Here is a 103342-nt window from a genome sequence, read left to right as displayed (position 1 = left end):
GCTCACCCCGAATCAACAGGTAAACCATCTCAGAAAAAGAAACACCACCAATCAAATCCTCCTGAGAATAACCCCTGGTAACAATCCGATTAGGCTCCACCCTAGTAATGGAAGTCCTCCACTTCGGGGAACCCATCCTGAATACTTTTTCAAGCGAATCCTTTCCTATAGCCATTCATTCACCTCAGAGATCTACAGTTTTATGGTTGCCCTTCTCGGCTCCACACAGCAGGCCAGCCTCATTGATACTATTCTGACGCCGCTAGCCCTCTGAGGCCCCACATTCACCAGGGAACCAAGGGCTGTTGTGGATCCCCCAAGACCCAGGGGCCCTATTCCGGTACTGTTAAGGGATTCTGTAATGTAATCCTCAATTTCAGACTGCTCATCAAGGCTTCCGGTGGCCATTGCCCTGAGCATAAGGCTCGTGGCCTCAAAATGAGTTCTCCCAATACCTATAACCGGTATGCACGGGGTGCATCCAAGTAAAGGGACCTCTGTTTTCATCCATGTCAGAACTTCCTCAAATACTTTTCTATAGCTGTGTCTGTGAAAAACCCTTCTGGTCCTTGCCCTTATCTCGGGGCCGCCCCCAAGGAGGAGAACATGGATTCTGACCTCGTCTCCCGGGACTGAGTCAACAAGGAATGGTGCTGGGGGAAGTTTTGACGGGTCACTGTAGAGGCCCTGGCTCTGCTCTATCCTCTCAATCTCATCGCCCCGCACGGCCATGGGTCTTCCTGGAAGTTTAAGGAGGCCCTCAGCAATCCCCCTCCTTATGAGGTTGAAGAAGCCACCCGGCAGGAAGGCATCTTCACCCACCTCAACGATGACGTGGGGTATTCCCGTGTCGTCACAGAGGGGTCTGCCGCTTTCTTCGGCTATCCTGGCATTTTTAATGAGAAGTTCAAGGATCCATGCGGCCTTTTCATCCTCTTCCCTTTCAAGTGCCCGCTTATATGCCCGCATAACATCTGGGGGTGTGGTTGTGCCTGCCCTTATAAGGGCGTCCCTCACCCGTGCCGCTATATCCAATCTACCTTCCCCCCACAGGTACCGCAAGGTCCTTCCCAGATGATAACACAGCTTCAGGGTAGTAACGCTCTATCATGTCCCTCACAAGCACAACCTGCCTTATCCTCTCACGTGCCTGTGTCTCTGTGGTGTCCCATCCATGGTGTCCTGCCACAGATCCGCCTGTTTTGAGGTAAACCGGGGATGCGTACCTTATGATATCAGGAACCTCGTAGTGCCTTATGAATCCACCGGATGACTTGGGGTTCTCTGTGTGGACATCGATTGAAATGTCAATGGCCTCCCTTATTGCTGCGAGCATGGGTATCTGGAGGTCTCTCACAGGGTTGAGGGAATCGGCACCTATATCCTGAAGTAGCCGTGCTGATGCAGGGTTACCGTGCCCGCAGTGGGCTGAGACCTTGAAGTGGAGGTCCGCTGGCAGTTCACCGTCGCCTCGCATCCTCCCGAGAACCCAGAGGAGTCCCTCGTCGTAGACCACTATGCCCCTCACACCGAGTTCAGCCGCCCTCCGAACATCCTCAACCGCATACACCAGGTTGTCATATCCCCTGAGCCTGTAACCTATCCTTGAACCCTCAGGTGTCCTTGCAGATGCACTTGTATCATACGTTGCCCGGGGACCCACACTCAGGAAGAGTTCGATGCCGGCTTCACGGGCCAGTTCAGCCATCTCCTCAATTTCACCGTCGGTGAGGAGCATTATCCCCTTTGTCTGGGTTACCCTGTGGACCCTGACATCATATTCTTCCATGGCATCCAGGAGGGCCCTCATGGCCCCAGGCCTCTGTATCCCAGGGACCTCAAAGCGGTACTGTCCACCATCACTGAATCTCTTCTCTGATTCACCTTCGGGGACTCCTATTCCAATTCTATCAAGGTATATGCGGGTTTTTTCCAAATTTTTCACCTCCAGTTAATTAATACCCTTAATAAGTAGCCCAGAGGACTTTTCTGAGCATTTGTCAATCAGTGAGCTAATATCGAGCTCCATATAATGCATCAATCAAGGACCTCAGAGATTACCTCTGAGATATTCTCTGACCATGCTTCACTAAGGATCCCCAGTTTATCTGTCCCGTAACTAGGGTTCAGGAGGGCGAACTTCTCAATGATGTCCTTCCACGTGTAGGGGTTCTCTGGTTCCCCTGCTGGAAGCTCTCTGAAAGCCGTGTGAACACTGCCATCACTGAGTCTCACTGTTACACGTGCAGGCCTCCTGTTCTTCATACCCTGCATCTCTGAATCCGCTATTATTTTAATCTTTGATACCATCTCCCTGATACTGGAGGATATTTTAAGGTCCTCAACCCTGAGATCCCCTTTCTCAAAGAGTATGGCCAGTGAAACAGGTAAACTCTGCCTTATTGCCTCAACAGTTTTTGGGGAATAGTTGTCGTGTTCTGCTGCAACATCATAGGTCTCCACAAGGACCTCATCTATTTCTGATGCAGAGAACTTGGTCATTGCAAGTATTTCAAGGGCACAGTCAAGGGCAGAGTGCAGGTGCCTGCAGACAGGGTACCTCTTGAGGTAAACGTCTCCTATATGGAAGACACCAGTTTCAGGTAACTCTGATGGGGGCTGGCACATTGCATTGAGGAATCCCTCCTTTCCCTCAATTATGGACTCTGCCCCCGTGAAACCCTCCAGAGCAAGCTTTGCAGATATGAGTCCTGACTGGGCCGCCCTCCCGGCGTGCAAGTGCTTGCCCATTGACCCGGCATGGTCTGATTCAAGGAGTCCTGCTGCTTGGGTTCCTGCAAGTCCCAGTGCATTGACTGTCTCCTCACAGTCAAGGCCCATTACGCTGGCTGCGGCTGCGGCGGCCCCGAATGTTCCACAGGTGCCTGTGGTGTGGAAGCCCCTAGCCCTATGGCCGGGATTTGCGAGGAGGCCCATGAAGATGGCCACCTCATACCCTGCCACAACCCCTGCTATGAACTCCCTGAACTCCACATCAAGGACCTCCGCAGCTGCAAGGGCCGCGGGAATCACGCATGCGCCTGGATGCATCTGGGCCCCCCTGTGACCGTCATCAAGGTCCAGATTATGGGCGAATATGCCATTGAGGAGGGCAGCTCTTTCATCAGAGCCTTTGCCATGACCTATAACCGTCGAATTTCCCTCGCCGGTACCCAGTGCCCTGAGTGCCGTAAGGCCGCTCCTTTCCCCTGAACCCCTGAGTGAAACCCCCAGAAAGTCCAGAAGGCATATTTCTGCCTTTTCAATGATCTCAGGAGGGATGTCCCTGTATGAAAGTGATGATACAAATTCTGCAAGCTTTCCTGTAATCATTGATGCTACTATGTTGCCTTTAAATATAACAGTGATTGTTATAAAGGTTTCCATTTTTATTAATTCAGAGGGATAACAGCCGCCAGAAATTCTCATCCTCCACCTAACCCAGCCAGACGGCTAAAGACCTTATCAATCCCCACTTTCTACCTGACTCAGGCAGATGGGTAAGGGCCGCTAGATATTCCCATCCTCACAAGCTGCTTTGAGAGGTGTCTTCTGGCACAGGTGGGGACCTCATAGTAGCCCTCCTTCAGGGGCCTCTCAAGTACCCTCTTAACCTTTCTGGAATTTCTTACCCTCCGCCCGCATGCGGGACACTTAAACCCCTTATTTCTGCCTGCGGATTTCATGCGCCTGCCACAGGTACACAGGGGGTTTTCCTCTATGTAGAGCTCAGCGGCCCTCTCAAGGTGTATCTTTTCAATGTTCAGTGTCCCCTGGGCCCCGATACCCCCATAAACGGTGACCCTGTCCCCTGGTATGAGTTCAAGTATGACCTTCCTGAAGTCCTTTGTGGGCTCATAGGCACCGCATTCGATTTTCCCAGAGTCGTCACCAAGGGTGAAAAATACGTGACCCCCCTCAATCACCCTAGGTTTGTCGAGCACCTTGCCACTGATGCGGTAGCATCCAAATATCTCCATATCAGCTATGCTCTCTGCATCCTGTATGTGCTGGTCCGTGTGCTGGTTTGTCTCGAAGATGCAGAACCTCTCTATCTCCTCATAGACACGAACCATCTCCATGGCTTTCAGGAGCACCTCAGGTGATTCGCCACGTATACCATAGAGTATTGGGCAGGGTGTATGGGGCTCTATTGCAATGTAATCACCATCAATGTTGTCAAAGGTCTCATCGCCTGTTTCAGTGTCCATGAGCCTCACAGATTCTGGGTCTATCTGACGGGGTTTTCCATAGTTTTCAGGGACCCTGTAGGTGAGAAGTTCATATGTCCTGTCCTCAAGGGGGCAGCCGATGGCTGCAAGGGCCCCTATGATCCCTCTTCCCCTTTTGAATCCATGAACCTCTGCCCCCACCTCCTCTGCAACCCTCATGGCATCCTCAATTTTGAGTATTCTCCTTATAGCAGATATTGCAAATTCCCTCATGGAATCTGTGATCTCACCTGTATAAAAGACCACCCCAGGGTTTGTTCTGTCATTATCAAGCTCTGCAAGTCCCTCAACATTGCCAATGACGATATCTCTGATATCATCCATTTCATTCTCTGATTCAGCCAACACAGTGAATGCCACTGCACCGTTACCCCTGGTCTTGTGGGGCGCGAAGGGGTTCAGTCTTATGAGCCGCGGGTAACCCTCAAGGTTGAAACCGCAACTTTTAAGTTCATGGATTATAAAGCATGATATATAGGTTGTGCACATCCCGTCTGGAGAATCGGTATCATCTATACCCACATGAATTCTGTACATTAAATCACCCGGTGGTCCAGTTGGATAAATCTGTTAAGAGGGAAGATGTATTAAGGGAAATACACGAACTTCTTACCAGCAACGGATTTGAAACATCTCAAATATATGATAGGAGCTGCTTTGACCTCATGGCCAGGAGAAAACTCCTTCTACTTCTGCTTAAGGTCCTTGTGAACATTGATAGTATAAATAGTTTCCAGGCCAATGAGATAAAAACCCTTGCACGCACCTTCCTTGCATCACCACTCCTCATTGGTATAAGGTCAAAGACAGAGTACCTTGAGGAGGATGTTGTCTATGAGAGGCACGGTATCCCTGTTATTACCCCTGAAACCTTCAGGAACATAGTGGTTGATGGGGAGTACCCTGAGGTGATAGCTGATCGTGGCGGTTACTATGTGCAGATAGATGGGAGAACCCTAAGGAGGGTCCGTGAGGATTACAAGCTCTCACTCAAGGACCTTGCAGACATGGCCCATGTATCCCGCAAGACCATCTACAAGTATGAGAATGGGCTTGCAAGGGCCTCGCCTGAAACAGCCATGAAACTCGAGGAGATACTCAACATAAGGATAACCCTCTCAATTGACATCTTAAGTGTCCCTGAGAGGGATGAAGTTGAAATAAGGCCAAAGGGAAGGCTGGGTGATATTGGGTTCGGGATGATCGAGACCCAGAGGACCCCCTTTGATGCAGTTGCAAAGGAACTGAATTTTGAGAGTACCGTCATAACGGACCTTGAGAAGGGGAGGAACTCCAGGACTCTAAGGAGGATGGCTGTGCCTCTGAGGGACCTGTCAGTTGTAAGTGGCTCAGAATCTGTTTTTATCATTGATAACCCCCGTATAAGTGAGAACCTCGATGGTGTACCTGTGATCAAGAGCTGGGAGATAAATGAGATGGAAAGTAGCAGGGAGTTCCTGAAGGTGATAGCGGAAAGGAAGACCTGTAGCTGAACCCTGTCCATTATCAGCTTTCAGTAGTAATCCCACACCGTGACCTTCCAGTCCCTGATTTCGTTTGCATAAACCGCGATGCAGTATTCTCCAGGGCTCCCCTCAACCTCAAGGGTTCTCTTCTTTCTTGCAGGTGACTCTGTGGGTCCCCAGTCCACGGTGTCAGTGGCCACAGTGTATCCGTCCCTGAGGACATCCACGGTGATGCTGTTCACATCATAATTCACCAATGGACTCGCTGAAAAAACAACGCGTAGCCTGTTGCCCCTGATGTTAACATAGCGGTAATCCGATTCAGAGCCTGTGAATGTCATGACCCTGTGCCAGCTGGGACCTGAAGACCCACCACCTTCTGTATCGCCGGTGATGGTCACATTGTAGTACTGATCCCCATCATGGGGTGACTTGAGGAACATACCTGAGATAAAGCCCAGGGCCCCTATGAGAATAAAACAGATTACAACAAGCACCTTTGTCGCAGTATCCATAACCACACCCCATATACGCTGAGCAGATGGGAGCCCATTCATGAACAATGGGAGGTGTCCTTTAACATGTTAATGTTAAAACATTAACTTCTATTTTACGATTTCATTCCTATAGAAAATATTAAATATGATGATGGAGTGGGGTCATGCTTCAGAGGCAAGATCATAACCTGAAGAGTTCCCCGAATGTTTCTTTCACTTCAGGAACAGATGCCGCACCCACAGTGACCATATCAACGTAGTCAGCACCCTCAAGGAATTTAAAGGCCTCCCCTGGTGATAGTATCCCCGCTGCAAGTACCTTCTCGGCAACAACAACCTTTCCCAGTTCAAGGAGTAGATCCCTGAGTTTTGCCCGTTCCTCCTTAAGGAAGACCGGGAAATCCATCATATAACCCAGCCTGTTGAGGGGTATCATGTAAAGCTGGAAGTTATCAACCCCCTCATCAATGAGCCGCCTGGTGGTGGACCCTGGCATTGTGGTTATGAGGCCAGATATGACCTCAATATCATCAAGGATCTCAGCCACCTCAGCGACTGGTAGAAGATCCGTGTAGTGCTCATCAAGGAGAACGGCGCTGGCCCCAAGATCCATGAGTGTCTCTAGGTCCTCCTCAAGGCGCCCCTCCCGAACTGTGCCCATGAGTCTAAAACTGCACCCGGCATCAACTGCCATTTCAAGCGCCTCAAGCACGGGATCCTCAGGGATGACCTGGAATCCCCTCACACCCGCATCATATGCCCCCATGAGCACCTCCGCAATGTTTTCAGGCCTCCTTTTGAGGTCCATCTCATACAGCCTTGAGCGGTGCCCAAAGTAGGGTGCCGCGGTGAACGGTGCGCTTCCCAGGAATGCCTCCGGGAGCTCAACTCCATCAACAGTAACTGAACCAGTGAACATCACATCATCCTCCATGACACCAATAATTATAATATACCCTACCTCTATAGATTCCTCTATCATTCTATAAGATCCTCATTGTGATAAGTGTGGTGAAATTATGCCAGATATGAAAGTGCTTATTGCTGATTCCATCAATGAAAAGGGAATATCTGAACTTGAAGAGGTGGCGGAGGTTGTGGTTAACACAACCATAACACCCGAGGAGCTCCTTGAGGCCATAAAGGACTTCGATGCCATAGTTGTGAGGAGCCGGACCAAGGTCACAAGGGAAGTCATAGAGGCAGCCCCCCGCCTCAAGATAATCGCAAGGGCGGGTGTGGGCGTTGACAACGTGGATGTTAAGGCTGCCACAGAGAGGGGTATAATGGTCATAAACGCCCCGGAATCAACATCCATAACAGTTGCCGAACATTCAATAGGCCTCATGCTAGCCCTTGCAAGGAAGATCCCCCTTGCAGATAAATCCGTCAAGGAGGGTAAATGGGAGAAGAACAGGTTCATGGGTATAGAGCTAAACGGCAAAACCCTCGGTATAATAGGTATGGGCCGTATAGGTTCACAGGTTGTTCTAAGAACAAAGGCCTTCGGAATGAACATACTGGTATATGACCCCTACATAAGCAGGGAGGCCGCCGAGGAAATGGGTGTGACCGTCACAGACCTTGAAACACTCCTAAGGGAATCCGACATTGTGACCATACACGTACCCCTCACCCCAGAGACAAGGCACCTCATCTCAGAGGATGAACTTAAACTGATGAAGGAAACCGCATTCATAGTTAACTGTGCCCGTGGAGGTATAATCGACGAGGAAGCCCTCTACAGGGCCCTGAAGGATGGTGAAATAGCAGGAGCGGCCCTCGACGTATTCGAGGAGGAGCCCCCAGAGGGTAGCCCATTACTTGAACTTGAGAACGTTGTCCTCACACCACATATAGGCGCCTCAACAGCTGAGGCCCAGAGGGACGCCGCAATAATAGTTGCAAATGAGATAAAAACTGTCTTTCAGGGAGGTTCACCCAGGAACGTCCTTAACATGCCAGTGCTGGACCAGGAAACCTACAAGTCCCTCAGACCCTACACCGAAATCGCAGAGAAACTGGGCAGCATCATCACACAGGCCCTCCCAGGTAACATAGAGAAACTGGACGTCACCTACTGCGGTGAACTTGCAGATATGCAGTTTGATATCCTCACAAGGACCATGCTGCAGGCCATCCTGAACCCCATACTCACAGAACCAGTGAACCTCATAAATGCACCGACAATTGCAAAGAAGAGGGGTATCGTGGTTACAGAGGCCAAGAGGTCAGAGGCTGATGGCTACAGGTCCATAATAATGGTAAGGGCTGTTTCTGACAGGGGCGAGTTCAGCGTGGAGGCCACCCATATCAAGGAGCCCACGATAATCGGTATCAATGGATACAGGGTGGATGTGAAGCCAGAGGGTACAATGATAATAGCACGCTACAGGGACCTCCCAGGTACTATAGGGGCCATCGGCACCAAGCTGGGTGAGCACCAGATAAACATAGCTACCATGCAGGTTGGAAGGAAGGAGATCGGTGGAGAGGCCGTCATGGTCCTCAAGGTTGACCAGAGTGTCCCCTCTGAGGTCATAGATGAGGTCAAGAAACTTGAGAACGTGGACGATGCTGTTGCAATAGAAATATAAGTCTACCAACAATTAGACCCCCCCTAAAAATCCCTTTTTTATAATTTAACTAGACCCAATAATCCCAAAAACAAAATATTCCTTTTTAAACAATCTCAAACCCAACAGTCACACCCTGCCTTGTATAGGCTGCAACCGTTTCTAAAGTGTAGGGGTGTGCTATTATCATATGGAAAAGACCATTCTTTGAGAAGAACTGCATATCAGCACCTGAAGGTAAATTGCTGGGGCCAGGATGGGAGTGCACCGACCCCACAATACCTGTAAAGGGTGGGAGCATCAGGACATCCATAACAGCACCCTCATCAGAGGTCCTTGATGGCAGGAATATGAGGCCAGTGATGTGAAGTGCATCACCCTCCTGTTTTCCCTCAAGGAGCGCCACAAATTCATGTGGATGTGACCTTCTTGCGATTTCCAGAGCCTCCTCCATGACATCGGAATCGACCAGCACACTTCTTACCGGTTTTACACCCATAAAATCAAGGATCCTTTCAATTAAACCCATTCTATCAGGCACTCTCTGATCCATTACGTTCCTTAAAACCCTGAATTCCCTCAAAAAATTCTTTTGTGAAGAGTGGAAGTTCCATGTCAACCTTCACCCTCATCCTCACCGCAGAGACCTCCCTCTCAGTTATGGGATTGTAGCCCTTCACCTTCACCGGAGCCCGGTAGACCCCGATACCCCTCCGCTGCCAGGCAGGAACCTCTGAGATGTTCAAACCCCTCTCAAAGAGCAGCTCATGGAGGGCATCTGATTTCATCCCATTCAGGGTTCTTGCGGCATCATCTCTATCCATTTCATCCCTCAGTGTCCAGTATGCATAGCTGTTGAGGCAGTTCCTCCAGGCCTCATCCTGCCTTGACCTGAAGTACTCCCAGACCACCTCCCTGCCCAGTGGTATGACCCTGCAGTCAAATGAAACAGGTTTGTAAAGTGATAAACCCCTTTTTATGGCACTAAGTGTGAATGATGATGATGCAAAAGCCGGGAAGACCGAGTCAAGCTTCTCAACCCTTCCTGAGAATGGAACAGAATCAAGGAGTACATTGATCTCATCAGAAAAGGTGTATATGAATGATGGGCTGAACTCATTCATGATCTCAAGGCACGCTGAAACCATGAGGTCACGGAAGACATCATCATAGGGCCTCCTAAACCCTGCCTTTGCTGTTAGCCTGTGAAAGCCCCTCCCATCAAGCCTCAGTACTATGCGGGAGGACAGCGGCACCTTGAGGTTTGAGTAGATTTCATGTTCCCGCATCATACCATCATGTTCCAATATGCATGTTCTCACTGAGGGATTTAAGGAGTCTTATGGCGGAATAGGCGGCCATCACACTTGTCTTGGGGTTTATGGAGCACCTGACATTCTCTGTTATAGTCTTGAACTCCCCGAAGTCCCCCTTAACGGTCACCTCATGGACGTTACGGTCAACTGCCGGGTCCGCTATTATCTCAACATCAATATCCCGTCCACAGGCGAGACTGAGGGTTGCTGCCACATTTATGTTGAGTGGAAACCTCTTAACGGCCTCTGATGCCTTACCACTGTAGAGGATCTTCTTCTCATCCATGCTTATACCCAGTGACCGTGGTGGTTTCCTTGTAACAAGTTTAACTGACTCTATACTGCCCATGGATGCTGCCTTCAGGCCATCTAGGCCCACTATGGCCCCAGAGGGTACATGTATTTTGGCATTATTCTCTGAGGCCTTCCTCTCAAGAAGGCTCCTTAATTCAGGGTCCATGAGGGCGCCGACACTCATAACGACGACGTCCCTGCCTGCCTCAAGTATTCCGGGGACCAGTTCCCTCACGGCCTCAGGTGATGCGGCCTCCACCACAAGGTCAACATGGGGGAGCATATCTGCAACATCAAGGACCGCAGTCCCATCAACCATGGATGCCAGGTTCTCTGCCTTCTCAAGGTCCCTGTCATAGAAGAATCCCAGTTCAACGGGTACCTTACCATCCCTCACGAAACCCGTTATAAGGTTGGCTATTGCGCCGCAGCCCACTATACCCACGATCATGTCATCACACAGAAAAAATCAGGATTCAAGGGGATTTACCTTTTTCTCCACTGAAACATCCGGAGATATTATGAGTATGTCTCCAACCGCCTGGACACGTTCATAGTTTATGTCGATGATGCCCTCCTCTTTTATGGGTCTTATCTCATCTGATTCAGGGACTATCCTTATGCTGGTCTTGAGGACATCCTTTATACCAACATTCTTCTTATCATGCCTCATTGGACGGACTTTCAGTGTTGAGACACGTCCCTTCTTGATGTTGAGGACAACGTCCTGAACCCTCCCAACGTACTTACCCCTTGAGGTGTATATTTCAAGTCCATATAGACTGGATAATTCAACCATTTTTCCACCACCGGACAGTTAAACATGTAGAGCTGCTGCATAACCCTACTGTTGGTTAATGTTATTGTTTATAGCTTAAATAGTTATAGGGGAATAACAGATTACTGTAGTGGCAGGAATAAAAAGGCTGTTACTGGAATTAAAAAATGATTCCGGATTGTGATCAAAATGTGGGACACCAGTAAGGATTACAGGCTCATGGTTGCAGTTAAGGCGGTTGACCTCTTCAGGAGGGCCCTTGAGGCAGGTGGTTTCAGGGGCCAGTGGAAAAAGAAACCTGCCATTAAATTGGCATCTGAGATTGAAAGGACACTGCAGAGCCTCATATACTCATACCTTGAACCAGAGGACCTTGCAGCAAGTTCAGAGATGAAGAGTATTGATGAAAAACTTAAGGTGATAACTGATGCCCTTGGGGGTGAAGAGTGGAGCCGTAAGTTCCTTGATGAGGCCTCAAGGGATGAGAGGGAGAGGGTTGAGGAGAACATAGCAAAGGTGAAGTTCTTCCTGAACACCATTGGAAACCTCAGGGGCCGGTTGATGCTAGGGAAGATATCAGACCCTGTTATTGCAGTTGATATAGTTGCAGGTGAGGTTATGAGTGTTGGGGGACACCCCTCCGCGGATAAACTTCAGATCTGCAATGTTAATGTGGGTGGGAGGTCCATAAAGGTTGTCACAAATGACCCTGATGTGAGGGAGAAGGACAGGGTGGCCGTGGCCCTTTTGCCGCCCCAGAACTTCATGGGTGTTGTGAGTGAGGGAATGTTCCTTGGTGTCGACGGTGTTCTGAGGGATGTTGAGGGAAAACCCGGGGAAATGCCAAGGGGGATACCCCTTGAGGCCCTCAACGAGACACGGAACCTGGTCGAGGAGTTCCTGGCTGGTTAACCCCTCCATGGCTCCCTGAGAATCGCCCTGCACACTTCATTGCTGCACCTTCCACAGTCCCTTGGGAGACTGCACCCTGCTTTTCTCAGACGGTCCTCAAGCTTTAATTCTGATAGAGGGTAGTAGCCAGAATAATCAACCCTCTCAAGGCCCTCTGCCCTGCACTCATCCACCAGCTTCTCCATCAGTTTTCTGTCAGGTCCCATGTGGTAGTAGAGGAGGAAGTTGGGTCTGAAACCTATCAGGCGGTAGGGGATCTCGGGATTTATCTCTGCAATGAATGATGCTATCTCCCCGATCTCATGGTGGTTTATGCCGGGTATCACGACCGTCCTGAAGACCCTTATCTTTTCAGGAAATTTCTCTGCAAGGTAGGCTGCGTTCCGGAGTACAGGAGCCACGGGTGCCCCTGTCAGGTTTCTGTGGAGTTCATCTGAAAAGGCCTTTATCTCAAAACTGAAAAGTGAGGTAAACCTTATGATGCGCTTTAAAGTCTCGGGTGTCTGGAATCCATTTGTTGCCACTATGACATCAACATCGCCTTCACCCTTTATTTCATGCAGCATCCTTTCGATGTAGGGTGTGTGTATTGTGGGTTCACCGCCAGTGAAGCTCAGATTTGATATGCCATGTGCTTCAAGTTCCCTTAGCGCCTCCACTGCCAGATCCTCAGGTTTCACATAACCCCTGTAAACCCATCCTGAGTGAGGGTACTGTGATATCCTGTAGGCATTGCAGTAGGCACACCGGAATGGGCAGGACAGGAAGGTTATGGCGTAACTTTTCAGGACATCTGTAATTGAGGTATAGGCGATTTCAGTCTCAGCAGCCCCGCAGACTCCCCTCTCACCTGCGGAACGGTTTGCACCACACCTCCATTCGCATAGGCTGCAGTTCCTGAGTTCGTCCATAAAATAAGTATATGTAACTCTTTTAATGCATTTTCCCAAAAATGTAAAAATAAAGGTATCAGGTTATCTGCCAGTAGCTGCTGGTCCTCTTAACGTACCTGTAGGTCCAGTAGTACCTCCAACTGTATCTCCATTTGCCCATGTACCTGTACCATTTTCTGTACCATTTCTTGACCTTCACCTTGACGTAGTAGCTGAGGGTTACCGGTTTCATGACAGTGTAACTGGCTGATGAAACTGCAGAGGATGCTCCGTTAACAACGGCTATGAATTTGAGTGTCGCTGATTTTGTGAGAAGGATTGGTGCTGTGTATCTTGTGCTGTTAACAGTTGGATTTGATCCGTTAAGAGTGTAGTATATCACTGAACCTTCTGGACCTGCAAGGGTCACAGTTACATTGTTCCTGTAGATGCCTGGAGCAGGTGATGCTGTAGGTACTGAGGGGGTTGATGTGACACTCACAGGTGCCAGATCATTGACTGTGACATTGTATAGCCCTGCTGGCAGCGTATAAGTGAATGTTACCGTGACTGTTTCACCTGTTGAGACATTCACAGTTTCTGTATCCTTCACATCACCGTTGATTCGGAGTTCTGCTGTGAAGTCGTCTTCAACACCGGTATTTGTGATCTTAACAGTGACGGTTATATCCAGGGGTGCGCTGCCGGCTACGGGTGTGACCGTCAGGTTTTCCAGGGTGAAGTGTGGCTGGAGGTCCACTGTGAGCTGGGTTGAGTTGAGCACGGTTTCATTTTCAGGTCCGTCGGGGCCCATCTGGAAGGCTGTTGAGTTTGCCCTCACCGTGAATACCTTGCCCTTTGCGTTTTCAATGACAAAGAGCCACCTGTAGCTTTTACCGTCCTCCATGTACAGTTTTGCCTGTCCCTGAGGTACGGGTGCATTTGTGAATGAACTGAGCCAGACTACGTTGACCCCTTCAGGGACAGTGTAATTTGCGAAGGGTCCGTTCAGATCGCCGGTGTAGTACCATTTTATTTCTGAGCCCGTTATGTTGCCGCTTAAGAGTTCAAGTTTTGCATCGACAGCTATCGTCTGATCGACATCCTGAAGGTCGTCACTGTAGTTCACATCCACTATTATCTGTGTTGGGTCAGATGCATTCTGCTGCATCGTCAGGTTCACGGCATTCTGGGGTATTTCTGCCGCTGATGCCCCTGAGATGCCCGCTGCAATTGCAAACAGGAGCATCAATGACAGCACTTTATATCCACCTTTCAATTTTTCACCTCCATATAGCTCTAAAAATGTGTATATGTATAATTAATATAAAAATTTTTTTAAATATATAAAATAGTAAATTTTAAATTTATTAATTGATAAAAAATACTGTTATATTGATTTTATTATGGTTAAGTCAATTTAAAAATTATAATCAGACCATATAATCAGCAGTAAATTAAAATATGGCTCTATTCATTTTCAGTTAAAATCATTAATACAATTGATTCAACAAACCATTCACCTTTATATTAAAAATTGGCCAACAATGTTTTTATTAAAATTAGGAATAACAAATGCCATTCTTCAGATATTAAAGCGGTCATAATCATTATTTCATTAATAATAGCAATAATCAAACGGTCAATCACTTAATGTTAAATTGTGGAGGGGCCTATAATCATCTACTGTTTAAAATAACAAGTTTTGTCCTGGTCATATCCTCTATGGCGTACTTAACGCCCTCCTTACCCATTCCACTGCACTTGAAACCGCCAAATGGCATATGGTCCACCCTGAATGTTGACTGTTTGTTCACAAGAACTGTGCCAGCCTCGATCTCAGATGCCATCCTCAGGGCGGTTCCTATGTTCTCAGTGAAAACCCCTGCCTGAAGTGCATAGCATGTCCCATTGGCAATCCTTAAGGCCTCATCAGCGTCATCAAACCTTATAATCGGTGACACCGGCCCGAAGGTTTCCTCTGCAACAACCCCCATCTCAGGACGCACATGGTCAAGGACTGTGGGCTCAACAAAGTTGCCACTCCTTGACCCTCCATGGAGGAGCTCTGCACCATTTCTAACGGCATCTTCAATTCGTCTTTCAACCTCAATGGCCGCCTCCTCATTTATAAGTGGCCCTATATCAGTTTTCGGATCAAGTGGATCCCCTGACCTTAACCTGCGGGTCTTATCCACAAGTTTATCTGCAAATTCGTCGGCCACATCTTTATGGACTATCATCCTCTTAACCGCGATGCAGACCTGTCCGGAGTAGAGATAGGAACCCCTAACCGCGGCCTCAACTGCAGAGTCAATGTCAGCGTCATCCATGACAATTAGGGGATCGTTGCCCCCCAGTTCAAGGGTTACCTTCTTCATTGAGGCCCTGCCGGATATGTATCTTCCAACCTCCACACTGCCTGTGAATGTTATCTTATCCACGAGGGGACTATCTATTATAAGATCACCCACCTCCCGGCCCTTCCCTGTTACAGAATTAACAGCTCCTGGAGGGAAATGTTCATTCAGTATTTCACAGAGTCTAAGTGCAGAGAGGGGCGCCTCAAGTGAAGGTTTCAGAACCGTGGTGTTCCCTGCTGCCAGTGCCGGTCCAACCTTGTGGATGGCGAGATTGAGTGGATAGTTAAATGGAGTTATTGCAGCCACAACCCCCAGGGGGAGCCTTACAGTGAATCCAATAAGGCCCTTCCCACCGATACCTGCATCCATTGGTATTGATTCGCCGTAGAGCCTCCTTGCCTCCTCTGCACATAGATGTGCGGTTTCAACTGACCTTTTAACCTCATCACGTGAGAACCTTATGGGTTTACCTGACTCCAGGGTTATGAGTCGGGCAAGTTCATCCATCTCTGCCCTGAGCTCATCAGCAACATCATGGAGGCCCTCAGAGATGCGCCTGGCAGAAAGATCAGACATGGTACCTTTTGCACGGTGGGCCGCCTCAAGAGCCCTTAAAACATCATCCCTACCTGCAAGGGGTACAGTATCAACTTCCTCGCCGTTGAAGGGATTCCTGACACTGAAACGATTTTCTCCCCCTACCTGCCCACCATCAATGATCATATCCATATGACCACCTTAAAACTAGAATTTTCTTTTGAGCCCTTTAATTGAGTTTGTGACGTTCTGAACATCAGAGTTCATTGCAGTCTGAGATGACCTCACATAGTTACGGTACCACACCACTGCAAAGGTCACAATGACTATTATACCACCAAACACAAGTATCAGCTCGGCTGACCCCTGACCTGAATCATCAGCAATTAAACCCCCAGACAAAACCTTAACCTCCTATGGTGCCATGCTTCCAACAAGGCTCAGTCCAAATTTTCCTATAACATAGAATATTGCATAGGCCACGATTGAGAGTGGCACAGAGAACTTAACACCCTTCCTTGCGCTCCCATACATTATGATTCCAATGAGGAGCCCTGCAATTATAGAGTGTATTATGATGTAACCTGCAGCGGCGATCTTGGCGGCGCCAAGGATGGGGTTGGGTTTCCCCACAGACTCCATGAACCCTGAGTAGACCATTATCATTCCAAGGGCGAATGGTGCCGCGATTATGGCGGCGACAATAAGGAACATCACCGACATCATAACATTGGCCTTCCTCTCCCTCTTGAGTGCCAGAACAGCCCTAAGATCCTCTGCAACTGTCTCAATTACATCCGATAGGCTTCCTCCTGCCCTCCTACCCTCAAGGATCATCCTGAAGGTTCTGTCCAGGTTCTGGGATTTGAGCCTCTCACTCATGGAGAGGATGGCATCATCGAATGTCCGCCCGATTTTTATTTCAATAACCGCCCTCTTGAGTTCATCGTAGAGTGGCCCCTCCCCCTGTTTGGATACGTCCTCCAAGGCCGATTCAAGGCCTACCCCTGCCCTCAGCAGTGATGCTATCTGCCTGAGAAAGTCAGGGGTTGACTGCTCAATGGCGTCAACACGTCTCTCCATCATGACAAAGATGTAGGCCCCAAGGAGGATTGATGGCATTGAAAACCCAACAATAACTGCTAGAATAACATTCAAACCCGCGACTGCGGCTACAACTGATCCAAGAACAGCGAAGAGTGCCCCCGCAAGAAATGCAAGTGTTATTATCTCAGATGCCTTCACATAAAGTCCTGTCCTTATGAGTGTCTCCTGCACCCGGAGAAGCAGTTTATCAGGTAATATACTCTCCAGGGCCTCGCTCACGGGTTTCAATGCTGCCGGTAATACTGCCATCTGCACACCACTTGAACTCTTGCTGTTACTAATTTATTTACGGGCTATTATTTATACTATATTCATGACAACCCACTTTTTAATTCATTTATTTTCATGAACATTTAACTCAGGTGATACACTTAACTCAGGTGATCGGGGAGGCTGTTCATTACTCCACCACCCACAACAAACATGTCCTCCACCCTCACACCAAATTCTCCTTGAAGATATATCCCTGGTTCAATGGTGAGGACCATTCCCTCAGTGAGAACCGTTTTATCGTCGGCTGAAAGCGATGGCCTCTCATGGACCTCAAGTCCAACACCATGACCACTTGAGTGTATAAATTTATCAGCGTATCCATATTCATCTATAACACCCCTCACTGCACTGTCGACTTCACATGCCCTCACGCCAGGTTTAGCTACCTTCAGACCCTCCCTTTTGGCTTCAATTACCACTTCAAGGATCTCATGTTCCCGTTCACTCTCCACCAGTGTCCTTGTGGTGTCAGAGTGGTAGCCGCTGTGAACAGCGCCCCAGTCAACCAGTAAAGGGGAGCCTAAATCGTTAGAGGTTGGCACCGCATGTGGTATGCTTGACCTTGAGGCCGATGTTACGATGGTGTCGAATGAAACTCCCTCTGAACCTCCAAGACGCATAAGGTAGTCCAGTCTGGCGGCTACCTCAGATTCGCTGCCACGGAATTCAAGTTTCTTAAATGATTCCTCGGCAATTTTAAGGGCTGCCTCCATCCTTTTTATCTCCTCCCTGTCCTTAACCATCCTGAGATCTGCGATGGGATCCATCACCTGAAAGTCCCTGTCGAGACCGATTCTCTCAATGAGGCCCACTGGCATGGAGGGTTCAACCCCAATGGCCCTTAGTTCAACCATATCAGAGACATCAGATACCCTCCTGAAGGCTTCAACATGAATCTCGCATCCTTCCGCTGACTCGAGGTCCATCTCATTTACAAAGAGGACCGGTTCATCACTCAGGAACAGGAAGGCTGTGACAGTTGGCATGAATCCCGTGAGATAATATATATTCTCCCTTTTTGTTATGAGTACCCCGTCAGCTTTACCAGAGATGGCTTCAAGTGCCCCTTCAATCCTTTCCAACTGCATCACCCAGTCTTTCCATAACAGCTCTTTTCATGACCAGTTCAAGTTCATCCATAACTTTATCCGGTGCCCTGAACTCAATGGGCAGAGGTATGTGACCAAAGTCGGGATCCCTGAAGACCTCGCCCCCAAATTTCACGGGTCTGCTGTAGCGGGGGATGAAGTGCCAGTGAACCTCGGGGTCGGGATTTTCAGACCTGAAAGCCGAATTTTTAAAGCAGCTCCAGTTGAAGAGGTCCGGTCCAAAAAGGTCGCCCACAGCAGATTCAAGTACCCGCACCACAACTGCAAAGTCAAGCCACTCATCATTGGTGACTTCAGAGAGGTTCCTGCATTTCCTCCGAAGTGCCACCACACAGGTTGCAAGGTAGCGCTGGCTCGGTGCAAGGTAAACAATCCAGTTGTCTGTCCCGGCAATTTCGCGACCATAATAACCGTCAACCCCACAGTACTCACAGACCTGCACATGATCACCGCTAAAATCTATGGCAAGGTAATACTCAAGGTTTATATTAATCATTAAACCTAATTTATATGTATATGCAGCCCATGCCGGTAACTGCACGGGTGGTTAAATGGGGGAGCTTCGAAAATTTGTGACAGCTGAATTTGTTTTTGGAAAGGGGGCCAGGTTCCTGGCGGGAAGATACGCCTCAAACCTCGGGCCAGAAGGGTCCTCCTTGTAACAGACCATGGCATAATGAAGACCGGTCTCGTGGATGATGTTACAGGTAGACTCAGTGATGAGGGCCTTGATTATGTCATATTCAATGATGTAACACCAAACCCACGCGACCACGAGGTCATGGAGGGTGCTGAGGTTTTTGATGCAGAGGAGTGCAACATGATAGTTGCGCTGGGCGAGGAAGTCCCATTGACTGTGCAAAGGCCATGGGCGCTGTTGTATCCAATAGAATGGATGTGCTGGAGTTTGAGGGTGTTGACCGGATTCCAGTACCATCGGTTCCTATAATATGCATTCCGACAACCGCCGGTACAGGTGCAGATGTATCACAGTTTGCGATAATCATGGACCCCCATAGAAGGGTTAAGATGGCAATCATAAGCAAGACAATGGTACCCGATGCATCCCTCATAGACCCGGAAACCACCCTGACCATGGATATGGAGCTGACAGCTGCAACAGGTATGGATGCCCTGGCACATGCCATCGAGGCATACGTATCCAATGCAAGTTTCCACTTGACTGATCTCAACGCCCTCGACTCAATAGGCATCATAAACCGGGCCCTCCCCCGCGTCATGCTTGAACCGGATAACATGGATTACCGTGAGGATATGATGCTTGCAAGCCTTGAAGCGGGCCTTGCATTCTCCAACGCCAGCCTTGGACTTGTGCATGCCATGGCCCACAGCGTGGGTGGGATGCTGGACATACCCCATGGTGAGGCAAACGCACTCCTCCTTGAATACGTTATTGAATTCAACTTCAAAGCCGCGAGGGATAGGTATCTCAAGATCGCAGAGGTCATGGGACTCAGTGGTTCGGGGCTTGAGGAACTCAAGGAACACATAAGGGAATTTCGGAAGACCCTAGGAATTGATATGACACTTGGGGACCTTGGTGTTGCTGAGGAGGACATACCCTCCCTTGCAGAGACTTCTATGAGGGATCCCTGTATAGTTACAAATCCTGCCCGTCCAGAGAAGGCTGATGTTGAGGAGATATTCAGAAGGGCCCTCCATGGGACTTGAGGTGTGATGAAATGTCTGATAGGGACTGGGAAACCCTCAGGGAGAAGATAATAGGTTTAGGTGAAAAATCCATAAGGAAGAGCTACTATCCCCGTCTTCAGGAGTCACTCGCCGAACTCAGAAGGTTCAGGAAACTCCTTGACTATACAGATGACGCCATATTCCTTGTTAAAACGCCTGGAGGGGAACTTACAGACGCCAACCGCTCAGCATGCACCAGGCTGGGGTATTCAACCCGTGATATAACCGGGCACAGGATCTATGATCTTCTGCCTGAGGACATGCATTCCCTCTTCAGAGAGATCCTTGAGGGCAACGATGAGAGGATAACAATGGAGGGGCACCTTATAAAAAGGAACCGTGAGATGATACCCGTTGAGATAAAGGTAGATATGGTTGATTTTGATGGTGAAAGGTACGCTGTCCTGGTGGCCAGGGATATAACCGAGAGGCTGAAGATGGAGGAGGAACTCAGGAGGTCCCTGAGGGAGAAGGAGGTACTTCTGAGTGAGATACACCACAGGGTCAAGAATAATCTCCAGATAATTTCAAGTCTTCTTAGCCTTCAGAGCCATACCATTAAAGACCCCACATGCAAAGATCTCCTTGAGGAAAGCCAGAACAGAATAAGGTCCATGGGCCTCATTCATGAGCAACTATACCGTTCAGGTAATTTCAGCTCCATAGACTTCAAAGTGTATGCATCCAGACTTCTAAAGAACCTCCATAGGTCATACTCCCATGGTAAGAATATAGAAGTCTCATTTGAAGCCGACGATATAAAGTTGAGACTTGAGACCTCAATTCCCCTAGGCCTTATACTCAGTGAACTGGTAAGCAATGCACTCAAACACGCCTTCAGAGGAAGAGATAGAGGCAAAATCACAGTGAGATTTAAAAGGAGGGATTCTGTTTGTATTCTTGAAGTTAAGGATGATGGTGTGGGGTTCAGTGAGGAGGATCTCAGGAATAGCAAATCCCTTGGCTTCAAACTTGTTGAAATCCTCACAGGACAGCTTGAGGGAACCCTCACCTTTTCAGGGTCGAAAGGCGGACTTTTTCGGATAGAATTCAGTGAACCTCCATACAACGAGAGGATATCAGTTTATACTTATAAATAATCCTTTAAAGCACTTAAATTTTTCCATTCTAGAATATCGAGGATTGTTCTTAAATCTTCCATTTAATTGAAAGGCAGTATCAATCCAGCAATGGAAAGCATTATAAGCTGTGTTCCCTTTTAATATAAACATGGTTAGATTTAGTAAAGGAGAGGTAAGGGATATCCTGACCTCAATGGTTGTGATCGCAGGCGTATTTGCCTATGTGTTCTCAGGCAGAAACCTACAGGTAGCGCTGATTCTGCTTCCGGCAACCCTTGTTACCGTGGGGCTCGGATTTGTCCTCCATGAGATCGCCCATAAGTTAATGGCAATAAGGTATGGATTCTGGGCCGAGTACAGGCTCTGGATCGAGGGCCTCATACTGGCCATTGTAACATCCTACTTTGGATTCGTATTCGCAGCCCCAGGGGCCGTTTACATTCATGGAAACTACATTGACAGGAACGTTAACGGGAAGATATCCATTGCGGGACCCCTCACCAACATAATGCTGGCTCTACTATTTCTCATGGCATCATCTGTGCTTCCATCTCCACTTCGCGATGTTGCTGTACTTGGATACGCCGTTAACAGTTTCCTTGCCCTCTTTAACCTTATACCCATCGCCGTACTTGATGGTGCCAAGGTTTTCAGATGGAACCCCCTCATATGGCTCATTGCAGCCGCATCTGCATTTGCACTCACATTCAACAGCATGTTCTAAGTGATCGAGATGTTCCAGGATATTCCTGTTAAGTATGTTGGATGCACCCACCGGGCCATGAAACCCTCAGAGACACTCCGGGCATTCCGGGAAAAACTCAGGGACATAGGTGTCACACGGATAACCGAGATAACGCACCTTGACCGTATAGGCATACCCGTATTCTCAGCCATAAGGCCGACAGCGGAGGAGGGTGCCGTTAGCATATACGCAGGTAAGGGTGCAACCAGAAAACAGGCACGTGTCTCTGCAATGATGGAGGCCTTTGAAAGGTACTCCGCCGAGAGGAGTCCCCTGGACGAAACACTGAGGGCCCATCCATCGGAGATGGATAAATGCCTGGACCCTGAGGCACTTATTCTACCTCAAAACGCTGATACAGACTCTGAAGTTGAGTGGATAATTGCAGAGGATATAAAAAGCCAGGACAGGATTCACGTACCTGCAAATGCAGTTTTTCACCCTTACAATCCCCCTGAGGGCTGTGTGAGTCTTTTCAGATCCAACACCAATGGCCTTGCATCCGGGAACGTCCTGGAGGAGGCCATATTCCACGGCCTCATGGAGGTGATAGAGAGGGACGCCTGGAGCCTCTTTGAGGCAAGGAGGGGTCCTAAGATAGAGATCGACTGCTCAGGGACAGATAACAGGATAATAATGTGTCTCCTTGAAAGGTTCCAGCGGGCAGGGGTTGAGATAACGCTTGTGGATCTCACCGCTGACACTGGCGTTGCAACGGTTGCTGCGGTTGCAGATGATGTTGTGCTCAGGGACCCTGCACTCCTCACCATGGGCGTGGGGACCCACCTAGACCCTGAAATTGCAGTTATAAGGGCCCTCACAGAGGTTGCCCAGAGCCGGGCCACCCAGATACATGGCACAAGGGAGGACACCGTAAGGGCGGAGTTCATGAGGAGGGCTGGCTATGAGAGGATGAAGAGGCTAAATAGACACTGGTTCTCTGAGCCCGATGATACCATTGCACTTGGGGATATGGAGGACCTCTCAACAAGGTCATTCCAGAGGGACCTTGAGATTACCCTGGATAAACTGAAGAGGGCGGGCCTGAAGCAGACACTCTATGTGGATCTAACCCGTGATGTTGGTGTTCCCGTTGTAAGGGTCATTGTACCGGGACTCGAAGTTTTCTCTGTTGACCCTGAAAGGGTGGGGGGACGCATAAGGTCCCCCGGTGAAATATCATAGGTCACACAGATGAAATGATTAAGTGACCCAATGCACTAGATAATTCATATGCATGGAAAAAGGATCATAATATTTACAGGGCCATCACTTTCCCACCGTGAGGCATCAGATATCCTAAGGGCAGATTACAGACCCCCTGTAAGGCGGGGTGACATCATTGATGCTCTCTCAGAGAAGCCAGAGATAATAGGGATAATTGACGGTGTTTTCCATCAGAGCCCGGCGGTGGGACACCGTGAGATCGTTGAGGCCCTCAGGATGGGTGTTACCGTTGTTGGAGGGGCCAGTATGGGTGCCCTAAGGGCTTCTGAACTCCATGATCTGGGAATGGTGGGAGTCGGCCGTATATTCAGGGCCTACCTGAATGGTGATCTGGAATCTGATGATGATGTTGCAGTTGCCTTCAACCCCGAAACCCTTGAGGCCTTCTCTGATTCCCTTGTGAGCATTCATTTTAACTTTAAAAGGGCCCTTAGAAGGGGTATCATCGGTGAAGATGACTTCAAAGAACTCATGAAAATCGCTAAGGATCTATTTTATCCCCTCAGGAACTACAAGAGAATTCTGCATGATGCAGAGATACCTGAAAACAGAAGGGCATCCCTCATGTCATTCCTTGAATCTGAGGGGAGGGATATAAAAAGGGAGGATGCCCTTGAGGTTATAAAATACATTAAAAGACTGGTAAGCTCTGATGATGAGGATCATGGATGTGAAACTCATGGATCTTGAATCAAAGATAGAAAAGGTGAAGGAGGCCCTCAAGGGCCGAAGGGTTGCTGTTGGATTCTCAGGGGGGGCTGATAGTACAGCACTGCTTGATATTGCAGTGGATTCGGCTGATGCAGTTGCTGCATTCACAGTTGACACAGGTGTTATGCCCCGTGGCTTTATAGAAAATGCATCATCAATTGCCGGATCCCTTGGGGTTGAGCACTTTATAATAAACAGGCCGCTCCTTGAAAACCAGGAGTTTGTGAGTAACACCCCCCAGAGGTGCCTTGTATGCAAGAACATCATATACAGTTCAATACTCGAAGAGGCCAAAAAAAGGGGTTTTGAGGCGGTCCTTGATGGAACAACCGCAAGTGACATGTTTGAGGACCGTCCTGGCACCCTAGTTAACCATCTGCTGGGTATAGAGACCCCTCTACTCGATGCGGGGATTACACGGAGTGACGTCCTTGAATATCTCAAAAAAAGGAACCTTGAATACTCAGAGAATACCACATGCCTTGCAACAAGGATAAAGGATCAGGAGATAACGCCTGAACGGATAAACAGGGTATCATATGCTGAAACCCTCATCAGGGGACTCTACGGTGAGGGCAGCGTGAGGGTCAGACATGAGGGGGGCTCTGCAATAATAGAGGTTGATGAACCTGAGAGGCTCCTCAATGCAGCAAATCTGAGGCATATAAAGAATGAGTTGATGGCCGTCGGGTTTGAGAGAGTGCTCCTGGACCTCACAGGCTACAGGGAGAGTGAGAGGGACATTGTACTTTACAGTCCTTGCAGGGATGCTGAATCAAGGATAATGTTCGAGGTTAAGCTGCCCTACCACATCGATATAAAAGAAACTTGTGAAAGGATGGAAAAGAGGAAGCCCCGATGCTCAGAGAAGATGGGTGTCATCATGGTTGAGGTGGGTGACAGTAACGTGACCATATTCAGGAACGGGAAGATAGTGGCAAGAAGGGTTAGGGACAGGGAAGATGCCGAGGATGTGCTCCTTGAGGTGCTGCCACACATAATAAGGGAGCATGAGGACATAGAGTCACAGAACCACTCCCCACCACAAACATGAAGGTCTAGTGATAACTCATCCAATATCTTGTGATTAGCTGCTGAGTGATAAGAAACACTATTGTCCAGGCATAACGCGGTAGATTATTTGCATTGAGGATTGTCAGGTCATAGGACCCTCTGAATATTTTCATCAACCTTTCTTCTGAAGGCAGTGATCTTCTGAAGGAGACCCCTTGAATCATCACCCCTTAAAACAAGTCCAGAGGGGGTGCTGAACTCAATACCATCGGCACTTATCCCCTTGAAAATTATCTCAACCTCACTGGAGTCATCAGGGAGGTCATTTGTCCTCACCGTGTAATCAAGCAGTAGCTCATCATGGGGGAGTACCTCAGAGATGGCCCTCTTCAGTGTCATCTCAAGTACATCCAGCAGTGTCTCAATAACCGGCAGATCATACCACCAGCAGTAGCCGAGTAGCATCTTTATCTCGATGTCCCTTATTGAGACCTCACCATGGTTTTTAGCCACCACCCTCAGAGAGCCCTTAGAGGCCTTCAGGTTTATTCTCTGGTCACTCATTTGAATCAATCAGAGCACTTATAAGGTCATTGGCCCTTGCAAGCCCGGTGAGGTTTCCCTCATAGTCTATGATGGGTATCTGTTCAATGTTCCTCCTCTTCATCTTCCTTGCGCAGGAGGTGACCGTTGTTGAGGTGGTTGCGGTGACTATATCTGTTGTTGCAACGTCCCTGACCTCCTTGTCAGGGAATTTGAGCTGGTTTTTTATAACGTAGAGCACGTTTTTACTGTCCCAGGCCCACCTGTCACCCTCTGTACCCACGGATGTATTATGAACCGTGCTTTCAGAGACAACCTCGCTTTCATTTATGAAGTCTGTCTCTGTGAGGACCCCTGAGAGTTCACCGCTGTTGTTGAGGGTCAGGAGCACCTTCAGCCCGAAGTACCTCATTATCTCAAATGCCACGCTGAGAGGTGTTCTGTCCCATGTTGTGGGGATGTTCCTTGTCATGTAATTCTCCACTGGTTCATCGATTTCCATCTCTGCAATTGCACCTGCAACAAGGTCATAGCTTGTCACTATACCCACAAGCTTGTCCTGGTCAACAACAGGGACCCTCCGGATGTTCCGCTCGAGCATCCTCTCTGCAGCCACCCTGACGTCATCGTCTGGGGCTACTGTGACGGGATTCCTCGTCATTATCAGCGCTATCTGCTCCTCATCTGGATTCTCAACAAGGTCTGATCTGGTTATTATCCCCACAAGTTCTTCTGTTCCCTTTTTAACAACTGGAAGCCCTGATACATTCTCCTTTCTCATGAGTTCAAGGGCTGTTGCCCTGTTTCCTGGAACAGTTACATAGTGTATTTTCTCTGACATTATCTCCTTTACAAGCATGACCAACACCAGAAGCGAGTCGGTTAAAAAAAATGGTTTTCAGTGAACAACAAGGACCGGGCAGCCCGCTGACCTTACCACCTTCTCTGCCACGCTGCCCAGAAGAAATCTGTCAAGGCCGTGTTTGCCTGAGGTTCCCATGACCACGAGATCCACGCCCTCCTTCTCCACTGTCCTCAATATGGCCTCTGCAGGTGAACCCTCATCGGTCCTGAGTGTCAGTTTAACACCTGCCCCTGATTCCTCAACAAGCTTCTTAACGGCTTCAAGGGACCTTGATGCCTCCTCCTCCAGCATCTCCCTCAACCTTATTATAAGGTCGTCTGCCGGGAGACCCACAAGGGATGATGTCTCCATAACTGTTAAAGCGATTATCTCGGCTCCACTTTCCCTGGCAATCCATATAGCATGTTCAGCTGCCTTGTTGGCATGTTTTGAGCCGTCGGTTGGGAGCAGGATTTTACTGTACATAGCCTCACCTCTTAACTAATTTACCTTTTATTATTAAATATATTATATTTTTCGATTCAGTACGGTTTATGATGGAGAGGTAGGGGTCAGCGGATAGTTTCTCAGTGATCATGAGGTTCGCCGGGAATCCCTCCTCAATAACACCCCCACCCGTTATCTCCGATGCGTTAACTGTTGCCATCCTCAGCACCTCAAGTGGTGGGAAGTATTCGCCTGTGGATCCCCTTGTAACCTTCAGAGTGTACTCCATCTCCCTGAGGAGGTCCGGCGAGTTGAACATGACGTTGTCTGTGCCGAGAAGGAGATTTATGCCCATCTCATGCATCCTCTTAACTGGGGGTATGCCTGCTGAAAGCGCCCCGTTGGATCTGGGGCAGAGCACAACCGATGCCCCGCTTTCCCTTACAATTTCAAGGTCATCCTTGACTGGGTTTGTGAGGTGCACCAGAAGCTTAAATCCAGCATCCACAGCCCTTTCAACCTCACTCCTGCCTGTCTCTTCAAGTGACCTCCTCTGGGATTCTGGGTGCTCTGCAACGTGAATCGATGCAACCTTACCCATCCTTTCACATTCATCAACGATTATGCGAGCTGCCTCGTCGGTTATCTCACCCATACCACTTGGTGCAAAGCCATCAGATACCTCAAGGATCCTTCTCACAGCACGTCTGACCTCAGCATTTGATGCTTCAGGGTCAAAAACCACAGGGTCCCTTCCTAATATCATTCCCTTCAGTTGGAGATCATCCATTGCTTCAGTGAGGAGTTCAGCACCCTCAACACCACCCTCTCTGTAGTCAATGAATGATCCTGTGCCATGGGCCATCATGTCAAACATCGCATCCTTCATGGATGCTTTAAGTTCCCAGGGCGTGGATGATGCAAGTATCAGGTGTTTCAGGCCATTGGGGGGTCTCACTATATCTTCAAGTGGCCTCCCATCACCCAAGTCCATTGCAACTGAATCTCCAAGGTGCACATGGGAGTTCACAAGGGCAGGTGCAACCATGAGGCCTGATGCATCAATCCTGTTGCTTCCAGGGATCCTATCAGGTGTTATCTCGGCTATGATGCCATCTTCAATGAGGAGGTTTGTCTTTTCGGGTCTCAGGCTTGCACCACGTAGGACAGTCCCGTTTTCAACAACAAGCATATTTGAATATTGGTTTTTGCTATATTTTATCTCTTTGTAAGCAGGAGAGGAATAAAAAAATAATTATTCAGACATCCATGAGTTCCTGAGGAAAGAATTAATGAGATATTGTTCAGAATTTCCTGATGTTGTTTGTTTCTGATTTCTCAGAAACCCCATTGTAGTAGTCGACCTTAACCGTGCCCCGTGAGTACTTATAGTAGGTCTTTAGTGTGACTGTTGCACCAGGATTCAGTGTACCTGTGTACATCTGTTTATAGTTCTTTGTTGAGGAGCTGCCATACCACACCCTTGTATAGAAGTTTCTGGCTGCAGCTGTTCCCTGGTTCTTAACGTATATGTAGAGTGTGCTTCCAGATTTTCTTGTCCCCGTTACCACAAGGTCGGGTTTTGGGTTTCCAACTGTGATTGTCTTCTTCTTAACTGAGATTAAGCCGTTGCTATCTGTAACGGTCAGTGAAACTGTGTAGTAGCCCTCCCTTGCATAGGTGTGGGTTACCTCTTCACATGTTGCTGTTGAGCCGTCACCGAAGTTCCATTTGAGTGTTAATGTGTCGTTATCAGGGTCATATGCAGTTGACTTGAAGGTGAATGTTCGAAGTGATGTTGAACCGCAGTAGGTGTATGTGAAGTCCGCCACTGGTTTGCTTCCTGTGAAATTGGGTTTGACCTTGGTTCTGTACCATTCCTCTGCGGCGGCATCATCATAGGGTGTTGTATCGCTGGCTCTTGGGAATGTGCCGTTCCAGTCCCCGACAAAGGCCGCCCATCCATGGTCGTTGCGCCAGATGGCTGTGCCATTGTAAACTGTGCTCTTATTTATAACCTCATAGTTATTATTCTGGTTGGCCTCATAGAAGTTCCTGGAGCCGTTGAGGAAGTCGTATATTATCTCTGCACCATCATATGCAGTGGCATAGTAGTTGGCGCCTGAACCTGTGAACATCCTTGAGAAGTGATAGATGGTCTCTATGGGGTTTTTAACCTCATAATCCTCAACCCATCCAGTTGAGAAGCATGCGTGGAGTAATATTACAGGTATTCCTTCCTTGAATGGCAGGTAAAATGTCTGTCCATTGACCTGCACCATGTCACCTGCACTCCATATGTAGCCGTCACTTGCAACCAGTGAGAATGGTGGGCTGGCATAGCCCCCACGGCAGTCATAGTTTCCTGACATATATCCTCCATGGCCCGCGTATATCACAGCATCTGCACCGTACATGCCCTTGAGTATGTTCTTAATGGTTGCATTTCCCTTGTAGAGTTCAACTACCTGGTAACCCCTGTTCTTGAGGGTTGTTGCAACCTTCTTTGCCTCATCATACATGCAGCTGCTATCTGAGAGGCTGTCTGCAACTATGAGTATGTGGGCCTCTGATAGTGGTAATGCAGTGAGTGATAATATTATGAATGCAGCGAGCATGAGTTTCCCATATCTCATGTTCTTCACCGCTACATTCTATAATATCACAACAGTTTAAATTTTAAGGAAAAGTTGGTGCAATGGATCACATCCCGTGGTATTCGTCAAGGGACTTCACAGTTATCCTTCCAAGTCGAACAGCCTCAATGGCATTAAGGGCTGCCCTTGCCCCAGCAAGTGTCGTAACGTAGGGTATTCCAAGTTCTACGGCCATTCTCCTTATTAGATAGCCATCGTCGGCTGACTGCTTCCCTGATGGTGTGTTGATTATGAGACCAACTTCACCATTAAGTATGGAGTCCCTTATGTTTGGTGACCCCTGGCTCACCTTCCTCACAACCTCTATATCGGCTATGTCACTGACCGCCCTTGCTGTCCCACGGGTTGCCATGATCTTGAAGCCCAGGTCACTGGCCTTTTTAACGATGTCGGCTATCTTGTCCTTATCCTGGTCCCTGACGCTTATGAATACCTTTCCCTCTGTGAGGAGGTCCATACTGGCAGATAGCTGGGACTTGTAGTAGGCTATCCCAAAGTTCTCATCGATACCCATTGCCTCGCCGGTGGATTTCATCTCAGGGCCCAGCACCGAGTCTGCCCCTGGCAGCTTTATGAAGGGAAAAACAGACTCCTTCACCGCCACATGCTCTATCTCCTTCTCCTCTGTTAATCCAAGGTCCCTGAGCTTCGCCCCCATCATCAGCTTGGCAGCGATTTTGGCAAGGGGTACGCCTGTGGCCTTACTGACAAATGGAACGGTACGGCTGGCCCGGGGGTTCGCCTCAAGTATGTAGACTGCTGGGTCAGAGTCGGGTTTCACGGCGTACTGGATGTTTATTAGGCCCACAACCTCAAGTTCAAGGGCAAGTTTCCTTGTATACTCCTTTATGGTTTCAATTATCTCCTGTGGGATGCTCTGCGGTGGTATCACACATGCTGAGTCCCCTGAGTGGACCCCCGCCTCCTCTATGTGCTCCATTATCCCCCCAATGTAGACGTCGGTTCCATCAGAGAGGGCATCCACGTCAACCTCGATTGCATCCTCAAGAAACTTATCCACCAGGATGGGATGCTCAGGGGATACCCTCACAGCCTCCTTCATGTACTCCTCAAGTTCTCTCTCATCGTAGACTATCTCCATTGCCCTTCCACCGAGGACATATGATGGCCGTACAAGTACAGGGTACCCTATGAGTTCAGCCACCCCCCTTGCATCCTCAAAGGACTTGGCGATTCCGTAGGGTGCCTGTGGGATCCCCAGCTTATCAAGGACACGGCTGAACCTTTCACGGTCCTCAACCCTGTCTATACTCTCATGTGGTGTCCCCAGTATCCTGACACCCTCCTCTGCCAGGGGCACTGCAAGGTTTATGGATGTCTGGCCCCCAAACTGTACCACGACGCCCTCAGGTTTCTCCTTATCTATCACAGCAAGGACGTCCTCCAGTGTGAGGGGTTCAAAGTAGAGCTTATCAGATATGTCATAATCTGTACTCACGGTTTCAGGGTTGTTGTTAACCATTATGGTCTCGTAGCCCTCTTCACTTAGTGCCATTGCTGCATGTACACAGCAGTAATCGAATTCTATGCCCTGACCTATCCTTATTGGACCTGAACCTATGATGAGGACCTTCTTCCTGTCTGAAACCTCAACCTCATCTTCAAGGTCATAGCAGCCATAGTAGTAGGGTGTTTTAGCCTCAAATTCAGCTGCACAGGTGTCAACCATCTTGTAGACAGGTTTTATATTATTCTTGATTCTGAGGGACCTTATTTCGGATTCTGTGAGCCCTGTTATTGATGCCAGCCTTGAATCTGAAAAGCCCATCCTCTTTGCCTTGAGGAGAACCCTGGGATCCCTCAGGGATTCTCTGGTTAGAGATGACTCGAAGTTCACTATGTTCAGTATCTTCTCCAGGAAGAATGGGTCTATATTCGTAAGTTCATGTATCTCATCTATACTCATACCGTCCTTAAGGGCTGTGTATATCTGGAACAGCCTGAGATCAGTGGGGTTCTCAAGGTCCTTTTTGGTGTAGGGTATCTCCATGAAGCCATCAGCACCTATATCAAGAGATCTTATGGCCTTGTTAAGGGACTCCTCAAGGGTTCTTCCTATAGCCATAACCTCCCCTGTGGATTTCATCTGAACCCCTATCTCCCGGCTTATCCCCCTGAACTTATCAAAGGGCCACCTTGGAATCTTTGTCACAATGTAGTCGATGGATGGCTCAAAGGATGCCGGTGTCTCCTTTGTTATGTCATTCTCTATCTCATCGAGGGTCATCCCAACGGCTATCTTGGCAGCGATCTTGGCTATGGGGTAACCTGTGGCCTTTGATGCCAGTGCACTGCTCCTGCTCACCCTCGGGTTCACCTCTATGACCTTGTACTCGCCTGTCTCCGGGTGGACAGCGAACTGTATGTTGCAGCCCCCCTCAATCTTGAGGGCCCTTATGATCTTTATTGCCGCATCCCTCAGCCTCTGGTTGTCCTCGTCACTGAGGGTCTGGGCCGGCGCAACCACCACGCTCTCCCCCGTGTGTATGCCCATGGGGTCGATGTTCTCCATGTTACAGACGATTATGCAGGTGTCATTTCGGTCCCTCATGACCTCATACTCGAATTCCTTCCAGCCCATGACCGACTGGTCTATGAGGACCTGATTGATGAAGCTCATCTCAAGGCCCCTGGTGGCTATCTCAATGAGCTCATCACGGTTATGGGCCACACCACCACCGGTACCCCCAAGGGTGAATGCTGGCCTCACTATAACAGGATAACCTATCTCTTCAACAGCTTCAAGGGCCTCTTCAACTGAATTTACTGCTCTTGCTGCGGGTACTGGCTCGTTGAGTTTCTTCATGAAACTGTCAAAGAGTTCACGGTTCTCAACGTTTCTTATGGTCTCAATGGAGGACCCTATAACCTTCACGCCCTCAAGGGCTCCCATCTCTGCAAGGCCCGTTGCAACGTTGAGGCCTGTCTGTCCCCCCATGGTTGGGAGTACTGCGTCGGGTTTCTCCTTTTCGATTATCTTTGCAACTATTTCAGGTGTGAGGGGCTCCACATAGACCCTGTCAGCCATTTCCATGTCGGTCTGGATGGTGGCAGGGTTTGAATTGACGAGTACTGTTTCAATCCCCTCCTCCCTCAGTGATTTGCATGCCTGAGAACCTGAGTAATCAAATTCAGCAGCCTGCCCTATCTGTATAGGGCCGGATCCTATGATAAGTACCTTGTTGATGCTTTCATCCCGCGGCATTTATATCCCCATCTTCCTCTTATCCTAGTATTCTTTCATAACACTTACAAGGCGATCAAAGATGTTCATGGTATCATGTGGCCCTGGTCCTGCCTCAGGGTGGTACTGGACACTGAAAACTGGGAGTTCCCTGTGTTCTATTGCCTCGGGTGTCCCGTCGTTGAGGTTCAGCTGTGTTATCTCAATATCCGTCCCCCTTACTGAGTCCGGGTCGATGGTGAACCCGTGGTTCTGGGATGTTATTGAGACCGTGCCTGTCCTGAGGTCCTTCACCGGCTGGTTTATACCCCTGTGCCCGAATTTCATCTTGTATATGCTGGCCCCGAATGCAAGGCCGATTATCTGCTGTCCCAGACATATCCCGAATATGGGAAGCTGTTCTGATAGTGTTCTGACCGTGCTTATGGCCTTCTTCACCCTTGTGGGGTCACCAGGTCCGCTTGATATTAGGAGTGCGTCAGGGTCATATTCCATTATTTCCTCTGGATCCATCCTGTAGGGTACAACAGCAACACCAACATCCCTTTCAAGGAGGGCCCTTATGCTGTTTCTCTTGATTCCGCAGTCAACTATAACAACCCTCCTCTCTGCGTCCTCATTCAGGGTGACCGGTTCGGTGACACATACCTGGTCCACAAGGTCAATCTCGGTTATGTCTGGCTGGTTCACTGCCAGTTCAAGGAGTTCATCATCATCAATCTCCTCTGTTGCAAGGGCACCCTTCATGGTACCCCTCTCCCTTATCTTTATGGTAAGGGCCCGTGTGTCAACACCCGCTATGCCGGGGATTTCATATTCCTCAAGGAACTCTGAGAGTGTCTTTTCTGATAGCTGGTGTGATGGTTTCTGGCATTCCTCCCTCACTATGAGGCCCTCGGCCTTTATACCATCTGACTGGTACCATTTCTCAGATATTCCATAGTTGCCCTGCAGAGGGTAGGTTGGCATGAGTATCTGGCCCTTGTATGAGGGGTCTGTGAGTGATTCAACATAACCCGTCATGCCGGTTGCAAATACAACTTCCCCCGTCTTTACTGTTTCAAATCCAAATGCCTCTCCTTTTATTATTGTACCGTCTTCCAAGGCTAATTTTGCTTCCCTAAACATTTCACCACCGTGATCATGACTTCTGACTGGTTAGACTTAATTTAATATTCATGATCATAAGGAGAATCTCCTCCAGAGTGGAGATCCATCCTCATCACCACAGCGTCCTCTCCATCCTCATAGTAGTTTGCTATAACCTTCTCCTCACTGAAGCCAAGGGCCCTGTAGAAATTTATGGCCCCTCTATTCTTTGCCCTTACCTCCAGTTTAATATTTTTAATATGAAATTTTTCAAATATACCTATGGCTGTCCTCACAAGTTCAGCCCCGACACCCTGGCGGCGGTAATCTTTATCAACTGCAAGTGAAATAATATGACCTTCATCCTCAAAGCGGATCCAGAATATTATGAATCCAACGACCCTGCCGTCCTCCTGGGCCACGAGGAAACCTGCTCCAAGGTTGTATATGTCCCTCAGGAGGTGTGCCGGGTAGGGATCAGAAAATGATTCCCTCTCAATCTTCAGAACCGTTTTAAGGTCCTGTGGTCTGAATTCCCTTACTATCATCTCTATCTCCGTGGTACAATGTGGGAAGATCTTGCACTTTACATAATCAGGAGTTCGCAGCCATCCGACCGTGTTGTTGAGGTTGGTGCCGGCAGATTCCTGTATGTTTCAGATTATATCATGAAACATTCAAAAGTTGATTTGATTCTAACAGATATTAAACCTTCCCGTGGGGACATAATTTACGATGACATCACCTCACCGGACATGGATATCTACAGGGATGCCGCCACAATATACTCCATAAGACCCCCATCTGAACTCCACACCCCCCTTATGATGGTAGCGGACGCAGCTGGTGCCCGGCTGATCATAAAACCACTCACTGGGGAAAATATAGCCACAGAAAAACCCATGAAACTTGTAAATTACAGAAAAACCTTTTTCTACGAGTACAATCCATAAACCCATCTGATTTTTTATGATGTCCTCAAAAGCGGCTTACCTGAGATGATATATGATTCATAGGTGATCCCACCACAATCACAACACTTCATTAATAATATATACCTTATAAACTGGATAATGAATGTCACTGGGTAATCCAATTCAAAAAATATCATGATTCTAGATCTCAAGAAAATTACTAAAATAAATTGAAAAGTGTTAAAAATGAAATGGGCCAGGATGAGTGTAAAGGAAGTCTTGAAGGAACTTAAAACGTCAGAAAATGGTTTAGATTCAGATGAAGCAGCCAGAAGACTTGAAGCTTATGGGAAGAACGAACTGGTTGAGGAGAAAAAGGCAGGACCCATCAGAATGTTCCTTGCCCAGTTCATGGATATACTCATCATACTACTCATACTTGCGGCTGTGGCATCCTACTTTGTGGGTGATGTGCTCGATTCTGCAGTCATACTATTCGTGGTGGTTGTGAATGCCACAGTTGGCTTCATACAGGAGTACAGGGCCGAAAAAGCAATGGAGAAACTCAAGGGCCTGGTATCAACTGAGGCCACGGTTATAAGGGAAGGTATGACCCAGAAAGTACCCGCCTCTGAGCTCACAATAGGGGATATTGTAATCATAGAGGAGGGGGACAATGTACCTGCAGACATCAGACTCATAGAAGCCTATGACCTCCGCATAGACGAATCCACCCTTACAGGAGAATCCATACCCGTCCAGAAGACACATGAGGACCCTGAGGATGAAAGGGATGTTATCGCATTCATGGACTCTGACGTTGTATCAGGTCGCGGTAAGGGCGCCGTCATAGCCGTGGGCATGGATACATCGATAGGCAGGATAGCCGAGATGATACAGGAGGATGAGGGTAAGACCCCCCTACAGGAGAAGATAGCCTCCCTTGGAAAAAGCCTTGGGCTCATAGCGGTGGTTGTATGTGCCATGGTATTCGCCATACAGTTCCTCCGCGGACTTCCACTGGTTGACACCTTCATGACCGCTGTTTCACTTGCAGTTGCCTCTGTACCCGAGGGCCTTCCCGCCATACTGACACTGACCCTCGCGCTGGGTATGCAGAGGATGGCCCGGAGCAATGCCATTGTAAGGAGGCTCCTTGCAGTTGAAACTCTGGGTTCATGTTCGGTGATCTGCACCGACAAGACAGGTACACTCACCCATAACCGGATGACCGTGAGGGAATCAGAGCTCACCTCGCCAGAGATGGCACTCCTTGTATCAGCACTCTGCAACAACGCCACAATCTCAGATGATAGGGTCATAGGTGACCCAACCGATGCAGCCATACTGAGCTTCGCAGAAGAAAATGGATACAGTAGAAAGGATCTTGAGGAGAAATACCCCCGTCTCATGGAGATACCCCTTGACAGTAAAAGGAAGAGGATGACCACCATAAACCAGCTGGCTGACGGGCGATACCTTCTCATCAAGGGGGCCCCTGAGATAATACTCGGTAGATGCAGTTACGTGGATTATAACGGCTCTCTGAGGGCCATGGATGATGATGAACTGGCTAAGTGGATGTCCAGGCTCAACGATATGACATCAAGGGCCCTCCGTGTCCTCGCCCTTGCATACCGGAAACTGCCCGATGGAGATGAAGAGGAGAGGGACCTTGTGTTTGCTGGACTCGTCGGTATGATGGATCCTCCACGAAAGGAGGCTGCCGAGGCCATAGAGACCTGCAGGAAGGCAGGTATAAAGGTTGTCATGATCACAGGTGACCACAGGGACACCGCAGTGGCTATAGCACACGAACTTGGACTCATGGATGATGGTCTGGCCCTCACAGGAAGGGAACTCGATGATCTCTCTGATGATGAATTCGAGGAGATGGTGGAGGACGTGAGGGTCTATGCCCGTGTCTTCCCTGAACAGAAGGTCAGAATAGTTGAGGCCCTCCAGAGGAGGGGCCACGTGGTTGCCATGACAGGTGATGGTGTAAACGACGCCCCCGCCCTCAAAAAGGCCGCCATAGGTGTAGCAATGGGGAGCGGGACGGACGTGGCAAGGGAATCCTCTGACATGGTGCTCCAGGATGATAACTTCGCAACGATAGTTAAAGCGGTGAGGGAGGGGCGAACCATCTTTGATAACATAAGGCGCTTCGTTAAGTTCCAGCTTTCAACAAATGTGGGGGCCATCCTTACAATCGTATCGGCCTCGCTCATCAACCTCCCTGTACCATTCAACCCGATACAGATACTCTGGATAAACATAATAATGGACGGTCCCCCTGCACAGTCCCTGGGTGTTGAGCCCCCTGAATCCGATATAATGCTCAGAAAACCCGAGAGGGAGGATATAATGCCAAGGAGGAACCTGCTGCGTATAGTAATTGCAGGTGCTGTCATGGCGGCGGGGACGCTTGGGCTCTACATGTACATGCTATCCTCAGGGAACGGTGTTGAGAGGGCGATGACAGTTGCATTCACGGTCTTTGTGATGTTCCAGATATTCAACGTATTCAACTGCAAGTCAAGGACCGGGTTTTCCAACAAGTCCCTAATTGTTGCTGTTGCAGCCTCACTCCTCTTGCAGATCCTTGTGGTCTACCTTGCACCCCTAGAGGGTGTATTCAGGACCGTCCCCCTCACGGTTACAGACTGGATCCTCATAATCGCAGTGGCTTCCCTCATACTGATTGCGGAGGCCATCATGAGGCTTGCTGACGGGCGGGAATGACCTATGAATGTTATTGTGATGGCAGGGACCATGGATGCCCGGAGAATCATAGAAAAACTCTCAAAGGATCCTCGAATTGATATAACAGCCACAGCAACCACCGAATATGGTGCTGAGCTCGCTGAAAGTTCAGGGGCATTAAGAACAGTCAGAGGGCCCCTTGACAGATCCGGGCTGGGAGAACTGATAGAGAAAATCTGTGCTGAGCTCCTCATAGATGCCACCCACCCCTTCGCCACAAGGGCCACTGAAAATGCACTCCTTGCATGCCAGGATACAGGCATAACCTACCTGAGGTTCGAAAGGCCACGGCTGGATGTTGAGGGCGCCATAAGGGTTGACTCATTCAGGGAGGCCGGGAAGGTGGCCTCATCACTCCTCAGGGAGGGTGAGGTTGCGATGCACCTTGCAGGGGTCTCAACACTACCTGAGGTTCTTGAGTCACTGGATCCTGAGAGGGTTGCCGTCCGGGTCCTGCCACAGACCTCATCAATTGAGGCATGCCACAGGCTCGGGGTGCCCCCCGGGCAGATCATCGCCATGCAGGGGACATTCTCCAGAGAGATGAACAGGGTGCTCATGGAGGAATACCGTGCAGGTGTGGTTATCACCAAGGAGAGTGGAGAGACAGGGGGCCTCCGTGAGAAGGTCACCGCTGCATCAGAGCTTAGGATACCCATCATTCTCGTTGAGAGGCCAGGGGTTGACCTGAAAAGAGAAAAGGTATTCCATGACATTAATGAACTTGTGGAATATGTCACAGAGATCCTGAATAGAAAAAGAAACTGATAACTGCTTTTAAATCTTTAAAGAACATACACTAAAAAAATTTAGAATAGAAACTAGATAACTGCTTTTAAATCTTTAAAGAACATACACTAAAAAAATTTAGAATAGAAACTAGATAACTGCTTTTAAATCTTTAAAGAATATGTTCAATGGTTCTCAAAGAGAACAACCTCAACTTCCTCTCCCTCATTGAGCATCTCAACGTTCTTTGGCACCTCAATGTATCCATCGGCCCCTGCAAGGGCTGCTATCGCACCGGAATCCCTGAATATGGGCCTTGCATATTGGCCATCAACCCTCACAAGTGCATACTGGACCCTGCCCCTTGATGAGTGGAATCTCTCGGCAAGTTTAAGTGTCCTCACAGAACCTTCAGGGGCTTTTATTCCTGAGAGTTCCCTGAGGAATGGTTCTACGAGTGACCTGAAAACCAGAAGGGCTGCGACCGGGAAACCGGGGAGCCCCACTACCATCTTATCATCAACCACCCCCACTATGGTGGGCTTACCCGGCTTCATGGAGATACCATGAATGACCACCTCACCAAGCTCCGCAAGCACATCCGCCAGGACATCACCCGCCCCCGCAGAGGTGCCTCCAGACGTTATAACAAGGTCGGCTTTGCCCAGCCCCTCAATGAGGGCACTTCTGAGTTCATCGTAATCATCCCTAACTATACCCCCACGGCTGACACTGCAGCCAGCATCCCTCAGTGCCGCCGATATTCCAAGGGAATTTGAATCAAATATCTTTGCAGGTTCAAGTCTCCCTGAGGGCTCAATGAGTTCATTACCCGTGGATATGACATGTACCAATGGTCTTGATACAACTCTCACCGAGGTGACCCCTGCAGCTGAAAGCGCCGCGATCTTGTCGGGTGAGAGTACCTTTCCACCCCCAACAAGTACACTGCCCGCCCCAATATCAGATCCTGTAGCCGCGATATGCTGCGATGGGTATGCCGGTCTATGTATGTAGACGTCTCCGCCACTAACCTCGGTGTACTCAACCATGACAACTGCATCGGCACCCTCAGGTACAGGCGCCCCCGTACTTATCCTGGTGCATGAACCGCTTTCAACCCTCCTTGATGGCAAAGAGCCTGCCTCAACCGTCTCAATACACCTGAGCCTCACAGGTTTCTCATCGCTTGCCCCGAAGGTATCTGAGGCCACCACCGCATACCCATCCCTGGATGCCCTGTCAAATGGTGGCAGGTCAATGGGGCTTTCAACATCCTCTGCAAGTACCCTCCCGAGGGCATCATCAATATTAACGGTTTCAGAACCTCTACTGTAAAGTTCCCTGAAGAGATCGGCCATTATCCTCCTTGCATCATCCAGATCGATTATATCAAGAAATTCGACTCCCATTGGATCACCATGAAAAGCAGTCTAAGCAATTTATTTATATCTGCACCGGTAATAAATTATACTGTCTATTTCTTTGATTGCTGAATGTGTAATCGCATTAGAATCAAAGTTAATCAACGAAAAAAAGAGGAGGAGAGTATTTGAGTAGAGGACATCAGACACAGGAAGTTAGGCGTGTGAGGACGCCCAGGAAGGGCGAGATACCTGGAGTTGTTGAGCAGATAATGGGGCACGGGAAACTCAAGGTGAGGTGTGCCGATGGCCATATAAGGCTTGCCAGGATCCCCGGCAAGATGAAGAAGAGGATATGGATCCGTGAGGGTGACGTTGTACTTGTGAAGCCATGGGAGTTCCAGAGCGAGGAGAAGGCCGATATAGTGTGGAGGTACACCCGTACAGAGTCCAACTGGCTTGAGAGGAAGGGCTACCTCAAACTCTGATTGTCCCGAGAGAAGCTGATTCTAATGGATCCTGAAGAAACAGGACGGGCCCCTGAACTCAGGGCACTTAAATCAGGGGCTGTGGATAGGGTGGAATCTGATCTTGGAAGGATGGAGGCCGCCAAGAGGTTGAAGGGTGTTGAGGATCGTCGGGTGGGAAGTGAGGTCTTTGATGAGCTTACCCTCAAAACACTCTACAAACTTGCCAACTCGGGTTACCTTGCGGTGCTCAATGGTGCTGTGAGCACAGGTAAGGAGGCGAATGTCTTCAAGGGTATAACCGATAACGACGAATTTGTTGCTGTCAAGATCTACCGTGTCGCCACATCTGACTTCAGGAAGATGCAGTACTACATACAGGGGGACCCGAGATTCAGGGTGAGGACAACCAACAGACGCCAGCTTGTCCAGGCATGGGTTAACAAGGAGTTCAGGAACCTTAAAAGAGCCCTGGAGGCAGGTGTCCGTGTGCCTGAACCAGTGGTCGCAAGGGACAACATCCTCATAATGGAGTTCATCGGGGATGACGGTGAACCGGCTCCCACCATGAGGGAGGTTCCACCCGATGACCCTGAGAGGACCCTTGAGTTGATAGTTGAATATATGCACCGCCTCTACACTGGTGCAAGGCTTGTACATGGGGATCTATCCTTCTTCAACATACTGAATCATTCAGGAGAACCGGTTATAATTGACGTATCCCAGGCAATGGTCCTTGATCACCCACTGGCCATGGAGCTCCTTGAAAGGGATATAAAGAATGTGGTCCGTGACTTCAAAAGGCTGGGTGTCAGTGTAAATGAGGGTGATATAAGGAGAAGAATCAAAAAGGAACCAGAAACCCTACAATAATCAGCTCCAAGGAAAAGTATTAAAGAACACGGAAAACCACAACCTGACAAAAAGAATTAAAAAAAGAAAAATCTTAAAACATTACCTTGAACCCTGGCGAAGGGGCGGATAACAAAACAGGAATGGAAAGTCCGCTGGATACTTTACAGGAATTTAATTTAGTGTTATAAACGTTGATCCCTATTTATTCATTGAGGTGAATTAGATGCCCACCGAGGAATATCTAAAAATACCCCGAGGAAGGGTTGGAGTTCTGATAGGTAAAAATGGTGAGGTCAAGTCACAGATTGAGCGTCTAACGCAGACAGACCTTAAAATTGACAGCGAAACCGGTGCAGTTACACTAATACCCCAGGATAAACTCGACGATCCCCTGTCACCATGGAAGGCAAGGAACATAGTCAGGGCTATAGGACGTGGCTTCAACCCGGAGGTTGCCCTAAGGCTCCTGGACGACGATGTTGCCCTTGACATCATCAAGATAACCGACTATGTCGGCAAATCCAAAAAGGCCATAGCACGGCAGAAGGGCCGTGTAATAGGTAGGGGTGGTATAACCAGACGCATAATCCATGATATGACCGGGGTGGATATATCTGTCTATGGAAAAACTGTTGCGCTGATAGGTGAATTTGAAAAACTATCTGTTGCAAGGGAAGCCGTTGAAATGATACTTAATGGCGCCAGGCACAAATCTGTGTACGCATTTCTTGAAAAGAAGAAACAGGAAATGAAAATGAAGGAGTTTCAGAAAGGCGTTAAATTCATGTAAACTCCATCATAAACCTGTTTTTTTGTGAGGGCAAATTTTAATTATTTCACATATATCACTCGAACTATAACTTCTTCAATAGCTACACCTAGGTGTATAAGTTTATATGCTATAAGTTATACATATATGTATATGAGCATGATATCCCATGCGTATTATCCTGTGAAAAATTATTTAAGGAGGCGAACTTTTGGCTAGGCAAGCTTTGGATCTCTTTGACGAAGGATTCCAGGAACTCACCCCCTCAGAATTCTTCAGGAAAAACAAGCAGATGCTGGGTTTTACAGGAAAAATAAGGTCACTGACGATAGTTTTTCATGAACTCATAACAAACAGTTTTGACGCCGCCGAAGAGGCGGGAATACTCCCTGAGATCAAAATAGACCTCAAAAGGATTGGTAAGGACCACTACATCCTCAGACACCAGGACAACGGCCCCGGGATACCTGAAAAGTACATCCCAAAGGTATTCTGTACCATGTTCGCCGGGTCCAAATTCAGAAACATCCAGTCCCGGGGGCAACAGGGACTTGGATGCAGTGGTTGCGTGCTATTATCACAGATGACCACAGGCAAACCCATAAAAGTCATATCAGGGACCAGGGAAAACGGTGAACTCAAAGGGGTCAAAATGACCCTCAAGATGGACGTTAAGAAGAACCAGGGCCTCATACTCGAAAAGGAGGAGGTGGAGGTTGAAGACACAGGGGTCTGCATAGAACTCCACTTCAAGGACGTCTCCTACTCACTCTCAGAGCAGGGAGCCTACGAATACATAAGAAGGACGATGATAGCCAACCCCCATGCAAAGATAATATTCAATGACCCCACAGGAAACCGCTACGTCTTCAACAGGGCATCAGACGTCATTCCACCAATGCCAAAGGAAGTCCTTCCACATCCATGGGGTGTCACAGCCGATGACCTCATATTCATGGCAAAGCACACCAACAAGAGACGGTTCAGAAGCATGCTTACAAGTAACCTCTCAAGGATGTCCTCCAAGAAGATAAAGGAACTGGAGGAACTCACAGGAATAGACCTCAACAAGCGCCCCAAGGACATGAAATGGGAAGAGGCCGAGAAGATAGTTGAGGCATTCAAGAAAATGAAGTTCATGTCACCACCAACCTCAGGCCTCATACCCATCGGGGAGGAGCAGATTGAGAAGGGTATGAAGGAGATACTCCAGCCAGAGTTCACCGCCACCGTGACAAGGAAACCCAAAACCTACCGTGGGGGTATAGCCTTTGTGGTTGAGGCTGGTATAGCCTACGGTGGAAACTCCGGTAGACTTGTCGGTGACCAGAGGAAGGCCGAGATAATGAGATTTGCCAACAGGGTCCCGTTAACCTTTGATGCCGGTAGCTGCGCAATAACCGAGGGTGTTAAGAGCCTTGACTGGAGGCGCTACGGTATAAGGGACCTTGAAAATACACCACTAACCATATTCGTGAACATTGTATCAACCAACGTCCCATACCTCTCAACAGGTAAGCAGAGCGTGGCCCCTGAACCTGAAATACTCCATGAAATCAGGCAGGCCACCATGATAGTTGCAAGAAAACTCTACAAGTACCTTAGGAAGAAGAAGGCCGCCAAAGAGGAGGCTGAAAGGGCCAAGGTATTTGAAAAATACGTTCCAGTGATCATAAAACAGGCGGCTCTCCTGGCAGAGAGGGAGGCACCTGATTACAGGGAACTCCTTGACACAGTTACAAGAAGGGCAAAACTTGAAATTCTGGGGGAATCACTCGATGAATAGAAGGGAAATAGCCATTAACAAACTTAAAAGTCTTGGAGATATTATACTCGACGATGTAGCCCGTGGGAAGATCCCCAGGATAAAGGTTCCATCAAGGGGTACATCCAACATAATCTACGATGAAGAGAAGAGGCACTACATCCTGGGTGATCGCTACGGTACACGTTCCATGGGTAATGTGAAGCAGATAAAGAAGATAGGTCAGATGCTATACACCGCAAACTTCTGCAAAGACCTCGTGGCAAGGGAGAAGACCGCCACCCTAAGGGAGCTCTACTACATCTCAGAGGGCTGGGAGGTGGACTTTGCAGACCAGCAGGAATCCAACATAGTTGGAGAGGACCTTGAGGTTACCCTGGGAATGACCAGGGAGGAACTTGGTCTCATGCCAGAGGAGGACGGTGCATCTGTCTACGGTGCCCTGACGGTCCGTGAAGGTGACATAGAGATAAACGCCCTCAGATCTGGCAAATCAGGTTACAACATATCACCCACCATAGATGAGGTTGAATTCGTGGATCACGATGTTGAACGTGTCATCGCGGTGGAAACAATGGGTATGTTCCACCGTCTCGTGCAGGAGAAGGCCTACAAGAAGTTCGACGCCCTCATCGTTGGGCTTAAGGGCCAGGCCGCAAGGGCAACCAGAAGATTCATAAAGAGGGTCAACGAGGAACTGAACCTTCCAGTGTACATCTGTAACGACGGAGACCCATGGGGATTCCACATCGCCATGGTCATAATCTCAGGGAGTGCGAAGCTCGCCCACGTGAACCACCAGCTTGCAACCCCCGATGCAAAGTTCCTGGGGGTCACGGCAAGTGACATCATAAACTACGACCTCCCCACAGATCCCCTCAAGGACATCGATGTGGTGAGGCTCAAAGAACTCCTGAACGATCCAAGGTACAGGGATGAGTTCTGGAAGACCGAAATAAAGAAGATGCTGAAGATCGGTAAGAAGGCAGAACAGCAGTCCTTCTCGAAGTATGGTCTTGAGTACGTAGTTGACACTTATCTTCCAGAGAAGCTTGAAGCCGTGGAGAACCAGTAAAAACTGTTCTCCATAACTTTGTTTTTATTTATTTTTTTAGAATAAGAAAATTCCTCATGTCTTAAACTCAACGGTTTTTAATGGTTATCCACCCCAAGTCACTCATTCAGAGATAACTATAAACCTAAAGTCCCCACCCATCACAGAGATAACTATATAAAATAATCGATGAGAAATAATATCAGATTACACCTTTAAACTTAAGAGGTTCCTCTGGGAACAAAAGTTTTCAGGGGATAGGAGGTTTCTTTAATGATATCTGTAGCCATTAACGGGTATGGGACAATAGGAAAGAGAGTCGCCGACGCTGTGGCTGCCCAGGACGACATGAAGGTAGTTGGTGTCAGCAAAACAAAACCTGATTTTGAGGCGAGGGTTGCAATTGAAAAGGGCTATGACCTCTATGTAAGCATCCCTGAACGTGAAAAGCTCTTTGATGACGCTGGAATCCCTGTGGGCGGTACCGTGGAGGATATGCTGGAGGAAGCAGACATCGTGGTTGATGCAACACCCGAGGGCATCGGTGCCAAGAACCTTGAACTGTACCGTGAAAAGGGGATAAAAGCCATATTCCAGGGTGGTGAAAAGCACGACGCCATTGGACTCTCCTTCAACTCCTTCACAAACTACGAAGAGTCACTGGGGGCCGACTACACAAGGGTTGTTTCCTGCAACACCACCGGCCTCTGCAGGACCCTGAAACCAATAGATGACCTCTGCGGAATAAAGAAGGTGAGGGCAGTGATGGTAAGAAGGGGTGCTGACCCTGTACAGGTGAAAAAGGGTCCAATAAACGCCATTGTACCGAACCCCCCAACGGTCCCCTCACACCACGGACCTGACCTCAAAACTGTCATGAAGGGCGTTAATATCCACACCGTCGCACTCCTTGTCCCAACAACACTGATGCACCAGCACAATATAATGGTGGAACTGGAGAACCCGGTGGACGCCGATGAGATAAAGGCTAAGCTGGACGAGACAACCAGGGTCATGCTTGTAAGGGCCTCAGAGGGCCTTGCATCAACCGCAGAGATAATGGAGTACGCCAAGGAGCTTGGAAGGTCAAGGAATGACCTCTTCGAGATACCCGTCTGGGAGGAGTCCATAAATGTTGTTGAAGGGGAACTATTCTACATGCAGGCGGTCCACCAGGAATCCGATGCCGTCCCCGAGAGCGTTGATGCAATAAGGGCCCTCCTTGAACTTGAAGAGGACAACATGAAGTCCATAATGAAGACCAACAGGGCCATGGGCATACTCTAAAAACCAATTTTTTTCTATTTAACCCTTTAACCGGGTGTTTTTTTGATAAGGGTTGGTCCTGCAGGGAACCCTGTGGGTTACCGTGGCAGTACAGTCAGTGTTTTCAAGAAGATCAGGGCCATGGGACTTGACGCCTATGAGTACCAGGCAACCTATGGTCTCAGGTTGAAGAAGGAAAACGCCCTTAAGATAGGTGAAAATTCAAGGAAGAATGATATACTTGTCTCAATGCACGGCCCCTACTATATAAATCTTTCATCATCCAACGAGGAAACCATAGAGAAGTCAATTGACCGGCTCTTTGACTGTGCGGTTGCAGGGGAGTGGATGGGTGCCTACCGTATTGTATTCCACCCCGGCTTTTACGGTGACCTTGGGAGGAGAGGGGCCTTTGAGCTCTGCAGGAAGTCACTTGGAGAACTGATCTCAAGACTTGAAAGTTCCAAGGTCAAAGATTTTATCCTTGCACCTGAGACCACCGGCAAGAGGTCACAAGTGGGAAGTCTAGAGGAAATAATAAGTCTTTCAGAGGAATTTGATAAGGTCATGCCCACCGTGGACTTTGCACATATACATGCAAGGGGTGGTGGGTGTATAGGGGGCGCCAGTGATTACAGGAGAATACTTGAGGAGATTGAGGGAAGATTAGGAGTGGAGCACCTACACTGTCACTTCACAGGGATAGAGTACACAGACGCTGGAGAGAGAAAGCACCACACCCTATCTGAAGGCTTTGGTCCTCCTATTAAGCCCCTAATTGAGGTGCTGGTTGAGGGGGGATGGGATGCCACCATAATCTCTGAGACACCCAGAAAGGATGAGGATGCAAGAAGGATAAAGTCTCTCCTTGAGGGATACCTCAGCAGATAACGTTGGTCCAGAATAAGTGTCAGAAAAGTTCCTCCATTTGTTGAATGAAGTTTAAAAGCAGTCTAAGAGTCTCCTTGTTTAGCGAACTGGAGCAAAAGTTCCCAGGACAACATCATAGTGCCTTCATGTTTATCGAATTAACTGCATGAAGTGTGCTTAAAGTCCACACTTCACGACTGTACCTAAAACTTTATACACTCCTATACACAATTTACCTATGATGAATTTATTTCTTGAATATATCACAGTATCAGAACTTGTTTCTGAAGAACAGGTGATGTGGTGAAGTTCAATAACATAGTCTATGACCCCCAGCTATCAGATAAAAAGTTTCCTGTGAAGGCCTCTGATCCTGAAAGGGAGGCGAAACTTGTTGTTCTCCAGCCGGTTGGATACCCCTTCGTATGCAACCTGATGGAGTCCCCAAGGATAGACGCCGTTAACAAGGAGCTCTTTGAGATCTATGCAAGGGACCAGTGGGAGGGTTTCAGTGCAACTGAGGGTTCCTATCTATTCGACCAGAAACTGCTCCCTGACTATGCATTCAAAATAATAAGGGCCCACCCCAACGGTTCAAAGATTACCCGAAACACCTCCATCATACTGCTGGAGAACGAGAGGGAGGAGTTCCATGAGGTGAAAAGTGACATAACCATGGACGATGTTATCGGTCAGGAGGACGCCAAGATAAAGTGCAGGATAATAATGAAGTACCTTGAGGACCCCGACAGATTCAGGGACTGGGCGCCCAGAAACGTCCTCTTCCATGGAAGTCCAGGTACAGGCAAGACCATGCTTGCAAAGTCCCTTGCAAATGAACTCAGGGTTCCCCTCTACCTTATAAAGGCCACGAGTCTCATAGGTGAACATGTGGGTGACGGTGCAAGGCAGATACATGAACTCTATGAACTGGCATCAAAAACTGCCCCATCAGTTATATTCATAGATGAGATGGACGCAATTGGCCTCGACAGGAGATTCCAGTCCCTACGTGGGGACGTCTCAGAGGTGGTTAACGCACTGCTAACCGAGATGGATGGTATAAATCAGAACTGGGGTGTTGTAACCATAGGGGCAACCAATAACCCTGAACTTCTTGATAATGCTATAAGAAGCCGTTTTGAGGAGGAAATAGAGTTCAAGTTACCAGGGGATGAGGAACGGCGGATGATGCTTGAGAAATACATTGAGACCATGCCCCTGGATGTGGATTTCTCCCTGGACAAACTTGTTAAATTGACAAAGGGGATGTCCGGAAGGGACATAAAGGAGAGGGTTCTTAAAACAGCCCTCCACAGAGCACTGGCAGATGACAGTCCCCGGGTGGAGCGTGAACACATAGAATATGCCCTTAAAAAAGGGGATATAAAAGGCGAACCCAGACACATGTTCGCCTAGATCAATTTTTTAATTTTAAATTCCTCTTAAACTTTAATTTTTCTGTAGAACTCTGTGTACAAAACTCTATTCTCTGCATTTAAAAGCTCAGAATACATCCCAACCCTAAAATTCCTCACAGTCAAAGAGCTCAGAGCACATCCTCAAGAACTCTTTATCATCCCTCTCTGCAGCATCCCTGATTTTCAGTGCGATATCATGGAATATCTTATCAACGATGGACCTTGTAAGACCCTCAACAACACTCTCAGGGTCTCCGCTGTTTTCAATTTTCTTAATTGCTTTAGCTGCCTCCCTCTGCCTGAGGGACTCCATCCGTCCCCTTATTTCAGCAAGAAGTGGCTCCACCTCCCTGTGCTTCATTGTCCTCAGGAGGAGTTCAAGTTCAGCCCTCACTATCGCCTCTGCCTCCCTCGCCTCTGCCTCCCTTCTCTTCCGGTTCTCCTCGGCCACGCCCCTGAGGTCATCGATTGTAAACAGCCTGACACCAAGTTCCCTCACGGATTCTTCTATATCCCGTGGGTTGGCTATGTCAATCATCACAATTCTGGATCTTCTCTCAGGTGGTATTGACTCCATGACACGCTCACGGGTGAGTATATAGTGGGGTGAACCCGTGGCACTTATAACAACATCTGCATCCCTGAGGGCCCTGTTGAGCCTGTCGAAGTGTATTGCATCACCACCGAGTTCGCATGCAAGATGGTAGGCCCTCTCATATGTTCTGTTTGCAACCATTATTGCCTTGAGGTGTTTTTCGGCGAGGGCGCGGGCAACCAGTGTCCCCATTTTACCGGCCCCTATAACAAGGACCTTCTTGCATTTGAGGTCACCGTGTATTGACTCTGCAAGATCAACAGCAGCTGATCCTATTGAGACGGAACCCCTGTTTATCTTCGTCTTACGCCTCACTGTCTGTCCCACATGGACCGCCTTGGTGAACACCATATCAAGGAGGGGTCCGCAGGTACCCTCACGGAGGGCCTGTAGCCTTGCAGCCTTTATCTGTCCAAGTATCTGGTCCTCCCCTATTATCATTGATTCAAGACCTGAAGCCAGTCTCAAAATGTGTAGAAGGGCTTCCTCATCTTTTTCAACTGTAAATCCGTTAAAATCAAATTCAGGTGGGACCCCTGTGACGTGAAGGTAGTACTCGACCCTGTTGCAGGTCCTCAGGGGCACCTTCTCGGTCACGGTTCCAAGGGCCTCAAGTTCACCCACAATCTCCTCTATCCTGTCTGATGCTGTCTCCATTGTCTTCACATCAGAGGTCTTGTGGTCAAGTCTTATGTTAAGAATCACCTGAAGCCCCCCTATCCATGATTATGTCCCGCGCCCTCCTTATGGCACCCTCCAGATCACCAGCTTCAAGTTTTTTCTGTACCAGTTTATCCTCAGAGATTTCATAGAGAATTCTCCGCCTCTTTCTGTGATCCGGGACTTCTTCCATGAGCATGCGGCGGGATACATCCTGAACCTCAATCATTAGTATATCCTCTGGTTTTATGACCTCCTGGATCCTCCTGCGGAGGTATTTTGCCATCAGTGGACTCTTTTTACCTGTGAATACTGAGATTGAAACATCCGCTATTTTGAATGTCGATGGGACAACCACGTTACCCCTTGAGGGGTCATCCGCCCGGTTAAGGAGTTTACCCCCTGCAAGTTCAGTTACCCTTTCATTGAGACTTCTATCGGGACTTGCAGTAACTATGAGGTCTGCCTTACTAATCCACTCCTCAAGTTTCTCCTCGGATATTGAAACAGCACCTTCAACTTCCTGTCCAAGAACCGCAACCTCTGCACCGGCCTCGATGAACCTCATTGCCCTTCTTCTTCCAACTTCACCTGAACCCACCACGAGTACCCTCTTACCTTCCATGTCAATGTAGAGGGGTGTGAGGGACATTTTACCATCCCTCAGAGGGATTTCATTCTGAGTATCTTCATAGCTGTTCTGAGGTCATTATCTGCCTCTGCAAGGGCCTCCCTAGCCTCCTCAATGGATACCTCAAAGGCTTCTGCCAGGGCCTTCACGCTCTCAGTGTCAGGTTCAGAGGTACCAACAAGTTCCTCTGAGAGCCTCTTTTTGAGTTCCATGTACTCCTCGGTTGTCATGTTGATCCTCTTCATGGCCATGTCCCTGAGTGGACAGGGCTTTGAGGGTTTGCAGCACCAGACAAGTGAACCGAAGCATGTCCCCTGGCCCTCGCCGAGCCTCGTCTTCCTTGCGAATGACTCCTTGATTTCAATGTAATCCTGTGGTGTCAGTCCCGCCTCCTCGAGTGCTATCATTATTGGGCAGGGCTTCACCGGTGGGCAGCAGAATGCAAGCGCCCTTTTATCACCACCCCTGCAAACATGGGATGGTGCATCGCTCCATACCAAACACAGTCCTCCTTTATTAATTATGTTTATTCTGTTAATAATAATTCACCACGTGGTGGCTGAAATACACCACTTAATGCCTTTAACAGCTTTTTTGATAAATAAATTGTGGTTCGTAGATAATAAGGGGGTTTATTCCCTGAGCATCCCCCTCTTCTCATCGGGTGTGAGGTCCCCGACGATTGACTCTGGTTCACCGGTCTTGAGGATCCTGCCCCCCCTCATGAGGGATGCCCTGTCACAGACATCAAGGACAAAGTCCATGTCATGTGAAATTATCAGGAAGGTCTGATTCAGCTCCTCCCTAGCTTTTAGGATTGAATCTGTAACCTGCACCCTGGTTATGGGGTCCATTGTACCTGTGGGCTCATCAAGAATTATTATCCTTGGCTCCCTGATGAGGACCTGGGCAAGGGCAACCCTGTGTCTCTCACCACCTGAGAGCTCATCAGGGTACTTGTCAAGGAGTTTCTCTGCGTACTCCTCATCAAAGCCCACCGCCTTGAGGACATAGATTGCCTTCATCCTAGCAAACTCCGCCGGAAGTTCAAGGCTGATGGCCTCTGTGAGGTTACCCAGCACATCCCTATGGGGGTATAGGCTGTACTCCTGGTGGAGTATCCCAAGGTAGGGTGTCACACGGCCACGGCCAAGGGGCCCCCTTTCGGTCATGTCTATCCATTCATCACCCAGCCTCACGCAGACCTTCCCGCTGCTTGGCTCGGTTATTCCAATTATTATCCTTGAGAGAGTCGTCTTACCGGCCCCGCTGAGTCCCACAACACCAAAGATTTCCCCCTCATAGACTGTGAGGTCAACACCGTCAACAGCCTTTACAACACCCCTGTCGATGGAGTAGTAGTGCTTCTTAACATCAATCATCTTTATGATGGGAGTTTCCCTTTCAAACTCCTTCACCTTCTCGGGTGCGGGCACCTGTTCCATGAAACTGGCAACAACGTCATCAGGGTCTCCCTCCTCAATTATTTCACCCTTCTCAATCCATATGGCATAATCAGAGAGGTCCCTCATGACCTCAGGCCAGTGGGAGGTTATGATCATGGTTATTCCCTTATCCTTGACACCTTCAAGGAGGGCGTCGTGTATGAGCTCCGCTGTCTGGGGGTCAAGGGTACCGGTTGGCTCATCAGCCAGGAAAACCATTGGCTCCTTGGCCAGCTGCCTTGCAAGGACAACCCTCTGTTTTTCACCTCCACTGAGGTCCCTTGCAATGTGAGTTATCCTGTGGCTCATCTGAACCATTTCAAGGAGGTCAAGGGCGTGGTAGAGGGCCTTTTCATATTCAACATCCGGCATTGACTTTATGACGTTATCGATTACCGTGTCATCCTCATAGAGGGCGAATGTCCTCTGGAGCATTATGGCTATTCTTCTCCTGACAGCGGCGAAGGTCTTCTTGTCACAGTTCCAGAAGTCCACTTCCTTTAGTGAAAATTTTGAGCCGCATCCACACATCTTACCCTCAAAGGATGGGGGTTCAACCCTCAGACATTCTGGACAGATTGCCACATTGTAGATCACACGGCCAGAGTCCGGCCTGTATTCCTTCATACCCCTTAGCATGTTTATGAGAACAGATTTTCCTGCCCCACTTCTTCCCAGTATACCAAGGACCTTGCCCTCATCGATTTCAATGCTGATGTTTTTTAAAACATCAACACCCTTAAACTTCTTTGTGACGTTTTCCAGCTTTATGAAAGACATGTGCTCACCCTCAGTTGCTAAAATTAACGTTACCGGTGAAAGATGAATCTGTATTATTCTTTTGATAAAGGGACTATTAAAATTTTCTAAATTTTTAGTCCAGATTAAATCTGATTTCCCTGAGATTGAAGTCTATTTTACCAGATATGGCGGCCCTTGCAATTGATACCGCATCTGCACCTGCAGCAAGCATCTTAAATGCGGATTCGAGGTCTCTCACAGAATTGTTACCTATCAGGACAGCATTCCTTAAATCCTGTGAAACTTCACTTACAAGTTCAAGGTCAGCCCTATCCTCCCCTGGTTTCATGGCGTCCAGGTGAATGTAGCCCACCCCAAGGTCATCAAGCATTCCTGCAATGTCAGCCGTATCAACTCCAGGCACATTTCCCCGTATCTTGACAGAGACCTCTGCATTGGCACCCCTCAGGACCTCAGATGTGAAGTCCTCCAGAAAATCAGGGTCACGGAGCATCGCCTGGCCGGCGCCCAGGGATGTTATTTCTGGCTGTCTGCAGTGTGCATTTATCTCAACAATATCCACTTCCTCAATGGATGATATCTCCATGATGGGTTCTGGGTCAAGGGCCCTGAGGTTCACCGAGACCAGCACATCAAAACTGTCCTTTATCCTTGATGCCTCAGATTTTACTATGGATTTAAGTTCAGAAGAGTCAAAATCAAATTCAGGTCTGCCCCTCTGAGCTATCAGCCTTCCAGCCCTGGATGTTTCCTCATCTGCATTGTAGCCACCCAGTGTAACAGTATCGAAACCATAGGGGATAAGTTTCATGCAGAATTCTGCATCGGTTATACCTGCCATTGGGGCCAGGACAATTATGCTATCAGCAACCATAAGTTTCTGGTTTAGAACATCCACTTGATCAGAAATTCATCAGCTATTCCTTCATCACATGGACCAGGTCATATGTAAAGCCGCCCCTTATCTCCTCAAGGGCCAGGTCTGCCAGGTTAGCGGCCTTCTCAGCGGTTGGCGCCTTCCCGATACCCGCCTTGAGTGCAACGTTTATCTCGTCATCTATCTCATTGAGTATGCGAAGCAGACCCTGCGGTTCAAGGCCATTGCAGGGGGACATGAAGTTATCCCCACCTATGAAGAATAGAAGGGCGCCCTCCTTTATGAGTTTCTTCATCAGGAAGTGCTGGACCCGGTTAACAATGAATGATGTGTCATAGGCCGGCACAATGTCAGTCATGGTCTCTGTGATGCCATTTATATCAATATGTGCAATCTGCACATGACCCTCATCCACAAGACCATCTATGGCAAGGACCTCCTTCCTATCCTCTGACTGGGCCCCTCCATGACTCTGAAGAGCCCTTGAAGCGTTTCTCTGGGCATCATAGGGTGTCTCAGCAGCCCCAACACCCATGCTCACAGTTATGGGGTAACGGTTACCTATGGACCTCTGTATCCTTCTGTGGTCCTCCACTCCTATACCATTAGTGATGGCGAGCATGTTATCGAATCTTGTGAAGAAAACAAGTCCCTGACGGGCAGCAAACTGGCGCTGGAGGTCAGCGTAAAGTTCTGCCTGGAGTATCTGAAGATCAGCCTCATTACGTGGGGCTGGTGTGACTGTCCATGGCCCATAATTGTCTATCTGAATTAAGGTCATCTGTATCATAATATTTCACCCAAAAGTATTCTGGCCAACATTATTTTATCCCCTATGTTTTCCATGATGGTGTTTGTTATCGTTACCTCTTTTATTAGTTTTTCTATTTCCGTCTTGAGGTTTGAGTCGGCCCCATCAATCACCAGCATGTCAAGAAAATCCCCGTACATCTCTGCAAGGCCAAGGCTCGAGACCTCATAGCCCTTAGCTTCCATGAATTTCCCTGCAGGGCCACTGAATGGCCTTCTACCTATAAATGGGGAGACTGCAGCTACCCATGCATCCCTGAGAGCATCCCTCACACCCTCTGTTTTAAGGATGGGTCCTATGGATGTCACAGGATTGGATGGTCCCACTATGACCCTTTCAGCAGATTCAATCGCCTCAAGAACACCAGGTGCTGGTTTAACCCCGCTGAAACGAACATCCAGGACCTCAGGCTCTGATCTCCTCTCCACAAGGAACTCATGGAACCCCATCTCACCCTCATCTGTAATTATCCTGATATCAGATTCCTGGTTGCTCATTGGAATAACCCTCGATTTCACACCCAGTGCCCTGCACTGGTGTTCCACCGCCCTGTGGAGTGGCATGTCCCTTAAAAGGAGGGTTTTCTGTATCTTAAATGCCCGGTCAAGGTCGCCTATCCTAAGGAGCTCCGGGCATCCAAGTTCAGCAAGCCTCTCATGGGTTATGAATGTGTCGTCCCGAACCCCATACCATGTCTCCTCATTTATTATCCCTGCAAGGGTGTAGATAACTGTGTCGATGTCAGGTGCAACATAGACTCCGGAGAAATAATCATTCTCAACCGTATTAACTATCACCGTAACCTCAGAGGGGTCAACAACCCTTACAATGCCCTGAAGGAGTTTTGGTGTGCCTGTACCCCCAGAGAGGACTGTTATCATTGAACCACCTAATCCCTGAAGACGTCAAGTTCCCGGGGCCTTAAGAGTTCCCTTGCGCTGCCAGTGGCGTGGAGGTGTCCCCATGGATAACCCCTTACTATGACTGCGGGTATGCCCTCATCTGCCTGTCCCATCACAAGGGAGGCTGCAGCTGCCAGCTCATCTGCAACAGCCACCCGGGTTGTCTGGAGGTTCCTGCCATAAAGGTCCACTTCACCCTTCCGATCCCACAGCGGTGAAATTCCAGCGACTCCAACTGCAACACCCACAGCCCCCTCCCTGAAGGGTCTTCCCTGTGTATCGGAGATTATGACAGCCAATTCCCTTCCTGTGAGTTTCTGAAGACCCTCAAGTATCCTTCTGGCGCTTCCATCAGGGTCCTCCGGGAGTGGGGTTGCCAGTCCATCCTCAACATTTGACTCGTCAATACCTGCATTGGCGCATACAAAGCCGTGCCGGGTTTCAGATACTATGAAGTCATGACCAACCTTTATTATCTCACTGGACTCCTCAAGAATTGCTTCAACTAGTCTGGGGTCCTTACCTGTCCTTGATGCTATTTCAAGTGCCTTTCTGGATGGTTCAATTCTCCTGAGGTCAACTGTGTTTCCCTCTGCCTTTGCCACCAGTGTTTCAGCGATTACTACTATGTCACCATCAAGGAGTTCCATCTCCGAGGATTTCAGGGCGTCCACTATGAGGGCTGCTATGTCATCACCCTCTGAGACAAGTGGTAGGCCCTCCACTCCAGTTAGGGTTATCTGCATTTAAGCACCGGAATTTATTTTTTCTACTGTCGCCAGCTTCCAGCCATCTCCGGCGTTGAATGCCGCTGCTGAGGTAACAGGGTGTGTGAATGCTGCAAAATCTCCGCCGCCCAGTATGAACTCTGCCGCCTCCTCTGCATTTCCGGCTTCAAAACTGGTTTCTGCTGGTTCTATCTGCTCATATGTTGATATGTACATTGAAACGCCTTCAGGGACCCTTCTGATGTTTATCCCATCCTCCGTCACTATTCCTATGAATGCATCCGAGTCATTGATTGCCGCTGCGATTCTGGGGGTGTTTAGTTCATCCTTCTCATAGTCCATTGTAAGGAGAGAGAAGCCCAAGGCGTCCTTCAGGTTCATCCCCAGGGATATCTTATCTGCAATGGTATCGGTATGGGAACCATTGGATACAACTGCAGTCCCATCAACTATCCTTATGCAGTTGTATGCTATGTAGGGGTTTTTGAATACGTCACCCTCACAGCCCTCAACTGGTACAATCGCAACCCTCTCATCCAGGAGCCTTGCCGTCCTGTTTGGAAAGGACCTGCTTGAGACCCTGTATGCCACGAAGGATCCGCTGCTGTTTCTCCCAACTGCCAGTATTCTTCCAAGATACATCATATCACCTGAAAAATTATGATGGTGTTTTAACCGCCTTATCGACCGGGAGGTCCGGTGGTGCTGTTATGATTATGGCCCCCTCCCTGGGCCTTATTATTATTTCACCCTCATCTATGACCCTGGTGTGGACTGCCACCGCACTGTCCTTTATGTGGCTGGACATGTCAATGCCATTAACCGTTACCCGCCTCAGGCCTGCGACAGGTATTAAGTAGTACTCTGATGGCCCGGTGTTTTCACTTATCTGGGGCTTTCCTGATGCCTCATCTGCCCCCCCTGAAAAGGTGGTTGTTACCACAAGGAAAATCAGTATTGTGAAGAGTATATCAATGAATGGGACCATGTTGAACCTTGGCCTTCCATGGACCTTGTTCCTGTACCTCTCTGTATCCAGGACCATTTTATCACTGCCGCAGCTTGCTTTCAATTATCTCGGCGCTCTTACCGCACCTTTCAAGTATTATGTTGTTTATGCTCTTCTCAAGCATGCTGGGCTTGAATGCCACCACAAGGTTTGCCTCAGGGTCATCAACCGTCCTCACGCTGACAACACCATCCGACTCCATGAGGGCCCCAACCACATCATCAACGTCTCCATCGACCCTTATCCTCATGATGGCGTACCCCCAGTTTGTCATCTTCTTTATGAGTTCAATCTTGTCTATCTCATCGTCTATTCTGCCTGTTATGTAGGAGTAGAGGGGCATGAGGATTATAGCAACTGCCAGTCCAAGTATTGTGGTTATCAGTGCAACATAGATTCCCTCAGCCATTGCAGCGGGGTCAGCGTTAACACCGAGGGCCCTGAATGTGTACCATATCCCTATGACGGTCCCTATAAGACCCAGCATTGGGGCGACCTCTATTATTGTCCTGAGAGTCCCCAGACCCTTTGTCATGTTGCTCATCTCAACAATAAAAACACGCTCCATCGCATCCTCAACCTCTGAACGGTTCCTATAGCCTATCTTGAGGGCCTCTGATATTATCTTTGATACTGGATTCTGGTACTGCCCTATCTCCCGGAGGGCCTCAAGTGCTCCGCCCTTCTCCATGGATTCATTGACTTTACCTATTATCTGGGGTGTGCTAACACGTGAAATCTTCCTTAGATAGTGTATCTTCTCAATGGACGTGATAAAACCGTATATGCCTATGATTGCTATTATGTATGTTATTACACCGCCGCTGCGGAACATTTCAAGTACTGTGCCAAAGAAGCTGAATACTGGTTCGAGAAACATTTTTCTGCCTCACCTGATGGGTATTTACCGGAGAGGATATATTTAAAAATAATGGTCTGGTTGAAGATATGCACTAACCAATATTCATGAAAATCTCATGAGAGACATAATTAAATTAATTTTTCCTACTCTTCTGGACCGTGGCCCATGATTTCCTCACAAATTCCGGGAGTTCATCGTAGCCGAATGATTCAAGAAAAGCCCTTGTGCGGGGGTCACTGGGATAACCAGAGCCGATGTCCCCAAGTTTCCTGTTCCTCTTCTGTATCTTCTCTATTTCAAGGTCCCTTTCAACCTTGGCTATTATTGATGCCGCTGCAACAGGGTAATACTTTGCATCAGCACCGTGCTCGGCCTTCACCTCGATGTCCCCGAAGTGAGACCTTATCTCCTCAGCCAGCCTCTCTGGTTTAACATCCACAGAATCTATTATGACGGAGTCAGGCTGTGCCTCGGCTATTATCCTCTTTATTGCTATCTTCTCTATCTCATTGAGGTTGAAGCCCTTCTCACGCATCCTGTCAATATCCGATGCCGATATCTTGACCGTGAACACCCTTGAGATCCTTCTTATTTTGCGGGCAAGAAATTTTCTCCTCTCGGGTGTGAGCTTCTTTGAGTCCCTTATACCCATCTTTCGGAGTATCGAGAACTTCCTCTCAGGGACCATGACACCTGCCACGACAAGGGGACCTATTACAGGACCCCTTCCCGCCTCATCAATTCCAAGAACCTTCATCAGATCAGAAAAAAATTTATTTCATTGCCTTGAGCCTTACTTCAGGTTCAAGTGCCCTTGGCTCTGCAGCAACTATTGCGGCTCCCTTGGCAACCACTGTCATGGGGTCATCTGATATCTCAGCAGGAATGCCAACCTCATCCAGTATCCTCTCCCTGAGGCCCCTGAGCTGTGAGGTTCCACCCACCACTATAGTCTTGTTGTAGACCCCTGAGATGAGTTCAGGTGAGAGTCTTTCAAGGACTGCTGCTATGGAATCCACTATACCTTTTACAACTGGCTCAGCAGCCTCTGCAACCATTTCAGAGTCAATTTCAACTTTTTTAGGTTTGTTTGTCTCCATGCATTTGCCTATAACTACTGTTTTAAGGTTTTCAAGATCCTCATCACATTTGACCATTCCAACCTCTATCTTTGCCTTCTCTGCCTCATGGATGCCTATCTCAACATTGTACTTCTCCTTCACCAGTTCAACAAGGTTGGAGTCAATATCATCCCCACCGACACGGATTGTCTCAATGTCAGTTATGCCTCCAAGGGATATCACAACAATGTCACTTGAACCAGCCCCTATGTCAACAACCATTGTCCCCGATGCCTCTGCTATGGGCAATCCGGCCCCTATGGCGGCTGCAAGACCCTCACTTATAACTAGGACATAATTCGCGCCGGCCTTTTTTCCTATCTCCTCAACGGCATTTCTTTCAACCTCTGAGGCATCCCCTGGTATGCCTATAACTATCCTATCAATGGACTCAGAATCTCCCGCCCCCATCTCCATTGCATATACAAGGAGGGCCTCTGCCTGTGCAACGCTCTCAATAACACCCTTCCTCAGTGGTCTCACAGCGATTATGTCCTCAGGGGTTCTTCCCAGCATCATCTTTGCCTCTTCACCCACTGCCAGGACATATGATGGGTCTTCCTTCTTGACGGCTACCACAGAGGGAATCTTGTAGATATCAAATTTATCCCCTGCTGGTTTGGCAACCACGGTATTGAGGGTGCCCAGGTCTATTCCGAGTGTATTGGTAATTGCACTCTTTCTTTCCTGTTTCTCTTCAGATTTCTTCTTTCCAAATGAAAACATGCTACTCCTCCTTAAATATGTCTCTAAAGTCAACTGCAAATATGTTGTTGCGGGATGCTATCTCATTTATCCTCTCAACATCCCCTGCTTCATGAACAGATATCAGCAGTGTTACCAGGACAACGTCTGTAACCTTGAAGAGGGGATCGATTATATTCCTTATAAATGCCGGGAGCCTCTCTGTAAGGTAGACGTCTGTTTCTATAAATCCACTTGTTCTGTCCTCAAGGATGAATGAAAAACCTATTTTATTCTTCTCGGCCTCCCCTGCAAATCTTTTCATGTAGTTTTCAGGGGCCACCAGAAGCACAAGGTTGGGTTCGTTCTCAACGTAATAGGGGGCTATCTTTATATAGGCGCCTCCCTTTTCCTTGCATATAAGTGAAAGATCTCTTATCTTGTTGCTTTCACCATGAAGCATTATTAAATCAAAGCGTTTTCTTAAAAAGGAATCCTTGATGGTAACGTGTTCCCTGAAGAGTATCTTTACAAGATCCCTGGATGTGATTGCCTCATATGCCACAGAGTTGACCATCTCCTCATTACCTGCAATCACACACCACAGCCTGTCTGAACTCTGGGCTGTTGAAACCTGCGCTGCCTTTCTGAGAACCTTTATCCTACTCTCTATCATCACCATCACATCTACTCTAAAAGGAACTTAAAAGAAAGTTCCCCTGCTCCAGAGGAAAACACATACATATCAACCACAGATTACATTTAATCTTCAGCACATGACTATATATATGTTTCACTAAAATATTCAACATCCAGTAGTGTGCTGATTTCCTCAAAGGCTGCAGCCCAATAAGGTTCATTGCAGTTGCTAATGAGTGGAAACCAGGAGTTTACTCTTAAAGGGTCTTCATGTGATCCAGCATTAGAATAGGTGAATTGTGTGTTTGTGAAGGGCGTTGCAAAAAGGGTCAGTTTCCTCATAAGTGTGGCCACCATCCCATTTCTCCTCGGCTACCATACGGTCAGTATACTCATGTTCACTCTTATAGCCTTCATAATGCAGTTCTTCAGGGATCCTGAAAGGAATACCCCCACTGAAGACAACCTAATAGTTGCCCCCGCAGATGGAAGGCGCTTATCAGGTGGAATAGACCGCATAAAATGTGTGGGATCCGATTATCCTCTTATTGACAGGATATTTCCTGATAGTGGTGAAGGTATTCTCATAAGCACCTTCATGTCTCCATTTGATGTTCACGTCAACAGAGCCCCTGTCTCAGGAAGGGTGATATACACAGAGCACTTTGACGGTAAATTCAGGATTGCACGTTCACGTATACTGACAGAAAATGAAAGAAACCTTATTGTAATAGAAACAGAGCATGGTAATGTCGGTGTAGTGCAGATAGCAGGGTTCATTGCAAGGAGGATCGTGCAGTACGTAAATGAGGGGGACCATGTTGAAATGGGAAGCCGTATAGGTATGATAAGGTTTGGCTCCAGGGTAGATCTTATACTGCCACAAAATTGTGAGGTACTTGTGAAGACAGGTTCAAGGGCTGTTGCAGGGGAGACCGTAGTCGCAAGGTTCATAAGGCTGAATGAGACCACAAACATATAGTCAGACACTACTTCAGACACATTATTTTATACGGACAGGTGTCGCTGATGAATGACAAGAAAATAACATCCTTCATATCATTACCTGATCTTTTATCAATTTTAAATGCATCTTCAGGTTACTTTTCCATTTTAATGTCCATTAATGGGTTTTTTGATATTGCATCTATTCTGATGCTTTTGGCTGTCCTTTTTGATTCACTTGATGGTTGGGTTGCACGCCGAACTGGTAGAGTGGATACTCAGGGATTTGGCAAAAACATGGACTCCCTTTCAGATGTAATCTCATTTGGTGTCGCTCCAGCTATCCTTATTTATCTAACAAGTGCTGATTTTCGATATGTTAATATATTAGTAGGTCTCTTAATAGTAATATGTGGCATACTGAGACTCTCAAGGTTCAATGTTCTCACAGGGGGTGGGAAAAACTTTACGGGACTCCCCATACCCGTGGCGGCGGTTGTTATATCATCATTTTATCTCACAGGATTCTACAGTGATAAGGTTGTGGGGCCCCTGATGCTCGCTGTCAGTATCCTAATGGTCAGCAGCATAGAATATCCTCGTGTGGGGTATAAAATAGCCCCTGCTGCTTTAATACTCATACTGGCAGCAATTGTAACGGGTTTAATTGGAATGGGCACTGGTCCCACAGCTATCATGCTTTTTATGGTCACTGTGGCATATATTGCAGTGCCTATAACACCAATGAGACGTGATCTGAATGCTCGATAAGATTAAAGGTAATGACAAGGATAAGAAGAATAACCCTCCTGATCTCCGGAAAAACAGAGGAAAAGATGACTCAAAAATTGGGGACAGACTCAAAGGGCTTGTGGGTAAATTTGGTGGTGGTGGGGACTCGGATAAGAAAAAACCCAGACCAATGCCAAAGCCAAGGCCACGGCTGAAATCCCGTGAGGAGTCAAAGGTCAGAAAACCCCCTGAAAAACCTCTCAAGGGTGATGAAAAGCCCAAGCCCAGACTTACACCCCCACCTACACGACCTGGAGGTCCATCTGGGGGTATAGGTCGAAAAATTCCGGAAGAAGATCAGAAAACCCTCGTTGGTGCCCTTGTATTTGGTGTTATTCTCATGGTTCTCGCTGGTGCAGGCTACTACTTCCTGGTCTATCAACCATACCAGGAGGTGCTGCAGAACGCCAAGGCCACTAAAATCGCTGAGGTGAACGCACTCTTCAAAGGTCCCCTTGCAACTGATCCCCAGAAACAAGCCATCCTTGCGCAGATAGATGCCGCTGTTACACCAGAAGAGGCCCTAGCAGTTGACGTTGTGGGTCCCGCAACACAGTCGTGGCGTACCTATCAAAACCAGCAGATAAATATCAAGAAGGACCGTGTCGGTAGGGTTATGGTTAATTACACAGATAACGGCCAGGAAAAGCGTGTGATAATGAAGGTGGCTGATGCAAAGAAATTTGTTAGCCAAGCCGATGCAACCGTACTTTCAAATACACAGATCCAGACCCCTGATACCGTTGCCGTCCCAATAATGATCACAAGGCTGCAGGCTGCAGGTGGCCTTATAAGTGTCGGTAACATGGTCGACGTCTACCTCAACCAGAACGCCACCGGAAACAATACATCAACTGCAACGTCAACACCAAGGATAAGTGGGGCGACTGTGCTTGCGATTCTCAGATCCAAGGATAGCGGTACAGTGGATGCGCGGATACTCAACAGCCAACGATTAACACTGAACACCATCACCTCACAGAGTGAAAATGAGAGGACATCATCGACAGATGTGGAGCAGCTCCTGAGGGCAGCTGCCTCCGGTGGCCTGAATGAAGCCGAAATCAACGCTATACTCCAGAACTACGGTATAAGGCTTTCTGATTATGAGAGGTCATCAAATCTGGGAGAACTGGATGCCAACTACCTCATAATACTTGAAGTCCCCAGAGAGGATGTCCTCTTCCTGATACAGAACATGAACAGCATCGTTCTGACCGTGCCAACACAGAACGCCCCTGAATGGATGATCCGGGAGCTGCAGAGAATATACGGCTGATTAAGTCAAAAGATTTATTAAATTTTATTTAATATTTAGGTGGGGATGTTTATGAAAAAATGGGTGTACATTGCTATAGCTGCTGTGTTCATGCTTTCCATTGTGGGAGTTCCTGATACAGGGTCAGCCGCCAAGGAGACCTGGGTTTCTGAAAAACCATCTGCAACCAGCTTCAGGTTGAAGGACCTGACCGCTGTTATAACTGTGAAGATAAAGAACAATGACAACAATGTCCAATACTTCAAGATAGGACAAGTATACCAGGGAAGTCTTTCAGAGAACAACACGATTAAGTGGCTCATCCAGTGGACGGATCCAGCGGCAGTTAAAATGGTCAAGTCAAGGACGCCTGAACTCGGAGGTGACTATGGCTGGAAGGTGAAGCCTGGGGAGACAAAAACCGTTTCCTTTGGCCTGAGGGCCACAGGTGAGATGGGTGAGATACCCACTTACATCGTTAACGTTGAGTCAGATGACAGCAACTACTGGTCACTTATAAATGAACCAGGCCTCATGTCCTCATGGTTCATGCCCAATGAAATAGAGGTCCTAAACCCATCACTGGACCTCAAATACTGGAAGGGAACCTTTGGTTTCACTCTGATCAACATCGATAATGAAAAGGTTTCAGGTATTGTGAGGGCCCCCATTGCTCCTACAAACTCAAAGCTCGTTTACAGTTCACCAAAAGCCTTTGTGGATGATGATCTCTTTGTGAGCACACAGGTTGCTGCATGGGATGTCACAATGGACCCCGAGACCTCACAGAGGTTTGTATACACCTATGAATGGCCTGCTAAGGTAAGCGGGGGTAACGGTTCAACCAGTGGTGGGGGGTATTACCCGCCAGGCACTCTTCAGGGGACAACCGGTTCATCATCTGTTCCAGGTGCTAAAACGGGTGCCCCCTACGGTCCACTGGTGATAGGTGTGCTTGTGACTACAGCCGCAGTTGCCTACACAAGGATCATACGTTAATCATCCACCTTAATTTTTTATGGGGACATTCATGAGGCTGGCAACTTTTCTTATAATTGCAGGCATGTTCATAGTGTCACTCTACGCCCTTCTTGAGGTGAGTTTCTACTCCTCACAGGTAATTGTTCAGAACCCTGACATCAGGGCGCCGGTAATTGAGATACCATCCATTAACCTCCAGGAGACCATCAACAACCGATCCGTTTTCTATGGAGTCTACCATGAACCCATGTCCTATCCCCCTGGTAACAGAACCGTCATACTCTTCGGGCACAGGACACTCTACGGTTCACCCTTCCTGAAGCTTGATAAGTTGAAGCCAGGGGATGAGGTTCGTCTTAACTGGCCAGGTGTTGGCCTTGCGAGTTACAGGGTTAATCGATCATTCATCGTACCAGCATCCTACCAGATCCCAGTGAATCAGGGGGCGAGGCTATTTCTCATCACATGCCACCCCCTTGGATCAACAAGGGAGAGGCTGATAGTGGAGTGTCAGCTTGAGGATATGGAGCCCTACCAGAGAAATCTCAAGGTGGAGAACCCCAAGAGGTACTATTCGCTCTTCATAATACTTGGATTCCTTGGGGGAGGTCTTTTGATCACCAGACTCTATCCTGTTTATGAAGATAGGAGGCTTCTCCTTGCAGCGGTAATAAGCCTCACACTCTTTCTGTTGCTGGCTTACATATTCCCTATTCCGCCAGAATTCATATCAGAGAAGCTCATTGAATTTAACTCAATATTTGGACTGTAGTGAATCAGGTGTTTAAAATGATAGAACCGGGAGAAGAGTACTTTTCAAATCTATCAGACCGGGAAAGAGCCATATTTGAGGGTGGCATAAGTATGGGTGCCCTTTTCCACCAGTTCGTCGGAACCCCTGTTAACCTTGAAACCGTTGACGGCCTTGAGGGTGCAATTGCAGAATCCATAAAGCTTCAGCCAGCAATCAAGGATGCGGAGGTCCATATAGACAGGGATATGGTAAGGGAGGCTGCTGGAGAATTCGGTTATGCCTCTCTCACAGGGGAAATGCTAAGGGTGAGGTTAACGGTGGAATATGGTTCATCAAGGATTACTGTCTGCCTCGAGTACCTTGATGAACTGAGATATCCCCTCATGTATGTGAAGGATTGATTGTAAAGTCTGGGAATCTGAACCCAACTGCGGAGGTTACCCTCATGTATGTGAAGGAGACATCATATCCACGGTGACTACCCAAAAATCTGTCTTGATTAATTATTTAAATTCCTAAATTAAAGCTATGATAAGAACCTTGATGGAAGATTACCATGATAAAGATAAATTCAGATCTCTGTAAGGGATGTGACATATGCAGGGAGTTCTGCCCTGAAGGGGTTTATGTCAGGTCGGAGAAACTCAACAGAAAGGGCGTGCATGAACCCATCCCTAAAAATCTGGATAAATGTACGGGATGCAAGCTATGCATGCTCATCTGTCCTGATCAGGCGATAGTGGTGTATGACGATGACTGAGGAGTACTTTATTCAGGGAAATGATGCCTGCGCCCGTGGTGCCATAAGTGCCGGCTGCAGGTTCTTTGCAGGTTACCCCATTACACCATCCACAGAGATAGCTGAGGAGATTGCAGTTCTTCTTCCAAGGGAAGGCGGAGTCTTTGTTCAGATGGAAGATGAGATCAGTGCCCTCGGGGCAGTTATAGGTGCTGTGTGGGGTGGTGTTAAGGGAATGACCGCCACTTCAGGGCCTGGTTTTTCCCTCATGCAGGAGCATATCGGCTACGCTGCCATGACAGAAACCCCACTCGTGATTGTGGATGTCCAGAGGGGTTCACCTTCAACCGGACAGCCAACAATGGCATCACAGAGTGATATGATGCAGGCACGATGGGGTTCACATGGGGACTATGAAATAATAGCCCTCTCACCATCCTCTGTGCAGGAGTGCTTCGATTTCACTGTGAGGGCATTCAACCTTGCAGAGGAATACCGGGTGCCTGTGGTGGTCCTCAGCGACGAAATAGTTGGTCATATGAGGGAGAAGATAACCATACCCGAGAGAGTGGAGATCAGAAAGAGAAAGTCACCCAAAAGTCCCCCCGGTGAGTTCATCCCATTCAAACCACAGGGAGACTTCATCCCTGAGATGCCAGCCTTTGGGGATGGGTACAGGATACCTGTGACAGGACTCACCCATGATGAGAGGGGATACCCTGATGCTTCAAACCCTGAGGGCCACGAGAAACTCGTGAAGAGACTCTGTGACAAGATACTGAACCACAGAGATAAGATAGTAGATGTTAAGGGTGAGTACACCGATGATGCAGACATAACGGTCATCTCATACGGCGCACCCTCACGTTCAGTTGCAACCGCAGTTAAGATGGCCAGGTCCGAGGGTGTGAAGGCGGGTTACATCAAGATAAACACACCATGGCCGTTCCCTGAGACTGAAATCCGGAAAGCAGCTGAGTCATCAAGGAAGCTTCTGGTTGTCGAAATGAACCTGGGGCAGATGTTCTATGAGGTTCAGAGAGTTGCCTCAGGCATGGCCGAGGTGGAACTGCTTCCAAAGATTGGTGGTGAGATCCACCACCCCGATGAGATCCTAAACAAGATTCTGGGGATGAAATGAGGGGGTGCCCCGTTGACTGTAAGAAACACACACCATATAAGATGAAATGAAGGAGTGTCCAGATGAATGTAAAGGAAAACCCATACCTCAAGTACCTTAGGAGGGATAGACTCCCCCACATATTCTGTGCAGGCTGCGGTAACGGTATAGTGCTCAACACCTTCTTTAAGGGCATGGAGATGGCCGGAGTTGACTTTGACAGCATTGCAATGGTTTCAGGTATAGGCTGCTCATCAAGGATCCCTGGTTATGTTAAATGCGATTCGCTCCACACAACCCATGGGCGGCCCATAGCTTTCGCAAGCGGGCTCAAACTTGCCAACCCCTCCCTGAATGTTGTGGTGTTCACCGGGGATGGTGACGCCGCAGCCATCGGTGGAAACCATCTCATACATGGGGCAAGAAAGAATATTGACCTAACAGTTATCTGCATAAACAACAGCATATACGGGATGACCGGGGGGCAGATAAGCCCCACATCCCCTGAGGGGAGTTTCGGTACCACGGCACCATACGGTGCACTTGAGGAACCATTTGATCTTTCTGAACTCGTCAAGGCCGCCGGTGCAAGTTACGTTGCAAGATGGACAGCCGCCCACCCCCTGCAGCTTGCAAACTCCATAAAGAAGGGACTCAAGAACAGGGGTTTCTCGTTCATAGAGGCCGTTTCACAGTGTCCAACCTACTTCGGGAGAAAGAACCGGATGCGGTCCCCGGTTGAGATGATGAAATTCATGAAGGAGAACAGTATCAACCGGCGGAAGGCCCTCAAAATGGATCCCGAAGAGGTCGAGGGAAAACTCATCATCGGTGAATTTGCTGATGCACCGCGCCCTGAACTATGTGACAGGATCTATGAGATGATTAAAGAGAAATCCGGAAAAATTGATATAATCAAATCAGCCTACAGAGATGATTGAAGTGAGGAAGGAAATCAGAATTGCTGGATTCGGTGGTCAGGGTGTTATACTTGCCGGAATCGTTCTGGGTAAAGCTGCAAGTTTATATGATGGCCTTTACGCTGTACAGACCCAGTCCTATGGACCAGAGGCAAGGGGTGGTGCCTCAAGGGCAGAGGTTGTTATAAGTGACGAGGAGATAGACTACCCCAAGGTCCAGAGCCCTGATATACTCGTTGCAATGTCACACCAGGCACTTCTGACCTACATGGACGATCTCAAATCCGGTGGAACCCTCATTGTCGACCCGGACATGGTAATTGAGGATGAAATCCGGGACTTTGTGGAGAAGAGAAACATCAATTACTTCCGTGCGCCTGCCACCAGGACAGCCGAGGAGAAGGTCGGTATAACCATCGTGGCCAATATGGTGATGATAGGGGCCCTCACAGAGGCCACTGGAGTTGTAAGTGTCAGGGCCGCTGAGGAGGCCATAAAGAGCAGTGTGCCTCCGGGTACTGAGGAAAAGAACATCATGGCATTCCAGGCAGGTCGTGAACTTATCATGGAGGGACAGAAATGAAGTTTTATGAGTACAGCGCCAAGGAAATATTCAGAAATGAGGGCATACCCGTCCCTGAGGGATCCGTCGCCAGGACCCCCCAGGAGGCATCTGAGGTCGCTGAGAGCATGGGCTCGGAGGTTGCCATCAAGGCACAGGTCCTCACAGGTGGCCGGGGAAAGGCGGGGGGTATAAGATTTGCAACACCAGAAGCTGCAGCTGATGTTGCTGCTGATCTACTTGCATCCCGGGTTAAGGGAGAGGAGGTTAAATCTGTCCTGGTTGAAAGGAAGATCCCCATCGACAGGGAATTCTATGTGAGTGTAGTTATTGATAGGGCAGCCAGGATGCCCCTTATAATGGCAAGCAGTGAGGGGGGAGTTGATATTGAGGAACTTGCAGCAGAATCCCCTGAGAAGATAGTGCGTTACCATGTAAACCCTCTTGATGAGTTTCTCCCCTATGAGGCAAGGGAGATAGCAAGGAAGATGGGCCTTGAAAGTGAACTCATACCGAAGGTGGGGGCTGTGATATGGAAGCTCTACCATCTCTTCAAGAAGTACGATGCGAGGCTTGCTGAGATAAACCCCCTTGTACTTTCAGGTGATGATGTTATTGCAGCAGATGCAAAGCTTGAGGTGGATGATGACTCCATCTACCGTCACCGTGAATTCATGGAACTGGATGAGTATGAACCAGAGGAGTTCGCCTTTGTTAAACTTGAGGGGGACATTGCAGTGATAGGGAACGGTGCAGGTCTGACACTCACAGCCATGGACCTCATAAAACTGAAGGGGGGTGAACCCGCCACCTTCCTTGATATAGGTGGTGGTGCCTCAGAGGACATCATAAGAAGGGCCATAAACCTTGTAATATCCCACCATGATGTGAAGGTGGTGTTCCTGAATGTGCTTGGCGGTATAACAAGGGCAGATGATGTTGCAAGGGGTGTTGTGAATGCCCTGAAGGATGCCGAGAGGGATGTGCCCCTTGTAATAAGGCTCACAGGAACCAATGAGGAGGAGGGTCAGAGGATACTCAAGGATGCAGGGATTCCCTTTGAGACCTCCCTTGAGAGGGCCGCTGAGAAGGCTGTTGAAATATCAAAGGCCCTCTGAAAGAATATTTAATTTTTCATGACCCGGCTGCAATATCAGACCCTGCCATCTAATTTTTCATGACCTACTGCTCTAGGGCAACTATGAGTTTATCGAGCCATCTGAGCCATTCTGTGTATTTCATGCTGGGGTATGAGATGTCTGCATTTGGATGCATGTACCTGCAGAGGGTCACTGTTTTAAGGTGGGGTGCAAAGGCCTTGAGGGTTGAGAGACCCTGTGAACCTATGTAATAGGGAACACCTATGAAGCATACAAGGTCATAATTGCCATTTCCATCGAAGCCCTCCCAGTCAGGATTTTTGAGGTTGTTTACAAGTTCGATTACCCCTATTATGTTTTTCCTTCTCAGTTCATTTATCCTGAGACTGGACCCTCCTGTTAGAGCAACCTCCATTTTCCCTTTTTTTATTATTTTAACTATCCTGTCCAGTATATCATGGGGAAGGTCATTTACCAGTGACCCCACCACCATGAGTGGTCTTTCAGATTTTTTTATTGTCAATGCAACCATTTCTGGTGGCATGACGGTTGCATTCCTTATTGATGTTAAAGCTGGGTTCCATGCGGTCATGCTTTCACAACATTTAAATACTGCCTTTACAATTATAATGATTAATAATGATATTTATAGTTGATGGCATATGGTGACAGCATGCCAAGAGCATCAAAGGATACAATAAATGTTAAGGGACTTCACCTTGAATTCGGTGAAATTGACGAATACCTCAAAAGAAAATCATGCGAGAGCAAGAGGGCGTCTATGGATTACAATGAGCTTAGAAAATGGGACCTCAATCTCCTATCCCATTTCAAGCCATTCTATGCACCCCTCTGTGACCTATGCTGCATGTGCAGCTACGGCAAATGTGACCTTCTGGGTAAGAGGGGAGCCTGCGGTATAAACCTCGAGAAACAGCAGGCAAGGGAGACCCTATCAACTGCAGTTATAGGTGCATCAGCACATGCAGCCCACGCAAGGGACCTCGTGGAAACCCTTATCGAGAAAAACCCCACATCAGAACTCCATTATGATAGTTCAATAGACATAAAGACACCAATATCCACCACAGTAACCGGTATAGATCCTGAAACACCAGAGGACCTCGACAGGATAATGACATACATAGAAAGGGAGCTCACAAATCTCATGGCCTCAGTTCATACCGGTCAGGAGGCTGATGTAACCGATTTCGAGTCAAAGGCCCTCCATGCCGGCATGTTGGATATCATGGCCCTTGAAGTGGCCGAGATAGCACAGATAAACCATTATGGCCTCCCCACAGGCAAAGCAGATACGCACATGCTGGAAATTGGAATGGACGTTATAGACAGTGAAAAACCGGTAATACTTTGCATAGGGCACAACATAGCGCCCTCAGCTGAGATAATAGACTACGCAGAGAATATCGGTGTTGAGGAGGAAATCGAGATCTGTGGCCTCTGCTGCACAGCCATGGAGATGGGCAGGTACTCAAAATCATCGAAGATAGTTGGGCCCATATCAAGGCAGCTCACCTTCCTCAGATCAGGAATTCCAGATGTGGTTGTACTGGATGAACAGTGTATACGCTCAGATGTATATGATGTGTGCAGTGAGATGGGGATGGTTGTGGTTGCAACAAGTGACAAGTGCAGTATGGGCCTTGAGGACATGACTGGAGAGAACCCCTACAGGATAATAAACAGGATAATGCAGGAGAAAATACCGGGAGTTCTTATAAAGGATGAAAAAAAGGTTGCCATGTTGCTGTGAACCTTGCACTTCAGCTTACCCGTGGCAGGGACCCCAAAACATCAGACCGTTTCAGGGTGAACTGTGTGAGGTGCTCACCCTGTGATTCAAACTGCACGCCAGCCAGGAAACCAGGAAGACAGGAAGATCTTGACCTAAATTCAGTACTGGGATACTGTGAACTATGTGGGGAATGCAACCGTGTCTGCCCGGCAATGCTGCCCATCATGGAGGCAATAGATGAGGCAAAGAAGGGTGACTTACGCGCCATGAGGACCCTCTATGAAAGCTGCAGTGGCTGCGGTCGGTGCATGGAGGTGTGCCCTATGGGAGTGCCCATCCTAGATATCATAGGAGAATCACGCGGAGAAACCCCTGAAAGATTCTTCATAAGGGCAGGCAGGGGGCCGATACAGGATATAGAGATAAGGAGGATGGGTGCCCCGATAGTGTTTGGTGATATACCCGGTGTCATATCACTGGCAGGATGCTCCAACTACCCCTCAGGTGAAAGGGATGCGCAGATAATCGCAGAGGAGTTCCTCAAAAGGGGCTATCTAGTACTTGCAGCAGGATGTGCGGCCATGGATATACCCTCACACCTGATGACGAGGGCAGAACACTCTATGAGAAATACCCTGGAGACTTCGATAGGGGAGGACTTCTCAACCTCGGCCCATGTGTCGGGAACTCCCATGCCATTGGAAGCGCCATAAAGATAGCCAGCATATTTGCAAAGGTATCCATGAAAGGAAACACCGCTGAAATAGCAGATTACATACTCAACAGGATAGGTGTCTGTGTGATAGGATGGGGTGCCATGTCACAGAAGGCATTTGCAATAGTCACAGGTGCAAACAGGTGGGGCATACCTGCAGTTCTTGGCCCCCATGCATCAAAGTACCGCAGGCTTTACCTGGGTGAATCCCGCCCAAGGGTAATAAGGGATAGGGCTGATGACAGCATGGTCACCTCTGAACCGGCCCCACCCCACCTGACCTACGCGGCGGAGAGTATCAACGAATGCCTGGTTATGGCTTCAAAGATGTGCATAAGACCCAACGACACACCCCGAGGGCGAATGGTGAAGCTCAGCAACTACGTTGACCTCCACCTGAAAACTACATTGACCTCCACCTGAAATATTACGGCGATCTACCTGCGGATATTGATCTCTTCGTAAGGAATGAGAGGGAGATCCCCTACAAGCATAAAGATGATATACTGGAGATACTGAGGGAAAAGAACTGGAAACCACGTGAGCCAGTAAAGGAGCCCACAATCATCAGGTGATCCCATGGGCGGAATAGTAATTAAAAATGAGCTGATGTGCTCAGGCTGTGGCCTCTGTGTCAGGGCTTGCCAGCAGGTTCATGGTAAGAAAAAAATGAAATACGCAGAAAAACCTGTATTCTGCAGACAGTGTAGCAACGCCCCCTGTCTAAGTGCCTGCAGGGTTGGTGCAGTTAAGATAATAAATAATATTCCTGTCATTGACCCTGAAATGTGTGTCGGCTGCAGACTCTGCCTTGAGGCCTGTCCTGAAGGATGCATAATATTTGAAGATCTGGTGGCAGACAAGTGCGCCCTGTGCCTTGATGCTGAAGTTCTGATTCCGGCATGTATTGAGGCATGCCCCAGCAGTCTTCTCAGAGTGGAAATCAGTAAACACCACTGAATGGTCCTCTTCACAGCCCCATCGGACTTTAATGATCAGGAAAACCATGTCATCGCAAAACTCACTGAATGGTCCTCTTCACAGTGACAGTATGTGCCATTACAAGGGCTGATATTATTATATAGGTGAGCAGGGCCGATGAGTTAAAGGACCTGTTGAATATGAAAAGGCCCACAAGGCTCTGTGAGAGGAAAGCCGCCAGTGAACCTATGAGCAGGGCCTCCCTACCCAGGTACATTCTGCTCCCATTGAGCCTCTGCTCCTGATATTTTTTAAGGACGGTGAGGCCAGAGAATGTGACTATCATGACCCATCCCAGGAGGAAGAACAGACCAAAAAACCCTGCATCAAAGGCTACCGCAAATATACCTGGCAGCATGTAGTCTATGTAGTCCTTCTTTACAACCAGAACCCCATAGAATATGTGGTAGGGGAGCCCCAGGTTCTGTATCATGGTAACTGGAAGAGTTATGTACCCATCAGCGCCACCTAGGCAGGCTGATTTCCAGTAACAGGACCCCTGAACATGGCCCCAGAATGTGGTATTCTTAAGTACCAGCGAAAGGCTTGGGACGGTGTTCTCCTCGAGCCTTGTGATCCTGAGCATGGGACTTAGAACACTTTTATGGAGAACCTTTGATAGGAACTCCATCAGTGCAAATGCTCCTGCACCTGCAAGGACGAATGATAGAATCGATTTTCTGGTTATCCTTGTGCTCCTCCTGAAACTCTTTGACATGAGCAAGTACCCGAACACCCACCCAAGGAGCCATAGAACCAGGAATGATCGATGCATGAGTCCCCCTGCAATTGCAATTATGAAGAAGAGAAGCAGTGAGAGTTTCTTAACCGATGTAGACCTTATACCTGCCTCTGTGAGGAGATTTGATGACGCCACCATTGTAACCCAGAATAGAACCGCGAATGGACCAAAGGGGTGTGTGAACTCATGGTGTGAGAGGAATGGCAGGAGGAGAAAGGCGGCATCAAATGAGAATATCAGAGCCAGTATAACCGTGATCACCGTTCCAAGGAACATCACAAGACTCAGAGGTACTGCAACCACATTGAAGAGGAGTATTATGCCAACGTGAATTATCACTGCAACTTCAAGTATGAACTGAAGGTTATTCTGAGCTATAAACATGATAGGGATATTGTATTAACCTATTAATATATATCATTCTCCGAGCGGCTATCTGAATTGACTGATAGCCCTGACAGATAAAGTAAGTGAAAGGATGCCATCCCATTGATCAGTGAGCATGAACAAAAAAAGAGTTTATGGGGACGTCATCCCCACAATGTAGTCATAGATGCTCTGTAGAAATGCATAGATCTGATCAAGGATAACTGATCCCCCAAACTGCTGACTCACACTTTCAAGCCTCTGTTTAAATTCCGTGAGGTTTCCCTGGACCCTCTGGGATGCTGAAATCGAATCTGCAACCTGCTGAACCTGATCTTCTGTTAGGTTGATATTCATCTGCTGTGAAACATCAACGACAATGTTTTTTATTTCATCAGGGCTATGAATGTTCTGGTCCCATGTCCTGTTCTTGACCTCATCAAATAGCTGTGCCACCTCATCACCGGTTGCATTGGTTTCATTCACAAGCCTGCTCTGGAGGTAGATCTCCTCAACAGATGCCTTCTTGGCCTCCTCAGGTATCTCCTCACCCACAGCCACCTCATACGACTTCAGGACACCCGCAAGGGCTGCCTCCCCTGAGGCAGGTACCGGAGATGTTACAACCACGTAGCCGCGGTCAATACCAGATGACCGTAGGGCACTGGCATACATCTCAGGGGTCACGACCCTTATCTTACCGGTATCCACAGAGACCTTGATTCCATCTGAGTATGAAAGGTCAACCATGGCACAGGAGAGTATCTGTGATGGCGAGTATACACGACCTGTAACTCCCCTGGAGACCTCATTTACCTCAGATGCTGTTACAATCTTTATATTTGCGCTATTGATATCCTTATCTGTCTTTGACTTGAAGTAGTCCATCACCGCGTTCCTGTATGATGGGTTGCTGTCTGTTGCCTCCCCAAGAGTCACAGAGAACCCGGAAACTGCAAATACCGGGGCTGTCACCATGAATGCAACCAAAAGCGCAATGATAAGTCGTCTCATAACAATACCTCCAGTTATTAATTAATACATGAAGAGCTATTTATATGTATTAATGTGACCACGGCAACAAAAGCCCCTATTCTGACACGCGCCACAAAAAACCGAAAATAAAGTTCCTGTTACATGATTAAGCAAAAAAGCCATAGAAAAAAATAAAACTTATGACAGGAGAACAACCCTGCTTTCCCTTGACTCGTCAACGATCTCCATTCCACAGCTCTCTGCAATGCTATCTGCAAATTCATGGACCTCATAGAAGAGGGGCATGTTATCAATTTCAAGCCTCTTTCTTGAGTAACCTATGTACATGTAGGCCTTGACCTCAACAAAATCTGGTTGGGCCCTTTCTATCATCCTCGCGAACATTTCGGGTTTCTTCATGTTGATGTCCCTGACGGCTGTTATGCGGAGAACCCTTCTGCAGTTAAAGGATGGCATGATCTCAAGGGACCCTTTGAGAAGATCCCATGCGTCAGGGATTTGGGGTCTGCAGAGTTTCTCGTAGGTTTCCCTGTCAGGGGCGTCAAGGGATATGTAAAGCTGTGTTGGCTCAACAGAGAGTGCCTCAAGATTGCTGGATGCAAGGCCGTTTGTTACAAGGAAAGTTGTGAAGTTTCTCTTATGGAACTCGGCAAGGAGCCCGTCCATGTCAGGGTAGAGGAGGGGTTCACCTGCAAGGGATATTGCAGCATTTGTGGGATCCTGCGCCTCCATAACTTTTATTTTATCTGCCCTTTCATTGCCAAAGTAGCCGCAGAGAAGTTTCCTCTGTGCCTCGATCGCCCCATCAATTATATCCGCCGGCTCATCATAGGGACCATTCCAAGCTGTTTCTGTTGAAGAGAGGTCCCTCCAGCAGAAAAGGCATTTTTGCTGGCAGAAATGTACACTAGGAGACATCTGAAGGCATCTATGACTTCTGATACCATAAAACTTCTCCTTGTAACAGACGCCCTCATTGATCATGCTTTTCTTCGTCCAGAGGCAAGTTTTAACTGCTGAATGCCTGTTATCGCCTACAAAACGGTATCCCATTTTTTCCATTTTTCTCTGAGGTTCTTCCGAATACATTGCCAACCCATCTCAAACTGTCCATGATGATGCAATGTTAATTTTCGTTATCTTTCTATAAGAGATTCTTCCAAATACATTGCCAACCCATCTCAAACTGTCCATGATGATGCAATGTTAATTTTCGTTATCTTTCTATAATATAAAATACATGTTGGAGTGATGCTGAAGTGGGTGATTTGCCATCTGAAATGTTAATATATATCTTCCCCAAATTATTAAATAGTTATAACATTTAACGGAGTTTTAAAACACTGATAAAATATATACGTATTCTTAAGCGGTTTTAAGAGTTTTAAAGTGTCTAAAATAAGCATATTTTATCTAAAATTGTTGAAAGGATTTAAAAGCAATTCAAACATTTTTTAAACCATCATAATTTCCTTCTGGGTGAAATAAAACATTCAAAAAAGAATTTGGGACCTACAATCAATTCTTTACCAGATGCTCCCAAATCCAGAAAGAAGGCGTATATAAGCCTTTTTGTCTTATTCGGGAAACAAAAGTTTATATATAAGCTTGATGTGATTAAGGTCCATAGTAAGTTCCGGCAGGTATGGCCTGCCATTATCGGAGGCGGTAAAATTAAGAGACACTCGCGTTACCTCGCTCTACTCGCACTTGCGGTAGCAGTGAGTACCATAACATTCGGGCAGATGGGATCTTCAGAAGCCAGTGGCGAAAAGATAAAGGTTAAATCAGAATCCACACCCAGAGTTGATGCAGCCTCAAAGTACAGTAAATACAGTAAGGTCTATGCCAAATCAAATAAAAGAATAAAGAACAAGTACACAACAAAGGCAACCTACACGACCACAACAAAGAAGAGATACCGGACAAAGGCGACCTATAAAACTACAAGTCACAAGAGGTACCATACAAAGGCAACCTACACAACAACTTCCAGAAGAGCATATACCCTGTCTGCGAGTTCTGACGATCTTAATGATCTACAGGGCGACGAGGGCCTTGAAAAACTTGCATCGTACATCAACAGACACTTCAATCACCGGGCAGGAGGTCCTCACACCGCTGAAGGTGTTGAAAGGACAGGGTACGGAGACTGCTGGGGACTCTCTGATTGGGCAGCAAAGAAACTTGCTGCAAATGGCTACAAGGTGAAGGTCGTCCAGGGAGCCACATCTGCGTCATCAAGACACAGATGGCTACACGTATACTCTGAGGGAAGATGGACAAGCTTTGAACCGTCACTGGTAACCAAACGTTATGGAAGTAAACATTATACTGCAACCTGTGGGCGCGCAACATGTGTTGTGCGGACCTACAACATGTAGTATAATGTTTACCTATTTTTTATTCTCACCCTGCGCTTCTATGATAATTCAAAAAATTCGTTATATAGATCTGCTTTTTTATTTCCAAAATAAAAGTCCGGCAAATCCAGATGACATATTTTTATAACACATCAACCATACCTATGAACATCAGAATCATGCCGGAGGATTTGGAGTTGATGGAGACACCTATCGTCATACTGAATTTTAAGACCTACATTGAGTCAACAGGTAAAAGAGCCCTTGAACTTGCATGTGCCTGCCAGGAGGTTGCAGATGAAACAGGCGTTAACATCGCAGTTGCACCCCAGCACATGGACCTCCAGCAGGTGGCTGAGGCCGTTGATATACCAGTACTGGCCCAGCACCTCGACCCCATTGAGGCTGGGGGACACACAGGAGGCATACTTGCAGAATGTGCCCTTGAGGCGGGGGCAGCTGGCACCCTCATAAACCACTCAGAGAAAAGAATGAAACTTGCAGACATTGAAGGTGTCATATCAAGAACAAGGAAACTTAAAATGACCTCAGTCGTATGCACCAACAATGTGAGCACAACAGCGGCCGCAGCAGCCCTCAAACCAGATTTCGTGGCCGTTGAACCCCCTGAACTCATAGGGTCAGGCATACCTGTTTCAAAGGCAGAACCAGAGGTTATAAGAGGAAGCGTCAGTGCAGTGCAGGATATAAACCCTGATGTCAGCGTCCTCTGCGGGGCAGGAATATCCACCGGTGAGGACATGAGGGCCGCCCTCGACCTTGGGGCCGAGGGTGTTCTTCTTGCCTCGGGCATCATACTGGCAGAAAGCTCAAGGGACGCACTTCTGGACCTTGTAAGCAAAGTGTGACGGTGATCCCGTGTCCTTCAAATTCAGAACCATGGATGACCTTGAGGTTGAGGGAAAGACCGTGCTTGTACGTGTTGATATAAACTCGCCAGTGGATCCCCAGAGTGGCGTAATACTCGATGACACAAGGATGAGGCTCCATGCAGAGACAATAAGAGAACTCTCAGATAGGGGGGCCCGGACAGTTATAATGGCCCACCAGAGCAGACCAGGAAAGAAAGACTTCACAACCCTTGAACAGCATTCCTATAAACTCTCAGAGATACTGGGAAGGCCTGTCAGGTACGTGGAAGACATATTCGGATCCGCAGCAAGGGAGAGCATCAAAGAACTTAAGAATGGCGAAATACTCCTCCTCGAGAATGTAAGGTTTTACTCAGAGGAGGTTCTTAAAAGGGAGCCTGAGGAACAGGCAGAGACACACCTTGTGAGGAAACTCACACCCCTCATTGATTACTTCATAAACGACGCCTTTGCAGCTGCCCACAGATCCCAGCCATCACTTGTAGGTTTTGCCTTGAGGTTACCTTCAGCTGCAGGCAGGGTCATGGAGCGTGAGCTCAGAACACTCAGAAGTGCCCTTGAAAATGTTGAAAGACCATGTGTATATGTGTTGGGAGGGGTGAAGGTCGATGACTCCATCATGGTCATGAAGAACGTCCTCGAAAATGGCAGCGCAGACCTTGTACTCACAACGGGCCTTGTCGCCAATATATTCCTGGCAGGCTGTGGTGTCAAAATAGGAAAAGTGAACATGGAGTTCATAAAGGAGAGGGGTTACTGTGACTTCATAAAGGTGGCAAAGAAGCTAAAAAAGAGGTTCCCTGAGAAAATACTGGTTCCCATTGATGTTGCGATCAGCAGGAATGGTAAGAGGGTAGATGTATCCGTCAAAAAGATACCGAACCATCCAATACAGGATATAGGTATGGAGACAATAAAACTTTATGCTGAGAAGATACGTGAGGCCAGAACCCTTTTCGCAAATGGACCTGCAGGTGTATTTGAAAACCCTGACTTCAGCATAGGCACTGAGGATATACTCAATGCCATCTCATCATCGCAGGCTTTCTCAATAATAGGTGGGGGTCATCTTGCCGCCGCAGCTGCCAAAATGGGCTTTGAGGATAAGATAGGGCACATAAGCAGTGGGGGCGGTGCCAGCATAAGTCTCCTTGCAGGTGAGGAGCTGCCTGCTGTGAGGGTACTTGAGGAGTCCGCGCCCCACTAACCCCATAATGGGAGGTGCTGAACCTCCCCTCCATGGTGCCCGCAGAAATCAACCACAAACTATATAAATGAGTAGTTACTAACATTGGAAATGCCTCGGTAGCTCAGTCTGGTGGAGCGCGAGACTTGTAATCTCGTGGTCGCGGGTTCAATTCCCGTCCGGGGCTTCCTAAGGGGACCATAGGGTAGCTTGGTCGATCCTTTGGGCTTTGGGAGCCTGAGACCCCGGTTCAAATCCGGGTGGTCCCATCCAAAAGGCTTAAATATACATCACCCCCAATGATGTATATCAACCCGCCTTAGCTCAATTGGCAGAGCATCGGACTGTAGATCCGAGGGTTGCTGGTTCAAGTCCGGCAGGCGGGACTTCACCAACTCCAATGGTGTGAAACCTTTAAATACTAAGAAAATGGAATTCATAATATGTATGTCATACAGCAATGGTAAAGTATATAAGCAGGTAACGAGAGAACACAGTAATGCTCTCATTCTGGAGACCTGCCCTGGTGGTGTAGGGGCTATCATGCGGGCCTGTCGAGCCCGCGACTCGGGTTCAATTCCCGGCCAGGGCGTTCCTTCAGGGCCCGTAGCTCAGTCTGGCAGAGCGCTTGGCTTTTAACCAAGTGGTCGCGGGTTCAATTCCCGTCGGGCCCGCTATCTAATTTTACGGTGACTTTTTATCTGGAGGACTAAATTGTGAAGACGGAAATCTTGAAACATCATCTGGTTCCGGAACACGTGGTTTTAAATGATTCTGAAGCAAAAAGGGTGCTGAAAGAACTGGATGCGCATCCAGAACAGCTTCCGAAAATTAAAACAACAGACCCTGTGGTGAAGGCCATAGGTGCTAAAAGGGGGGATATTGTGAAAATAATCCGCAAGAGTCCAACTGCCGAAGAATTTATTACTTATAGACTCGTACAGGACTAATTTTTTGGTTAAAACCGTAGGCTCATAATCAATCATTTAATTTGTTTTGGAGGAAGTCCATGAAAAAAAGTGCATGGGGATTGGTAGACGCGTTTTTTGACAAATACGACCTTGTGGACCACCACATACATTCCTACAATGACTTCGTGAGTAACCGTATACAGGAGATAATCGACACAAGCGAACCCATAGAGCTGGAACAGGGAAAGTATCGCGTAGAGACCGGAAAGGTAAGCATAGAAAAACCCTTCATTAAGGAGGCGGACGGATCAAAAAGCAAGATATACCCAACAGAGGCACGGCTCAGGAATTTAACCTACTCAGCCCACATGAGTCTGGAAATGAGACTCATAAAGGAGGGGGGTCCTGAAACAGAATTCGAAAAGGTCTACATCGGTGAACTACCGGTTATGCTTAAATCAGAGATATGCCACCTCCATGGCCTCAGCAAGAATGAACTCATTGAAAAGGGTGAGGACCCCGCGGACCCCGGCGGATACTTCATCGTCAACGGTTCAGAGAGATCAATCGTCACCATGGAGGAAATAGCCCCAAACAAGATAATACTTGAGAGGATAGGGGAAGAGGATGAAAACAGGGCCAGGGCAATAGTCACCTCTATAAGAAGTGGTTTCAGGGCCAGGATATCCCTTGAATACAGGAAGCCAAGGAAGAGCGGAGTGTTTCTCAGGATATCATTCCCCTACGTGCCGGGAGAACTCCCGCTTGTGATACTGCTAAGGGCCCTTGGACTTGCAACTGACCAGGACATCATAACAAGCATATCAGATGACTTCAACTACCAGATGATCGCAGCCGACGACATACAGGTCTCGCTGGACAAGCTGAACCTCAAAAAGGATGAAATGGAGAAACTGGACGAGGAGGAGAGAAGGGAGTACCTTGTAAGGAGTGCCATAAGATACATCGGTAACCGGGTCGCCAAGGGCATGACCGAGGACTACCGGATAAAAAGGGCCGAGGATGTCATCGACCGCTACCTCCTCCCCCACATAGGAACAGAACCAGATAAGAGACTAGAGAAGGCGATATACCTGGCTGAAATGACCGAGATGCTCCTCCAGGTTATATCCGGTGAGCGAAAGCCCCACGATAAGGACCACTACACCAACAAGAGGCTCAGGGTTTCAGGTGACCTCATGGAGGACCTCCTGAGGGTGGCCTTCACAAGTCTCAGCAGAGACATGAGCTACCAGCTGGAGAGGAGCCTTGCAAGGGGTAAGGAGCCCTCAGTAAAGCAGGCTGTGAGGTCAGACGTCCTCACAGAGAACCTCAAACACGCCATCGCAACAGGTAACTGGGTTGGTGGAAGGGCAGGTGTAAGCCAGCTCCTGGACAGAACAAGTTACATGGGTACACTATCCCACATGAGAAGGGTTGTCTCCCCCCTCAGCAGGAGCCAGCCACACTTCGAGGCAAGGGACCTTCACCCCACACAGTTCGGTAAGATCTGCCCCAACGAGACCCCCGAGGGCCCAAACTGTGGTCTTGTTAAGAACCTCGCCCTCCTTGCAAAGATATCCGAGGGTTCAGATGCCAGGGAGGTCGAGGAGGTAATCAAAAAAATGGGGGTTCTGAACTAATTTTTCCACCGGGAGGCTGTCAAGTGAGTAAAACCAAGATTTACATTAACGGGAAACTTATAGGGACCTGTGAAAACCCTGAAGAATTCGTACAGGAGATGAGGGAGAAGAGGAGATCCGGAGAGGTCTCCCCTGAGATGAACATAACCCATTACCCTGAAAACCATGAAATATACATATTCACAGACCCTGGAAGGGCCAGAAGACCCCTGATCATTGTAAAGGACGGCGAACCTCTCTTAAAGGAGGAACACCTTGAAAAACTTGAATCAGGGGAAATGGAATGGGATGACCTCATAAATGAAGGCATAATAGAGTATCTGGATGCCGAGGAAGAGGAAAACGCCTACATAGCAATGAGTCCGGAGGACATCACAGACGAACACACCCACCTTGAGATAGACCCATCCACCATGCTGGGGATATGTGCAGGTATCATTCCATTCGCAAACCACAACTCGTCACCAAGGAACACCATGGAGGCAGGGATGACCAAGCAGGCCCTTGGTCTATATGCATCCAACTATGACCTCAGGACAGATACACGTGCACACCTCCTCCACCACCCCCAGGTCCCCCTAGTCAAGACAAGGATAATAGACGTGACCGGCTACGATGAGAGGCCATCAGGCCAGAACTTCGTTGTAGCCGTAATGTCCTATGAGGGCTACAACATGGAGGACGCACTGATACTCAACAAAGCATCCCTTGAGAGGGGACTTGCAAGGTCATCATTCTTCAGATCCTACGAGGCCGCAGAGCGAAGATACCCCGGTGGTCAGGAGGACCGCTTCGAGATACCTGAAAAGGGGGTAAGGGGCTACAGGTCAGAGAGCGACTACAGGCACCTTGACGAGGACGGCATAATAAACCCCGAGACGGTGGTATCCTCAGGTGACGTCCTCATAGGTAAAACATCACCGCCAAGGTTCCTGGAAGAAATCGATGAGTTCGGAACAGTGGCGGAGCGTAGAAGAGAAACCTCAGTAACCGTTCGACACGGTGAAAAGGGAATAGTTGACGCTGTCCTCCTAACAGAAACCGTTGAGGGGAGCAGGCTCGCCAAGATAAGGGTGCGGGAACAGAGACAGCCCGAACTCGGTGACAAATTCGCATCAAGGCACGGTCAGAAGGGTGTTGTGGGCCTCATAGTATCCCAGGAGGACATGCCCTTCACCGAGGACGGTGTTGTGCCAGACCTCATAATAAACCCCCACGCTATACCATCAAGGATGTCAGTTGGGCAGGTCCTTGAGATGCTTGCAGGTAAGGCTGCATGCATGGAGGGCCGCAGGGTGGACGGAACACCATTCACCGGAGAGGAAGAGAAGGACATAAAGAAGGCCCTCAAAGCCAATGGATTTGAAAGTGCAGGTGTGGAATCACTCTACAACGGAATAACCGGTGAAAGGATAGAGGCTGAGATATTCATAGGCGTGGCCTACTACCAGAAACTCCACCATATGACAACAGACAAGGTATATGCAAGATCAAGGGGTCCTGTGCAGGTCCTCACAAGACAGCCAACCGAGGGAAGAGCCAGGGAAGGAGGTCTCAGATTCGGTGAAATGGAAAGAGACTGTCTGATTGCCCATGGAGCAGCGCTCGCCCTGAAGGAAAGACTTCTTGATGAATCGGATAAATACGAGGCACTGGTATGTGCCGAGTGCGGTATGATAGCAATCTACGACAAGATAAGGGATAAGAAGTACTGTCCAATATGTGAGGACTCAGAGTCATTCCCTGTGGAGATATCATACGCCTTCAAATTACTCCTTGATGAGCTTAAGAGTCTATGCATCTTCCCGAAACTCATACTGGAAGATAAGGCATGATTACGGATTTGAGGGAATAAATCAAAGGAGAGAATACCTTGAGCGGAATTTTAAAGAAAATTTCCCAGATAAATTTTGGCCTCATGTCCCCTGAGGATATAAGAAAGATGTCCGTTACCCAGATTGTAACACCGGACACCTATGACGAGGACGGGTACCCCATCGAGAACGGGCTCATGGATCCAAGGCTTGGTGTCATAGACCCGAGCCTCAGGTGCAGGACATGCGGGGCCAAGGGTGGTGAGTGCCCCGGACACTTTGGAAGCATAAACCTTGCAAGACCCGTTATACACGTGGGGTTCGCGGACACGATACACAAGATCCTCAGGTCAATCTGCAGGAAATGCAGCAGGGTCCTGCTCACAGAGGTCGAGATTGAAGAGTACAGAAAGCGGATACTTGAGGCAATGGAGAAGGAAGAGAGCCTCACACCCATAATAAAGGAGATATACACCGAGGCCAGACGCGAGAAGTGCCCCCACTGTGAGGAGGAACAGAAGGAAATAAAACTGGATAAACCCGTCTCCATAGTTGAGGGTGACTATAAGCTAACACCCAGCGAAGTGAGGGAGAGGCTTGAGAAGATAACCGACGACGACGCACTAATCCTAGGGGTCAACCCAGAGGTTGCAAGACCTGAATGGATGGTCCTCACAGTCCTCCCTGTTCCCCCAGTAACTGTGAGACCATCAATAACCCTTGAAACCGGTGAGAGATCAGAGGACGACCTTACACACAAACTCGTGGACATCCTCAGGATAAACCAGCGCCTCAAGGAGAACATGGAAGCAGGAGCCCCTCAGCTAATCGTAGAGGACCTCTGGGAACTTCTACAGTACCACGTGACAACCTACTTCGACAACGAGGCCTCCGGTGTCCCCCCAGCAAGGCACCGCTCTGGCAGACCCCTCAAGACCCTCGCCCAGAGGCTCAAGGGTAAGGAGGGACGGTTCAGGAGCAACCTCTCAGGTAAGAGGGTTAACTTTTCTGCCCGTACAGTCATCTCACCAGACCCCAACATAAGCATAAACGAAGTGGGAGTCCCTGAGATCATAGCCATGGAGGTCACAGTACCGGTCTATGTTACAGAATGGAACATAGACAAGATGAAGGAGTACATAGAGAACGGACCTGATGTACACCCCGGAGCCAACTACGTTATAAGGCCAGACGGCCGAAAGATAAGGATCTACAACGAGACCAAGGATGTTGTCCTTGAGAACCTCAAACCAGGGTACATCGTTGAAAGGCACCTCAAGGATGGTGACATAGTCCTGTTCAACCGTCAGCCATCACTCCACAGGATGTCAATGATGGCCCATGAGGTCCGCGTCCTCCCCTACAAGACCTTCCGCCTGAACCTCTGCGTCTGCCCCCCATACAACGCGGACTTCGACGGGGACGAGATGAACATGCACGTATTCCAGACCGAGGAGTCAAGGGCAGAGGCCAAGACACTCATGCGGGTGCAGGAACACATACTCTCCCCCAGGTTCGGTGGTCCCATCATCGGAGGGATACACGACCACATATCAGGCGCCTATCTCCTTACAAGGAAGAGGACTGTTTTCAGTGAGGATAAGGTTTTCCAGATCCTCAAGAAGGCAGGGCTGCCCCTACCTGACAGGAGGGGTCGTGACTGGACAGGTAAGGAGATATTCAGCATGGTCCTCCCTGATGACCTCAACATGGTCTACCGGGCCGAGATATGCAGGAAATGTGAGGAATGCGTGGAGATGGACTGTGAAAATGATGCATACGTGGTCATAGAGAATGGTGAGCTCATATCAGGTGTTATTGATGAGAAAGCCTATGGTGCATTCTCAGGTAAGATACTTGACCACATAGTCAAGGAATATGGTACAGATGCCGCCAGAGAATTCCTTGACTCAGCAACAAAGCTTGCAATTGCAGGTATAATGCATGCTGGATTCACCACAAGTACCAACGATGAGGAAATCCCGGAGGAGGCCCGTGAAAGGATAGAGGCCCACCTGAGGAATGCTGAGGCCAGGGTTGACCAGCTTATTGAGGCCTACGAGAACGGAGAACTCGAACCTCTCCCCGGTAGAAGCCTTGAGGAGACCCTGGAGATGAAGATAATGCAGGTTCTAGGCGAGGCCAGGGACAAGTCCGGGGAGATAGCAGAGAGCTACTTTGACATGGATGAAAACCATGCTGTCATAATGGCACTTACAGGTGCAAGGGGGTCAATGCTCAACCTCACACAAATAACAGCCTGTGTGGGACAGCAGTCAGTAAGGGGTGGACGAATAAGCAGAGGATACGATAACAGGACACTTCCACACTTCAAGAAGGGAGAACTGGGTGCCAAGTCCCGTGGATTCGTACACTCAAGTTACAAGGAAGGTCTAGACCCAATAGAATTCTTCTTCCATGCCATGGGGGGAAGAGAGGGGCTTGTGGATACAGCCATCCGTACAGCCCAGAGTGGTTACATGCAGAGACGTCTTGTCAATGCCCTCCAGGACCTCACCGTTAAAGAGGATGGAAAGGTCGTTGACAACAGGGGAGTTATAATACAGACTAAATTCGGTGAAGATGGTGTAGACCCTGCCAAGAGCGACTATGGAAAGATTGTGGACCTCGACAAACTCGTAGAGGAAATAAGGCTCAAATCAAAGGGGTAAGGTGATTCTGTGCAGGAAATTATATCTAAAATAGAGGATTACTCCTCAAAGAACGGGATCCTGCTTCCAGATCCTGTGGTGGAATATGTTGCCAGGATCGCGGAGGAGGAAAAACTGAAGGAAGCGAAACTTCATGAAATGGTGAGGCTCTTCAGCAGGATCTCAGAGAGAAACAGGGGTCTTGAAGGGGACGAACTCCTCGACGCAGTTGAGGACGAATACCAGCGCATCCTTAAGGTCCAGGAACTTGTTAAAAGGAAGAGGGCGAAGTTTCCGCCTGGCCTCATCGAAGAAATAGCCGTGGCAATTAAGAAACATGGCCTCAGCGACGAGGAACTGGATGAACTTGTAAGAAGAGTCAGAAGGGCCTATGAGAGGGCAAAGGTTGAGGCTGGTGAGGCGGTTGGGACAGTTGCAGCACAGTCTGTTGGTGAACCAGGTACCCAGATGACAATGCGTACATTCCACTATGCAGGGGTGGCGGAGCTCAACGTTACCCTGGGTCTCCCAAGACTAATCGAAATCGTGGATGCCCGGAAAAAGATATCCACACCAACCATGAGCATCTACTTTGAGGGTGACCTCAAGTATGATGAGGAGTTTGTGCGTAAAAAGGCCAATAAGATAGGTAAAAGCACCCTCAACGATGTCCTCAAAAACTTCAGCATCCAGTACGCAGATATGGCAGTGGTTGCAGAACTGGACGAGGAGAAGATCATTGAAAAACACCTTGAATATGAGGATATAATAGCAAAGGTGGAAAAAACTTTTAAGAAAGTAGAAATAGATAACAGCATACTAAGATTTGAACCCCAGAAACCCACAATCAGGGAGCTCAGACTACTGGCTGATAAGGTAAGGAAACTCCAGATAAGTGGTGTTAAAAATATAGGAAAGGTGGTTATCCGTAAAGAGGATGATGAATGGGTAATACATACAGAGGGTTCAAACCTTGGAGCTGTTCTTAAAGAAGAGGGTGTGGATAAGGTCCGAACAACGACAAACGACATACACGAAATAGAAACCGTTCTGGGCATAGAAGCAGCGAGAAATGCAATAATACATGAAGCAAAAAGAACCATGGAGGAACAGGGTCTCACAGTGGACATACGTCACATAATGCTTGTTGCAGATATGATGACTGCTGATGGTTCCGTTAAATCCATTGGAAGACATGGTATAAGCGGTGAAAAATCAAGCGTTCTTGCAAGAGCTTCTTTTGAGGAAACAGGCAAGCACCTTCTTAGAGCAAGTATCAGGGGAGAGGTGGACCACCTCACTGGTATCATAGAGAACATTATTATAGGACAGCCTATACCTCTGGGTACAGGTTCCGTTAGTGTTGTGATGAAAGAAAGAAAATAGGAGGCAGTAGATGGACATAGATAGAGGAATACGAGTCGCTGTAGATACTGGTAATGTTATCCTTGGATCAAAGAGGACAATTCAGAGCCTCAAACTGGGTAAGGGTAAGCTGGTGGTAATCGCCAGTAACATTCCAGAGGATCTCAGAGAGGACATAGAATACTATGCAGAGCTCTCAGATATTCCGGTTTACACCCATGAGGGCACCAGCGTTGAACTGGGATCCCTCTGCGGTAAACCATTCATAGTAGGGGCGCTCTTAATTCAGGATCCAGGTGATTCAACAATACTGGAAATGGTGGGGTAGGTTGCTGTGACCATCAAATTTACCACAAACGAGATAAGATACATTGCACTCTTTGAAAGCATGACCGGTGCAATGGTGAAGGACTGCATTGTGGATGACGAAAATGGCAAGGTAACATTCCTTGTGAAAAAGGGTGACATGGGCCTTGCCATTGGTAAAAAGGGAAGTACAGTAGCCAAGGTCCAGAAGGCACTCGACAAGGGTGTTGAGGTAATCGAACACTCCAACGACCCCGTGGAGTTCATAAAGAACCTCATGGCACCCGCCAAGATAAGGAGTATCAGGATACTGCAGAAGGAAAACGGTGAAAAAATAGCAACAGTGGAAACCGATCCAAAGAATAAGAGAATCGCCATTGGACGCGGCGGACAGAACATTGAAAGGGCCAGGTTACTGGCCAGAAGACAGCACAACATAAGCAATATTATAATAAAATAAATCTCGAGGAGGAATCTTACTTGCCAGGATTATTCGCAGCAAAAAAACTCAAAAGCAAGAGGCAGAAATTCAGATGGAAGGACACCCACTACAAGAGGAGATCACTTCGCCTTGATGTTAAGGCCGACCCCCTTGAAGGCGCACCCCAGGCAAGGGGCATAGTGATTGAAAAGGTGGGTATAGAGGCAAAACAGCCAAACTCAGCAATAAGGAAATGTGTGAGGGTCCAGTTAATCAAAAACGGTAAACAGATCACAGCCTTCGCACCTGGAGACGGCGCTATTGGTTTTATCGATGAGCACGATGAAGTCGTTGTTGAGGGTATTGGTGGACCATCAGGAAGATCCATGGGTGATATTCCTGGTGTGAGGTGGAAGGTTACAAAGGTCAACAATGTTTCCCTGCAGGAAATGGTTAAGGGGAAAATAGAAAAACCTGTGAGGTAATCCTTATGAGTCTAGTTTTTGATAAATGGGAACTGGAGGAAGTCAAGGTTGAGGATATGGGCCTTGCAAAGTACATATGCCTTGACAGTATCCTGGTTCCCCACACAATGGGAAGACACGTTAAGAGGCAGTTTGCAAAGTCAAAGGTTTCAATAGTTGAGAGACTGATAAACAAGGTTATGAGGACCGAGAGGAACTCAGGTAAAAAGAACAAGGCCTACAAGATAGTGAAGGAGGCCTTTGAAATCATAAACCGGAGGACCAAGGAGAACCCAGTCCAGGTCCTTGTTAAGGCCGTCGAAAACACCTCCCCAAGGGAGGAGACCACAAGGATCAAGTACGGTGGTATAGGTTACCAGGTTGCGGTTGACATATCCCCACAGAGGAGGGTGGACCTTTCCCTCGGATTCATAACCAAGGGTGCAATGCAGGCAGCATTCAAGAACAAGAAATCCATAGAGGAATGCCTTGCAAACGAGATAATGCTGGCTGCAGAGTATGACACAAGAAGCTTTGCAATCCAGAAGAAGGAAGAGAAAGAAAGGATAGCCAGATCCGCACATTAAACTTACAGGTGGTTTTAGTGAGCAGACGTGCAAAAATGATTAGCAAGATTAAGGAGCTCATGTACCAGCCGGAATACATCCGTAACATCGGTATAGTGGCACACATCGACCATGGTAAAACAACCCTCTCAGATAACCTCCTGGCTGGTGCAGGCATGATCTCCGCTGAACTGGCCGGGGATCAGCGTTTCCTTGACTTCGACGAACAGGAACAGGCAAGGGGTATCACCATTGACGCAGCAAACGTTTCAATGGTCCACTCCTATAATGGAAAAGAATACCTCATCAACCTCATAGACACCCCCGGTCACGTGGACTTTGGGGGTGACGTTACAAGGGCCATGAGGGCTGTGGACGGTGCTGTTGTTGTCGTATGCGCAGTTGAGGGTATAATGCCCCAGACAGAAACCGTGCTGAGACAGGCCCTCAAGGAAAATGTCAGGCCCGTCCTCTTTATCAACAAGGTTGACAGGCTCATAAATGAACTCAAACTTGACGCCAGTGAGCTCCAGGAGAGATTCATAAAAATCATTGCCAATGCAAACAAACTCATCAAGAACATGGCCCCTGAAGAATTCAGGGACAAGTGGCAGGTCCGTGTGGAGGATGGAAGCGTTGCCTTCGGTTCAGCATACCACAACTGGGCCATAAACGTCCCGATAATGCAGGAGACAGGTATAAACTTCAATGACATTTACAAGTACTGTAAGGAGGACAACCAGAAGGAACTCGCCCAGAAGGTACCCCTCCACCAGGTGCTCCTCGGAATGGTGGTTGAGCACCTCCCAAGCCCCGCCAAGTCCCAGGCATACAGGGTGCCCATCATATGGTCAGGGGACCTTGAAAGCGAGGAAGGACAGGCAATGCTCAAAACAGACCCCAACGGCCCCCTTGCAGTTATGGTTACAGATGTGAGTATAGACAAACATGCAGGGGAAGTTGCAACTGGACGTGTCTACGGCGGTACAATAGAGAAGGGAAGCGAGGTCTTCCTTGTTGGTTCACACAGCAAGGCACGTGTCCAGCAGGTCGGTGTCTACATGGGACCCGAAAGGGTCAACACCGACAAGGTTCCTGCAGGTAACATAGTCGCAATAACCGGTGCAAAGAACGCTGTTGCAGGTGAAACAATCTGTGACACAGGAAGAAAGATAAAGGCATTCGAGGGTCTCGAACACATATCAGAACCCGTGGTTACAGTTGCAGTTGAGGCCAAGAATACCAAGGACCTTCCAAAACTCATAGAGGTCCTCAGACAAGTTGGTAAGGAGGACCCAACAGTAAGGGTTGAGATCAACGAGGAGACCGGTGAGCACCTCATCTCAGGTATGGGTGAACTTCACCTTGAGATCATAGCCTACAGGATAAACGAAAAGGGTGTTGAGATAGAGACCTCAGAGCCCATAGTGGTGTACAGGGAAACGGTTTCAGGAACCGCAGGCCCAGTTGAGGGTAAATCACCCAACAAGCACAACAGATTCTACATAGAAATTGAACCCCTTGAAGAATCAGTGATGCAGGCAATACAGGAAGGTAAGATAAAAGAAGGCCGTATTAAGGGTAAGGAAGCCGCGAAAGACTTCATAGAGGCAGGTATGGACAAGGAAGAGGCTAGAAGGGTGTGGGACGTCTATGAGAAGAACCTCTTCATCAACATGACCCGTGGTATCCAGTACCTTGACGAGATAAAGGAGCTACTCCTTGATGGTTTCGAAAGCGCAATGGACAATGGTCCCATAGCCAAGGAAAAGGTTATGGGTGTTAAGATAAAGCTCATGGACGCCAAGATCCACGAGGATGCAGTCCACAGGGGTCCGGCCCAGGTTTTACCCGCCATAAGGAAGGGTATATTCGGTGCCATGATGTCTGCCGAGCCGACGATGCTTGAACCCATTCAGAAGGTGTTCATCAACGTGCCCCAGGACTACATGGGAAGCGCAACCCGTGAGATACAGAACAGGCGTGGACAGATCATTAACATGACCCAGGAGGGTGACATGGTAACCGTTGAATCCGTGGTACCTGTGGCAGAGATGTTCGGATTCGCAGGTGATATCAGGTCAGCCACTGAGGGAAGATGTCTCTGGTCAACAGAGAACGCTGGATTCGAGAAACTGCCAAATGAACTGCAGCACACAATAATAAGGGAGGTAAGGACCAGGAAGGGTCTAAGCCCTGAACCTTACAGCGCAGACCACTACCTGGGTTAACCCCATTAAACTTATATAATTAAAAGGAATATAGGAAATTACCTTAGACAAAAAACACGTGTAGGTGTTGAATCTAGATCAGGCTAAATCATCACATATGGAGGTATAATATGGCTAAAGAAAAAGAACACATGAACCTGGCGTTTATTGGACACGTAGACCATGGAAAATCCACACTAGTGGGACACCTGCTTCTTCAGGCAGGGGCAATCGCCGAGCAGCAGCTGGCTGAGGGTGAGGACAAGTTCAGGTTCGTTATGGACAGACTCGCTGAAGAAAGGGAAAGGGGAGTTACAATTGACCTTGCACACGCAAAATTCGAAACAGACAAGTACGAATTCACCATCGTGGACTGCCCTGGACACCGTGACTTCGTTAAGAACATGATCACAGGTGCATCCCAGGCAGACGCTGCAGTCCTAGTGGTGGCAGTCGACGATGGTATAATGCCCCAGACAAAGGAGCACGTCTTCCTAGCAAGGACACTGGGTATAAACCAGCTAATAGTCGCCATCAACAAGATGGACCTTGTCAACTACGACGAAGAAAAATTCAACGCCCTCAAGGATGAGGTTGCAGCCCTCATCAAAACAGTTGGTTACAAGCCAAGCGACGTTGAATTCATACCCCTCTCAGCCTTCGAGGGTGACAACATAACCGCCAAGAGCGACAAGACAGCATGGTACAAGGGTAAAACACTCGTTGAAGCACTAGATGAACTTGAAGCACCTGAAAAACCTGTGGACCTTCCACTGAGGATACCCATACAGGACGTGTACTCCATCACAGGTGTGGGTACAGTCCCAGTTGGACGTGTAGAGACAGGGGTCCTCAAGAAGGGTGAAAACGTCATATTTGAACCAGCAGGTGTCAGTGGAGAAGTTAAATCCATCGAAATGCACCACGAAATGATAGAACAGGCAGAACCCGGTGATAACATAGGTTTCAACGTGAGGGGTGTCGGTAAAAACGACATCAGAAGGGGAGACGTTGCAGGACACCTGGACAATCCGCCAAAGGTTGCCAAGGAGTTCACAGCACAGATCGTTGTTCTCCAGCATCCAGGTGTCATAACAGTCGGTTACACACCTGTATTCCACTGCCACACAGCACAGGTTGCCTGCACATTCCTTGAACTTGTGCAGAAAATGAACCCTGCAACAGGTCAGGTTGAAGAGGAAAACCCAGACTTCCTCAAAACAGGTAACGCTGCTGTCGTGAAGGTCAAACCAACCAAGCCACTGGTCATTGAAAAGATAAAGGACATCCCACACATGGGAAGGTTCGCCATAAGGGACATGGGACAGACAGTGGCTGCTGGAATGTGTATAGACCTCGTGCCAGCAAAATAAACCCCATCCCTTCCCTTTTTAAAGGAGGATTCAGATGCACAAAGCAAGGATTAAACTCACAGGGACAGACCCTGAAAAACTGGCATACGTCTGTGACCAGCTGAAGAAGATCGCTGAGAGGACAGGCGTGGACATGTCAGGCCCAATACCCCTCCCAACCAAGAGGCTTGTGGTCCCAACAAGGAAATCCCCTGATGGTGAGGGAACCGCAACCTGGGAGAAATGGGAGATGAGGATCCACAAGAGACTTGTGGGTATAGAGGCCGATGAAAGGGCAATGCGTCAGGTAATGAAGGTCAATGTACCTGACAACGTCAGCATAGAAATAGAACTCAAGAGTTAACTGGGGTGCAAACCCCTATAACCAAATTCAGGGACCAAAAACTATATAAATAAGAGTTTATCAATCTCTTTTATCTAATGCTGCCGGGATAGCCTAGCCAGGTAAGGCGCGGGACTTGAGATCCCGTGGAGATTCTCTCCGCCTGGGTTCAAATCCCAGTCCCGGCGCTTAAAAATCTTTTCTAAAACTAATAACTTATTCTGCCGGGATAGCCTAGCCAGGTAAGGCGCAAGACTGGAAATCTTGTGGAGCTCTGCTCCGCCTGGGTTCAAATCCCAGTCCCGGCGTAGAATAAAGATTTAAAATATAGGAGGAAGAGACCGCCTTGAGGGTGGCGGTCTGGACCCTTAAAAAAATTAATCAGGTGTTTTCATCGGGTTTCTTTTTATTCAGATCCTCAGAAGGTCTTAAAATGAGGGGCTCCTCATCAATTGCCCCTGAATCATGCACCACACACTCCCCTATTCTTTCTCTTATTGCATTGGGATCCTCAACATCTACCATATCAACAAGTTCCACCTGCCTTCTGAACCTCTCTATGGCCTCATCAGGCATGTTTTCTATGTAGGGGATGGCGCCGGTGGCCCCGATTATTCTCCCGGTTTCTCCATCAACCCCGTTGGTATGGAGGGCCTTAATGGTCTGACCCGTGATGTGACCCATGACCTCTGCACCGCATACAAGGAGGAATCTGAGGTTGGGGTTTGCAATTACATTACCAACGACCTTCTCTATTCCAAGGTTCTCTGTGTGCAGTGGACCTGAAATTGCTGCACCCGCCCTTACAGGCTCATCTTCCATGTGGGACCCGAGGGTGACAACCGCAACCGGACTTTCGGCATCACCAACCACATAGTCCCCAACTATGTGTGGCCAGTCCTCGGGTACCGGTTTCTTGTCAACCATTACAAACACCTCTTTAACCATCAGTTAATTTTTAACTTCTGGTTAAAGTTTAACTTGTAGTTAAAAATATATAAATCTTCCGGTAAAATCCTTTTAAAGCCACAGAACAGATATCCTACAGATACAGAAAAGGTGAACCAAATGGCCCCGACTTCCAGGAGAGAACGTGAAAGGCAGAAAAGACAGATGCAGATAATAAGGGCTGCTGAGAAGGCATTCTTCGAGAGGGGCTACGACAATGTGACCATGGATGAAATAGCAGAAAGGGCAGAGGTCAACAAGGCACTCCTCTACTACTACTTCAAAAATAAGGAGGCCCTTTTCTTCGCCGTTAACCTCTACGGCGTAAGAATACTCCACAAGATGTACTCAGAATGTTCGGAGCTTGAAACAGACGGTTACGGCAAGGTGAAGGCCATGTTGGACGCCCTCTACAGATTCTCAAAGGAACACCCTGACTACTTCAGGATATACTGCTACAGTGGCACAGAAAGATTTGAGATGAGCGAGAGTGAGGATGGAAGGGAAATAGTTGACCTCCGCACAGGGATGTGGAGGCTCATGGTCGAGGCGATCATAGAGGGTATGAAAGACGGTAGCATTCGCAGTGACCTCGACCCGGTTGAGCTATCCATATACATACATACACTGGCCATAAATTCCCTCAACCTCGACCTCACATCAAGGATGGTTCTTGAGGCCAGAGAAATCGGGAGAGACAGATTCTGGAGGGACCTTGAGATATTCCTTGAATCAGCCCTGAAAAATCAGAAGCCGGAAAGCAGAGAGCCATGAATAGCAGCCGCACCATAAATAACTATATAAGGTTTTAGATACAATCTGTAGTTAAAGTAACGATGTGAGGAAAAGAATGAATATGGATGATGTTAACTTCGTGATAATAGATAACAGCCAGAAAGATAAAAAGAATCTTGGGCTCCTCGTGGATGGCCCAAACATGCTCAGAAAGGAATTCTGCTCAGACCTTGACTTTGTTAAGAGCCTCCTGCTTGACAGGGGAAACCTCAGGGTAGGTAAGGTCCTCCTCAACCAGTACGCCTCAGATAAACTCATCGAGGCAGTTGTAAACCAGGGATTCTCACCCACGATAGTCGCAGGGGACGTGGATGTCCAGCTTGCAGTGGAGGCCTTTGAACTCATACACAACCCCCACATTGATGTGGTTGCACTGATGACAAGAAATGCAGATTTCCTCCCGCTAATAAACATAGCAAAGGAGAAGGGAAAGGAAACCCTTGTTATAGGTGCAGAGCCAGGGTTCAGCATAGCACTCCAGAACTCGGCAGATAACTCCATAAAACTAATAAGTGAAGGTGTCTGATGGTGTACCGCAGAATACTGATACCCACAGATGGCTCAGATGACGCCAGGAAGGCAACAGAACACGCATTCAGAATTGCAGAGATGAGCAGTGCAGATATCCTCGGGATAAGTGTAGTTGACACATCCTACAGGAAGGTCTGGCATGAGGATATCAGCAGGCGCATTGAAAGGATACTCAGAAAACAGTCAGAAAAGGCAATATCCATCCTCAAGGACGAATTTTCATCAATGCAGGAAAATGGTAGAATGAAGGAGTGCAAACTCGATACCCGGATACTTGAGGGCAACCCTGCAGAAGTTATCCTTGAAACAATGGAGGATGAGGATGTTGACCTAGTCGTTATGGGCAGCTCAGGTAAACACGGCCTCGACCGTATAATATCCGGAAGCATAACACGAAAGATTCTGAAATCTGCAGAAACTCCAATACTGGTCGTTGGCTGAATACGTGAAGGTGATTTAATGATAGGAAAAAAGACATTAAGTGACGAGAAACTGGCGCTTATAACCTTCAGCGGATCCTTAAGCAAAACAGGTGAACTCATTGAAGAGGTAAGGGAATTCATCTCATCAGAGAACCTTGAAATAGCAGGTGACCCCCTGGTGATATTCTACACAAGCCCCCTTAAGGATGATGGCCGATATGATGTGGGAATACCTGTAAAGGGCGAATCAGAGGGCTCCGGTGATATCAAAATTGTTACGATCCCCGAACACACCGTAATATTTAAAGAATATTCTGAAAATAGAAATGAAGCCTATGAGGAGCTCATAGCTTACACAGAGGAAAACGGAATTGACATAATAGGGGCTCCGCGGGAGATATGCCATAAAAAGGTAAGGGAAATACAGTTCCCTGTTATACTATGAAAGAATTCCTGTTTGATTTAATTTCTGTTTTTCTTAAGTAAAATGTGGTTCATGATTTAATTGCATTTCCATGACAAAAATTCAATTCCTGTTTTTCTCGATGATCTCCCTGAAGGAGTCAATGACATACTGAACCTGTCCGTCGGTCATCCCATAAACACTGCACTTGAACCACTTGGTCTGACCCCTTCTTATACCAACAATCCTCCTCTTCTTAAGTTCCTCGTAGAGGAAGAAACCCTTCCTGGGATGTGAAGACGCAATATCATGGAATACAGGGGTTTCAAACCTCACAAGGTCGTGTTCCTTGGGTCTCTTACCAATCTGCCTTATACCTCCCATCTCCTCAAGTTCAGAGACAAATCTCCGGGTTTTTTTAATCTCATCATCCCACCGGGAAACCCTCTCCACAACGTGTGGAAGGGAAGCCATGAGGGTGGCAAGTGGTGCTCCACGTGATGTGCAGCCCAGCATCTCAATCTCCTTCTTCTCATGCCTCACTGACCTTCTGAGGATGATGTCCTCCCATTCAGACCTCATCCCAAGAACACCTATCGGTCCAGAGGCCGCCATGCTCTTGTGCCCGCTTCCAACGACAAAGTCCGCTCCGATTTCTCCGAGTTTAACAGGGAGACGACCCATGGAATAGGCGCAGTTCAGGAGGAGGGGGACACCCATATTTCTGCATATCTTGGCTACCTCCTCTGCTTCGGTGAGGTTACCGTAATTACCATCCACATGTGTTAGAACTGCAAGTTTAACATCAACCCTGTCAGCGACCTCCTCAAGGACCTCCCTGTAGGCCTCAGGTTTTATCTCATAGTCAGGGTATCCCGTTGATGGGACCTCAACAATCTCAAGGTTGTTTCTCTCTGCAGCGAGGTGGGTGGTGTAGTGTGCGTTTCCATCCGCAACGATGGTGTCACCAGCCTCGCAGAGGGCATGCATAACTGTAAATTTACCCTCCCTTGCCCCATGAACCGTCCTGACAGCATCTGCGTCTATGAAATCTGCGAGGTCATCCAGGAAGCTGTTCACAGCCGGCCTTGTAACCTGGTCCAGTCTTCCATCGCAGTAATCACAGACACTGTAGCCATCCCCAAATTCATAGAGGGCCCTCCTGGCGGCTGCAGGTAAAACACCACCCCTCTGGAGGGGGTTAAGGTTGAGATTGTCCCTCTCAAGTGACCTTGTAATACCATAATCAGCGCATTCCATAATCAATCACCCAGTAAATCAATGATCCTCCGATAAACATGATCACGACTTTCAGGATCCACAACAAATACTCTTATGTCACCCCTCTTTCTTATACTTTGAACAAGTTTTCTGTGGACCGCTGCAACCACAGGAACTTCTGAATCCAGCGCTTCCTCCACAGCCCTCCTGAACCTCTCACTCTTAAGTTCCATTGGCGCTATCTCATCTATCAGGACACAGTCATCCTCTTCCAGAGCACTCATTATCGCTGGAACAGCGATTTCATCAATAACATCAACATTCACACCGTACCTTCCAACCCGCGGCCCCCTGCTATTCACTGAGGCAAGAAGACCCCTCCTACCTGATTTTATATCAACAACCTCAAAGCCAACCCTTGATGAGCCCTCCCTCACCTCCGGGGTGAATATACCCCCCGTAGAAAGACCTTTAAGTTTCAGGTGGTCCTTTATTCTCTCAATAAGGGTGCTTTTCCCACTTCCAGGTCTTCCTGTTATTAAAATTTTCACATGGCTCACCTCAACTTGTCCTCAGATAAGATTTTCAACACCCTCCCTCAGAGCCCATCGCCTCGCCTCTTCAAGTTCATACCTGGATGGGTAACGGTTCAGTTCAGGGTACCGTGATGCCCTGTAGAGGGGTCTGTACTGGCCCATGATGTTCATTACGGTGTCCTTTCCAAGGTTATCTGCGACCCATGATATGATGGGTTTTGTGCAGCACTCAAGGTGCCCTGGAATCAACAGGTGCCTTATTATCATATCTTCACCCCTTATTCTGAGGTGGTTCTCTGATACAACCTCAAAGTAGTTCCTTACGCCGGCAAGTTTCAATGCGCAGTCACTGTTGCCAAATTTGAAGTCGGTGAGGTAGAGGTCCACGATACCTTTCAGTAGCCTCATGGATTCCTGTGAGAGGTACATGTTGCTGTTCCATACCACAGGTACACTGATGGATATCCGCCGGAGGACACGTAGAATGTAGGGTAGTGCGGGGGTCGGGTCTCCCCCGACGAAGTTGACGTTGGCTGAGCCCATCCGCCTCCGCTCCTCTATGAGGGCCGCAAGTCTATCCTCAGGGATGCTGACACCCACAGACGGGTTCTGTGATATGTCCCAGTTCTGGCAGAAGACACAGTTCATTGTGCAACCCGAGAAGAAGATGGTGTGACTGGGCACCAGCGGTGCCTCTTCGCCGTAGTGCAGGAACTCCGATGCAACCCGGGGTGATGTAACACCGCATCTTCCAGGGTTCAATTTACGATCAACACAGCATCTCCAGTGGCACAGTGAACATTTCCTGAAAATCCTCTCTGCAATTTCAATTTTCAGATCAAGGAATGATCCTCTGCACTCCCCTGAACACTCAAAGCCCTGCTCTATTCTTTCATGTTCCCGCCAGAGTTCACTGGTATCTGACTCCCTGCTGAAGGATGCTGGAATGACCTTTGCCTCAAGAAATCTTGCATCCTTCCTTCCATCCCTCACATCAAGGTAGTGGCCAAGAGCATCTTTCAGTGACATTTTAACCTGTTACATGGATTCCCTCAACAATGAGGGGTGCCGTTACAAAGTCTCCAATCTGCCTTCTCTCAAGGTCTGTGGATGAGACGTTATTCATGAGCTCAAATATGTTACCAGAGAGCATCGCCTTCTTCACAGGCGTGAATTCGCCACCCTCCACTAGGAAGGCGTTGTTGGCCTCAACCGAGAAGTCACCTGAGATGGGGTTTGCTGTGTGGGCACCCAGCACATCAGTCACATATATCCCGCTAAAATCATCAAGTGAAACCTCATCCCCAAATTCAAGGATGAAGTTTGTGGTTGAAACCATGGGTATGTCAGAGTAGCCTCGCAGCCCGTTACCTGTGCTCTCACATGAACCCTTGGATGCAGTGTAGATGCTGTGTATGTAGCCCTCAAGGACTCCATCAGCAACAAGGAGTGTTCTCTGGGATGGTGTGCCCTCCCCATCAAAGGGTGATGAGCCAAGGCCTCCCCTCAGTGTACCATCATCGTATATGCTGAGGTCAGGGGATGTTATTTCAGTGCCGATCCTATCAGCCAGGACGGATCTCCCCCTCTGAACGTTATCTGCACTGAATGCCGCGGCAAATGTGCCAAGCAACCCTGCGGCTGCATGGTAATCCAGTACAGCTGACATCCTTCCGCTCTCAACATTTTCACCGCCAAGGGAATCCCTCGCTATCCGGCATGCCCTTCCAGCTATCCATTCAGGGTCTATGTCCATGATACATGATGAATCAGACTCATATGCCGTTGTCCTGGACCCATTTTTCTCTGCATTCACCGATATGTATGCTGAGAATCCCGTTGACCTTGATGAAGCCTCAACACCCTCCGAGTTCAGGATGAATGTTTCAACCATGGATGCTGAAAACCCGCCACTTGTTGGTCTGCAACCCTCATCAAGTGTTTTATCAACCATGACCTCTGCGATGCTGGCAGATTCCCCAACTTCCAGTTCCAGGAATGATGTGTCAAAGATCCCCTTCACTGTGGGGTAGGTGGCCGGCTCTGAGAATCCAAAATTTTCATCTGGATCGGCAAGCTTGAGATTCTCTGTGGCTATTTTAACGGCTCTATGGAGATTCGATGGATCTGAGGTGTATGCAAAGCCCATCCTACCTCCCTTAAGTACCCTTATACCGATACCTGTCATGGATTCTATCTTACCAAAGTCTATGAGGTCCCTCTGAACCTGCACCTCAACTGTATGTTCCCTTTCAATGTAGACTTCAGCCATCTCAGAGTTCCTTAAGGCCAACTTGATGGCCTTTTCAGCGAAATCAAACATCGGTATCCACCCCGACAAATTTATCGATGGCCTCCCTAACTCCATCACCATATTTTCCTGCGGTGACATAATCTGCCATTTCCCTGAGCTCGGGGGCTGCATTGGCAACGGCCACGCTGAGGCCCGCCTTTTCAAGGAATTCAATATCGTTCTCACTGTCCCCTATTGCCATGACATCAGACATTTTAATCCCCATTTTCTCTGCCACAAGCTTCAGGGAAGAGCCCTTATCTACCCGGGGGTCTGTAAGGTGTATTGCAAAGCCCGTGTCATAGACCTCAACATCAAATCCCTTAAGGGCCTCCCTGATGACCTGAACAGGCATTTCCCTGGTGATTGCCACCTCAGATAACCTGAGATCAGAGAACTGGACCTTCGTGGCAGGGTAAATTTTTCTAAGGTGATTGTAGGCGGTTTCTGCCTTTTCGATATCACCCAGAACCCTTATATCCCCATTAGAGTATATCACGCCGCCATTTTCAGCCACAATACCACCACTTGTCCCTATAAGGACAGATGTCGCCATTGCAAAGCACAGGACATTCCCTGTCACGATTATGACAGGGATTCCTTTTCTTTCAGCACCCCTGAGGGCCCTGAGAGCGCTGATGCACAGTTTTCTGGTGCTGTCGGTTATTGTACCATCTATGTCAACCGCAATGGCCCTCATCACTGCACCCTGAATGAACTGTAGCGGTAGGCTATGTTGCAGGTCCCCTCCCTTGAAACCATACAGGCCCCAACAGGGTTTGTGGGCGTGCACTGGGTCTTAAAGAGTGAGCATTCCTCTGGCCTTGCAACACCCCTCAGTATTGCGCCGCATATGCAGCCAGTGGGCACCTCAACGGCATCAGCGACGTCAATATCGAATTTTTCCCTTGCATTGAACTCTGAAAATTCATCCCTGATCTCATATACAGATTCAGGTATGACCGGGAATCCCCTCCACTCCCTCTCGGTTATGCGGAAAACCTCATCCATCGCCTGCTGGGCCTTTATGTTACCCTCAGGTTTCACCGCCCTCTTATATTCATTCTCAACCTTTGCCTCGCCCCTTTCGATCTGCCTGAGTATCATGTACACTGCCATGAGTATGTCAAGGGGGTTGAATCCTGCTATGACCTGAGGTATTCCGTAGTCCCGTGAGAAGGGCTCATAGGGTTTCATGCCGATTATGGTTGATACATGGCCCGGCTCTATGAGGGCGTTGAGGTTAACCTCCCCTGATTCTATGAGGAATTTGAGTGCTGGGGGTATCAGCCTGTGGCAGGATAGGACTGAAAAGTTCTCTGGTGGGCCTGATAGTATCTCCGATGCTGTTGTTGGTGCGGTGGTCTCAAAGCCTGCCGCCATAAAGACGACCTCCCTGTCAAGTTTTCTCGCTATATCCACCGCATTTCCCACACCGTAGACTATCCTGACATCGGCGCCCTCGGCCCTAGCATCTGCAAGTGACCCCTTCGAACCAGGAACACGGAGCATGTCACCGAATGTTGTGATTGTAACGCCCTGCCTTGCAAGTTCTATGCACTCGTCTATTTCTCTTGCGGGGACGCAGCAGACAGGGCACCCCGGCCCGGCCACCACCTCAACCTCGTCGGGGAGGAGTGATCTTACTCCATGCTGCATTATAGTGTGTTCATGTGAACCGCAGACGTGCATTATCTTAACAGGGCGTGATATTTCATGTATCCTTGAAACCAGTTCCCTTGAAAGATTCTTCATAGGCTACCACCAAATTACAGTTAAGGTCTATTTATCATGATCCATATATATAACTGGCAGTGGATTTATTAAGCAGGGGGATTATCAACCATGACACCCATCATCCTAATACTAATCTTCTGCGCCTCACTGCTCGGTGTTATAAGATCAGCGGACATCTTTGTGGACAGGATCGTTGATATCGGGAGGGCGCTTGGAATATCACAGATAATACTTGGAGTTACGGTTGCAGCTGCAGGGACATCTCTTCCTGAGTTCGGGTCCGCCATGATCTCTGTCCTTACAGGTAGCCCTGAACTCGGTGTGGGTGTGGTGATAGGTTCGAACATATGGAACATCGCGGGTATCATAGGGATATCTGCCATTCTCTCCTGTGCTGTTACAACAAACAGGGATGAGATCCGGAGGGATGGATTATTCGGGCTTCTCAGCATCCTGATACTTTCATCTTTCATGCTCATGGGGCCCATTGGCCCTCTTACAGGTGCCGTTCTCCTCAGCATCTATGGTGTTTACCTTTTAATTCTTATAAAGAAGCAGAGGAAATATTACGCGAGCCACCTCATAGAGGGTGGTGATGCTGGCTGGAAGACCATTGTAACTGCAGTTTTAAGTTTCTTCGGGCTTGTGGTGTTCTGCAGGGTACTGGTTTACAGCGCAGTTGGAATTGCCGCGGTTCTCCATATTCCTGAGATGATAGTCGGCCTTTTTGCCCTTGCCATCGGGACAAGCCTTGCTGAACTTGTTGTCGCTGTTAACTCTGCAAGGAAGCATATGTGCAGCCTCTCACTGGGCACGGTACTTGGGAGTAACATATTCAATATCCTCATAGGCATAGGGGTTCCATCATTATTCGTGAAAATCCCTGTTGAGCCCCTCTCAGTTGTGCTTGATGCCCCCATTTTGATAGTTGTGACAGTTATTGTAATGTACTTCATGTGGACGGATATGGAGCTTAGAAGAGTTGAAGGAGTCGTGCTTCTCATTATATACATAATCTATGCTGCCTTAAGAATAGCAATCACAGGTTGAATAAAAAAATAAAAGGAAAGGGTTTATTTTCTCCTTGATATCGCTGAACCTGCTGCCACAAGAAGCATTCCTGCAATAAATGCAGTTAGAGGTGCTCCTGTTGGCTTCATTGGTACGGTTCCCGGTCCTGGTTGAGGTCTAGGTGATGGTCCCGGAGATGGACCTGGACCTGGTGATGGTTCAACATCAATCTCCACATCAGTCGTGTTGTTACCCCCACTTGAACCTGAACTCACGGTTGCAACGTTCACGAATGTGCCGCGCCTTATGAGCTGGACCACCATGTCAAGGACCGCGCTTGAGCCTGCTGGGAGGTCGCCTACCATCCAGACACCAGTTGCAGGGTTATATGAACCCCTGGTGGCATTGGAGGATATGTACCTCATGGCATCTGGCAGCCTGTCGGTAACCATTGTGTTGAGTGCTGTGTCGGGTCCATTGTTGGTTACTGTTATAGTGAACCTTACGTTCTGACCCACACGCACAGCCCTTCTATCCACTGTCTTGTTAATGATGAGCTCTGCCCTTGGGTTAACTGTTACAGTGGCATTGGCGCTCTTATCAGGGTTCGGGTTGTAGGTATCCGCCACCACATCCGCAACGTTAACCAGAGTGG

General features: G+C 48.3%; 106 protein-coding genes, 7 tRNA genes and 2 pseudogenes. 62 read left to right on the top strand and 53 right to left on the bottom strand.

What is annotated here, in order from left to right:
- The 5 genes and pseudogenes from QFX30_RS08630 to QFX30_RS08610 all read right to left on the bottom strand — a co-directional run.
- A pseudogene (locus tag QFX30_RS08630) lies at positions 1-175 on the bottom strand (citryl-CoA lyase); the annotation flags it as partial.
- A 17-nt stretch (positions 176-192) separates the two neighbouring features.
- Positions 193-1035 (bottom strand): fumarate hydratase, encoded by an 843-nt coding sequence (locus QFX30_RS08625; protein WP_300490948.1) that lies wholly within the window; start codon positions 1033-1035, stop codon positions 193-195.
- Between the two features lies 1 nt (position 1036).
- Positions 1037-1936 (bottom strand): peptidase, encoded by a 900-nt coding sequence (locus QFX30_RS08620; protein ID WP_300490945.1) that lies wholly within the window; start codon positions 1934-1936, stop codon positions 1037-1039.
- A 101-nt stretch (positions 1937-2037) separates the two neighbouring features.
- Positions 2038-3333 (bottom strand): MmgE/PrpD family protein, encoded by a 1296-nt coding sequence (locus QFX30_RS08615; protein WP_300490942.1) that lies wholly within the window; start codon positions 3331-3333, stop codon positions 2038-2040.
- Between the two features lie 155 nt (positions 3334-3488).
- Positions 3489-4769: a tRNA(Ile)(2)-agmatinylcytidine synthase gene (locus QFX30_RS08610; protein WP_300490939.1), complete on the bottom strand. Its 1281-nt coding sequence runs from the start codon at positions 4767-4769 to the stop codon at positions 3489-3491.
- Between the two features lie 20 nt (positions 4770-4789).
- Here QFX30_RS08610 and QFX30_RS08605 point away from each other — a divergent pair, with 20 nt between their 5' ends.
- Complete coding sequence (locus QFX30_RS08605; protein ID WP_300490935.1) at positions 4790-5725, top strand: transcriptional regulator; 936 nt, start codon at positions 4790-4792, stop codon at positions 5723-5725.
- A 20-nt stretch (positions 5726-5745) separates the two neighbouring features.
- Here the strand turns inward: QFX30_RS08605 and QFX30_RS08600 are convergent, their stop codons facing one another.
- The gene (locus QFX30_RS08600) at positions 5746-6213 is read right to left on the bottom strand and encodes a hypothetical protein (RefSeq protein WP_300490932.1); all 468 of its coding nucleotides are present in this window, start codon (positions 6211-6213) and stop codon (positions 5746-5748) included.
- Positions 6214-6376: 163 nt separating this feature from the next.
- Positions 6377-7177: a hypothetical protein gene (locus QFX30_RS08595; RefSeq protein ID WP_300490929.1), complete on the bottom strand. Its 801-nt coding sequence runs from the start codon at positions 7175-7177 to the stop codon at positions 6377-6379.
- 46 nt (positions 7178-7223) lie between these two features.
- On the opposite strand from QFX30_RS08595, the gene serA reads away from it, so the two are divergent.
- A complete protein-coding gene (gene serA / locus QFX30_RS08590; protein WP_300490965.1) occupies positions 7224-8792 on the top strand; it encodes a phosphoglycerate dehydrogenase in 1569 nt (522 codons plus the stop codon).
- A gap of 85 nt (positions 8793-8877) precedes the next feature.
- Here serA and QFX30_RS08585 read toward each other — a convergent pair whose 3' ends face one another.
- From QFX30_RS08585 to QFX30_RS08570, 4 genes are read right to left on the bottom strand one after another with little or no spacing between them, the layout of a single operon-like run.
- Positions 8878-9324 (bottom strand): Mov34/MPN/PAD-1 family protein, encoded by a 447-nt coding sequence (locus QFX30_RS08585; protein WP_300490926.1) that lies wholly within the window; start codon positions 9322-9324, stop codon positions 8878-8880.
- Positions 9305-10060, bottom strand: a complete 756-nt coding sequence (locus QFX30_RS08580) for a tRNA(His) guanylyltransferase Thg1 family protein (RefSeq protein WP_300490923.1) — start codon at positions 10058-10060, stop codon at positions 9305-9307. Before QFX30_RS08580 ends, QFX30_RS08585 begins: the two co-directional genes overlap by 20 nt.
- Positions 10061-10067: 7 nt before the next feature.
- Positions 10068-10832, bottom strand: coding sequence for an aspartate dehydrogenase (locus QFX30_RS08575; protein ID WP_300490920.1), 765 nt, complete (start codon positions 10830-10832; stop codon positions 10068-10070).
- 18 nt (positions 10833-10850) lie between these two features.
- Entirely contained in the window at positions 10851-11180 is a 330-nt protein-coding gene (locus QFX30_RS08570) for a PRC-barrel domain-containing protein (RefSeq protein ID WP_300490917.1), read from the bottom strand.
- A 168-nt stretch (positions 11181-11348) separates the two neighbouring features.
- Between QFX30_RS08570 and QFX30_RS08565 the strand changes: the two genes are divergently transcribed.
- Positions 11349-12071 (top strand): tRNA-binding protein, encoded by a 723-nt coding sequence (locus tag QFX30_RS08565; protein WP_300490913.1) that lies wholly within the window; start codon positions 11349-11351, stop codon positions 12069-12071.
- Here QFX30_RS08565 and QFX30_RS08560 read toward each other — a convergent pair.
- The 7 genes from QFX30_RS08560 to QFX30_RS08530 all read right to left on the bottom strand — a co-directional run bounded on the left by QFX30_RS08560 (position 12068) and on the right by QFX30_RS08530 (position 18774).
- On the bottom strand, positions 12068-12982 hold the full coding sequence (locus tag QFX30_RS08560; RefSeq protein WP_300490910.1) for a radical SAM protein: 915 nt from the start codon (positions 12980-12982) through the stop codon (positions 12068-12070). The two genes, QFX30_RS08565 and QFX30_RS08560, sit on opposite strands and share 4 nt — an antisense overlap.
- A gap of 58 nt (positions 12983-13040) precedes the next feature.
- On the bottom strand, positions 13041-14192 hold the full coding sequence (locus tag QFX30_RS08555; RefSeq protein WP_300490907.1) for a chitobiase/beta-hexosaminidase C-terminal domain-containing protein: 1152 nt from the start codon (positions 14190-14192) through the stop codon (positions 13041-13043).
- Positions 14193-14622: 430 nt separating this feature from the next.
- Positions 14623-16035, bottom strand: a complete 1413-nt coding sequence (locus tag QFX30_RS08550; RefSeq protein WP_300490904.1) for a lactaldehyde dehydrogenase — start codon at positions 16033-16035, stop codon at positions 14623-14625.
- A gap of 15 nt (positions 16036-16050) precedes the next feature.
- Positions 16051-16245, bottom strand: a complete 195-nt coding sequence (locus QFX30_RS08545; protein ID WP_300490901.1) for a class III signal peptide-containing protein — start codon at positions 16243-16245, stop codon at positions 16051-16053.
- Positions 16246-16257: 12 nt separating this feature from the next.
- The gene (locus QFX30_RS08540) at positions 16258-17199 is read right to left on the bottom strand and encodes a type II secretion system F family protein (protein ID WP_300490898.1); all 942 of its coding nucleotides are present in this window, start codon (positions 17197-17199) and stop codon (positions 16258-16260) included.
- A gap of 122 nt (positions 17200-17321) precedes the next feature.
- Entirely contained in the window at positions 17322-18311 is a 990-nt protein-coding gene (locus QFX30_RS08535) for a Xaa-Pro peptidase family protein (RefSeq protein ID WP_300490895.1), read from the bottom strand.
- Positions 18292-18774, bottom strand: a complete 483-nt coding sequence (locus QFX30_RS08530) for an HIT family protein (protein WP_300490892.1) — start codon at positions 18772-18774, stop codon at positions 18292-18294. Before QFX30_RS08530 ends, QFX30_RS08535 begins: the two co-directional genes overlap by 20 nt.
- 234 nt (positions 18775-19008) lie before the next feature.
- On the opposite strand from QFX30_RS08530, the pseudogene QFX30_RS08520 reads away from it, so the two are divergent.
- The 6 genes and pseudogenes from QFX30_RS08520 to larE all read left to right on the top strand — a co-directional run bounded on the left by QFX30_RS08520 (position 19009) and on the right by larE (position 24864).
- Positions 19009-20024: pseudogene (locus QFX30_RS08520) on the top strand (iron-containing alcohol dehydrogenase).
- Between the two features lie 11 nt (positions 20025-20035).
- Entirely contained in the window at positions 20036-21145 is a 1110-nt protein-coding gene (locus tag QFX30_RS08515) for a histidine kinase dimerization/phosphoacceptor domain -containing protein (protein ID WP_300490884.1), read from the top strand.
- A gap of 130 nt (positions 21146-21275) precedes the next feature.
- On the top strand, positions 21276-21851 hold the full coding sequence (locus tag QFX30_RS08510) for a site-2 protease family protein (RefSeq protein WP_300490881.1): 576 nt from the start codon (positions 21276-21278) through the stop codon (positions 21849-21851).
- A gap of 9 nt (positions 21852-21860) precedes the next feature.
- Positions 21861-23057 (top strand): YcaO-related McrA-glycine thioamidation protein, encoded by a 1197-nt coding sequence (locus QFX30_RS08505; RefSeq protein WP_300490878.1) that lies wholly within the window; start codon positions 21861-21863, stop codon positions 23055-23057.
- 48 nt (positions 23058-23105) lie between these two features.
- Complete coding sequence (locus QFX30_RS08500; protein WP_300490874.1) at positions 23106-23789, top strand: TfuA-related McrA-glycine thioamidation protein; 684 nt, start codon at positions 23106-23108, stop codon at positions 23787-23789.
- Entirely contained in the window at positions 23764-24864 is a 1101-nt protein-coding gene (gene larE, locus QFX30_RS08495) for an ATP-dependent sacrificial sulfur transferase LarE (protein ID WP_300490870.1), read from the top strand. Before QFX30_RS08500 ends, larE begins: the two co-directional genes overlap by 26 nt.
- 107 nt (positions 24865-24971) lie before the next feature.
- On the opposite strand, the gene QFX30_RS08490 is transcribed toward larE, so the two are convergent.
- The 8 genes from QFX30_RS08490 to rimI form a co-directional block, all read right to left on the bottom strand.
- Entirely contained in the window at positions 24972-25388 is a 417-nt protein-coding gene (locus tag QFX30_RS08490; protein WP_300490867.1) for a hypothetical protein, read from the bottom strand.
- On the bottom strand, positions 25381-26226 hold the full coding sequence (locus tag QFX30_RS08485; protein WP_300490864.1) for a CBS domain-containing protein: 846 nt from the start codon (positions 26224-26226) through the stop codon (positions 25381-25383). The genes QFX30_RS08490 and QFX30_RS08485 overlap by 8 nt, the downstream gene beginning before the upstream one ends.
- Before the next feature lie 39 nt (positions 26227-26265).
- A complete protein-coding gene (locus QFX30_RS08480) occupies positions 26266-26697 on the bottom strand; it encodes a universal stress protein (protein WP_013296175.1) in 432 nt (143 codons plus the stop codon).
- 4 nt (positions 26698-26701) lie between these two features.
- Complete coding sequence (locus QFX30_RS08475) at positions 26702-27850, bottom strand: amidohydrolase family protein (protein ID WP_300490861.1); 1149 nt, start codon at positions 27848-27850, stop codon at positions 26702-26704.
- Positions 27851-27962: 112 nt separating this feature from the next.
- On the bottom strand, positions 27963-29294 hold the full coding sequence (locus QFX30_RS08470) for a PKD domain-containing protein (protein ID WP_300490858.1): 1332 nt from the start codon (positions 29292-29294) through the stop codon (positions 27963-27965).
- Positions 29295-29361: 67 nt separating this feature from the next.
- Complete coding sequence (gene carB / locus QFX30_RS08465; protein WP_300490855.1) at positions 29362-32541, bottom strand: carbamoyl-phosphate synthase large subunit; 3180 nt, start codon at positions 32539-32541, stop codon at positions 29362-29364.
- 24 nt (positions 32542-32565) lie between these two features.
- Positions 32566-33648: a glutamine-hydrolyzing carbamoyl-phosphate synthase small subunit gene (carA, locus tag QFX30_RS08460; protein ID WP_300490852.1), complete on the bottom strand. Its 1083-nt coding sequence runs from the start codon at positions 33646-33648 to the stop codon at positions 32566-32568.
- Positions 33649-33689: 41 nt separating this feature from the next.
- Complete coding sequence (gene rimI, locus QFX30_RS08455) at positions 33690-34157, bottom strand: ribosomal protein S18-alanine N-acetyltransferase (RefSeq protein ID WP_300490849.1); 468 nt, start codon at positions 34155-34157, stop codon at positions 33690-33692.
- 18 nt (positions 34158-34175) lie between these two features.
- Between rimI and QFX30_RS08450 the strand changes: the two genes are divergently transcribed.
- The 3 genes from QFX30_RS08450 to cobK all read left to right on the top strand — a co-directional run bounded on the left by QFX30_RS08450 (position 34176) and on the right by cobK (position 38057).
- Positions 34176-34562, top strand: a complete 387-nt coding sequence (locus QFX30_RS08450; RefSeq protein ID WP_300490846.1) for a UPF0146 family protein — start codon at positions 34176-34178, stop codon at positions 34560-34562.
- Between the two features lie 207 nt (positions 34563-34769).
- Positions 34770-37268, top strand: coding sequence for a calcium-transporting P-type ATPase, PMR1-type (locus tag QFX30_RS08445; protein WP_300490843.1), 2499 nt, complete (start codon positions 34770-34772; stop codon positions 37266-37268).
- Positions 37269-37271: 3 nt separating this feature from the next.
- Entirely contained in the window at positions 37272-38057 is a 786-nt protein-coding gene (gene cobK / locus QFX30_RS08440) for a precorrin-6A reductase (RefSeq protein ID WP_300490840.1), read from the top strand.
- A 146-nt stretch (positions 38058-38203) separates the two neighbouring features.
- On the opposite strand, the gene glp is transcribed toward cobK, so the two are convergent.
- On the bottom strand, positions 38204-39430 hold the full coding sequence (gene glp / locus QFX30_RS08435; protein ID WP_300490837.1) for a gephyrin-like molybdotransferase Glp: 1227 nt from the start codon (positions 39428-39430) through the stop codon (positions 38204-38206).
- A gap of 140 nt (positions 39431-39570) precedes the next feature.
- On the opposite strand from glp, the gene eif1A reads away from it, so the two are divergent.
- The 8 genes from eif1A to QFX30_RS08395 all read left to right on the top strand — a co-directional run bounded on the left by eif1A (position 39571) and on the right by QFX30_RS08395 (position 47847).
- A complete protein-coding gene (gene eif1A / locus QFX30_RS08430; protein ID WP_300490834.1) occupies positions 39571-39870 on the top strand; it encodes a translation initiation factor eIF-1A in 300 nt (99 codons plus the stop codon).
- A 24-nt stretch (positions 39871-39894) separates the two neighbouring features.
- On the top strand, positions 39895-40722 hold the full coding sequence (locus tag QFX30_RS08425) for a serine protein kinase RIO (protein ID WP_300490832.1): 828 nt from the start codon (positions 39895-39897) through the stop codon (positions 40720-40722).
- 205 nt (positions 40723-40927) lie between these two features.
- Positions 40928-41494 carry a KH domain-containing protein gene (locus tag QFX30_RS08420; protein WP_300490829.1) on the top strand — a complete coding sequence of 189 codons (567 nt, stop codon included), beginning with the start codon at positions 40928-40930 and terminating at the stop codon, positions 41492-41494.
- 190 nt (positions 41495-41684) lie between these two features.
- On the top strand, positions 41685-43259 hold the full coding sequence (top6B, locus tag QFX30_RS08415) for a DNA topoisomerase VI subunit B (protein WP_300490826.1): 1575 nt from the start codon (positions 41685-41687) through the stop codon (positions 43257-43259).
- On the top strand, positions 43252-44313 hold the full coding sequence (locus QFX30_RS08410) for a DNA topoisomerase IV subunit A (protein WP_300490823.1): 1062 nt from the start codon (positions 43252-43254) through the stop codon (positions 44311-44313). Before top6B ends, QFX30_RS08410 begins: the two co-directional genes overlap by 8 nt.
- A 252-nt stretch (positions 44314-44565) precedes the next feature.
- Complete coding sequence (locus QFX30_RS08405; protein ID WP_300490820.1) at positions 44566-45579, top strand: phosphorylating glyceraldehyde-3-phosphate dehydrogenase; 1014 nt, start codon at positions 44566-44568, stop codon at positions 45577-45579.
- Positions 45580-45621: 42 nt separating this feature from the next.
- A complete protein-coding gene (locus QFX30_RS08400; protein WP_300490818.1) occupies positions 45622-46449 on the top strand; it encodes a deoxyribonuclease IV in 828 nt (275 codons plus the stop codon).
- Between the two features lie 282 nt (positions 46450-46731).
- A complete protein-coding gene (locus QFX30_RS08395) occupies positions 46732-47847 on the top strand; it encodes an AAA family ATPase (protein WP_300490815.1) in 1116 nt (371 codons plus the stop codon).
- A 105-nt stretch (positions 47848-47952) separates the two neighbouring features.
- Here the strand turns inward: QFX30_RS08395 and hemA are convergent, their stop codons facing one another.
- The 14 genes from hemA to QFX30_RS08325 all read right to left on the bottom strand — a co-directional run bounded on the left by hemA (position 47953) and on the right by QFX30_RS08325 (position 59612).
- A complete protein-coding gene (gene hemA, locus QFX30_RS08390) occupies positions 47953-49149 on the bottom strand; it encodes a glutamyl-tRNA reductase (protein WP_300490812.1) in 1197 nt (398 codons plus the stop codon).
- On the bottom strand, positions 49139-49756 hold the full coding sequence (locus QFX30_RS08385) for a bifunctional precorrin-2 dehydrogenase/sirohydrochlorin ferrochelatase (protein ID WP_300490809.1): 618 nt from the start codon (positions 49754-49756) through the stop codon (positions 49139-49141). The genes hemA and QFX30_RS08385 overlap by 11 nt, the downstream gene beginning before the upstream one ends.
- 11 nt (positions 49757-49767) lie before the next feature.
- Positions 49768-50235: a methanogenesis marker 9 domain-containing protein gene (locus tag QFX30_RS08380; protein WP_300490806.1), complete on the bottom strand. Its 468-nt coding sequence runs from the start codon at positions 50233-50235 to the stop codon at positions 49768-49770.
- A 132-nt stretch (positions 50236-50367) separates the two neighbouring features.
- Entirely contained in the window at positions 50368-51960 is a 1593-nt protein-coding gene (gene atwA / locus QFX30_RS08375) for a methyl coenzyme M reductase system, component A2 (RefSeq protein ID WP_300490803.1), read from the bottom strand.
- A gap of 94 nt (positions 51961-52054) precedes the next feature.
- Positions 52055-52783: an MJ0144 family RNA dihydrouridine synthase-like protein gene (locus QFX30_RS08370; RefSeq protein ID WP_300490962.1), complete on the bottom strand. Its 729-nt coding sequence runs from the start codon at positions 52781-52783 to the stop codon at positions 52055-52057.
- Between the two features lie 76 nt (positions 52784-52859).
- A complete protein-coding gene (locus tag QFX30_RS08365; protein ID WP_300490800.1) occupies positions 52860-53609 on the bottom strand; it encodes a GTP cyclohydrolase III in 750 nt (249 codons plus the stop codon).
- Positions 53606-54511, bottom strand: coding sequence for a 2-phospho-L-lactate transferase (gene cofD / locus QFX30_RS08360; RefSeq protein ID WP_300490797.1), 906 nt, complete (start codon positions 54509-54511; stop codon positions 53606-53608). Before cofD ends, QFX30_RS08365 begins: the two co-directional genes overlap by 4 nt.
- A gap of 8 nt (positions 54512-54519) precedes the next feature.
- Positions 54520-55278, bottom strand: coding sequence for a coenzyme F420-0:L-glutamate ligase (locus QFX30_RS08355; RefSeq protein ID WP_300490794.1), 759 nt, complete (start codon positions 55276-55278; stop codon positions 54520-54522).
- A complete protein-coding gene (gene purO, locus QFX30_RS08350; RefSeq protein ID WP_300490791.1) occupies positions 55279-55902 on the bottom strand; it encodes an IMP cyclohydrolase in 624 nt (207 codons plus the stop codon). It abuts the gene before it with no gap.
- Between the two features lie 16 nt (positions 55903-55918).
- Positions 55919-56305 (bottom strand): biopolymer transporter ExbD, encoded by a 387-nt coding sequence (locus QFX30_RS08345; RefSeq protein ID WP_300490788.1) that lies wholly within the window; start codon positions 56303-56305, stop codon positions 55919-55921.
- Between the two features lie 4 nt (positions 56306-56309).
- Positions 56310-57149, bottom strand: a complete 840-nt coding sequence (locus QFX30_RS08340; RefSeq protein ID WP_300490785.1) for a MotA/TolQ/ExbB proton channel family protein — start codon at positions 57147-57149, stop codon at positions 56310-56312.
- Positions 57150-57264: 115 nt separating this feature from the next.
- Positions 57265-57888, bottom strand: coding sequence for a ribonuclease HII (gene rnhB / locus QFX30_RS08335; protein ID WP_300490783.1), 624 nt, complete (start codon positions 57886-57888; stop codon positions 57265-57267).
- Between the two features lie 16 nt (positions 57889-57904).
- Complete coding sequence (locus tag QFX30_RS08330; RefSeq protein ID WP_300490780.1) at positions 57905-58978, bottom strand: rod shape-determining protein; 1074 nt, start codon at positions 58976-58978, stop codon at positions 57905-57907.
- A gap of 1 nt (position 58979) precedes the next feature.
- Complete coding sequence (locus tag QFX30_RS08325; RefSeq protein WP_300490777.1) at positions 58980-59612, bottom strand: hypothetical protein; 633 nt, start codon at positions 59610-59612, stop codon at positions 58980-58982.
- A 264-nt stretch (positions 59613-59876) separates the two neighbouring features.
- Between QFX30_RS08325 and QFX30_RS08320 the strand changes: the two genes are divergently transcribed.
- From QFX30_RS08320 to sucC, 11 genes are all read left to right on the top strand, one after another.
- Complete coding sequence (locus tag QFX30_RS08320) at positions 59877-60557, top strand: archaetidylserine decarboxylase (RefSeq protein ID WP_300490774.1); 681 nt, start codon at positions 59877-59879, stop codon at positions 60555-60557.
- Between the two features lie 47 nt (positions 60558-60604).
- On the top strand, positions 60605-61291 hold the full coding sequence (locus tag QFX30_RS08315) for an archaetidylserine synthase (RefSeq protein WP_300490772.1): 687 nt from the start codon (positions 60605-60607) through the stop codon (positions 61289-61291).
- On the top strand, positions 61281-62591 hold the full coding sequence (locus QFX30_RS08310; RefSeq protein ID WP_300490769.1) for a DUF515 domain-containing protein: 1311 nt from the start codon (positions 61281-61283) through the stop codon (positions 62589-62591). Before QFX30_RS08315 ends, QFX30_RS08310 begins: the two co-directional genes overlap by 11 nt.
- Positions 62592-62642: 51 nt before the next feature.
- Positions 62643-63569 (top strand): hypothetical protein, encoded by a 927-nt coding sequence (locus tag QFX30_RS08305; RefSeq protein ID WP_300490765.1) that lies wholly within the window; start codon positions 62643-62645, stop codon positions 63567-63569.
- 31 nt (positions 63570-63600) lie between these two features.
- Positions 63601-64323 (top strand): class E sortase, encoded by a 723-nt coding sequence (locus QFX30_RS08300; protein ID WP_300490762.1) that lies wholly within the window; start codon positions 63601-63603, stop codon positions 64321-64323.
- Between the two features lie 20 nt (positions 64324-64343).
- Entirely contained in the window at positions 64344-64706 is a 363-nt protein-coding gene (locus tag QFX30_RS08295) for a dihydroneopterin aldolase family protein (RefSeq protein ID WP_300490959.1), read from the top strand.
- 155 nt (positions 64707-64861) lie between these two features.
- Positions 64862-65065, top strand: coding sequence for a ferredoxin family protein (locus tag QFX30_RS08290; protein WP_300490760.1), 204 nt, complete (start codon positions 64862-64864; stop codon positions 65063-65065).
- The gene (locus QFX30_RS08285; RefSeq protein ID WP_300490757.1) at positions 65058-66185 is read left to right on the top strand and encodes a 2-oxoacid:acceptor oxidoreductase subunit alpha; all 1128 of its coding nucleotides are present in this window, start codon (positions 65058-65060) and stop codon (positions 66183-66185) included. Before QFX30_RS08290 ends, QFX30_RS08285 begins: the two co-directional genes overlap by 8 nt.
- A gap of 62 nt (positions 66186-66247) precedes the next feature.
- Positions 66248-67105: a 2-oxoglutarate synthase subunit KorB gene (gene korB / locus QFX30_RS08280; protein WP_300490755.1), complete on the top strand. Its 858-nt coding sequence runs from the start codon at positions 66248-66250 to the stop codon at positions 67103-67105.
- Position 67106: 1 nt separating this feature from the next.
- Positions 67107-67667, top strand: coding sequence for a 2-oxoacid:ferredoxin oxidoreductase subunit gamma (locus QFX30_RS08275; RefSeq protein ID WP_300490956.1), 561 nt, complete (start codon positions 67107-67109; stop codon positions 67665-67667).
- Positions 67664-68764, top strand: a complete 1101-nt coding sequence (gene sucC / locus QFX30_RS08270) for an ADP-forming succinate--CoA ligase subunit beta (RefSeq protein ID WP_300490752.1) — start codon at positions 67664-67666, stop codon at positions 68762-68764. Before QFX30_RS08275 ends, sucC begins: the two co-directional genes overlap by 4 nt.
- Positions 68765-68828: 64 nt before the next feature.
- On the opposite strand, the gene cdhB is transcribed toward sucC, so the two are convergent.
- A complete protein-coding gene (cdhB, locus tag QFX30_RS08265) occupies positions 68829-69338 on the bottom strand; it encodes a CO dehydrogenase/acetyl-CoA synthase complex subunit epsilon (RefSeq protein ID WP_300490749.1) in 510 nt (169 codons plus the stop codon).
- A gap of 81 nt (positions 69339-69419) precedes the next feature.
- Here cdhB and QFX30_RS08260 point away from each other — a divergent pair, with 81 nt between their 5' ends.
- The 4 genes from QFX30_RS08260 to QFX30_RS08245 all read left to right on the top strand — a co-directional run bounded on the left by QFX30_RS08260 (position 69420) and on the right by QFX30_RS08245 (position 72177).
- On the top strand, positions 69420-70520 hold the full coding sequence (locus tag QFX30_RS08260; RefSeq protein WP_300490747.1) for a hypothetical protein: 1101 nt from the start codon (positions 69420-69422) through the stop codon (positions 70518-70520).
- Complete coding sequence (locus QFX30_RS08255) at positions 70517-71215, top strand: 4Fe-4S dicluster domain-containing protein (protein ID WP_367186147.1); 699 nt, start codon at positions 70517-70519, stop codon at positions 71213-71215. The genes QFX30_RS08260 and QFX30_RS08255 overlap by 4 nt, the downstream gene beginning before the upstream one ends.
- The gene (locus tag QFX30_RS08250) at positions 71200-71640 is read left to right on the top strand and encodes a hypothetical protein (RefSeq protein ID WP_367186148.1); all 441 of its coding nucleotides are present in this window, start codon (positions 71200-71202) and stop codon (positions 71638-71640) included. Before QFX30_RS08255 ends, QFX30_RS08250 begins: the two co-directional genes overlap by 16 nt.
- A 156-nt stretch (positions 71641-71796) precedes the next feature.
- Positions 71797-72177: a 4Fe-4S dicluster domain-containing protein gene (locus QFX30_RS08245; RefSeq protein WP_300490743.1), complete on the top strand. Its 381-nt coding sequence runs from the start codon at positions 71797-71799 to the stop codon at positions 72175-72177.
- Positions 72178-72238: 61 nt separating this feature from the next.
- Here QFX30_RS08245 and QFX30_RS08240 read toward each other — a convergent pair whose 3' ends face one another.
- From QFX30_RS08240 to twy1, 3 genes are all read right to left on the bottom strand, one after another.
- On the bottom strand, positions 72239-73324 hold the full coding sequence (locus QFX30_RS08240; RefSeq protein ID WP_300490740.1) for a hypothetical protein: 1086 nt from the start codon (positions 73322-73324) through the stop codon (positions 72239-72241).
- Positions 73325-73459: 135 nt separating this feature from the next.
- Positions 73460-74320 (bottom strand): DUF1002 domain-containing protein, encoded by an 861-nt coding sequence (locus tag QFX30_RS08235; protein WP_300490737.1) that lies wholly within the window; start codon positions 74318-74320, stop codon positions 73460-73462.
- A 159-nt stretch (positions 74321-74479) separates the two neighbouring features.
- Positions 74480-75391, bottom strand: coding sequence for a 4-demethylwyosine synthase TYW1 (twy1, locus tag QFX30_RS08230; RefSeq protein ID WP_300490734.1), 912 nt, complete (start codon positions 75389-75391; stop codon positions 74480-74482).
- A gap of 524 nt (positions 75392-75915) precedes the next feature.
- Between twy1 and QFX30_RS08225 the strand changes: the two genes are divergently transcribed.
- The 22 genes from QFX30_RS08225 (at position 75916) to QFX30_RS08120 (ending at position 93098) form a co-directional block, all read left to right on the top strand.
- A complete protein-coding gene (locus QFX30_RS08225; protein WP_300490731.1) occupies positions 75916-76686 on the top strand; it encodes a transglutaminase domain-containing protein in 771 nt (256 codons plus the stop codon).
- 179 nt (positions 76687-76865) lie between these two features.
- Positions 76866-77534, top strand: a complete 669-nt coding sequence (tpiA, locus tag QFX30_RS08220) for a triose-phosphate isomerase (RefSeq protein WP_300490953.1) — start codon at positions 76866-76868, stop codon at positions 77532-77534.
- Between the two features lie 31 nt (positions 77535-77565).
- Complete coding sequence (locus tag QFX30_RS08215; protein ID WP_300490950.1) at positions 77566-78765, top strand: phosphoglycerate kinase; 1200 nt, start codon at positions 77566-77568, stop codon at positions 78763-78765.
- A gap of 92 nt (positions 78766-78857) precedes the next feature.
- A tRNA-Thr gene (locus QFX30_RS08210) sits at positions 78858-78931 on the top strand.
- A 7-nt stretch (positions 78932-78938) separates the two neighbouring features.
- Positions 78939-79013: transfer RNA gene (locus QFX30_RS08205), tRNA-Pro, on the top strand.
- 44 nt (positions 79014-79057) lie between these two features.
- Positions 79058-79130, top strand: a tRNA-Tyr gene (locus QFX30_RS08200).
- Positions 79131-79264: 134 nt separating this feature from the next.
- A tRNA-Asp gene (locus tag QFX30_RS08195) sits at positions 79265-79336 on the top strand.
- A gap of 8 nt (positions 79337-79344) precedes the next feature.
- Positions 79345-79418, top strand: a tRNA-Lys gene (locus tag QFX30_RS08190).
- A gap of 42 nt (positions 79419-79460) precedes the next feature.
- Entirely contained in the window at positions 79461-79694 is a 234-nt protein-coding gene (locus QFX30_RS08185; RefSeq protein WP_300490728.1) for a DNA-directed RNA polymerase subunit H, read from the top strand.
- A 59-nt stretch (positions 79695-79753) separates the two neighbouring features.
- Positions 79754-81298, top strand: coding sequence for a DNA-directed RNA polymerase subunit B'' (locus QFX30_RS08180; protein ID WP_300490725.1), 1545 nt, complete (start codon positions 79754-79756; stop codon positions 81296-81298).
- Between the two features lie 23 nt (positions 81299-81321).
- Positions 81322-83133 (top strand): DNA-directed RNA polymerase subunit B, encoded by a 1812-nt coding sequence (gene rpoB / locus QFX30_RS08175; RefSeq protein ID WP_300490723.1) that lies wholly within the window; start codon positions 81322-81324, stop codon positions 83131-83133.
- A 38-nt stretch (positions 83134-83171) separates the two neighbouring features.
- The gene (rpoA1, locus tag QFX30_RS08170) at positions 83172-85784 is read left to right on the top strand and encodes a DNA-directed RNA polymerase subunit A' (RefSeq protein WP_300490721.1); all 2613 of its coding nucleotides are present in this window, start codon (positions 83172-83174) and stop codon (positions 85782-85784) included.
- A gap of 9 nt (positions 85785-85793) precedes the next feature.
- Entirely contained in the window at positions 85794-87149 is a 1356-nt protein-coding gene (gene rpoA2, locus QFX30_RS08165; protein ID WP_300490720.1) for a DNA-directed RNA polymerase subunit A'', read from the top strand.
- Positions 87150-87159: 10 nt separating this feature from the next.
- Positions 87160-87456 (top strand): 50S ribosomal protein L30e, encoded by a 297-nt coding sequence (locus QFX30_RS08160; RefSeq protein ID WP_300490717.1) that lies wholly within the window; start codon positions 87160-87162, stop codon positions 87454-87456.
- Between the two features lie 6 nt (positions 87457-87462).
- On the top strand, positions 87463-87894 hold the full coding sequence (locus QFX30_RS08155; protein ID WP_300490714.1) for a NusA-like transcription termination signal-binding factor: 432 nt from the start codon (positions 87463-87465) through the stop codon (positions 87892-87894).
- Between the two features lie 20 nt (positions 87895-87914).
- Entirely contained in the window at positions 87915-88340 is a 426-nt protein-coding gene (locus QFX30_RS08150; RefSeq protein ID WP_013296236.1) for a 30S ribosomal protein S12, read from the top strand.
- Positions 88341-88345: 5 nt separating this feature from the next.
- The gene (gene rpsG, locus QFX30_RS08145; RefSeq protein ID WP_300490712.1) at positions 88346-88906 is read left to right on the top strand and encodes a 30S ribosomal protein S7; all 561 of its coding nucleotides are present in this window, start codon (positions 88346-88348) and stop codon (positions 88904-88906) included.
- Positions 88907-88923: 17 nt separating this feature from the next.
- Positions 88924-91116: an elongation factor EF-2 gene (locus tag QFX30_RS08140; protein WP_300490710.1), complete on the top strand. Its 2193-nt coding sequence runs from the start codon at positions 88924-88926 to the stop codon at positions 91114-91116.
- 110 nt (positions 91117-91226) lie between these two features.
- Positions 91227-92468 (top strand): translation elongation factor EF-1 subunit alpha, encoded by a 1242-nt coding sequence (gene tuf, locus QFX30_RS08135; protein WP_300490708.1) that lies wholly within the window; start codon positions 91227-91229, stop codon positions 92466-92468.
- Between the two features lie 34 nt (positions 92469-92502).
- On the top strand, positions 92503-92811 hold the full coding sequence (gene rpsJ, locus QFX30_RS08130; protein ID WP_010876685.1) for a 30S ribosomal protein S10: 309 nt from the start codon (positions 92503-92505) through the stop codon (positions 92809-92811).
- 82 nt (positions 92812-92893) lie between these two features.
- A tRNA-Ser gene (locus QFX30_RS08125) sits at positions 92894-92978 on the top strand.
- A gap of 35 nt (positions 92979-93013) precedes the next feature.
- Positions 93014-93098 (top strand) — tRNA-Ser (locus tag QFX30_RS08120).
- 73 nt (positions 93099-93171) lie between these two features.
- On the opposite strand, the gene mtrA is transcribed toward QFX30_RS08120, so the two are convergent.
- A complete protein-coding gene (mtrA, locus tag QFX30_RS08115; protein WP_300490703.1) occupies positions 93172-93717 on the bottom strand; it encodes a tetrahydromethanopterin S-methyltransferase subunit A in 546 nt (181 codons plus the stop codon).
- A 141-nt stretch (positions 93718-93858) separates the two neighbouring features.
- Here mtrA and QFX30_RS08110 point away from each other — a divergent pair, with 141 nt between their 5' ends.
- From QFX30_RS08110 to QFX30_RS08095, 4 genes are all read left to right on the top strand, one after another.
- A complete protein-coding gene (locus QFX30_RS08110; RefSeq protein WP_300490700.1) occupies positions 93859-94512 on the top strand; it encodes a TetR/AcrR family transcriptional regulator in 654 nt (217 codons plus the stop codon).
- Positions 94513-94588: 76 nt separating this feature from the next.
- Positions 94589-95059 (top strand): TIGR00288 family NYN domain-containing protein, encoded by a 471-nt coding sequence (locus QFX30_RS08105; protein WP_300490698.1) that lies wholly within the window; start codon positions 94589-94591, stop codon positions 95057-95059.
- A gap of 2 nt (positions 95060-95061) precedes the next feature.
- Complete coding sequence (locus QFX30_RS08100; RefSeq protein WP_300490695.1) at positions 95062-95505, top strand: universal stress protein; 444 nt, start codon at positions 95062-95064, stop codon at positions 95503-95505.
- 18 nt (positions 95506-95523) lie between these two features.
- The gene (locus QFX30_RS08095) at positions 95524-95931 is read left to right on the top strand and encodes a transcriptional regulator (protein ID WP_300490693.1); all 408 of its coding nucleotides are present in this window, start codon (positions 95524-95526) and stop codon (positions 95929-95931) included.
- 81 nt (positions 95932-96012) lie between these two features.
- Here the strand turns inward: QFX30_RS08095 and pscS are convergent, their stop codons facing one another.
- Genes pscS through hypD form a run of 6 tightly spaced genes read right to left on the bottom strand, consistent with a single transcriptional unit; the run spans position 96013 to position 101694 of the window.
- Entirely contained in the window at positions 96013-97149 is a 1137-nt protein-coding gene (pscS, locus tag QFX30_RS08090) for an O-phospho-L-seryl-tRNA:Cys-tRNA synthase (RefSeq protein WP_300490691.1), read from the bottom strand.
- A 2-nt stretch (positions 97150-97151) separates the two neighbouring features.
- Positions 97152-97661 carry an NTPase gene (locus QFX30_RS08085; protein ID WP_300490689.1) on the bottom strand — a complete coding sequence of 170 codons (510 nt, stop codon included), beginning with the start codon at positions 97659-97661 and terminating at the stop codon, positions 97152-97154.
- 21 nt (positions 97662-97682) lie between these two features.
- Complete coding sequence (locus QFX30_RS08080; protein ID WP_300490687.1) at positions 97683-98675, bottom strand: radical SAM protein; 993 nt, start codon at positions 98673-98675, stop codon at positions 97683-97685.
- Between the two features lies 1 nt (position 98676).
- Positions 98677-99969 carry a TldD/PmbA family protein gene (locus QFX30_RS08075; RefSeq protein WP_300490685.1) on the bottom strand — a complete coding sequence of 431 codons (1293 nt, stop codon included), beginning with the start codon at positions 99967-99969 and terminating at the stop codon, positions 98677-98679.
- Positions 99962-100639 (bottom strand): phosphoglycolate phosphatase, encoded by a 678-nt coding sequence (locus tag QFX30_RS08070; RefSeq protein WP_300490683.1) that lies wholly within the window; start codon positions 100637-100639, stop codon positions 99962-99964. Before QFX30_RS08070 ends, QFX30_RS08075 begins: the two co-directional genes overlap by 8 nt.
- Entirely contained in the window at positions 100639-101694 is a 1056-nt protein-coding gene (hypD, locus tag QFX30_RS08065; protein ID WP_300490680.1) for a hydrogenase formation protein HypD, read from the bottom strand. Before hypD ends, QFX30_RS08070 begins: the two co-directional genes overlap by 1 nt.
- A gap of 90 nt (positions 101695-101784) precedes the next feature.
- On the opposite strand from hypD, the gene QFX30_RS08060 reads away from it, so the two are divergent.
- Positions 101785-102726 carry a calcium/sodium antiporter gene (locus QFX30_RS08060; protein WP_300490678.1) on the top strand — a complete coding sequence of 314 codons (942 nt, stop codon included), beginning with the start codon at positions 101785-101787 and terminating at the stop codon, positions 102724-102726.
- Between the two features lie 23 nt (positions 102727-102749).
- Here QFX30_RS08060 and QFX30_RS08055 read toward each other — a convergent pair.
- The coding region (locus tag QFX30_RS08055) for a DUF11 domain-containing protein (RefSeq protein ID WP_300490675.1) at positions 102750-103342 on the bottom strand (593 nt) is incomplete at its 5' end.

It is taken from the genome of Methanothermobacter sp., assembly GCF_030055435.1.
Lineage (GTDB): Archaea > Methanobacteriota > Methanobacteria > Methanobacteriales > Methanothermobacteraceae > Methanothermobacter.
The sequence above is the reverse complement of the archived record's forward strand: the minus strand, read 5'-3'. Positions and strand labels throughout refer to the sequence as shown.

Excerpts from the sequence above, each read along its gene's own strand:
- QFX30_RS08615 (WP_300490942.1), bottom strand. The coding sequence starts at position 3,333 with ATGATTACAGGAAAGCTTGCAGAATTTGTATCATCACTTTCATACAGG.
- QFX30_RS08610 (WP_300490939.1), bottom strand. The coding sequence starts at position 4,769 with ATGTACAGAATTCATGTGGGTATAGATGATACCGATTCTCCAGACGGG.
- QFX30_RS08600 (WP_300490932.1), bottom strand. The coding sequence starts at position 6,213 with ATGGATACTGCGACAAAGGTGCTTGTTGTAATCTGTTTTATTCTCATA.
- QFX30_RS08595 (WP_300490929.1), bottom strand. The coding sequence starts at position 7,177 with ATGATAGAGGAATCTATAGAGGTAGGGTATATTATAATTATTGGTGTC.
- serA (WP_300490965.1), top strand. The coding sequence starts at position 7,224 with ATGAAAGTGCTTATTGCTGATTCCATCAATGAAAAGGGAATATCTGAA.
- QFX30_RS08585 (WP_300490926.1), bottom strand. The coding sequence starts at position 9,324 with ATGGATCAGAGAGTGCCTGATAGAATGGGTTTAATTGAAAGGATCCTT.
- QFX30_RS08580 (WP_300490923.1), bottom strand. The coding sequence starts at position 10,060 with ATGCGGGAACATGAAATCTACTCAAACCTCAAGGTGCCGCTGTCCTCC.
- QFX30_RS08575 (WP_300490920.1), bottom strand. The coding sequence starts at position 10,832 with ATGATCGTGGGTATAGTGGGCTGCGGCGCAATAGCCAACCTTATAACG.
- QFX30_RS08570 (WP_300490917.1), bottom strand. The coding sequence starts at position 11,180 with ATGGTTGAATTATCCAGTCTATATGGACTTGAAATATACACCTCAAGG.
- QFX30_RS08565 (WP_300490913.1), top strand. The coding sequence starts at position 11,349 with ATGTGGGACACCAGTAAGGATTACAGGCTCATGGTTGCAGTTAAGGCG.
- QFX30_RS08560 (WP_300490910.1), bottom strand. The coding sequence starts at position 12,982 with ATGGACGAACTCAGGAACTGCAGCCTATGCGAATGGAGGTGTGGTGCA.
- QFX30_RS08555 (WP_300490907.1), bottom strand. The coding sequence starts at position 14,192 with ATGCTCCTGTTTGCAATTGCAGCGGGCATCTCAGGGGCATCAGCGGCA.
- QFX30_RS08550 (WP_300490904.1), bottom strand. The coding sequence starts at position 16,035 with ATGGATATGATCATTGATGGTGGGCAGGTAGGGGGAGAAAATCGTTTC.
- QFX30_RS08540 (WP_300490898.1), bottom strand. The coding sequence starts at position 17,199 with ATGGCAGTATTACCGGCAGCATTGAAACCCGTGAGCGAGGCCCTGGAG.
- QFX30_RS08535 (WP_300490895.1), bottom strand. The coding sequence starts at position 18,311 with ATGCAGTTGGAAAGGATTGAAGGGGCACTTGAAGCCATCTCTGGTAAA.
- QFX30_RS08515 (WP_300490884.1), top strand. The coding sequence starts at position 20,036 with ATGTCTGATAGGGACTGGGAAACCCTCAGGGAGAAGATAATAGGTTTA.
- QFX30_RS08510 (WP_300490881.1), top strand. The coding sequence starts at position 21,276 with ATGGTTAGATTTAGTAAAGGAGAGGTAAGGGATATCCTGACCTCAATG.
- QFX30_RS08505 (WP_300490878.1), top strand. The coding sequence starts at position 21,861 with ATGTTCCAGGATATTCCTGTTAAGTATGTTGGATGCACCCACCGGGCC.
- QFX30_RS08500 (WP_300490874.1), top strand. The coding sequence starts at position 23,106 with ATGCATGGAAAAAGGATCATAATATTTACAGGGCCATCACTTTCCCAC.
- larE (WP_300490870.1), top strand. The coding sequence starts at position 23,764 with ATGGATGTGAAACTCATGGATCTTGAATCAAAGATAGAAAAGGTGAAG.
- QFX30_RS08490 (WP_300490867.1), bottom strand. The coding sequence starts at position 25,388 with ATGAGTGACCAGAGAATAAACCTGAAGGCCTCTAAGGGCTCTCTGAGG.
- QFX30_RS08485 (WP_300490864.1), bottom strand. The coding sequence starts at position 26,226 with ATGCTTGTAAAGGAGATAATGTCAGAGAAAATACACTATGTAACTGTT.
- QFX30_RS08480 (WP_013296175.1), bottom strand. The coding sequence starts at position 26,697 with ATGTACAGTAAAATCCTGCTCCCAACCGACGGCTCAAAACATGCCAAC.
- QFX30_RS08475 (WP_300490861.1), bottom strand. The coding sequence starts at position 27,850 with ATGCTTGTTGTTGAAAACGGGACTGTCCTACGTGGTGCAAGCCTGAGA.
- QFX30_RS08470 (WP_300490858.1), bottom strand. The coding sequence starts at position 29,294 with ATGAGATATGGGAAACTCATGCTCGCTGCATTCATAATATTATCACTC.
- carB (WP_300490855.1), bottom strand. The coding sequence starts at position 32,541 with ATGCCGCGGGATGAAAGCATCAACAAGGTACTTATCATAGGATCCGGC.
- carA (WP_300490852.1), bottom strand. The coding sequence starts at position 33,648 with ATGTTTAGGGAAGCAAAATTAGCCTTGGAAGACGGTACAATAATAAAA.
- rimI (WP_300490849.1), bottom strand. The coding sequence starts at position 34,157 with ATGATAGTAAGGGAATTCAGACCACAGGACCTTAAAACGGTTCTGAAG.
- QFX30_RS08450 (WP_300490846.1), top strand. The coding sequence starts at position 34,176 with ATGTGGGAAGATCTTGCACTTTACATAATCAGGAGTTCGCAGCCATCC.
- QFX30_RS08445 (WP_300490843.1), top strand. The coding sequence starts at position 34,770 with ATGAAATGGGCCAGGATGAGTGTAAAGGAAGTCTTGAAGGAACTTAAA.
- cobK (WP_300490840.1), top strand. The coding sequence starts at position 37,272 with ATGAATGTTATTGTGATGGCAGGGACCATGGATGCCCGGAGAATCATA.
- glp (WP_300490837.1), bottom strand. The coding sequence starts at position 39,430 with ATGGGAGTCGAATTTCTTGATATAATCGATCTGGATGATGCAAGGAGG.
- QFX30_RS08425 (WP_300490832.1), top strand. The coding sequence starts at position 39,895 with ATGGATCCTGAAGAAACAGGACGGGCCCCTGAACTCAGGGCACTTAAA.
- QFX30_RS08420 (WP_300490829.1), top strand. The coding sequence starts at position 40,928 with ATGCCCACCGAGGAATATCTAAAAATACCCCGAGGAAGGGTTGGAGTT.
- QFX30_RS08410 (WP_300490823.1), top strand. The coding sequence starts at position 43,252 with ATGAATAGAAGGGAAATAGCCATTAACAAACTTAAAAGTCTTGGAGAT.
- QFX30_RS08405 (WP_300490820.1), top strand. The coding sequence starts at position 44,566 with ATGATATCTGTAGCCATTAACGGGTATGGGACAATAGGAAAGAGAGTC.
- QFX30_RS08385 (WP_300490809.1), bottom strand. The coding sequence starts at position 49,756 with ATGTCCCTCACACCCCTCTACATTGACATGGAAGGTAAGAGGGTACTC.
- atwA (WP_300490803.1), bottom strand. The coding sequence starts at position 51,960 with ATGTCTTTCATAAAGCTGGAAAACGTCACAAAGAAGTTTAAGGGTGTT.
- QFX30_RS08370 (WP_300490962.1), bottom strand. The coding sequence starts at position 52,783 with ATGGCAGGTATAACCGATGCAGAATTCTGCATGAAACTTATCCCCTAT.
- QFX30_RS08365 (WP_300490800.1), bottom strand. The coding sequence starts at position 53,609 with ATGATACAGATGACCTTAATTCAGATAGACAATTATGGGCCATGGACA.
- cofD (WP_300490797.1), bottom strand. The coding sequence starts at position 54,511 with ATGATAACAGTCCTCTCTGGGGGTACAGGCACACCAAAACTCCTTCAG.
- QFX30_RS08355 (WP_300490794.1), bottom strand. The coding sequence starts at position 55,278 with ATGCAGATAACCCTAACTGGAGTGGAGGGCCTACCACTTGTCTCAGAG.
- purO (WP_300490791.1), bottom strand. The coding sequence starts at position 55,902 with ATGTATCTTGGAAGAATACTGGCAGTTGGGAGAAACAGCAGCGGATCC.
- QFX30_RS08345 (WP_300490788.1), bottom strand. The coding sequence starts at position 56,305 with ATGGTCCTGGATACAGAGAGGTACAGGAACAAGGTCCATGGAAGGCCA.
- QFX30_RS08340 (WP_300490785.1), bottom strand. The coding sequence starts at position 57,149 with ATGTTTCTCGAACCAGTATTCAGCTTCTTTGGCACAGTACTTGAAATG.
- rnhB (WP_300490783.1), bottom strand. The coding sequence starts at position 57,888 with ATGAAGGTTCTTGGAATTGATGAGGCGGGAAGGGGTCCTGTAATAGGT.
- QFX30_RS08330 (WP_300490780.1), bottom strand. The coding sequence starts at position 58,978 with ATGTTTTCATTTGGAAAGAAGAAATCTGAAGAGAAACAGGAAAGAAAG.
- QFX30_RS08325 (WP_300490777.1), bottom strand. The coding sequence starts at position 59,612 with ATGATAGAGAGTAGGATAAAGGTTCTCAGAAAGGCAGCGCAGGTTTCA.
- QFX30_RS08315 (WP_300490772.1), top strand. The coding sequence starts at position 60,605 with ATGAATGACAAGAAAATAACATCCTTCATATCATTACCTGATCTTTTA.
- QFX30_RS08310 (WP_300490769.1), top strand. The coding sequence starts at position 61,281 with ATGCTCGATAAGATTAAAGGTAATGACAAGGATAAGAAGAATAACCCT.
- QFX30_RS08305 (WP_300490765.1), top strand. The coding sequence starts at position 62,643 with ATGAAAAAATGGGTGTACATTGCTATAGCTGCTGTGTTCATGCTTTCC.
- QFX30_RS08300 (WP_300490762.1), top strand. The coding sequence starts at position 63,601 with ATGAGGCTGGCAACTTTTCTTATAATTGCAGGCATGTTCATAGTGTCA.
- QFX30_RS08290 (WP_300490760.1), top strand. The coding sequence starts at position 64,862 with ATGATAAAGATAAATTCAGATCTCTGTAAGGGATGTGACATATGCAGG.
- QFX30_RS08285 (WP_300490757.1), top strand. The coding sequence starts at position 65,058 with ATGACTGAGGAGTACTTTATTCAGGGAAATGATGCCTGCGCCCGTGGT.
- korB (WP_300490755.1), top strand. The coding sequence starts at position 66,248 with ATGAATGTAAAGGAAAACCCATACCTCAAGTACCTTAGGAGGGATAGA.
- sucC (WP_300490752.1), top strand. The coding sequence starts at position 67,664 with ATGAAGTTTTATGAGTACAGCGCCAAGGAAATATTCAGAAATGAGGGC.
- cdhB (WP_300490749.1), bottom strand. The coding sequence starts at position 69,338 with ATGACCGCATGGAACCCAGCTTTAACATCAATAAGGAATGCAACCGTC.
- QFX30_RS08260 (WP_300490747.1), top strand. The coding sequence starts at position 69,420 with ATGCCAAGAGCATCAAAGGATACAATAAATGTTAAGGGACTTCACCTT.
- QFX30_RS08245 (WP_300490743.1), top strand. The coding sequence starts at position 71,797 with ATGGGCGGAATAGTAATTAAAAATGAGCTGATGTGCTCAGGCTGTGGC.
- QFX30_RS08240 (WP_300490740.1), bottom strand. The coding sequence starts at position 73,324 with ATGTTTATAGCTCAGAATAACCTTCAGTTCATACTTGAAGTTGCAGTG.
- QFX30_RS08235 (WP_300490737.1), bottom strand. The coding sequence starts at position 74,320 with ATGAGACGACTTATCATTGCGCTTTTGGTTGCATTCATGGTGACAGCC.
- twy1 (WP_300490734.1), bottom strand. The coding sequence starts at position 75,391 with ATGTATTCGGAAGAACCTCAGAGAAAAATGGAAAAAATGGGATACCGT.
- tpiA (WP_300490953.1), top strand. The coding sequence starts at position 76,866 with ATGGAGACACCTATCGTCATACTGAATTTTAAGACCTACATTGAGTCA.
- QFX30_RS08215 (WP_300490950.1), top strand. The coding sequence starts at position 77,566 with ATGGATGACCTTGAGGTTGAGGGAAAGACCGTGCTTGTACGTGTTGAT.
- QFX30_RS08180 (WP_300490725.1), top strand. The coding sequence starts at position 79,754 with ATGAAAAAAAGTGCATGGGGATTGGTAGACGCGTTTTTTGACAAATAC.
- QFX30_RS08160 (WP_300490717.1), top strand. The coding sequence starts at position 87,160 with ATGGACATAGATAGAGGAATACGAGTCGCTGTAGATACTGGTAATGTT.
- rpsG (WP_300490712.1), top strand. The coding sequence starts at position 88,346 with ATGAGTCTAGTTTTTGATAAATGGGAACTGGAGGAAGTCAAGGTTGAG.
- tuf (WP_300490708.1), top strand. The coding sequence starts at position 91,227 with ATGGCTAAAGAAAAAGAACACATGAACCTGGCGTTTATTGGACACGTA.
- rpsJ (WP_010876685.1), top strand. The coding sequence starts at position 92,503 with ATGCACAAAGCAAGGATTAAACTCACAGGGACAGACCCTGAAAAACTG.
- mtrA (WP_300490703.1), bottom strand. The coding sequence starts at position 93,717 with ATGGTTGACAAGAAACCGGTACCCGAGGACTGGCCACACATAGTTGGG.
- QFX30_RS08110 (WP_300490700.1), top strand. The coding sequence starts at position 93,859 with ATGGCCCCGACTTCCAGGAGAGAACGTGAAAGGCAGAAAAGACAGATG.
- QFX30_RS08105 (WP_300490698.1), top strand. The coding sequence starts at position 94,589 with ATGAATATGGATGATGTTAACTTCGTGATAATAGATAACAGCCAGAAA.
- QFX30_RS08095 (WP_300490693.1), top strand. The coding sequence starts at position 95,524 with ATGATAGGAAAAAAGACATTAAGTGACGAGAAACTGGCGCTTATAACC.
- pscS (WP_300490691.1), bottom strand. The coding sequence starts at position 97,149 with ATGGAATGCGCTGATTATGGTATTACAAGGTCACTTGAGAGGGACAAT.
- QFX30_RS08080 (WP_300490687.1), bottom strand. The coding sequence starts at position 98,675 with ATGTCACTGAAAGATGCTCTTGGCCACTACCTTGATGTGAGGGATGGA.
- QFX30_RS08075 (WP_300490685.1), bottom strand. The coding sequence starts at position 99,969 with ATGTTTGATTTCGCTGAAAAGGCCATCAAGTTGGCCTTAAGGAACTCT.
- QFX30_RS08070 (WP_300490683.1), bottom strand. The coding sequence starts at position 100,639 with ATGAGGGCCATTGCGGTTGACATAGATGGTACAATAACCGACAGCACC.
- hypD (WP_300490680.1), bottom strand. The coding sequence starts at position 101,694 with ATGAAGAATCTTTCAAGGGAACTGGTTTCAAGGATACATGAAATATCA.
- QFX30_RS08060 (WP_300490678.1), top strand. The coding sequence starts at position 101,785 with ATGACACCCATCATCCTAATACTAATCTTCTGCGCCTCACTGCTCGGT.